Source organism: Pseudomonas viridiflava (assembly GCF_003702045.1).
GTDB classification, from domain to species: Bacteria; Pseudomonadota; Gammaproteobacteria; order Pseudomonadales; family Pseudomonadaceae; genus Aquipseudomonas; species Aquipseudomonas viridiflava_C.
Map to the genome: position 1 here is coordinate 170,041 of NZ_RBTP01000069.1, position 113,225 is coordinate 283,265.

Here is a 113,225-nt window from a genome sequence, read left to right on the forward strand (position 1 = left end):
AACGCCATGGAAAGCGATGAGCTAAAAACCGGCTTCGCTCGCGACATCGTGTTGATGAAAGCAGTGGGCATCAACCCGGTAGTCGTCCACGGCGGCGGGCCCCAGATCGGTGATCTGCTCAAGCGCCTGTCGATCGAGAGCCATTTCATCGACGGCATGCGCGTCACAGATGCACAGACGATGGACGTGGTGGAAATGGTGCTGGGCGGCCAGGTCAACAAGGACATCGTCAACCTGATCAACCGTCATGGCGGCAGCGCCATCGGTCTGACTGGCAAGGACGCGGAGCTGATCCGCGCCCGCAAGCTGACGGTCACCCGCCAGACGCCGGAAATGACCAAGCCTGAAATCATCGACATCGGCCATGTGGGCGAAGTGGTTGGCATCAACACCGATCTACTCAACATGCTGGTCAAAGGCGATTTCATTCCGGTCATCGCGCCTATTGGCGTGGGTGCTGATGGTGAGTCCTACAACATCAACGCCGACCTGGTCGCAGGCAAGGTGGCGGAGGCGCTCAAGGCCGAGAAACTGATGCTGCTGACCAACATCGCAGGCTTGATGGACAAGCAGGGCCAGGTCCTGACCGGGCTGACCACCGAGCAAGTGAACACGTTGATCGCCGACGGCACGATCTATGGCGGCATGCTGCCCAAGATCAAATGTGCGCTGGAGGCTGTGCAGGGTGGCGTGACCACTTCGCACATCATCGACGGGCGCGTTCCGAACGCGGTGCTGCTGGAGATTTTCACCGACACCGGCGTGGGTACGCTGATCAGCAATCGCAAGCGTCACTGATCCAAAAACGTCAAAAGGCCCCGCCAGCACATGCTGGCGGGGCCTTTTTTTGCGCCGCAGGTTATCGGGCCAATTGCTGCATGCGTGTCCGGTCGGCTGCGAAGTCCGCCTCGGCTTTGGCACGCGCAGTTCGATAACCCACGATATCGGCCTGCAATTTCTGCTGCTGAACGCGCAAGTCATCCAGCTGCTCGATGATTGCCTGCGGAACCGGACGCCCTGCCCGCTCCTGGTCGGCAGCTTGCCCCTGAAGACTGTGCTGTTGGGCAGACAGCCCCTGGATATTGCCTTGGGCAACATCGATCAAGGTGTCCAGCTCCGCCAGTTTGCGAGCCTTCACCCGGTCGACCTCTTCGACGCTGCCATAAAGGCTCAACAACTTTGTGTTGGCCTCCGCCTGCAGCTTGGCGGCTTCGGCCTGATGAATCTGTTCAGCGGTCGGTGCTGGCGCTACCACTTGCACCACGCGTCCACGGGCATTCAGCACTTCGTAACCCTTGGCGACGTATTCAGGCGGTACACCCAGACGATCAATGACCGTCACGCCACGGCTGTCGATGTAGCGGTAAACCCGCACCTCGGGCACATCGGCAGCCTGAATCACGGACGACGCGAAGATCCCCAGTGACAGGCAGACCAGTGTCGCCCTCGGCACGCGCAGGAGCGCCTGCAAGACGGAGGCTTGGCCACACACTCGCCGCCAGGACGGCATGTCAGATCCCGTACTGCGCGCGATAAGCCTCGACAGCAGGCAAGTGCTGTTTGAGCTGAGGGTCGTCGGCCAGGAATTCCAGTACCTGGTTCAACGACACGATACTGACCACCGGAATGCCGAAGTCGCGTTCGACTTCCTGAATGGCCGACAATTCGCCGTTGCCACGCTCCTGACGATTCAACGCGATCAGCACGCCCGCCGCCTTGGCCTCCTGAGCACTGATGATCTGCATCACCTCACGGATGGCGGTGCCTGCGGTAATCACGTCGTCGATGATCAACACATCACCGGCCAATGGAGCACCGACCAGGCTGCCGCCCTCACCGTGCGCCTTGGCTTCCTTACGGTTGAAGCACCACGGCAGATCACGGTCGTGATGTTCGGCCAACGCCACAGCCGTAGCAGCCGCCAGTGGAATGCCCTTGTAGGCTGGGCCGAACAGGACGTCGAACGAAATGCCGCTCTCGACCACGGCCGCAGCATAGAAACGCCCAAGCTGCGCAAGGGCAGAACCGCTGTTGAACAGGCCGGCATTAAAGAAGTACGGACTGGTACGCCCTGACTTGAGCGTGAACTCGCCGAAGCGCAGTACACCGCGATCAATAGCAAAACGAATGAAATCGCGTTGATACGCCTGCATGAAAAAAGCCTCGAAAGCACGGATTTAGCTAATTGGGTAGAGCTCGGGTATCATACACGCACGTGATTTTTGGGGCCATTTATGCGGATCATCAGTGTGAACGTAAATGGCATTCAGGCTGCGGTCGAGCGTGGGTTGCTCAGCTGGCTGCAAGCTCAGAATGCCGACGTCATCTGCTTACAGGACACCCGCGCCTCCACCTTTGAACTGGATGATCCAGCTTTTCAGCTGGATGGCTACTTCCTCTATGCCTGCGAAGCCGAAGTCCCCGCCCAAGGTGGCGTAGCACTTTATTCGCGGTTGCAACCGAAGGCGGTGATCAGCGGCCTCGGCTTCGAGACAGCCGACCGCTACGGGCGTTACCTGCAAGCAGATTTCGATAAAGTCAGTATCGCGACCCTGCTTTTCCCTTCCGGGATGAACGGGGACGAAGACTTGAATCAAAAATTCAAGCTCATGGATGATTTCGGCAAATACATGGACAAGCAGCGCCGCAAGCGCCGCGAGTATATCTATTGCGGTTCGCTCTACGTGGCGCAGCAGAAGCTCGACATCAAGAACTGGCGTGACAGCCAGCAGTCGCCCGGCTTCCTGGCACCCGAGCGTGCCTGGATGGACGAAATCGTCGGCACGATGGGTTATGTCGATGCTTTGCGTGAAGTCAGTCGTGAAGGCGACCAGTACAGCTGGTGGCCGGATAACGAGCAGGCCGAGATGCTGAACCTGGGTTGGCGCTTCGACTACCAGATCCTGACGCCAGGTCTGCGCCGCTTCGTGCGCAGCGCTCGTCTGCCACGCCAGCCGCGCTTCTCGCAGCACGCGCCGCTGATCGTGGACTACGACTGGACCCTGACGATCTAATCGCGATACCCGAACACGAAAAAGCCGACTGTCTGTCGGCTTTTTTTGCTGCTTGCGATTGTGCTTACTTCAACAGACGCCAGGTGAACGGGTAGCGGTAATCCACCCCCTCATTGGCTTTAACGCCTGCAATGATCGTCAGCACCAGAGCGCCGAGCCCCACCAGCATCAACAACGCAAAGCCAACAACCACGACCATCAGCAAGATGCTGACCGTGGCAGCGATCGCAACGGTGATCTGAAAATTCAGCGCTTCCTTGCCCTGCGCATCGATAAACGGGTCACTTTCCTTCTTCATCTGCCAGAGGATCAAAGGCCCCAGCAGATTACCGAACGGAAAAATCATCCCGAGAAACGCAGATAAGTGACAGAACATCGCCCATTGACGGGCACTTTGAGCCGGTTTCTGCAACGGTTGCTGGCTGTCACTCATAGTTCACGCTCCAGGATTATCAGTCGGCCAGTGCGGCGCGCTGCAATTCGAACAACTCAGTCATGCCCTTCTGCGCCAGCGCCAGCATGGCGTTCAACTCTTCAGGCTGGAACGGAGCGCCCTCGGCGGTGCCCTGGACTTCGATGAAACCGCCTGCACTGGTCATGACCACGTTCAGGTCAGTCTCGGCAGCGGAGTCTTCCAGGTAGTCCAGATCGAGCACCGGCTCGCCCTGATACATGCCGACCGAGACGGCAGCGATCATCTGCTTGAGCGGATCACCGCCTTTCAGACCGCCACGCTTCTTGATCACTTTCAAGGCATCGGCCAGCGCAACCATCGCGCCGGTGATGGACGCTGTGCGCGTGCCGCCATCCGCCTGAATGACATCACAATCGACGTACAAGGTGACGTCACCCAGCTTGGACATGTCCAGCGCAGCGCGCAGCGAACGGCCGATCAGACGCTGAATCTCAAGCGTGCGACCGCCCTGCTTGCCACGGCTGGCTTCGCGCTGGTTACGCTCGCCAGTGGCACGCGGCAGCATGCCGTATTCGGCGGTCAACCAACCCTGGCCCTGGCCCTTGAGGAAGCGAGGCACGCCGTTCTCGACGCTGACGGTGCAGATCACCTTGGTGTCACCGAACTCGACCAGCACAGAACCCTCGGCGTGTTTGGTGTAGTTGCGGGTGATGCGGATCGAGCGGAGCTGATCGGCGGCGCGACCACTTGGACGTTTCATCTGGGATACCTGTACTGAGACGGAAAACTGCCGAGCATTATAGAGGCCATAGCCGGACGGGGCATCTCTTAAAGTCGACCCTGCACGATTGCCGGCGCTACAAGGCTCTAAGACAGGGCTTTGCGCCAGCATTCATGCAGACAAAAAAAGTCTTGCACGGTTTGTCACACTGCCGGATTGGGAGCCTGCGCCGCACTGCGCTACAATCCTGCGCCTTTGCAGCCTGTCGGCTTTCACGACACCCATGGCAGCCGTCCGACGCATGCGCGGACTCGACCGCCTGGACTGAATCAAGAGGTATTCCCATGGTGCACAGCATGACTGCCTTCGCCCGAGTAGAACGGGCCGGTGCCCAGGGCACACTGAGCTGGGAACTGCGCTCGGTCAATCATCGTTACCTTGAGCCGCATCTGCGCCTGCCAGAGTCGTTCCGCGACCTGGAAGGTGCGATTCGCGAAGCGCTGCGCCAAGGACTCTCACGGGGCAAGGTCGAATGCACCCTGCGCTTTGTCGAAGAAACCGCCGGCAAGCCCCTGCAGGTAGATCGCGAGCGTGCCAGCCAGTTGATTGCTGCCGCAGAATCGGTAGCGAGCCTGATCCAGCTGCCTGCCCCGCTGAACCCGCTTGAGGTGCTGGCCTGGCCGGGCGTTCTGGTCGCCGATGCCAACGATCCACAGGTACTGAACAGCGAAGCACTGACGCTGTTCAACGAGGCGCTGACGGAACTGAAAAACGGTCGAGGCCGCGAAGGCGCGGACCTGGCGAAACTTCTCGACGAGCGGCTGACTTCCATCACTGAAGAAGTCGCCACCCTGCGCACGCTGGTGCCACAGATGCTCGCCACCCAGCGCCAGAAGGTGCTGGATCGCTTCGCGGACATGAAAGCCGAGCTGGATCCGCAGCGCCTGGAGCAGGAGATGGTCCTGCTGGCGCAAAAGAGCGATGTCGCCGAAGAGCTGGATCGTCTCAGCACCCACGTCACCGAAGTACGTCGCGTGCTTAAAACGGGGGGCCAGGCGGGTCGCCGTCTCGACTTCCTGATGCAGGAACTTAACCGCGAAGCGAATACATTGGGCTCCAAGGCCTTCGACCCACGCAGCACGCAAGCGGCCGTCAACCTGAAAGTGTTGATCGAGCAGATGCGTGAACAAGTGCAGAATATTGAGTAAGGCTAAACCTGACATGACCCACAAATCCGGCACCCTGTACATCATTTCGGCACCCTCCGGCGCAGGCAAGACGAGTCTCGTCAACGCCCTGGTCCAGGCCCAGCCGCAGATCCGCGTTTCGGTGTCGCACACCACCCGCGCCATGCGCCCTGGCGAACAGAACGGGGTGAACTACCACTTCGTCGACCGCGCAGAGTTCGTGCGCATGATCGAACACGGCGACTTCCTCGAACAGGCCGAAGTCTTCGGCAACCTGTACGGCACCTCGCAAAGCCATCTGCAACAGACGCTGGATGAAGGCCACGACCTGATTCTGGAGATCGACTGGCAAGGCGCGCAGCAGGTCCGTGCGCAAATGCCCCACGCGCGCTCTGTCTTCATCCTGCCGCCGAGTCAGCAGGCACTGCGCCAACGCCTGACCAACCGTGGCCAGGACAGCGACGAGATCATTGAAACCCGCATGCGTGAAGCGGTCAGCGAAATGAGCCATTACGTCGAGTACGAGTACATTGTGGTCAACGATGATTTCGCCGGTGCGCTGGAAGACCTGAAGTCCATTTTCCGCGCCAACCGTCTCACCCAGCAGCATCAGCAAGAGCAATACAGCGAGCTTTTTCAGCAATTGCTGGCTTGATCAGGCTGTTTCAACGCGGCAGACTGCAGGTCGAACTCAGACCGTTCGTGGTATGCCGCTTGCTGCTAGCAGCAGTCCGCTTGTAAACTACCGAGTCCGCTCGCCCATCCGGGCACCGCGCATACGCATTTGCTACGAGGAATACCCATGGCCCGCGTGACCGTTGAAGACTGCCTAGAACACGTCGATAACCGCTTCGAGCTGGTCATGCTCGCTACCAAGCGTTCGCGTCAACTCGCCACCGGCGGCAAAGAGCCGAAGCTGGCGTGGGAAAACGACAAGCCTACCGTTGTGGCCCTGCGTGAAATCGCTGCTGGCCTGATGGACTACGCCGTTATCGCAGAAGCCGAAATCGTTGAAGATGAACCATTGTTCGCAGCGTTCGAGGACGAGTCCAACGAGGCCGTCTAAGCCTATGCCGGGTCGACGTAGTACGGCGCAGGGTAAAAGCCATCGGCAGGGGGTAGCGCCTTGCCGAGCATAGACGCCCTCGCCGATAGACTGTCGGCCTACCTCGGCAAGGAACAGGTCAACCTGGTCCGCCGAGCGTATTTCTACGCCGAACAAGCCCACGACGGCCAACGCCGTCGCAGTGGTGAGGCGTATGTCACGCATCCTCTTGCCGTGGCAAACATTCTTGCCGACATGCATATGGACCATCAGAGCCTTATGGCTGCGATGCTGCATGACGTGATCGAAGACACCGGCATCGCCAAGGAAGCGCTCAGTGCGCAGTTTGGCGAAACCGTGGCCGAACTGGTCGACGGGGTCAGCAAACTGACCCAGATGAATTTCGAGACCAAGGCCGAGGCACAGGCTGAAAACTTCCAGAAAATGGCGATGGCGATGGCCCGCGACATTCGCGTCATTCTGGTCAAGCTCGCCGACCGCCTGCACAACATGCGCACACTGGAAGTCCTGTCCGGTGAAAAGCGCCGCCGCATCGCCAAGGAAACCCTCGAGATCTACGCGCCCATTGCCAACCGCTTGGGCATGCACAGCGTTCGCATCGAATTCGAGGACCTGGGCTTCAAGGCCATGTACCCGATGCGCTCCTCGCGAATCAACCAGGCCGTCAAGCGCGCCCGTGGCAATCGCAAGGAACTGGTCAACAAGATCGAAGAGTCCCTGAGCCACTGCCTTGCCGTTGACGGCATCGAAGGCGACGTCAGCGGGCGGCAGAAGCACCTGTACGGTATCTACAAAAAGATGCGCGGCAAGCGTCGAGCCTTCAACGAGATCATGGACGTTTACGCGTTCCGTATCATCGTCGACAAGGTCGACACCTGCTATCGCGTACTGGGTGCTGTGCATAATTTGTACAAACCGCTGCCGGGCCGCTTCAAGGATTACATCGCGATCCCCAAGGCCAACGGCTACCAGTCGCTGCACACCACCCTGTTCGGCATGCACGGCGTGCCCATCGAAATCCAGATCCGTACCCGCGAGATGGAAGAAATGGCGAACAATGGTATTGCGGCGCACTGGCTCTACAAATCCAGTGACGACGAGCAGCCCAAGGGCACCCACGCCCGCGCCCGCCAGTGGGTCAAGGGCGTGCTGGAAATGCAGCAGCGTGCTGGCAACTCGCTGGAATTCATCGAGAGCGTCAAGATCGACCTGTTCCCGGACGAGGTCTATGTCTTCACGCCCAAAGGCCGGATCATGGAGCTGCCCAAAGGCTCCACCGCCGTGGATTTCGCTTACGCGGTTCACACCGACGTTGGCAACAGTTGCATCGCCTGCCGGATCAATCGCCGACTGGCCCCGTTGTCGGAACCGCTGCAAAGCGGCTCAACGGTCGAGATCGTCAGCGCACCCGGCGCACGCCCCAATCCGGCGTGGCTGAACTTCGTTGTCACCGGCAAGGCGCGCACGCACATTCGCCACGCCCTCAAGCTGCAACGCCGCTCCGAATCCATCAGCCTGGGCGAACGCCTGCTGAACAAGGTCCTCAACGGCTTCGAGAGCAGCCTGGACAAAATTCCTGCCGAGCGCGTGCAACTGGCCTTGAACGAATACCGTGTCGAGGTGCTGGAAGACTTGCTCGAAGACATCGGTCTGGGCAATCGCATGGCCTATGTCGTCGCCCGCCGCCTGCTGGGCGAAGGCGATCAGTTGCCGAGCCCCGAGGGTCCGCTGGCCATTCGCGGAACCGAAGGCCTGGTGCTCAGTTACGCCAAGTGCTGCACGCCGATACCCGGCGACCCCATCGTGGGTCACCTGTCGGCGGGTAAAGGCATGGTCGTACACCTGGACAACTGCCGCAACATCAGCGAAATCCGTCACAACCCGGAAAAATGCATCCAGCTGTCGTGGGCCAAGGATGTGACCGGCGAATTCAATGTCGAGTTGCGCGTGGAACTGGAACACCAGCGTGGCCTGATCGCTCTGCTGGCCAGCAGCGTCAATGCTGCCGACGGCAACATCGAAAAAATCAGCATGGACGAGCGCGATGGTCGTATCAGCGTCGTCCAGCTCGTGGTCAGCGTGCATGACCGAGTGCATCTGGCCCGAGTCATCAAGAAACTACGCGCACTGACCGGGGTCACACGCATCACCCGTATGCGCTCGTAAGCCATCCCATTCTCAGGAGTTTTTCATGACCAAGACTGTCATCACCAGCGACAAAGCCCCGGCGGCCATCGGCCCGTACTCGCAGGCAATCAAAGCTGGCAATACCGTCTACATGTCCGGCCAGATCCCTCTGGATCCGAAAACGATGGAACTGGTGGACGGCATCGAAGCCCAGATCATCCAGGTCTTCGAAAATCTGAAGTCTGTCGCCGAAGCAGCTGGTGGCTCGTTCAAGGACATCGTCAAACTGAACATCTTTCTGACCGATCTGGGCCACTTCGCCAAGGTCAACGAGATCATGGGTACCTATTTCGCGCAGCCTTACCCGGCGCGTGCAGCTATTGGCGTTGCCGCCCTGCCGCGTGGCGCGCAGGTCGAGATGGACGCGATTCTCGTCATCGAATAATCCCCCAGCGGAGCGTGCGCTGCGCTCCGCTCTCCCTGAAGGAAGGAATCTGTTATGCGTTCCGCGCTCGCCATTTCGCTGCTGGCCGTTGTACTCGGTGGCTGCTCCAGCATCGCTGACCGCAACCCGGACGGCACCTGGATCAACCAGACCGCCATTGATGCTGCGGTCAAACAAGGCAACCTGCGCCAGGCGCTGCTCGCCAACGGCCCGAATCTGGAGTGGCAGATCAACTCCAAGACCAATCAGGCCGTTTACTCCAATGGTTTTGAGCTGGGTGAAGGCAAGATCGTCAGCGCCGCTGAAGGCAAGCTGCACATCGACTTCTACGGTAACTTCTTCGAAGACCTGAGCGTCAAGGGTGACGAACTGGTGCAGGCAGCTAGCGAGTCCGGCCCTGAGCAGCACTTCGAAAAACCAAAGAACACCGTACCTGAGGGCGCACAGCCCGGCAGCAGCTTTGAAAAGGCGTTGTATGCCGCTTATATGGGCGGCAAATGGACCATCGTTGAAGGCGACGGCCAGGGCAGCACCGTGCAGTTCATGCCAGACGGCAGCGTTGAAGGCCTTCCGGAGAACGATCGCTTCGCACTCTGCCTGGCTGGCGATTGCGCCGCCATGAGCGGTGAGTACGACAGCATGTGGCTGGAGAAGGCCGAGAAAGGCAACCCGTGGATCTTCGCCCGCAAAGGCAAGCAGCTGGAAATTTTCCAGGCCGTGAACAACGCAGGCGTCGACCAGATGCCAGAACTGCGTCCGGGTACTCGCCGCTGGTTGCTTGAACAGCAATAAGCAAAACGTTTGCCCGCCCACGAAAAAGCGCCTCATTGAGGCGCTTTTTTCATGGCGTATTATTCAATCGCCCTGCCCCAACAACGCTGCGTACCCTACCCGATAATTCGGGTACATCGGCACCCAACCCAAGGCCCGTGCGCGCGCATTGCTGCAGCGTTTGCTGCCCACCCGCTGCACGCTGACATCGTCAGACCATTCGGTAACGCCCAGGTATTCACGTATCCATGAGACTACGTCGGCCAACGCAGCCGGATCGTCGTCCACGCCCAGATAGCAGTTCTCCAGCGCAACGCCCCGATCATCGGCCTCAAGCAGATGCGCCAGCAGACCCGCTGCGTCGTCGGCGTGAATGCGATTGGCGTAAACCGGCGGGTCGATCCTGACGCTGTGGCCTTGCCGAACGCGGTTAGACAGATCTGCGCGGCCAGGCCCATAGATACCGGTCAATCTCACGGCCGAGGCAGTAAGGCCGCTGTTCAGAGCGAGTTGCTCAGCCTCAAGCATGACCGTGCCGGTAAAGCCGACAGGCTCAGTGACGGACATTTCATCGACCCATTCGCCCTCCTGCTGACCGTAAACGCCGCTGCTGGACACGAAAAACAGACGCTTGGGCCGCTGACCCTGCTCTTTGAGCCAGCCAAGCACATGGCGCAACCCGTTGACATAAGCGTCTCGATAACCGGCTTCGTCGCGTTGCGAGGGCGTTGCGCAATACACCACATAGTCGATCTGGCCAGTTGGCCAGTCAGCGGGTTTCGCGGCCGCAAACAGATTGCCCTGTACCGGCAAGACACCCTTTGGCAGCTCGGAAACCGTGCGCCGCAGCCCATGAACGGACCAGTCATGAGCCAGCAGGCGAGTGGCGAGTCGGGAGCCGATATCGCCACAACCAGCGATCAAAACGGATGGGGCTGACATTGCATATCTCCACGTGACGGTGATCGGACACCGTTTAAGTCATCAAAAAACGACGAGCATTCGAACCAACATGTAAAAAAGATACAGTATTACTTTTGTTAACAAGAACGATTTGCAATAATGGCGACCCATTTGTTCCCTAAGAACGTCGAACGCAACGCACGGCGACCGGAACAACTTACCTTCTTCTTCTCCCAGGTCAGGCCAGCATGACACGTATTCAATCAATCGCTTCGCCAACCAAGCTATTCAGCCTGCCTCGCGCATGGCGCGGTATTGCGGCTCTCATCCTGAGCCTGATGTTCGCGCCCGTCGTGCTGGCCGATCAATCGGCCCCTGCGACGCCGCCTGACGCGCAGTCGATGACTACGCTCACTGACCAGCAGTTCCAGGAAAAAATTTCCCAGCTTCCACCGGAGATTCGTACCGAATTAGAGAACCTGCGCGCTCAATCCTCAGGTTCGGAGCAAGCGGCTACCGAAGCCAACAGCTTGGGCATGTCCCATGACCTGTCACCGTGGGGCATGTACCAAAACGCGGACGTGGTCGTAAAAGCCGTCATGATCGGTCTGGCCATTGCCTCGATCATCACCTGGACCATCTGGATCGCCAAGGGTTTCGAACTGCTGGGTGCCAAGCGCCGCCTGCGCACCGAGATCGCCAACCTGAAGAAAGCACGCACGCTTTCCGAGGCAGGCGAAACCGCCGCCAAAGAAGGCACGCTGGCAAACCTGCTGGTCCACGACGCAATGGAAGAAATGCGCCTGTCGACCAACAGCCGCGAACGCGAAGGCATCAAGGAGCGTGTCAGCTTCCGCCTGGAGCGTCTGGTCGCTGCGTGTGGCCGCAACATGAGCGCAGGCACCGGAGTCCTCGCCACCATTGGCTCTACCGCGCCATTCGTGGGCCTGTTCGGTACGGTGTGGGGCATCATGAACAGCTTCATCGGCATCGCCAAGACCCAGACCACCAACCTCGCCGTCGTTGCACCGGGTATCGCCGAAGCTCTGCTGGCTACCGCACTGGGTCTGGTTGCCGCGATTCCTGCCGTGGTCATCTACAACGTCTTCGCACGCTCCATCGCCGGTTACAAAGCGCAGGTCGCCGATGCATCGGCTCAGGTGCTGTTGCTGGTCAGCCGTGATCTGGATCACCAGCCGGCTGCCGACCGCAGTCAATCGCCACACATGGTCAAGGTGGGCTGAACCTTGGGCATGCATCTGAAAGAAGGCGACGACGATCTCGCCGAAAACCACGAAATCAACGTCACGCCGTTCATCGACGTCATGCTGGTGCTGCTAATCATTTTTATGGTCGCAGCGCCACTGGCCACGGTGGACATCAAGGTTGATCTGCCTGCGTCCACCGCGACGCCGCAACCCCGGCCCGAAAAGCCGATCTTCCTCAGCGTCAAGACCGACAAGAGCCTGTACCTGGGTGAAGAGAAGGTCTCCCGCGAACAGATCGGCCAGGTGCTGGACGCGCGCACCAAGGGCAAGAAAGACACCACGATCTTCTTCCAGGCCGATAAGGGCGTGGATTACGGCGATCTGATGGACGTCATGAACTCGCTTCGGGGTGCGGGTTACCTGAAAGTCGGTCTGGTAGGCCTTGAGACGGTTGGTAAGAAATGATCACTACGCGCCAAAAACTGACGCGCTATAGCGGTAGTCTGTTGTTGGTGCTGGCCGTGCACGCTGTCGCGATCATCATCGCCCTTCGCTGGCCAGACACTCAGGCCATCGAACTGCCTCCGGCCGCCATGATGGTTGAACTCGCGCCGTTGCCGGAGCCCGCGCCGCCACCGCCGCCTCAGGTCGTTCAGCCGCCTCAACCGCCCGCACCGGAAGAGCAGGTGCAGGTGCCAGAGGTTGTGGAAGCGCCGAAGCCGGAGATCGTGGTCCCGAAAAAGGTCGAGAAGCCCAAGCCCAAACCGCAGCCGCCAAAGCCGCAGAAGAAGCCTGAGCCACCCAAGCCCGTGGAAAAACCGGCGGAAGAAAAGCCGGTGGATACACCTCCCACGACGGCCAAACCCGAGAAATCGGCTGCACCGACGCCGCCTGCACCGCCCTCACCGCCCAGTAACGCGTTGCCGAGCTGGCAGGGTGAGTTGTTGCGCCACTTGAGCCGATACAAGAAATACCCTGAAGACGCTCGTCGTCGCGGCATGCAAGGGGTGGCCCGTCTGCGCTTCGTGGTGGATGCACAGGGCAATGTCTCGTCCTACGAGATTGCCAGCAGTTCAGGCAGTCCGGCGCTGGACAGAGCCACGATGGAAATGATCCGTCGCGCTCAGCCGTTGCCCAAGCCGCCGGCGGAAATCCTGAACAACGGCACTATTGAAATCCTCGCACCGTTCGTTTATTCGCTGGATAAACGCTGAATCGCACTTTTGTTACTCAAGAGTGCTTCTGATAACGTGCGTCTATCGATTGCACCCGCTATGCTGGGGCCGCAACTTCATGGACGCACGTTATGACTCTTACAGAATTGCGCTACATCGTTACGCTCGCCCAAGAGCAGCACTTCGGCCACGCTGCCGAGCGCTGCCATGTCAGCCAGCCTACGCTGTCGGTGGGTGTCAAAAAGCTTGAAGACGAACTGGGTGTGCTGATTTTCGAGCGCAGCAAGAGCGCCGTGCGCCTCACCCCGGTCGGCGAAGGCATCGTCGCCCAGGCGCAGAAGGTGCTTGAGCAGGCTCAAGGTATTCGCGAACTGGCTCAGGCCGGCAAGAATCAACTGACAGCGCCGCTGAAAGTTGGCGCCATCTACACCGTCGGCCCGTACCTGTTTCCTCACCTGATTCCGCAACTGCATCGGGTCGCCCCGCAGATGCCGTTGTACATCGAGGAAAACTTCACCCACGTACTGCGCGACAAGCTGCGCAACGGAGAGCTGGACGCCGTCATCATCGCGCTGCCGTTCAACGAAGCCGACGTACTGACTCTGCCTCTGTACGACGAACCGTTCTCTGTGCTGATGCCTGCCGGCCACCCGTGGACGCAGAAAAAGACCATCGATGCCTCGGCCCTCAACGACAAGAGCCTGCTGTTGCTGGGCGAAGGTCATTGTTTCCGTGATCAGGTGCTGGAAGCCTGCCCTACACTGACCAAAGGCAGCGAGGGTGCCAAACACACCACCGTGGAATCCAGCTCGCTGGAAACCATTCGCCATATGGTCGCGTCTGGCTTGGGCATTTCGATTCTGCCGTTGTCGGCGGTCGACAGTCACCACTATGCACCCGGCGTGATCGAAGTACGCCCACTGACACCGCCTGTGCCGTTCCGAACGGTCGCTATCGCATGGCGCGCGAGCTTCCCAAGGCCCAAGGCAATCGAGATTCTCGCTGACTCCGTGCGCCTGTGTTCAGTGGCTCGTCCGAAAACAGAAGCGAGCTAGGCGGGGAAAAGATGAGCGAGCTTTCCAACGTCTCGGTCACGGCGCTCAAGGGCGTCGGCGAGGCTATGGCTGAAAAGCTGGCCAAGGTCGGTCTGGAAAACCTGCAGGATGTGCTGTTTCATCTGCCGTTGCGTTATCAGGATCGAACCCGCATCGTGCCCATCGGCGCGCTGCGGCCGGGCCAGGACGCGGTGATCGAAGGCGTCGTCAGCGGTGCCGATGTGGTGATGGGCAAACGTCGCAGCCTGCTGGTAAGGCTGGGTGACGGCACAGGTGTTGTCAGCCTGCGCTTCTACCACTTCAGCAACGCCCAAAAAGAAAGCATGAAGCGCGGCACTCAACTGCGCTGCTTTGGCGAAGCACGTCCTGGCGCTTCCGGACTTGAAATCTATCACCCTGAATACCGAGCGATTACCGGCGACGAGCCCGCGCCCGTCGAGCAGACCCTCACGCCGATCTACCCTTCCACTGAGGGCCTGACGCAACAGCGTTTGCGCCAGCTCTGCCAGCAGACGCTGGCGATGCTGGGCCCTAAAAGTCTGCCGGACTGGCTGCCGGAAGAACTGGCCCGCGATTATCAGTTGGCGCCGCTGGACGACGCGATACGTTACCTGCACCACCCGCCTGCCGATGCCGACGTCGACGAGTTGGCTCTGGGGCATCACTGGGCGCAGCATCGACTGGCGTTCGAAGAATTGCTGACGCATCAACTATCGCAGCAACGCCTGCGTGAAAGCCTGCGCTCGCAACGCGCACCCGCCCTGCCTGTAGCCAGAAAGCTGCCGAAGCAATTTCTGGCCAATCTGGGTTTTGCGCCCACCGGCGCGCAGCAGCGGGTCGGTAAGGAAGTGGCGTATGACCTCAGTCAGCCTGAACCCATGCTGCGTCTGATTCAGGGCGATGTGGGCTCAGGCAAGACCGTGGTCGCCGCGCTGGCGGCTCTGCAAGCGCTGGAGGCCGGTTATCAGGTTGCGCTGATGGCACCGACCGAGATTCTTGCCGAACAGCACTACATCAACTTTCAGCGCTGGCTTGAGCCACTGGGCATCGGTGTGGCCTGGCTGGCTGGCAAGCTCAAAGGCAAGGCTCGCGTCTCCTCGCTTGAACAAATCGCCAGCGGCACTCCGATGGTGGTCGGCACCCATGCATTGTTTCAGGATGAGGTGCAGTTCAAGAACCTGGCGCTGGTCATCATCGACGAACAGCACCGCTTCGGCGTGCAGCAGCGTCTGGCACTGCGCAAGAAAGGCGTCGGCGGCCTGATGTGCCCGCATCAGTTGATCATGACGGCCACCCCGATCCCCCGCACGCTGGCCATGAGCGCCTATGCGGACCTCGACACGTCGATCCTCGACGAGCTGCCGCCCGGCCGTACCCCCGTCAGTACGGTGCTGGTCGCCGACAGCCGCAGAGTGGAAGTGATCGAGCGCGTCAGGGCCGCCTGTGCAGAAGGTCGCCAGGCGTATTGGGTGTGTACGCTGATCGAGGAGTCTGAAGAGCTGACCTGCAAGGCTGCCGAAACCTCGTTCGAGGAGTTGAGCAGCGCCTTGGGCGAGCTGCGTGTCGGCCTGATTCACGGGCGGATGAAGCCCGCCGAGAAGGCCGCGATCATGGCCGAGTTCAAGCAGGGCGCGCTGCAGCTGTTGGTAGCGACCACGGTGATCGAAGTGGGCGTCGACGTGCCCAATTCCAGCCTGATGATCATCGAGAACCCCGAGCGCCTCGGGCTTGCCCAGCTTCACCAGTTACGTGGCCGTGTAGGGCGCGGCAGCGCTGTCAGCTACTGCGTGCTGCTCTATCACCCGCCGCTGTCGCAAATCGGACGCCAACGACTGGGTATCATGCGCGAAACCAACGACGGGTTTGTCATCGCCGAAAAAGACCTGGAGCTGCGTGGCCCGGGCGAAATGCTCGGAACCCGACAAACGGGCCTGCTGCAGTTCAAGGTCGCCGACCTGATGCGCGACGCTGATCTGCTACCCGCCGTTCGCGACGCGGCCCAAGCCCTGCTTGAGCGTTGGCCGCAACACGTCAGCCCCTTGCTGGAACGCTGGCTGCGTCATGGCCAGCAGTATGGTCAGGTGTGATGCAGACGACGCTTTGACAACCACGCGCGACCCAAATTGAATAAGGTGGTTATACTTCGGTCATTGTAGGAAATGGACAAAGACCATGACAGAAGTTGCTCACGTCGATGATTCGCATCACGCCCCGTCGGTAATCCGGCAGTTGCTTGAAAAGTTGGCGATCAGCTACAACGAAGTCGTCGATGACAAAACCCTGCAACCGGCACGAAAGGTTCAGGCCGTCCTGGTCGAAGATGCCGTCGGTGCCCTTCTCATCCTGTTTCCGCAAAGTCAGTTGCTTGACCTGAGCCGGATTACCGAGCTGACGGGTCGTCAATTGACCGCTGTTCCCCACGAGCGGCTGCTGCGCATGCTGGCCAAACACAGCCTGCACGTGCTGCCAGGCCTGCCCGCGCTGACCAGTTCACCCTGCCTTTATGATGAACGCCTTCTGCAGGAGCCTTCGCTATTGGTAGGGTCTGGCGAACCGGGCGTGTTGCTGGAAATCAGCAGCGACGATTTCAAAGGAATGCTCAGCAAAGCCAGCGCCGCCCACTTCGGCCAGCCTGTCAGCGCGATCCATCCCAACCTTGATCGCCCTGATGACGACCCGGCTGAAATCACCAAAGCCATGAGCAACTTTACCGCGCGACGTATCCAGCAACGTCTGGAAGCAACGCTGGAAATACCGCCGCTGGCCGGGACTGCGCAAAAGATCATCAAGCTTCGGGTAGACCCCGATGCGACCATCGATGACATCACGGGCGTGGTCGAAACCGATCCCGCGCTGGCCGCACAGGTCGTAAGTTGGGCAGCCTCGCCCTACTATGCCTCGACCGGCAAGATTCGCTCGGTTGAAGACGCCATCGTGCGTGTCCTGGGCTTTGATCTGGTCATCAACCTCGCTCTGGGCCTTGCGCTAGGCAAAACGTTGAGCCTGCCCAAGGATCAGCCGCAGCAGACCACGCCTTACTGGCAGCAGTCGATCTACACCGCAGCGGTCATTGAAGGCCTGACTCGCGCCATCCCGCGCGCAAAACGACCTGAAGGCGGCCTGACGTACTTGGCCGGCTTGCTGCACAACTTCGGCTACTTGCTGCTCGCTCACGTGTTCCCGCCGCATTTCACGCTGATTTGCCGTCAGCTGGAAGTGAATCCGCACCTGCACCACAGCTACATCGAGCACCATCTGCTCGGTATCAGCCGGGAGCAGATCGGTGCATGGTTGATGCGCTACTGGGACATGCCGGACGAACTGGCCACTGCGCTGCGCTTCCAGCACGACCCGCATTACGCAGGCGAGCATCACGCCTACGCCAACCTGGTGTTCCTGGCTGTTCGCCTGCTGCGCGCCAACGGCATCGGCGCGGGCCCGCAGCAGGACATCCCGGATGAGCTGTTCGAGCGTCTTGGCCTGACGCGCGAAAAAGCCAACGAGTCGGTCAAAAAGGTGCTGGAAGCCGAGGTGCTGCTGCGCGAACTGGCTTCCCAGTTCAGCCAGTAAGCCCTGAGCGTCTTGTCATGCCCATGCCTTGCGTGGGCGCGTGACGCTCCGCGTTACCTCCGGAGCGGATGCAGGGAGCGGACTTGTCCGCGAAGGCTTTGTTTGAAACGCTGCACCTGGACCGGATGTGCTGCGCTCTTGGTGGACAAGCCCACTCCCACTCAGCGTTCCCCGTGGGAATGGTCGATATCCGCCCCATTTCAATCCGCCTCTCCTTCACGCCCCGGCAAGTGCTCGTCCAGATGCAGCCACGGCAGACGGTTTTCGATGAAAATGTGCCGCGATGGCGCAGCGAGCTCCGGGTGGTCGAGCGTAGCAATGACCACATCCATCTCTTGCGGGCTGTTGCGCGTGAACAGCGTCGTGTGCGCCCCGCAGTTGCCGCAGAAATAGCGCACGCAGGTCGGGCCTGAGTCGTAAGTCGACGGGCTGCCCGCCAGCCACTGGAATGAAGTCAGAGGCACAGTGAGCCATGTCATGACCGTCGCGCCGGACGTTCGCCTGCAAATGGAACAGTGGCAGTGAGCGATGTCCTCAAGAGGCGCATCGAACTGGTAACGCAGGCTGCCGCAATGGCAACCGCCGGTATGGATCTGGCTCATGACGGTGTCTCCCTTTTACGCGTCGATAGGCGTCTGACAATAAAATGCCCGTAAACACTGATTGAAAGGTCGGTGAAAGCTTGTGCAATTAGCATCGACTCACTTCCGGCACAAAGACCGGCCAGCCTGGGTGACGTTCAACACGCTCTCAGGCCCAATTAACAACAATAATGGTGATTGCGATGCTTGCTGAATTTCCTATCCGTACCCTCCTTGCGCCTTCTCCCCACGTACCGCTCCTACTGAGCTGACTCGTTCGTTTCCATCGTTCTGTAGCCGTATTACGTCTGGAGTATTCCCATGCTGACTTTCCTTGGCTTTGCCATGGTCATTGCGTTCATGTACCTGATCATGAGCAAGCGACTGACCGCACTGATCGCGCTGATTCTGGTTCCGATCATCTTCGCCCTGTTCGGCGGTTTCGCGTCGCAGATCGGCCCCATGATGCTGGCCGGTATCACCAAGCTGGCACCGACCGGCGTGATGCTGATGTTCGCCATTCTCTACTTCGCGCTGATGATCGACTCCGGCCTGTTCGACCCGGCCGTGCGCAAGATCCTGAAAATGGTAAAGGGCGATCCGATGCGCATCTCGGTCGGCACTGCGGTGCTGGCGCTGGTGGTTTCGCTGGACGGTGACGGCGCTACCACCTACATGATCTGCGTGGCGGCCATGCTGCCGCTGTACAGCCGTGTCGGCATGAGCCCTCGCATCATGGCAGGCCTGATCATTCTGGCAGGCGGCGTGATGAACATGACGCCGTGGGGCGGTCCGACCGCTCGTGCCGCCAGCGCACTGCATGTCGATGCCTCGGACATTTTCGTACCGATGATCCCGGCGATGCTGGCCGGTGTGGTGGCGATCCTGGCGATTGCCTATTTCTACGGCAAACGCGAACGTGCCCGTCTGGGTGAACTGCACCTGCAAGGCGACGAAGTCGATCACAGCGAAATCAGCGTTTCGCAATTTCCGGATGCACGTCGCCCGAAACTGATCTGGTTCAACGGCGGCCTGACCCTGGCGCTGATGGTTGCGCTGATCATGGGCCTGCTGCCGCTGCCGGTGCTGTTCATGATCGCGTTCAGTATCGCGATGATCATTAACTACCCGAACCTGCAGGATCAGAAAGATCGTGTGTCGGCCCACGCCGGTAGCGTTCTGGCGGTGGTCGGTCTGATTTTCGCCGCAGGTATTTTCACCGGCATTCTGTCGGGCACCGGCATGGTCGACGCCATGTCCAAGAGCCTGCTGGCCGTGATTCCTGACGCACTGGGCCCTTACCTGGCGGTCATCACCGCGCTGGTGAGCATGCCGTTCACCTTCTTCATGTCCAACGACGCGTTCTACTACGGCGTACTGCCGGTGCTGTCCGAAGCCGCTTCCCACTACGGCATCAGCCCGGTGGAAATGGCTCGCGCCTCCATCGTCGGCCAGCCGGTTCACCTGCTCAGCCCGCTGGTGCCGTCGACTTACCTGCTGGTTGCGCTGGCCGGTATCGAGTTCGGCGATCACCAGCGCTTCACCCTGAAATGGGCCATCCTGGTGTGCATGTGCATCCTGATCGCCGCGCTGGTCATGGGCATTTTCCCGCTCTACAGCAGTCTATAACTTCAGGCTGTTACAGGCCCGCCATCGACCTTAGGGTTGATGGCGGGCTTTTTCACGTTTGAGGACACCCCAATGGAATGGCTGACCAATCCCGAGATCTGGGTTGCATTCTTTACCCTGACCGCCCTGGAAATCGTTCTGGGCATCGACAACATCATCATGATCTCCATCCTGGTCGGCCATATGCCGAAGGCCATGCAACCGCGCACCCGTATCGTCGGGCTGGCGCTGGCGATGCTGACACGGATCATGCTGTTGCTCTCCATCACGTGGGTCATGCGCCTGACCAGTGATCTGTTCACGATCATGGGTAAAGGGTTTTCCGGGCGGGATCTGATTCTGCTCTGCGGCGGTCTGTTTCTGCTCTGGAAAAGCTCGCAGGAGATTTATCACGGCCTGGAAGGCGAAGAGGAGCACGCCGAAGAACCCAAGGGCGGCAGTGGGCAATTCTTCTACACCATCGTGCAGATCGCGATTCTCGATATCGTTTTTTCGCTGGATTCGGTGATTACCGCGGTGGGCATGGTTTCCGATATCCCGGTCATGATTGCGGCCATCGTGACGGCGGTGCTGGTGATGATGCTGTGTGCAGGCGCCATCAGTGACTTCATCAACCGTCATCCGTCCCTGAAAATGCTCGCGCTGTCCTTTCTGATACTGGTCGGTACAGTCTTGATTGCGGACGCGTTCGACGTGCACGTACCCAAGGGTTATGTGTACTTCGCGATGGCTTTCTCGCTGACGGTGGAAACCATCAACATCAGGATGCGCATGGCAAGGGCGTCCCGTAAGCAGCAAATAAAGACCTCAACTGACAGGGACTGACCGGATGCGAAACCCGCACTGGGCGCCAACCTGCGTGGGGAGCGGTCCATGAGGGGGTGATTTATGACACTTTTATTTCAATGAAACCAAGCGTGTGCGATGCTTGCGGCAAGGCCTCGGGCCGACTAAAGCTTAGTAGAGCGCTACCTCTCTCTTTCCCGCTCGCTACACGCTGCATCTTTCAATCCACGCCTGAACAGGCAAACCTCAGGGGGCTCTTAGTATGCTGACCCTGCTCGATTTGCTATCCGCTGTGGCCCTGCTGATCTGGGGCACGCATATCGTGCGCACTGGCATTCTTCGCGTTTACGGCGCTCAACTGCGTCGTGTGCTCAGCCAGAACATGTCCAAACGTCCGCTCGCGTTCATCGCAGGCATTCTCGTGACCGCGATGGTCCAGAGCAGCAACGCCACGGCCATGCTGGTGACCTCCTTCGTGGGCCAAGGCCTGATGACGCTGACGCCTGCACTGGTGATCATGCTAGGTGCCGACGTCGGCACGGCACTGATGTCTCGCGTCCTCACCTTTGATCTGTCCTGGCTGTCGCCGTTGCTGATCTTTCTTGGCGTGGTGTTCTTTCTGTCGCGCAAACAGACGCGTGCCGGGCAACTGGGCCGTGTGGGCATCGGGCTCGGGTTGATCGTGCTGGCGCTGCAACTGATCGTCGAAGCGGCTGCACCGATCACCCAGGCTGCCGGGGTCAAGGTGCTGTTCGCGTCACTGACGGGTGATCTGTTGCTGGATGCGCTGGTCGGCGCAATGTTTGCCCTGATCTCGTATTCCAGTCTTGCAGCGGTTCTGCTGACCGCCACATTGGCAGGTGCGGAAATCATTGGCCTGCCTGTGGCGATCGGTCTGGTCATCGGCGCCAACATCGGCAGTGGCCTGCTGGCGTTCCTCAGCACCAGTATGCAGAACGTGGCGGGCCGGCAGGTCGCGCTGGGGAGCCTGCTGTACAAGCTTCTGGGCTTGTTGTTGATCATTCCGGTGCTTGATCCACTGGTCGCCTGGATCGACACCCTGGGCTTCAGCCCTCAGGAGCTGGTCATCGGTTTTCACCTGATCTACAACACTGCGCGCTGCCTGATCATGCTGCCCACTGTCGGGCCGATGGCTCGACTGTGTACCGCGTTACTGCCGCAGCAGAACGAAGTGGGCGGCCTGGCCAAGCCACGCCATCTGGACCTGACGGCATTGGCAACCCCCACGCTCGCGCTGGCCAACGCCGTGCGTGAAACCCTGCGCATGGGGGACCTGATCGAAAGCATGCTCGGCTCGATGCTGGCGGTGCTGCGCGGCACACAAACCGCGGTGACCCAAGAAGTGCGCCGTCTCAATGACGACGTCGAGGCACTTTACAACGCCATCAAGCTGTACCTGGCGCAGATGCCACGTGAAGAGCTGGGCGAACACGATAATCGCCGCTGGGCAGAGATTATCGAGCTGACGATCAATCTGGAGCTGGCCGCCGGGCTCATTGAGCGAATGCTGCGCAAGATCCAGCAGCAGAAGACCTCGCAACGCCGCTCATTCTCGGAAGTCGGGCTTGAGGAGCTGGCCGATCTGCAGATTCAGTTGCAGTCCAATCTGCGTCTGGGGCTGTCAGTGTTTCTCACGGGCGATGAGGAGAGCGCACGCCAGCTGTTGCGCGAGAAACGCCGCTTCCGGGCTCAGGAACGTCGGCTGGCACACGCCCACGTGAGCCGCCTGCAACGTAAAGTCGTGCAGAGCATCGAAACCAGTTCGTTGCACCTGGAGCTGATCGCCGACATGAAGCGTTTGAATTCGTTGTTCTGCAGCAGCGCCTACGCCGTGCTGGAAACCTCCGACACCGGCGCACTGCCGAGCGAGAGCGCACCGGAACAATCGCTGTGAACGTAAGGGGGGCTTCGAAGTCTGTTAGACATACCGGCCCGCAAGGAAAGCTGCGTTATGCGTTGCCTGCTGTTCGCTTGTCTGCTTCTCGGCTCACTCCCTTCGTTCGCCCTTGACCGTCTCAAGGTCGAGGGCTATCTGCTGCCCAATGGTTTACAAGTCATTCTGAAACCCGGCTACGACAAGGGTCACGTCGCGATTCGTCTGGTCGTGGGCATCGGTTTCGATGATTTCCCGTGCCAGGACAAAGAGCTGCCGCATTTGCTTGAGCACCTGTTGTTCAGCGGCGTCGATGCAGGCGGTGAGGGCGGCCTTGAGGAGCGGATGCAGGCGCTGGGCGGCGAGTGGAACGCCTTTACCAGCAACACCGACACCACGTTCGTACTGGAAGCGCCCGCCCGAAACCAGCGCAAGGTGCTGGACCTGCTGCTGGGCGTCATGACCCGAACCGAGCTGACCCAGGAACGCCTCGACAACGTTAAGCGTATCGTGGAGCGCGAGGATGGCGGGCACTCTTCACACTTGCAGCGCCTGCTTGACCGGCGTGATTCCAGCCACAGCGCAAGCAGTCAACTGGCAATCGAGCTGGGGCTCAAGTGCGCCGAGCGTCCGGAAGTGGACCCCATCAAGCTGGAACACATCGAAGAAGTTTTTGCCAGTTGGTACGCCCCCAATAACATGACGCTGATCGTCGTCGGCGATCTGGACAAACTGCTGCCTGCCTATCTGGAGCGCACCTACGGCAAGCTGGCCCCGACAGACCCGATCGACCATCCGCCACTGGCCGAAAGCAACGGATCCGCCGAACACAGGCGTGAACTGGAGCGCGGCGGGCTGGGCTCAAACGCCAAGCTCCACCTGATCTACACCGAACCGCAACTGGACGATCAACACGACGAAACCTGGGATCTGGTCGAGTCCTACCTGGATTGGGCGCTGTACACAGACCTGCGCCTGAAACAGGGTTTGTCCTACGGGCCTTCTGTTGATCGTGAAGTGTTCGGCGATGTCGGGTTTCTCAGCCTGAACGCAGATGTCGAACGAGAAGACGCCGATGTGGCCGAACGGGAAATACTGGCCCTGGTCGAGCGCCTGCAAAAGGACGGCATGCAGCCCGAAACCTTTGCGCGTTTGCAGGACGCGGCCATTGCCAGACAGGCGTGGGCCGTTCAAGGCAACAGCGCATTGGCCGATTACTACTGGGGGGCGATCAACGATTACGAGGACGGTCGCTTCGTCGATCCAGCCAAACGCATCAAGGCTGTCAGTTTTGAAACCGCCAACCGTGCCATGCGTCAATTACTGGCTCAACCGGGCTATTTGCGCATCGAAAAACCCCTGCTTGGCTATGACGGCCTGTACTGGGTGATCGGTGCGGTGCTGGGCCTGATCGTGTTGTTGGCGTTCTTGCGCTACCGGCGTTTGCATAACAAATAAGCGTCGACCGATGGAATGCATGCTGCATTCAGTAACGTGTTCAGCATTGTTATGCTGCGCGGCTTTTCGAATGTTTCAACCCGAGTGAACTGTCCAAATGCCCGACCTGAACCGCTTTGTTACACCCGTGCTCGACTTGATGCAGCGCTATCCGGGCCTCATTGCGGCTTTTGGTTTCGTCTCCGGTATTGCCAGTTTCATTCTGGTCGATCGACAGGAAGGCCTGGCGACCTGGATCGCAGTGGTCATGCTGATCAGTTGGCTGTGGCTGATGGTCGAAAACACGATGGTCGGGATGCTCAACAAGGCCATCGGCCGTGAGATTCCGCAAGGCTTGCTGCGTTATGGCACGCAGATGATTCACCAGGAAAGCCTGTTCTTCGTACTGCCGTTCTTCTTCATCACCACGACGTGGAACAGCGGCCAGGCCGTTTTCACCGCCTTACTGGGCGCTGCAGGGCTGATTTCGATCATCGATCCGTTGTACTACAAATGGCTCGCGCCTCGCCGCTGGCTGTTCATGGCGTTGCACACACTGACGTTGTTCGCCGCCTTGCTGACTGCGCTGCCCATCATCGTGCACCTGACAACCGCCGAAAGTTACAAGCTGGCGCTTGGTGTCGCGATGCTGCTGTCTTTTCCGAGCCTGGCCTCGAGTTTCCCGCTGACCAATTGGCGCAATGCGTTGATGGTACTCACTATGATTGTGGTAGCAGGCGGCGCGGGATGGTTGCTGCGTTCCTGGGTGCCGCCTGCCACGTTGTGGTTGACCGAGGTGGCCGTCAGCCCTGACTTCGATGACAAGAACCGCACGCCGGGCGACAGCATCCGTCAGATCAGCGCCAGCCAGCTGCGCAGCAGCGGATTGTATGCGTACACCGCCATCAACGCCCCACGTGGCCTTGAGGAGCGTATTTATCATGTATGGCGGCATGACGGTAAAGAGATGGACCGAATCGCCCTGGACATCCACGGCGGGCGCAAGGAAGGCTATCGCGCCTGGACACACAAACAGAATTTTCCGCAGGACGTAGTCGGGCGCTGGCAGGTGAGGGTGCTGACCGAGGACGGGCAGATGATCGGCGTGCTGCGTTTCAACGTGACCGAAGCCGATGAGCCCGCCGTCAAGCGACCGACCGGCAGGATCATCAAACTCAAGCCTGGCGGCGATACGGGCGAGGAAGGCAAGCCCGAATCAGCGCCTGAAAAATCCGCGCCCGCTCAGCCGGAGCAGAAGGCACCGGAAGCTGAAGCAGCGCCCGAGACGCCCGCTCAATAACCCGTCAGGCGGCAGTGGCGCCGAAGAACCAGTAACACACGAAGATCGCCGCCACCACGCCACAAAACTCGGCCAGCAGCGCGCAACCCACGGCATGACGGGCGCGCTGAATGCCAACGGCGCCGAAATACACCGCCAGTACGTAGAACGTGGTTTCGGTACTGCCCTGAATGGTCGCGGCCGCCAAGGCCGCGAAGCTGTCCACGCCCTGGGTCTGCATGGTTTCAATCAGCAAGGCCCTCGCGGCGCTGCCGGAGAAGGGTTTGACCATCGCCGTCGGCAAGGCATCGACGAAGCGCGTGTCCCAGCCCAGCCACTCCACCAGGTGCCTGATGCCTTCCAGGCCGAAGTCCAATGCGCCTGAAGCACGTAACACGCCGACTGCGCAGAGCATCGCGACCAGATACGGCAACAGGCTCTTGGCGACGTCAAAGCCTTCCTTTGCGCCTTCGACAAACGCCTCGTACACCTGCACTTTGCGCAGCGAGCCGATGATCAGAAACATCATGATCAGGCCAAACAGTGTGAGGTTACCCAAAATGGACGAAAGGCCCGCCAGCGCAGCGGCTGACAGCGTGGCCAGAAACGCCATGAAGCCGCCCAGCAGCAGCGCGCCAGGTATCAGATAAGCCAGCACCACCGGATCCCATAGACGCAGGCGCTGCATGAACGCAACCGACAGCAGGCCCACGACCGTGGAGGCACTTGTTGCCAGCAGGATCGGCAGGAACACCAGCGTGGGATCGACCGCGCCTTGCTGCGCCCGATACATGAAGATCGTCACTGGCAATAGAGTCAGGGACGATGCGTTCAAGACCAGAAACAGAATCTGCGCGTTGCTCGCGGTGTCCTTGCTGGGGTTGAGCTCCTGCAACGAGCGCATAGCCTTAAGGCCGATGGGCGTTGCAGCATTATCCAGCCCGAGTGCGTTGGCAGCGAAGTTCAGGGTAATCAGACCCAGCGCTGGATGACCCGGCGGCACTTCCGGCATCAGACGCAAAAACAGCGGCCCCAGCACTTTGGCCAGCCAGTCGACGATCCCGGCTTTCTCGGCGATGCGCAGAAAACCAAGCCAAAGGGTGAGGGTGCCGAACAGCAGCACCATGACTTCGACCGACAGTTTGGCCATCGCAAAGATGCTCTCGACCATCGCCGCAAAAATGCCCGCGTTGCCGCCGACCAGCCACTGCGCCATCGCGGAAATCGCCGCCACGACAAAAAAACCAAGCCACAGGCCATTGAGCATCGGATAAGTCCCTCACAAGATGCGGGGATGATAACGGCGAGGGGGGCAGGAGGGAAATCGGAGGCTGCCCGCTTCACAGCCAGAAGCGAACGCGTAGCGAAGGACCGAGCGGTGTGTGAGGTTTTGATCGTGCGGACGTTGAACATACCAAGCGGCTCCCACGCTGGAGCGTAGGAGCGATGAGTGCAAGGAACTCAGCAATCACTTAGCGGCAGGGTTCACCAGCGGAACGGGTTCCTTGCTGCGCCAGTGCGGCAGGGAGTCCCAGTAGGCCTGGCCCTTCGCATCGTCATACATGCCTTCCCAGCGCGAAATGACCAGTACGGCCAGCGCGTTGCCGATGACGTTCAGGGCGGTGCGCGCCATGTCCATGATGCGGTCGACGCCTGCAATGAAGGCCAGACCTTCCAATGGGATGCCTGCGCTACCCAATGTCGCCAGCAGCACGACGAAGGACACGCCCGGAACGCCTGCGATGCCCTTGGACGTCACCATCAGCGTTACGACCAGCATCAACTGCGCGCCAATGGACAAATCGATGCCATAAAGCTGGGCGATGAACATGGCGGCGATGCTCTGGTAGAGCGTCGAGCCATCAAGGTTGAACGAGTAGCCGGTGGGCACCACGAAGCTGCAAATCGCTTTCGGCGCGCCGTAGGCTTCCATTTTCTGAATCACGCGGGGCAATACGGTTTCAGAGCTTGCTGTGGAATACGCCAGAATCAGCTCATCCTTGAAAATCCGCATCAGCTTCAGAACTGAAAAGCCGAACGCCCGGGCAATCAGGCCCAGTACCACGAACGCAAAGAAAGCGATGGCGACATAGACCAGAATCACCAGCTTGGCGAGCGGCAGCAGCGAGGCGAAACCGAAGTTGGCGACGGTCACCGCGATCAGGGCGAAAACGCCGATCGGTGCGTAGTTCATGATCATGTGCGTGACCTTGAACATCGTTTCCGAGACGCCCTGGAACAGTCTGACCAGCGGATCACGCACTTCGGCTTGAAGGCTCGAAAGGCCCAGGCCAAACAGCACCGAGAAGAAGATGATGGGCAGCATCTCGCCACGCGCCATCGCCGCAAAAATGTTGGACGGGATCAGATTGAGGATCGTGGCGATAAACGCGTGATCGTGCTGAACCTCGGCAGTGGTCTGCTGATATTTGGAGATATCGACCGTGCCCAACGTGCTCATGTCGATGCCGGTGCCCGGGTGGAAGACATTGGCCAGCACCAGACCGACCAGAATCGCGATGGTGGTCACCACCTCGAAATAGAGGATGGTCTTCAGACCTATGCGACCCAGCTTTTTGGCATCTCCCACGCCCGCAATGCCCACTACGAGCGATGCGACAACGATGGGGATAACAATCATCTTGATCAGACGAATGAAGATATCACCGGCCGGTTGCAGGATATTGCTGATCCACCAGGCCTTTTCAGCACTGAAGTGATTGAGCGCGGCACCGACCAGGATACCCAGCGCCAGACCGATAAGAATCTGCCAGGCCAGACTCAGCTTTGCCTTCTTCATTTCATTACCCTTTGTTCAAAGTGGCTTGGTCCACTCCAAAACCGTCACGTTGAAAGCGCTTTTCCACAGCAGTTTCAGGCGGCGGATGCCTTTGGAAATGTCCACAGAAGGTCACCGCAGGCGAGCATCCCGTCTCTATAGCAGGCGAAAAAAAGTCGCAACTATTCCCACCCCATGCGCACACGTCTAATGCCGTAAACGACTACCCCATGCAGGATCGGCATACAAAAACGACCAAAAGAATTGATTTGCGACACGGAAGAAGAGGGCGATTCGGCGCGAAGCTGGCTAGAACGTCGCCTAAAGGAGGCAAGAGGGAAATTATCGAGCGGAGATGAAAAGGTACTGAAGAAGCGTTTTCCTACAAGATTTTAAGGATATACGGTCAACAGACAGGGAACTAACCGGTAAAACGTAGAGCGCCGCGCAGAACTCATAATTGGACTCGATGCACACAGCAGCGAGAAATCATGAACGTGCGCGGCAGCTTGCCTGACCCGGCCCTCAACGGAGGTACTCCCTGTACCCCTAGGTCGCGCCGATTCTAACAATCAGCACATCCCGGCCCCCTGGTCATGCGCGAACCCTCTTCGGGTCGCACAATAAGAAGAAGTCATCAGGTTTCCACGACTTCTTCCCTCTGGATCAATACCAGTTCGGGTCCTTGCGCAGCTGCTCGTTGAGCAGCTGCTTCATGCCCTCGTCAGGCTTGCCCAAATACCGGTAGGTGGCATGACGCGTAGGAGATTTGTCAGCTGGGAGGCCAGCAGGCACTTCAACCAACATCGCGTACGCGTCTTCCTTGTCGAGACTGAAAGCCACGATCAAGCGTTTGCTCTTGCACGTATCGGTGGTTTCGCACAGCGGCCCCACCAGATACGGATCACCGTCCTCGGTCACTGCCGTCATTTGCTCGGAAGTACCGGACAGGTTCAACACCCATTCCGGCAAACGCTCTTCCTTCTGCACGACTTTCGTCCAGGTCTGGCGATACTCGGGTGATGAATTAAGCAATTCATTGGCCCGAGCTTGCCCATCATTGGCGGCTGATGCCAAGGCACTGCCGCCCATGATCAGGGCGGCTGCCAGCGTACGGAGTGACGTATGCATCGTTAGCCTCGACCGCGACGACCGAAGAAGAACGACACTACGAACATGACCAGGAACACGACGAACAGGATCTTGGCGATACCGGTAGCGGTGCCTGCGATACCACCGAAGCCCAGAACGGCAGCAACAATGGCGATGATCAGAAACGTGATTGCCCAACTCAACATGGTGATACTCCTTTTTTACATCCGTTTATTTTTGAATGACGCAGTGGTTCAAGTCGGGTCAAAAAACCCATTTTTGCTGTGGCGCTACTTCATTCGCCGAGACAACACCCTCTACAGGACGCAGGCCCGATGCAGTGCCTTGACTCATCGGAGCGCTGACGCTGCGATAAGACGCACTGCTGTGAATGATTTGCTGTCTGGTTTCAGTTGCTTCACTGACTTGTGTCCAGCGTTGAAACTGTTGAATGGCAATCAGGGTGACGAGCAGGGCGAGAAGCAAAAACAAGCCTTGCTGAATGTGAAGAGGGGAGATACGCAATTGTGCAATACGCTGGCTGTTCATTTGCAAATCCCCTCCACCCGGGTGGCATTCAATTGTGTGGGTCAGCACGTACCGACCATTCGTTGAAGGGGATATTGCAGACTGCATGCCAGCTTTCTTGACGCATTTAAACGCTTATAAATCAACATCTTACAAACTTACGACACTTTTACTTACAAGCAAGCTGCACGATTACACCTTTGCAATCGTGCGTTCTGCACGAAACGTTCTGCGCACCCTCAGCCGCTGTCAGCCTGCGCTGCGGGCCATGACTTTCAGCGCGTCGGCATTCACGCCTTTGACGCCGCGTATATTTCGTGCGATTTCGACCGCCAGTTCCTTCTCCGCAAAGTTGGCGACCACGCCGTTAAGCGTCACCAGACCCTCTTTGGTGTCGACCTTGATGTTCAGACCATCCAGATTGCGACTGTAGATAAGGCTGGATTTCACCTTGCTGGTGATCCAGGCATCGCTGAGCTCTTCGGTCGGGCTCAGGTTCTGAGGCTGAGTCTTGGCTGCAATGGAGTCCGCTGCGCTCAAGCTGATCAAGTTGTTGACGCTGACCACGCCGTCCGTATTGCTCGCCAGGCTGCCCGCCAGCTCCTTGGCCTCGGGGCTTTGCGCACGGCCCTTGAGCGTCACGACGCCATCCTTGCTGTCGACATCGATGGTTAACGCCTCGGTCACGCTGCTCCACAGCAGCTTCGACTTCACGGTGGCAACCAGGGTGGCGTCTTCGAAACGCTGGGCCATGTTGGCCTTGGTGCCGGGCTCATTAGCAATGGCAGCGTCGATCTCCAACTGATTGTCGACTTTGTCGATGCCCTTGATGTCCAGCGCGATGCGTTCGGCCAGCTCGCGATCGACCTCGTTTTCTACCTTGCCTTTAAGGATCGCTGTTCCTTTCTCGACATTCACATCGATCTTGAAAGGGCTCAGGTGCTTGTTCAGCGCAAAGGCCGTCCAGATCGAGCCTTCCTGACGCGCCTCTGCCAGTTGAGTGGGCAGGTCGCCCTGGGCCTGGGCCGGCAAAGGACTGGTTCCCAGCACAGCGGCGGTTGCGGTGATCAACGCTAGTTTTTTCAACGAGTGCATGGCGTTTTCCTTCTGAGGTGGGCTATTCGTCTCCACATGGACGGTTTTAGCGACATAAACACGGACTAATCAGCCTGATCGCGATTAATTGAACAGATCGCTAGCATGCATGCCGCTGAATCAATCAGAATTGACCATGCAACTTGCCCGATGATTCCGAGACTAACTGAGACAATTCATTAAGGAGCGTAGGAAAAATGGAAGCAGCCACTGAGAATCAGGGCCGTATTCTGCTTGTGGACGACGAGTCCGCCATCCTCCGCACCTTCCGGTACTGCCTGGAAGACGAAGGCTACAGTGTCGCCACTGCCAACAGCGCAGCGCAGGCTGACACGCTGATGCAACGCCAGGTCTTTGACCTGTGTTTTCTGGATTTGCGCCTGGGAGAAGACAACGGTCTCGACGTTCTGGCACAAATGCGAATTCAAGCCCCCTGGATGCGCGTCGTGATCGTCACGGCCCACTCGGCGGTGGACACGGCGGTCGATGCCATTCAGGCCGGCGCTGCTGATTATCTGGTCAAACCCTGCAGCCCCGACCAACTTCGACTGGCAACCGCCAAACAGCTGGAAGTCCGGCAGTTGTCGGCCCGGCTGGAAGCCCTGGAAGGTGAGATTCGCAAGCCCAAGGACGGCCTGGACTCCCATAGCCCCTCAATGATGGCGATCCTGGAAACGGCCCGTCAGGTCGCCGTGACCGACGCCAACATTTTGATTCTGGGCGAGTCGGGTACGGGTAAAGGTGAGCTGGCGCGAGCAATTCATGGCTGGAGCAAGCGGGCGAAGAAGTCCTGCGTCACCATCAACTGCCCGTCGCTTACCGCAGAATTGATGGAAAGCGAATTGTTTGGTCACAGTCGCGGGGCGTTTACAGGCGCCAGCGAAAGCACCTTGGGCCGAGTCAATCAGGCCGACGGCGGCACGCTATTTCTCGACGAGATCGGCGATTTTCCATTGACGTTGCAACCCAAGTTGCTGCGATTCATTCAGGACAAGGAATACGAGCGCGTCGGTGACCCGGTCACTCGCCGCGCCGATGTGCGCATTCTGGCGGCCACCAACCTGAACCTGGAAGACATGGTGCGCAGCGGTCGCTTCCGTGAGGACCTGCTTTACCGGTTGAACGTCATCACACTGCACCTGCCCGCCCTGCGTGAACGTAGTGAGGACATCCTGACACTGGCAGACCGATTCCTGGCCCGCTTCGTGAAGGAATACGCGCGCCCGGCACGAGGTTTCAGTGAAGAAGCACGCGCCGCACTGCTCAACTATCGCTGGCCGGGCAACATCCGCGAGCTGCGCAACGTCATCGAGCGGGCCAGCATCATCTGCCCGCAAGAACGAGTGGAAATCAGCCACTTGGGTATGGCGGAACAACCGGCCAACAACGCGCCTCGCGTGGGTGCGGCACTGAGTCTGGACGAGCTGGAAAAAGCCCACATCGGCGCCGTACTCGCCACCAGCGAGACACTCGACCAGGCCGCCAAGACACTGGGCATCGACGCCTCGACGCTTTACCGCAAACGTAAACAGTACAACCTATGATTAATCTCACATGAAACTGGCCATGAAGTTGCGCACTCGCCTGTTCCTGAGCATATCGGCCCTCATCACCGTGGCATTGCTGGGGCTGCTGCTGGGCCTGGTCAGTGTCATGCAGATGGCCAGAACTCAGGAATCGCTGATCCAGCACAACTTCGCCATCCTCGATACCGGCCTGAAGCTGCGGCAAAACCTCGGCGACCAACTGGTGCTGATGACCGGCTCCCAGCACAGCGTGGCGCAGCTGGAAAAAGCCCAGGCAGAGTTTCAAGAGCTGCTTGATCAGAGCGCGGTCAACGACAATCGGCAGACCATTCTCGACACCTTTGAAAAAGCGAAGACCGACTACCGACACTTCATTGATGACTGGAAGCGGCTGGGCGACGATCCCCGCGGCATCCGGGGCAACCCGGAGCTGAGCGCCAGCTTCGACCAGTTGCGCAATGGCCTGCTGGACATTCATCGCCAGGCGCTGGAGAGCATCAGCAACGCCGAGGTCAATTCGCGGGAACGTGCGCTGTGGATCGCGGGCCTTCTCGGGCTTGTCGGGCTGGCAGTGCTGTGTATCGGCTTCGTGACCGCACACGGCATCGCCCGACGCTTCGGCGCGCCCATCGAGGCGCTGGCCAAGGCCGCAGACCGCATAGGTCAGGGTAATTACGAGGTCACGCTGCCTATTTCGTCGGCGGCAGAGATGAACCTGCTGACCCGACGTTTCGGCATCATGGCCGAGGCGCTGCGTCAGCACCAGGCCACCAATATCGACGAACTGCTCGCGGGCCAGCAACGCCTGCAAGCGGTGTTGGACAGTATTGATGATGGATTGCTGATGATCGACCGACAGGGTCGTCTTGAGCACTTGAACCCTGTAGCCCAGCGCCAGCTGGGGTGGGACGAAAGCCGACTGGGCCAGGGACTTGGCGAGGCGTTGGGTCATCCTGAGCTGGACGAACAGCTGCACCTGATTCTACGTGGCGGCAGTCTGGAACGCGCCCCTGAAGACCTGGCCATCGAGATCGACAACGAATCGCGTCTGCTGACCTACAGCATGACGCCGGTCAGCCACACCAAAGGGCATATCCTCGGTGCGGTGATGGTGCTGCATGACGTGACCGAGCAACGGGCGTTCGAACGCGTGCGCAGCGAGTTCGTCCTGCGCGCCTCGCACGAATTGCGCACCCCGGTGACGGGCATGCACATGGCGTTCGGTCTGCTTCAGGAGCGACTGCACTTTGCCCCGGAAACCCGAGAGGCCGACCTGCTCAATACCGTGACCGAAGAAATGCAGCGCCTGATGCAGCTGATCAACGACCTGCTCAACTTCTCGCGTTACCAGAACGGCCTGCAGAAACTCAAACTGGCACCGTGCTCCATCGAAACTTTGCTGGAAGAAGCCAAGGCCCGCTTTGACGACCAGGCGAACGAGCAGGGCATCGTCCTGATGCTGGACATCCACGAAACCCTGCCACGGCTGCATGCCGACCAGTCGCAACTGGAGCGGGTGCTGGATAACCTGTTGGATAACGCCTTGCGACACACGCCCGAAAACGGTCTGATCCGCCTGCAAGCCAGGCGTCACGGTGAACGGGCGGTGATCAGTGTTGAAGACAACGGCGAGGGCATCGCGTACGGCCAGCAGGCACGAATCTTCGAGCCCTTCGTGCAGGTCGGCCGCAAAAAGGGCGGAGCCGGGCTTGGCTTGGCGCTCTGCAAAGAGATCGTCCAACTGCACGGCGGGCGGATGGGCGTCTATTCAAGACCGGGGCAGGGCACCCAGTTCTACATGGCGCTGCCGCTTTAGCCGTCAGAGAAGCAAACCTGCTGCTGCCCGAAGGGCGTAGGCGCTCTCGCAGGTTACAACGGCAGCGGATGCCTTAATTGGCGCTGATCCGCGCCTGCAGGGACATCTGTCGAAACGCAGTGCCTGGAGGATTGTATTCGCGGACACGTCCGCGCCCACGGGCTGGTGGTTTCGGGTCTATCGCGAGACGCAGCCATAGAAAACTGCGTTGATAAGAAATCCTCTTTACGCCACATCGTCTTTGCGCCTCGCAGCGCTGCGGCGTCCGCCGGTCACCAGTTCCACGAATGTGCCAGACGTCAGCGGACGGGCGAACAACCAGCCCTGGCCGTACATCACGCCTTCACTGTTGAGCAGCGCCGCTTGGGATTCGAACTCGATGCCTTCGGCAATCACCTTCAGGCGCAGGGCGTGGGCCATTCGGATAATGTGCGGTGCAACGCCACTGCTGGCGGCATCGTGGCCCAGCGCGTCGACAAACGCCTTGTCGATTTTCAGGCAATCCACCGGCAGGGTCTGTAGGTAGGCCAGGCTGCAATAGCCTGTGCCAAAGTCATCAATCAGTACTTGGTGGCCGCGATCACGCAGCGTTTGCAGGTAGTTGCTCGCAACCACCACATCGATCAGGCCGCGTTCTGTCACCTCGAAAGCAATCTGCCGTGCAGCCACCTTGTGCAACGCCAGCAATCTCGCTGTTATTCGCTCTATGCGGGCGGACATGACGTCGCAGGCCGCCAGGTTGACCGAGATGTACAACTGAGGATTGGCACGCAGCAAAGGTCCCAACTGCTCCAGCGTCTGTTGCAGCACAAAATCGGTGATCTGCCGAATCTGACCGGTGTTCTCCGCCAAGGGTATGAACAGATCGGGGCTCGTCAGGGTGCCATCAGGGCGATGCCAGCGGACCAATGCTTCGGCACCGACACACTGGCGCGTACCCAGGTTAAAAATGGGCTGATAGAGGACCTTTAACTCGCCTCGGCGCAGGGCTCCTGTCAGCTCGGCGCCCAGCGATTTGCGCTGGCGCAGCAACTGAAACACCAGCGCACCCATGCACAACGACAGCAACAGGCTGACCGGAACCAGCAGCCACCAGGCGCCAGTGATTTCCTGCCGCAGCCCGGTTCGCGGCGTGATCAGCACCAACTGGTATTCCGGGCTTTGCGTCGCCATGCGATAAATCAAGTGTGTCGGCGTGGTCATCAGCGGCTCGCTGCCACCGGTTGCCCAGCCAGACACAGGCCAGGGCTGCGCAGGGCCCAGCACCGGTATGGCACGGGTCGCATTGTCCAACACCACGAGCAAGCTGCCACCGGGAGGGAGGTCGACCACATCGGTCAGATGCCCGCGCGAGGTCGATACCCGAAAATCACCACGGCCTAGCACCAGAGCTGCCAGGTTGTCGTCCGGCTGGGCTGACGTATTCAGCCAATAGTCGTAAGTAGGCCCACGAATATCCGGCGCCCGGGTTTCGTTTACCAGCTTCTTGCGGGGCCAACTGGAACAAGGACGCGCATCGCCCACATACGCGGCTTCGTAGATGAATCGGTTGCCGGAAATCACTTCCCGCAAACGCCCGACCAGCTCGGGACTGCAACGCCGCAGGGGTTGGTGCTCAAGGTGATCGAGCCCCGACCGCAATTGGCCGAACAACTGTTCCAGGCGGATGAGAAAACGCTCTCCCTGCGCATTCATCCGTTGGCTCTCGATCTGCCGTGCCTGCTGCAACGCAAGGCCGGCACTGCCCGCCAACAGCACAGCCGCGCTCAACAGGGCCGCCAGCGATGCGAGCAGCCAGGGGCGGGAAAGCGCGGTTCGAAAACGTGTTGAAGCGATGGGCATGTGCGGATACTCGGACAGAGTACCCATCAGTTATAGCAACTGGTGCAAAGTTAGCCCGTCGAAAAACGGGCCGGCAGTGTGCTTAACGAGTGCTGTTGAGCACCTGCAGGATCGCCGCGCTCTGGGCATCTGGCTCGCCATCGAAACGCGCAGGGCGATAATGCATCTGGAAGGCGGCCAGCACCTGCTTTGTAGCGACATCCAGCTCGCCGGTCTGAGGCGTTGTGTAACCCAGGCGTGCCAACTGCTGCTGGAACCAACTGATCGTTGGCAAGTTGTTCATCAACACGGCCTGACGCTGTGCCACCAGCCGTTCGTCGGGCCAGATGCCGAGCCCTTCTGCGGCCAGCCGTTTCCACGGAAAAAGCGGGCCCGGATCCAGCTTGCGCGAAGGCGCGATGTCGCTGTGGCCGATGATGTGCCGGGGATCGATCTTGTTGCGCTTGACGATGTCTTTGAGCAGCACGGTGATCGATTTGATCTGCGCTTCGGTGTACGGATACCAGAGCCGCCCCGTGGGCGATTCGGTGTAGCCCGGATTGACGATCTCGATCCCGATGGAGCTGGAGTTCAGCCAGGTCCGGCCATCCCATTCGCTTTCGCCGGCATGCCATGCACGGGCGCTTTCATCGACCAGTTTGTAGATGGTTGCCTGGCTGTCATCACCAATCAGGTAATGGCTGCTGACTTCGCCGTGAGTGAGCAGCTGAAGCGAGCGCTCCAGCGAGGTCGAGGTGTAGTGCATGACCACGTACTGGATACGGCCGTCGAAATTCACCGACGGGTGGCTCGTGTCCAGTCTGGGACCGCTGGAGCACGCCGTCAGGGCAAGCAGGAGAAAGGCAGAGAAATACAGCTTCATCGGATCAGACTACGTTCACGGAGAATGCAACATCATAACAAAAGAACAGCGATAACCGACTTGTAAAGAACGCTGCCCCGGCCTGACTGCTGCCATCACCCTTGCTCGACCCGATTCCGACCGTTTTCCTTGGCCCGATACAACGCCTGATCGGCGCGCTTGATGGCCACGTCGCTGCGCTCGGCCGTGCGAAATGCCGTCACACCCATCGAAACCGTGATCGTGACTCGCTCGCCCTTGAAGTGAAACGGGCAAAGCTCCACCGCCTCACGAAGTTCATCGAGCAGCGTCAGCCCTGCGGGTACGGGTGTAGCGGGCATGAGCATCACAAACTCTTCGCCCCCGAAGCGGGCCAGGAAATCACCGGGACGCAAACGCTTTTTCAGCACGCTCGCGACAATTTTCAATACTTTGTCGCCCGCAAGGTGCCCGTAGCCATCATTGATGCGTTTGAAGTGATCCAGATCCAGTATGCAGACCAACAGGCTGTTCTTGTGTTGCTGCCATTGGGCCATTTCAGTTTCAAGCCGCTCGCCCCACGCGGCGCGATTCGGCAGCCCGGTGAGCGGGTCGATCAGGGCTTTTTGGCGCTGCTCTTCCAGATTGGTCCGAAACCCAAGCGCTTCCTGCTCCATGCTCGCCACACGGGTGGCAAGGCTCTGCAAGTGCACAGCGACTTCCTGTTCGCGCAGGTCTCGCTTGCGCTGGTAGTCGTCCATCGTGCTCAGCAAACCTTCCAGCCGATTATCGAGCACCTGTTTGAGGCTGGGCAGGTCAGAGGCGTCCTGAACGCTGCTTTGCAAGCCGCCGACTTGCTCACGCAGTTGCTCGTTCAGATCGCGAGCCGAGGACTGGCCCTCGGCATGGTCCTCGCTGGCAGCCTGAAGATGGCTGTGAAACGATTCAAGACGCTCGTTCAACTGCTTGAGGTAGACGCCGAATTCCTGCTGGCCACCGTTATTGATCGCCAGCATCAGCACGGCCAGATCATCCAGGATGGGAAGCAGCTCGTACCAGTTAAGCCCGTGCCTGAGACGCAACTGCATGGCCTCGACCTGCGGCCGGTAATGCTCGGACAGCGTCAGGTCGGAAAGCAGCCCCAGCAGTGTTTCCTCAATATGCGTGGCCACCGAACTGTAGCTCGGCTCAGGCGCGGCGGGCAGTGCGTAGCCGTCGTCCTCGGCGTCTGCATCCGCTTCGCTTTCAGTATCGTCCTCCGGCTCATCGACCACGATGACGGGATCAGGGCGCTGCTGGAACGGAACACTTGGCGTTGGCGTAAGCAAGGACTCGATATCGACGTCCAGCCCCGGCTCAATAACCGTCGGAGCGGGTGGTGCATCAACCGGCGGCGGCTCGGCCATCCGGGCGATGACAGGCTCGGGAATTTCAGGTTCGACCGCTGTGGGCTCAGGGGCAGGGGCTGCGGCTGCGGCTGCGGCGGGCGCAGTTATTTCAGGGGCGACGGAAGAATCGTCAGGGACGACGTCAGGGGGTGCGGCCGAACGCGCAACAGGCGCGGGATCATCGTGCGCTTGCGGCTCTGCTTCAAGCTCATCGCGTTCTTGATGGGGGTCAGATGAAGGGTCAGCGGGCGAGGCGACATCAGGATGAGGAGGGTGAGCCTCGCCATGTTCATCCCGCGAGCCGAACAAACGCTCAAGCAATCCAGGACGATGGCCTTCTTCGGGCTTTTCGAGTTGAGTCAGCGCCTTTCCCTGCAAACCGCTGAGTTCGCTGAGCAACAAGGGCAACTCGCGAGCCTGAGAAGCACGCTCTTCAAGATCTTTGGCAAAGCGCTTGAGCGGCTTGCGCACCTCACGGGGCAGCGGCAGTGCTTGCAGCTGAGAAACCAGCGCGGTGAGGGCGGTACTGATCTGACCAACCCGTACTTCGCGGCGATGCTCGGAATCCAGCACGGCTTTTTCAAGGCGCGGTATCAGGCCTGCCAACCCGGCGTCCATGTCGTCCTTGCGCACGATCTCGCGCATTTCCTTCATGCATTCGTCGACGGCACGGTCAGAGCCTTCTGCCGCCAGACTGCTTCGTACCAAACCTCTGCGGAGCAGGTCGAGCCGCGCATCCCAGCGCTTTTCGAGTTTTTCCTGCTGTTCAATTCCCTTGAGGTATTTCTCTCTCCAACGCTCCGCGTCGTCGCTCATGCAAGGCTTCCACCAGAGGGCACAGGCAGCGAGTCCCCACACAGTGAAGCAGGCAGGCGAATCTCGACAGCAACCGGCAGGTGATCGGAAATGGGTTGAGCCAGTACCTGAACACGTTCAAGTGTCAGGGTCGGGCTGAGCAAAATATGATCAAGACAGCGTTGCGGCCGCCAGCTGGGGAACGTCGCTTCGATCTGTGGAGCCAACAGCCCCAGGTCACGCAACGGCGAATGCTCCAGCAGATCGTTGGCGTGGGTGTTCATGTCGCCCATCAGCACTTGATGACGATAGCCGCCAATCAGCTCGCGAATGTAGGCCAGCTGTCGCGTTCGGGTTCGGGTCCCTAATGCAAGGTGCATCATAACCACCACCAGCGCGTCGTCGCCTTCACCGAAGCGCACCAGAATCGCGCCACGTCCGGCGGGGCCGGGCAGCGGATGATCCTCGATTTTGGCGGGACGCAGACGGCTCAGCACGCCATTGCTGTGCTGAGCGAAGCGGCCGAGATTGCGATTGAGTTGCTGATACCAATACGGAAAAGCACCCAGCTGGGCAAGATGCTCGACCTGATTGACGAAGCCGGAGCGCATGCTGCCGCCATCGACTTCCTGCAAGGCAACCAGATCGAAATCGTGCAGCAGGTCGCCGATCTTCTTCAAATTGCCCGCACGCCCGACGTGCGGCAGCAGGTGTTGCCAGCTGCGCGTCAGGTAGTGCCGGTAACGTTCGGTGCTGATACCGACCTGAATATTGAAACTGAGCAGCCGCAGCCTACCGTCTTCCGGCAGACCGCTTTTGCTCAGATGATGCTCGTTGACCCGCGGATCATGCAGGCCAACGACGCGCTCTGTGCCCTTACCCCAGCGGCCCATGACCGGCGCTTACTTCGCAGCCTGATTGGCCGCACGCTCTTTGGCAATCAGTTGATCAGCCACCTGCAGAGTGGCTTCAGGACCACCGGAGGTGCCCAGATCGAAGCGATACTTGCCGTTGACGATCATGGTCGGGACGCCTGTCACTTCATATTTCTTGGCCAGTTCCTTGTACTGCGCGATCTTGCCCTTTACCGCGAAGGAATCGAACGTCTTGAGGAACTCGTCCTTGTTGACGCCTTGTGTCGCCACGAAGTCGGCCATGTCGTTTTTGTCCGTCAGGCGCTTGCCACCTTTCTGGATCGCATCAAATACGGCAGCGTGAACCTTGTGCTCGACGCCCATCATGTCGAGCGTAATAAACAGTTGGCCGTGGGCATCCCAAGGGCCGCCGAACATGGCAGGAATACGGATGAAATTGACGTCGGACGGCAGTTTCTCAACCCAAGGATTGATGGTCGGTTCGAATGCGTAGCAATGCGGGCAGCCATACCAGAACAGCTCCACGACTTCGATCTTGCCTGGTTGTGCGACAGGCACAGCGCTGCTCAGTTCGACGTATTGCTTGCCAGCCTGGATCGGCTCGGCGGCTTGAGCGGACATACCGAACAGACTGGCGGCAACCAGTGCGGCGCTGATGATCAGATTACGCATGCTTTACTCCTGGACAGATTGAATCGCCTTCGAGCGACGGTCATTTCGACCGGTCGCGAAAGCTTGAGTTCGTTAGTGTAACGCTGGCGACCGGAAAAAAGGGCCGCAGCAGTGGCCCTTTTTGCAGAGGCCGTGAAGCAGGTCATGCAAGTCGGGGCCGTAACCCCGGCGCCGCTCAGTGCAGCCCTTGAATATAGTGCGCCAGCGCTTCGATATCCTTGTTACTGAGTTTTTCAGCGATGGCACGCATGACCATTGTGTCTCCGTCATTGACCCGGTCTCCCTCACGGAACGCCGTCAGCTGCTTTTTTATGTAATCGGCATGCTGGCCGCCAAGATGAGGAAAACCTGCCTGGGTGTTGCCGGAGCCATCGGGGGAATGGCAGCCCGTGCAGGCGGGCAGGCCCTGATCCAGCTTGCCGCCGCGAAACAGGGCCTCGCCACGCGCCACAAGATCTGGAGACGCAACGCCGACGCTGCCTTTCTGGCGCGAGTACCAGGCGGAGATGTCGGCAAGATCCTGATCCGTGAGGTTGTTCAGCATGCCGGTCATTTCCACGACCACGCGCTTGCCGTCTTTGATTTCGCGCAGTTGCTTGAGCAGGTAGCGGTCACCCTGATCCGCCAGCTTGGGGAAATTGGGTGCAAGGCTGTTGCCATCGGGACCGTGGCAGGCACCGCACACGGCGACTTTCGACTGGCCGGCGGCGGCATCGCCTGCAGGATCGGCCGCGTAGGACGAGGCGCAAAGGCCCAGCGTCGCCAGCAGGCTCACACATAATCTGTTCATCAGGTCATCCGATCAGCCAAATAGGGTGAAAAATCGGCTAGCCCATGACTTGCTCATCCCCAAGGATAGTTGGCAAATCCTGGCCACTGCTGTCGTTGCACGCGCCAGTCGGCGCAGCGGCATCGCCTTTGACCCGATGACAACTGCCCTTAAGCCCGATGACTCAGCAAAAACCTTTCAGGTTGAAAGCGGACTGCGTTCTAATGCGCATATTGATTTCGCTGGCTGTGCCCACTCTCCTGCCTGGAGACGAAAGCACACACAAAATTTGCGGCATTATATACTCGCGCTACCCAAACGGAAACGACACGCCCTTGCCGTACGCCCTGCAGGCAAGGCCTTCACCGGAAATCACATGCAACTCAAGAACCCCATCCTCGGTCTGTGCCAACAGGCCACCTTCATGCTCAGCGCCGCCAAGGTCGACCAATGCCCGGACGACGAAGGTTTTGAAGTCGCGTTTGCCGGCCGCTCCAACGCAGGCAAGTCCAGCGCGCTGAATACCCTGACCCACGCCAGCCTGGCGCGCACCTCCAAAACCCCAGGGCGCACCCAGTTGCTGAACTTCTTCGGCCTGGACGAGGATCGTCGTCTGGTCGACCTGCCGGGTTACGGCTACGCCAAAGTGCCTATCCCGCTCAAACAGCACTGGCAGCGTCACCTGGAAGCCTATCTGGGCAGCCGCGAAAGCTTGAAGGGTTTGATTCTGATGATGGACATCCGTCATCCAATGACCGACTTCGACTTGCTGATGCTGGACTGGGCCGTAGCGAGCAAAATGCCGATGCACATTTTGCTGACCAAAGCCGACAAGCTCACCTATGGCGCAGCCAAGAACACACTGCTCAAGGTTCAGTCGGAAATCCGCAAGGGTTGGGGTGAGGCTGTCACCATTCAGCTGTTCTCGGCGCCCAAGCGCATGGGCCTGGAAGAAGCCTACACCGTGCTGGCCGACTGGATGGAGCTGGAAGACAAGGCACCCGCCGAGTAAAACGCGGGCAAAAAAAACCCCGGACTTCGTATGGGGAGGGGGAAGTTCGGGGTTCAAGGTCCGGACCTTAGGGTGGGGCCCGGATATCTGCCAACACTTAACACAACATAGGAGCATGAGTGGCTTTTCAGCCAATCGTGGAGTCTGACTCCCGTCCCGCGGGTTAAGTTCCAGCGATGAAGAAAAGTTCACATTTCCTACAACATTTGGCGAACTTGGTGACAAGTTCGCCACTATGTCATCAGTGCGCCTCGTCCCAGTTGTTGCCCACACCCACTTCAACCAGCAACGGAACCGCCAGTTCAGCCGCGCCGCTCATGTGCGGACGAATTTGCTCGCTGATCTGATCAACCAGGTCTTCGCGTACTTCCAGCACCAGTTCATCGTGCACCTGAAGGATGACCCGCGCGTCCAGCTGCGACTCGTCCAGCCAGCCGTTCACGGCCACCATCGCTTTCTTGATGATGTCGGCTGCGGTGCCCTGCATCGGCGCGTTGATCGCCATGCGCTCCGCGCCCTTGCGCAGTGACTGGTTCTTGGCGTTAATGTCCGGCAGGTACAGGCGACGACCGAAGAGGGTTTCGACGAAACCCTGTTCAGCCGCTTGAGCACGTGTGCGCTCCATGTAATCGAGCACGCCGGGGTAGCGGGCGAAGTAGCGATCCACATACGCCTGCGACTGCTTGCGGTCCACGCCGATCTGCTTGGCCAGGCCGAACGCGCTCATGCCGTAGATCAGACCGAAGTTGATCGCCTTGGCGCTGCGTCGCATGTCGGTGGTGACGTTTTCCAGTTCAACGCCGAACACCTCGGCCGCCGTCGCCCGGTGGACGTCCAGGTCGTTGCGGAACGCATGCAGCAGGCCTTCGTCCTGCGCCAGATGCGCCATGATCCGCAATTCGATCTGCGAATAGTCGGCAGCCAACAGCTTGTAGCCTTTCGGCGCCACGAATGCCTGACGAATGCGGCGACCTTCAGCGGTCCGAATCGGAATGTTCTGAAGGTTCGGGTCACTGGAGGACAGCCGCCCGGTCACCGCCACCGCCTGATGGTAGGAGGTGTGGATACGGTTGGTGCGTGGATTGATCTGCTCGGGCAAACGGTCGGTGTAAGTGCTCTTGAGCTTGCTCATGGAGCGGTATTGCATCAGGACCTTAGGCAGCGGAAAGTCCTGCTCGGCCAGTTCGGCAAGTACCGCTTCGGCCGTGGAAGGCTGGCCGGTGGCGGTCTTGCTGATGATCGGCATGCCGAGCTTTTCGTAAAGAATCACGCCCAACTGCTTGGGTGAGCCCAGGTTGAATTCCTCGCCAGCGATGGCAAACGCTTCACGCTCCAGCGCGGTCATCTTGTCGCCCAGCTCGACGCTCTGAATGCCCAGCAGATTGGCGTCGACCAGCGCACCCTGACGCTCGATGCGCGCCAGTACCGGCACCAGCGGCATTTCGATGTCGTTCAGCACCGGCTGCAGGGTCGGAATGGCAGCCAGCCGAGCCTCGAAGACTTCATGCAGGCGCAAGGTCAGATCCGCTTCTTCGGCGGCATAAGGGTAAGCCTGCTCAAGGGCGATCTGATCGAAGGTCAGCTGCTTGGCACCTTTGCCAGCGATGTCCTGGAAGTTGATCGGCGTGTGCGTCAGGTACTTGGCCACCAGGCTGTCGCGGTCATGGCGAGTGGCGGTGGAGTCCAGCACATAGGACTCAAGAATCGTGTCGAATTTGACGCCCTGCAGATTGATGCCCTGACTCTGATCGCCGCCTATCGCGCAGTTGGCGAGCAGATTGATCGCGAACTTGGCGTGCTGGCCGACCTTGATCTTGCTGGCGTCTTCCAGCAGCGGCTTGAGCGCCTTGAGCACGGCGTCACGATCCAGTTGTTGCGGCACGCCCATATAGGAGTGGGTCAGCGGGATATACGCCGCTTCGTGGGTCTGGATGGCGAATGACAGGCCGACCAGTTGCGCGCGCTGGGCATCAGTGCCGTTGCTCTGGGTGACAAACGCAAACAGGGGCGCGGCGTTGAGCTTCTTCAGCCACGCATCGAATTGCGCCTGCTCAAGGATCACCTCGTAGGCCGCTTCTTTGGTCACCACAGGTGCTTCTTCGACAGCCAACTCCTGCCCGGCGCGCTTGGCGTCACGTTGCAGGTCTTCGATCCAGCTCTTGAATTCAAGCTCGGCGTACAGCTCCATCAGCGCATCGCGGTCCGGTTCGCCGCAATGCAGCTGGTCCAGTTCGATGTCCAGCGGCACGTCGATCTTGATCGTTGCCAGCTCGTAGGACAGGAACGCCATGTCGCGGTGCTCTTCCAGCTTGGCCGCGAGCGTCTTGGCGCCGCGGATCGGCAGGGTCGCTACCGCTTCGAGGTTGCCATACAGCTCTTTGAGTCCACCGCCCACACCGACCAGCAGGCCGACGGCGGTTTTTTCGCCAACGCCGGGTACGCCGGGAATGTTGTCGACCTTGTCGCCCATGAGGGCGAGGTAATCGATGATGTGCTCGGGACCGACGCCAAACTTTTCTTTCACGCCTGTCACGTCCAGCACGCTACCGGTCATGGTGTTGACCAGCGTAATGTGGCCGTCGACCAGTTGCGCCATGTCCTTGTCGCCAGTGGAGATGATCACCGGACGGTCCGCCGCCGCGCTGCTGCGGGCCAATGTGCCGATCACGTCGTCCGCTTCCACGCCTTCAACGCAGAGCAGCGGATAACCCAGGCCTTTGACACAGGCATGCAGCAGATCGACCTGCACGCGCAGGTCGTCCGGCATGCTGGGACGGTTGGCTTTGTATTCGGCGTACATTGTGTCGCGGAATGTGCCGCCCTTGGCGTCGAAGACCACGGCAAACGGGCTGTCCGGGTATTGCCGGCGCAGGCTCTTGAGCATGTTGAGCACGCCTTTGACGGCGCCGGTCGGCAACCCTTTGGACGTAGCCAGCGGAGGCAGTGCGTGGAAAGCACGATAGAGGTAAGAAGAACCGTCCACCAGGACGAGGGGTGCTTGGCTCATGAGCAGAATCAACCTTTTCGGCGGGTCCGGCGCTAGAATGCGAGGACCATTGACGACAAAGGGACAAGGTTATCATGCGCACGGCAAATCGACTGGTGTTGACCGGCTTGTTGGCCCTCTGCCCTTTGGTTGCCGTGTGCGCCGAAGACTCGCCCTCGGCGGCACCGGACGTCACAATCCGCACCGATGGCGACAAAATCATTCAAGAGTATCGCCAGAATGGCTTTCTGTACGCCGTCAAGATCACGCCCAAGCATGGCAAACCCTATTTTCTGGTGCGCGCCGATGGTACAAGCCCCAATTTCATACGTTCGGACCAACCGGACATGCTGATCCCGCAGTGGGAAATATTCAGCTGGTAACACCTTAAATTCACTTATTGCTGGCAGTCCTGATATGTCCGTCTTTACCCCACTGGCTCGGCCCGAGCTGGAAACATTCCTCGCCCCCTACGGGCTCGGCCGTCTGCGCGACTTTCAAGGCATTGCCGCCGGTAGCGAAAACACCAACTACTTCATCAGCTTGGAGCAGGGTGAGTTCGTCCTGACCCTGGTCGAGCGCGGGCCGGTGCAGGAGATGCCGTTCTTCATTGATCTGCTGGATGTGTTGCACAACGCGGACCTGCCGGTGCCCTACGCCTTGCGTACCACCGATGGCCAGGCACTGCGCGAGCTGGCGGGCAAGCCGGCGCTGTTGCAGCCGCGCCTGCCGGGCAAGCACATCAGCCAGCCCAACACGCAGCACTGCGCACAGATCGGTGAATTGCTGGCCAACCTGCATCTGGCGACGCGCGACAACGTACTGGAGCGCAGGACCGATCGCGGGCTGGACTGGATGCTGAGCGAGGGACGCAACTTCCTGTCGCACTTGGGCGAGCAGCAGAGAATGTTGCTGGACAAGTCGCTGCAGGAAATCGAAGACCTCAAGCCGCAGATCCTGGCGCTGCCCCGTGCCAACCTGCACGCGGACATGTTCCGTGACAACGTGCTGTTTGAAGGCACGCACCTGACCGGGCTGATCGATTTCTACAACGCGTGTTCAGGGCCGATGCTGTATGACCTGGCAATCACGCTCAATGACTGGTGCTCCCGCGAGGACGGCCAGATCGACCCGGTACGCGCCCGCGCCATGCTCGGCGCTTATGCGGCTCTGCGACCGTTCAATGCGGCTGAAGCCAAGCTCTGGTCAACCATGCTGCGCATCGGCTGCGTGCGTTTCTGGCTGTCCCGCCTGATCGCAGCAGAAACCTTCGCCGGCCAGGACGTGCTGATTCACGATCCCGTGGAGTTCGAACTTCGCCTGGCCCAACGCCAGGAAACGCATATCCCGCTGCCGTTTGCGTTGTAATTGATCGCTCCCACGCAGTGGGAGCAGGCTCGGCCGCGAATGCAGTATTTCAGTCACTGAAGTTGCGTCGGATATACCGGCCTTTTCGCGGACAAGTCCGCTCCCACGAACCTGGCTTGCAAGTCGGACGCGTGAGCCCGGAAGCGCTTGGCAGGTTCACGAAAGCACCTCAGGAATGCGCCTGGAACAACTCATCGGGGGAGTGGACTTGTCCGCGAATACTGCGTCTCAAACGCTGCATCTTGGTCGGATGTACTAGCTTTCGCGCACAAGTCCGCTCCCACGGCCGAAATCGAGCTGGCTTCGAATGCTCATCGCGGCTCACTCACAACGATGAGCTCGAAGCATAGGCATGATAAGCCGAGTTAAACCCCCGACAGACAGCCGCTCAGATCATCCGCCAGTTTCTGCACGACCTGCTCGTAACCCTGCGCGGTCGCAGGCGTATAACCGCCCAGCGCATCCAGCTCTGCCAGTTTGACCGGCAGCCCCGCGCTCAGGGTTTCCGCCAGACGCGGGCGCAATGGTGGTTCGCTGAATACACACGTCTTGCCAGCTTCTTTCAAGCGCTCACGCATCGCCGCCACATGCTGGGCACCGGGCTGGATCTCAGCACCAATGGCGAAAACGCCAGTGTGCTTGAGGCCGTAAGCCTCTTCGAAATAATCGAACGCTTCATGGAACACAAAAAACGGTTTGCCCGATACGGCACTCAACTGATTCTTGAGGCGACTGTCCAGCGCGTCCAGCCGCTTGGCAAATGCCTCGGAATTGCTGGTGTAGCGCGCCGCGTTGGCCGGGTCCGCTGCGCCAAGGTCCGACGCCATCTTCGTCGCGATGACCCGGGCGTTGACGGTCGAAAGCCACAGGTGCGAATCGAGACTCCCGGGCATGTGATCATGGTCGTGCTCATCGACACCGTGGGCATGATCGTCGTGCTCATGATCATGGTCATCGTGAGAAGCGTTATCGGCACCGAAGTGGCGCAGATGCATGCCGGGCAAGGTCTGTACGGCAACGGCCGGAAGGCTGCGTCCCTGAAGAACGCGTGGCAGGAAGGTTTCCATGCCCGGACCGATCCAGTAGAGCAGTTGCACATCCCTCACACGCCGTACGTCGGACGGTCGTAGCGCATAGTTATGCGGCGACGCACCCGGCGGCAACAGCACCTCAGGCGTACCGACGCCATCCTGCACAGCGGCGGCAATCAGCTGCAGCGGCTTAATGCTGGTGAGGACTTTGACCTCGGCTTGAGCACAAGAGACAGCCAGCAGACCGGCCCACAAAACGACACAAAGGTTAAGAAAACGGCGCACGTAAAACACTCATGACTGGCGGGAACAGGTAACATAATAACGTCTCTGGCAAATATCGTCGCTGCTCATGCCCAATACACCACTGGCTAGTCGCCCCCATGATCACTCCCACTGCGTGCATTCGGCCCTCGCCGAAGCCGATGCGCTGTGCGCCAAACAAGGTTTGCGCCTGACAGCGTTGCGTCGCCGTGTGCTGGAACTGGTCTGGCAAAGTCACAAGCCGCTGGGTGCCTACGACATCCTTGCGGTCCTGAGCGAAGAGGACGGTCGTCGCGCTGCACCACCGACCGTGTACCGCGCACTGGATTTCCTGCTGGAAAACGGCCTGGTCCATCGCATCGCGTCCCTTAACGCCTTCACTGGCTGCAACCACCCGACGCACGCGCATCAGGGTCAGTTTCTGATCTGCCGCGAATGCCATGCCGCCATCGAACTGCAACACACAGCCATCAGCAACGCGGTGGTCAGTGCGGCGGCCGAGGTCGGCTTCGAGGTCGAAGGTCAGACGGTTGAAATCGTCGGGATCTGCGCTGGTTGCAAGGCTGCCTGATGAGTGACGCGCTGATTCGCCTGGAGCAGGTTGCCGTCACGCTGTCCGGGCAAAACGTGCTGGACAACATCCGCCTGAGCGTCAAACCCGGCGAGATCGTGACCCTGATCGGCCCCAACGGCGCAGGCAAGACCACCCTCGTGCGCGCTGTACTGGGCTTGCTCAAGCCTGATACGGGCAGCGTGTGGCGCAAGCCGAAGCTGCGCATCGGTTACATGCCGCAGAAACTGCACGTTGATCAGACCCTCCCGTTGTCCGTGTTACGCTTTTTGCGCCTGGTGCCCGGCGTGGACCGGGCAGCTGCCATGACCGCACTGGAAGAAGTCGGCGCGGAAAAAGTCATCGACAGCCCACTGCAGGGGATTTCCGGCGGCGAGATGCAGCGCGTGCTGCTGGCGCGTGCCTTGTTGCGTGAACCGGAACTGCTGGTGCTGGACGAGCCGGTGCAAGGCGTCGATGTGGCTGGGCAGGCCGAGCTGTACAGCCTGATCACCCGTCTGCGTGATCGCCACCAGTGCGGCGTGCTGATGGTGTCCCACGATCTGCATCTGGTGATGAGCACGACCGATCAGGTGGTGTGCCTGAATCGCCATGTCTGCTGCTCCGGCCACCCTGAGCAGGTCAGCCATGACCCGGCGTTCGTCGAGCTGTTCGGCAAGAACGCGCAGAGCCTGGCGATCTATCACCACCATCACGACCACGCCCATGACCTGCATGGCGAAGTCGTGAGCGATACGCAGAACGCGGCACCGCATTCCCACACTCATGTTCATGGAGACAGCTGCAAGCATGGCTGATTTTCTACTGTATGCCTTGCTCGCAGGCGTCGCCCTGGCCGTAGTCGCCGGCCCGCTGGGGTCATTCGTGGTCTGGCGGCGCATGGCGTATTTTGGCGACACCTTGTCTCACGCCGCCTTGCTGGGCGTGGCCCTTGGCTTTCTGCTGGATGTCAGTCCGACCATTGCGGTGACGTGCGGCTGTCTGTTGCTGGCAGTGCTGCTGGTCACCTTGCAGCAGCGCCAGCCACTGGCGTCGGACACCCTGCTCGGCATTCTCGCGCCCAGTACCCTGTCCCTAGGGCTTGTGGTACTCAGCTTCATGCATGAAGTGCGCATCGACCTGATGGCGTACCTGTTTGGTGACCTGCTGGCGATCAGCCCGACCGATCTGGCCTGGATTCTCGGCGGCAGCGCTTTGGTGCTGGCGATGATCGTGACACTATGGCGACCACTGCTGGCCATGACCGTGCATGAGGAACTGGCGAAAGTCGAAGGTCTTCCGGTGGCGGCGCTGCGCATGGCGCTGATGCTGCTGATCGCGGTGGTGATAGCAGTGGCGATGAAAATTGTCGGTGTTCTGCTGATCACGTCGCTGCTGATCATTCCGGCCGCTGCGGCACAACGTCACGCCCGTTCGCCGGAGCAGATGGCCCTCGGCGCGAGCCTGCTGGGCGTGACCGCCGTGTGTATTGGGCTATCGTTATCATGGTTCAAGGACACCCCCGCCGGACCGTCTATAGTGGTATCCGCTGCGGCGCTGTTCTTGCTCAGCTTTGTTCTCCCCAAGCGAGCGGTGTAGACTTGCTCGTTTTTTGCGCAAACTAGAGAATCGCAGGAATGAAGCCGTTCGCCCCACGCCATCTGCTGCTGATCGCCTTTTCCATCCTGTTGGGTGCCTGCCAGAGTGCGCCCACCGTCGAGACGCCTGCGGCCGAGGCTCAGCCGAGCGGCTTTGCACAGCTCGATCAGAGCATCACCAGTAACGAACTGGCGACGGCCGAAGACCAGCTCGCGGCCTTGCAGGCGGCGGCGCCCACCGATATTCGGCTGGAAGCGTTCCAGCGTCGATTGGCTGAAGCCTACTTGAGCCGGAGCCAGATCGGCCTGCAGAAGGGCGACATGAACGCCGCTGCAAACGCCTTGAGCCGCGCACGCGCACTGATGCCCAAGGCACCAGCGCTCACCAGCGGCGTGAACGGCGCGATTGCACATGCCCGCAAGGCTGAGCTGGAAAAGGCAGAAGCTGAATTGCGCGAAGCCGAAGCGCGTCGCGTGGCGAAACTGATCGATCCATCGGCCATGAGCACAACCATCGACCTGAAGATCGGCGACATGCCAAAGCTGCGTCGGCAACTGGATGACATCGCGGCAGATACCGTGGCGTTCAACTGCGACGTGCTGCTGGTCGTGCCGCGCACCGACGACTATCCGTGGCTGGCGACGCTGTTGACCAAGCGCGTAGTGAAGATCAATCAGGACTTCGAACTGGACTTGAGCCGCCAGATCAATCGTAAGGAACAGGCCTACATCGTGCTGACGCCCGCAAGGTCCTGATCAGGCTTCCATCTCTGACTCTGATCGTGCCCATGCTCTGCTTGGGCATGCAGCCCGTGACGCTCTGCGTCGCACTCAAGAGCGGACGCGGAGCGTCCCGCGGTATTCCCACGCAGAGCGGCGTGGGAATACTCATCACGAGGCTAGATCCTCAAGCCGGAACAGCCTTGGCTTTCGGCTCACGCGCCCAGACACGGTGCTGTGCAATGGCGTCAAAGAACGCTTCGAACGAGGCGCTATCCGATACGCAAAGCAGGCCGGCGTCTTCATCCAGGTGCAGCAGCTTCAACAACTCTTTGGCTTCTCCAGACAGAGAGATGGCCTTGAGGTGCTTGTAGGCTTCCAGAATGAAGTGCAGTGCCACACCATCGGCGCTCAATGCTTTCACTGAATCCACGCCACCTGGTACGAACACTGCGTCGAACGCAACGGACGGCAGACCTTCGGCTGAAGCATCGACCGGCAGGCTCTTGCCATCGGCCGTCTTGACCGGAGCAGAGGTCGGGCCGAGTACCTTGGCATGGGCGCCTTTGGCTTCCAGTGCCGCCTTCATTGCATCGACTGCTTTTCCATCAACACCGTTGGCCACCAGAATCGCCACTTTGCGCGACGCGATGTCGCCCGACAGCAGATTGTCCTGGCTCAGCGCTGGAGACGGCTTCACGGATGCCTTGCTTGCCGGAACGGTACGCGCAGTCGGCGCAGGCAAACCAAGGTTCGCTGCAACACGGCCAGCCAGCTCCAGATCGATGTTGGCCAGAATCTCGTTGACCTGACGGGCACGGATGTACTCGCGCTCGACCTTGCCCAACTCGAAGCTGTAGGCCGCAATGATGTGCTCTTTCTCGTGGTGGCTCATGCTGTTGAAGAACAGCGTGGCCTGGGAGAAGTGGTCACCGAACGATTCGCTGCGCTCACGTACCTTGTGCGCTTCGACACGCTCTGGATACGTCTCGAAACCACCATCCACGGCAGCAGCCGGGGTTTCTTTCGGCCAGCCGCCATCAATCGAGTTAGGCTCGTACGAAGCACGGCCCTTGTCGATAGTGGTGCGGTGCTGTGCGTCACGCTGACCGTTATGGTTAGGCGACACAGGACGGTTGATCGGGATCTCGTGGAAGTTCGGCCCACCCAAACGGCTGATCTGCGTATCGGTGTAGGAGAACAGACGACCTTGCAGCAGCGGGTCGTTGGAGAAGTCGATGCCTGGCACCACATGGCCCGGGCAAAACGCGACCTGCTCGGTTTCGGCGAAGTAGTTGTCCGGGTTGCGGTTGAGCACCATCTTGCCCAGCGGCGTCACCGGCACCAGCTCTTCCGGAATGATCTTGGTCGGGTCCAGCAGGTCGAAGTCGAACTTGTGTTCGTCTTCCTCGGACACGATCTGTACACCCAGTTCCCACTCCGGGTAGTCGCCCATCTCGATGGACTCCCACAGGTCGCGGCGGTGGAAGTCGGTGTCTTTACCGGCCAGCTTCTGGGCTTCGTCCCAGACCAGCGAGCAGACGCCGTACTTAGGCTTCCAGTGAAACTTCACGAAGCTGGATTTGCCTTCGGTGTTGATCATGCGGAAGGTGTGAATACCGAAGCCCTGCATGGTGCGCAGGCTTTTCGGGATGGCACGGTCAGACATGGTCCACAGCACCATGTGCGCAGATTCCGGCACCAGCGAAACGAAGTCCCAGAACGTGTCGTGCGCCGAACCGCCGGTAGGGATTTCGTTGTGCGGCTCAGGCTTCACGGCATGCACGAAGTCTGGAAACTTGATGGCGTCCTGGATGAAGAAGATCGGCATGTTGTTGCCGACCAGATCGAAGTTGCCTTCGTCGGTGTAGAACTTGACCGCAAAGCCGCGCACGTCACGTACGGTATCGCCCGAACCGCGTGGGCCCTGTACCGTTGAGAAACGCACGAACACCGGGGTTTTCTTGCCCGGATCGCGCAGGAAACCTGCCTTGCTGAGGGCGCCCTGGTCTTCGTAAGTCTGGAAATAGCCATGCGCAGCAGTACCACGGGCGTGAACGATGCGCTCCGGGATGCGCTCATGGTCAAAGTGCGTGATTTTTTCACGCATGATGAAGTCTTCGAGCAGCGATGGACCACGGCTGCCGACTTTGAGGGTGTTCTGGTTGTCGGCAATCTTCACGCCCTGATTGGTGCGCAGCGCCTGTTGAGTAGCGTCGGAACGGAACTGCTCAAGACTGTCCAGCTTGGCGTTGGTGTTGCCACGATCCAGTGTGTCAGTGCCGGCCAATTCGCTCTTGGGCGTTTCGGTCACCGGTGTTTTCTCGTTAGCCATCAGAAAAATTCCTCATTTTCGACCCAATCATGGAGTTGGGTTCGCTGAATACGACTTCCCTGGCTTAAGCCGGAAATCACGGTATCTATGAAGTGACCGGCTTGAAAAACAGCCGTTCCGTTTATTTTCGGCCTTTGGCACCAGCGGTCGCGTTATGTCCTTTAAGCAGGCCCGCTTGCAAATAAATGCTAAGCACAGCGGACCGGACAGGCTAAAATGCGCGCCCGGCTCAATCCGGCCGAGGTAACGAAGCAAGCGGGCCATGTCCGCTGCGCTGATTTTTTAACGCGCCCCCACAAGGTTCGCTCCGTGATCGAGTTTCATAACGTCCACAAAACCTATCGAGTGGCAGGCAAGGAAATTCCGGCCCTGCACCCCACCAGCCTGCGCGTCGAAAACGGCCAGGTGTTCGGCCTGATCGGCCATTCCGGTGCAGGCAAAAGTACCCTGCTGCGCCTGATCAATCGTCTGGAAACCCCCAGTGGCGGGCAGATCGTGGTTGACGGTGAAGATGTCACCGCACTCGATGCCAATGGCCTGCGGCGCTTTCGCCAACAGGTCGGCATGATCTTCCAGCACTTCAACCTGCTGGCGTCCAAGACCGTGGCTGACAACGTCGCCATGCCGCTGACACTGGCCGGCGACATGCCGCGCAGCCAGATCGACCAGCGAGTGGCAGAGTTGCTGGAGCGGGTTGGCCTGTCCGATCACGCCAAAAAATACCCGGCACAATTGTCGGGCGGCCAGAAGCAGCGCGTCGGCATCGCCCGCGCCCTGGCCACCAAGCCAAAGATTCTGCTCTGTGACGAAGCCACCAGCGCACTGGACCCCCAGACCACTGCGTCGGTCCTGCAACTGCTGGCCGAGATCAATCGCGAGCTGAAACTGACCATCGTGCTGATCACCCACGAGATGGACGTGATTCGCCGTGTCTGCGATCAGGTTGCAGTGATGGACGCCGGTGTGATCGTCGAGCAGGGCAATGTGGCCGACGTGTTTCTGCATCCGCAGCACCCGACCACCAAACGCTTCGTGCAGGAAGACGAGCAGATCGATGAAAACGAACAACGCGACGACTTCGCTCACGTTCAGGGCCGTATCGTGCGCCTGACCTTCCAGGGCGAAGCCACCTACGCGCCGCTGCTGGGCACCGTGGCGCGGGAAACCGGCGTTGACTACAGCATCCTGGCCGGTCGTATCGATCGCATCAAGGACACGCCTTACGGGCAGTTGACGCTGGCCATCACCGGCGGCGACATGGACGCTGCCTTCGCCCGCTTCACCGCCGCTGATGTCCACATGGAGGTGCTGCGCTGATGGACGCCTTTCTGAACCTGTTCTCCAACGTCGACTGGTATGAAATCTGGGTTGCGACCGGCGACACACTGATCATGCTGGGCGTCTCGCTGGGCTTCACCATCCTGCTCGGCCTGCCGCTGGGCGTGCTGATGTTCCTGACTTCGCCGCGCCAGTTGCTGGAGCACAAACAGCTGTACGCCACGGTCGGGTTGATCGTGAACATGCTGCGTGCCTTGCCGTTCATCATTCTGCTGATCGTGATGATGCCGCTGACCGAGATCATCACCGGCACGTCACTGGGCATTCTGGGTACGCTGCCGCCGCTGATTGCGGGTGCCACGCCGTTCTTCGCACGCCTGGTAGAAACCGCACTGCGGGAAGTGGATCGCGGCATCATCGAAGCCACGCAGGCAATGGGGGCGACCACGCGGCAGATCATTCTCAAGGCGCTGCTACCTGAAGCACGGCCTGGCATTTTCGCCGCCATCACGGTGACGGCCATTGCGCTGGTGTCGTTCACGGCGATGGCCGGTGCCGTCGGTGCAGGCGGGCTGGGCGATCTGGCCATTCGATATGGATACCAACGTTTCCAGAACGATGTGATGTTTGTGACGGTCGTATTGTTGCTGGTGCTGGTGCAGATCCTGCAAACCGTCGGCGACAGACTGGTCGCGCACTTCACACACCGTTGACCGAATCAGTTGGCATCGGCCCGCCACAGGCGGGCCTCAAAGGAGTTGTTGCATGAAAAAGCTATTGGCCGTATTTGCCGCCGTAACCGCACTGTCCGCACAGGCCAACGAAACCCTGACCGTCGCAGCTTCGGCCGTACCCCACGCCGAGATCCTGGAATTCGTCAAACCGACGCTGGCCAAAGAAGGCGTGGACCTGAACATCAAGGTGTTCAACGATTACATCCAGCCCAATGTGCAGGTGTCGCAGAAGCGCATGGACGCTAACTTTTTCCAGCATCAGCCGTACCTTGATGAATTCAACAAGGGCAAGGGCACCGATCTGGTAGCGGTGGCCAAGGTCCACGTCGAGCCGTTCGGTGCCTACTCGGACAAATTCAAGAAGCTGGACGAGTTGCCAAATGGTGCCAACGTCGCACTGCCCAACGACGCCACCAACGAAGGCCGTGCGCTGTTGCTGCTGGCCAAGGCCGGTCTGATCACCCTGAAAGACCCGACCAGCATCCTGTCCAAGCCGTCGGATGTGGTGAACAACCCCAAAGACCTGAAATTCCGCGAACTGGAAGCCGCCACGCTGCCACGCGTGCTGACCCAGGTCGATCTGGCGCTGATCAACACCAACTACGCCTTGAGCGCCAAGCTCGATCCAACCAAGGACGCGTTGATCATTGAAGGTGCCGAATCGCCTTACGCCAACATTCTGGTTGCCCGCCCGGACAACAAGGACTCGGACGCGATGAAGAAACTGGTCGCCGCGCTAAACAGCCCGGAACTCAAGGCCTTCCTGATCGAGAAATACAAAGGCGCCGTGGTTCCTGCGTTCTGACAGGAGCCGCGGTCAGCCCGGTAAAAACCGTGGGAGCGGACTTGTCGCGAAAAGCTGGCACATCCAACGAAGATGCAGTGACTGAAGCGCTGCATTCGCGGACACGTCAGCTCCCACCGGTTCTTTGTTTGCTGTGCGATTGCGATAGCGCCAGGTTGAAGAAGTAGCGGGGCGCCCTGAGAGCCATTACCACGTAAGTGGCAGTGTTCAGCTTCGCTACACCTCACTCCCTTTCCAGTAACCCCGGCAGCTGCGCCACCAGCTTCTGCGCGTTCAGGGGCGAGCGGATGAAGCCGCGCTGTCTGCCGTCCGGGCCGATCAGGGCCAGATTGCCGCTGTGATCGACCGTGTAACCAGGCTTGCTGGTGTCCGCCGGAATGAACGGAATACTCAGCGCACTGGCCAGTTTCTGGATATCCGCCACGGGCGCCGTCAGGCCGACGTAACGCGGGTCGAAGTAGCCTAGGTATTGTTTGAGTTGCTGCGGCGTATCGCGGTTGGGGTCGACGCTGACCAACACCACGCGCATGTTGTCCACGGACTCCTGAGGCAGCTTCGTTCTGATGTCACGCAGCTGCGCCAGCGTCGTGGGGCAGATGTCCGGGCAGTAGGTATAGCCGAAAAACACCACGGTCCATTTGCCTTTCAACTCGTCAACGGCCACCGGTGCGCCGTTCTGGTCATTCATGCTCAACGCAGGCAGGCTGCGGCTCTGTGGCAACAAAATCACGCCTGCGTCAATCAACGCCGCCTGGTCGCCCGGGCCTTTGCCGGACAGCACGCCATTGATGGTCAGGCCCATGATCAGAGCGACGACAGCGACAAGGATGAAAACGGTTTTCTGGGTTCGGGTCATGGCATCAACAGTAAGTAATGATCGGCGAGCAGCGCGACGAACAGCAGGAACAAGTACCACACCGAGTACTTGAACGTGTCGATCGCAGCGTGCGGTCGAGTGCCACGGTACAGCACCCAGCTCCACTGCAGGAAGCGCAGCCCCAGCGCCAGCGCACACAGCAGGTAGAGCAGGCCACTCATATGAATCGCGTACGGCAGCAGACTCACCGCCAGCAGCATGAAGGTGTACAGCACGATATGCACTTTGGTGTAGTGCTCGCCGTGAGTCACCGGCAGCATCGGGATGTCGACGCTGGCGTATTCGGCCTTGCGATGAATCGCCAGCGCCCAGAAATGCGGCGGCGTCCAGGCGAAGATGATCAGCACCAGCAACAAGGGCTCGGCGCTGACCTGCCCGGTCACTGCCACCCAGCCCAGCAACGGCGGCGCAGCGCCTGCCAGCCCGCCAATGACGATGTTCTGCGGCGTGGCACGCTTGAGAAAACCGGTGTAGATCACCGCGTAACCCAATAACGATGCCAGCGTCAGCCAGGCGGTCAGGGCGTTGATGAACACCCATAGCAAGAGCTGCCCCGACACGGCCAGCGCCAACGCGAAGCTCAGTGCAGCAACCGCCGGTACACGGCCTTGAGCAATCGGCCGACGGTGCGTGCGGGCCATCTGCGCGTCGATACGCCGGTCCACCACATGATTCACGACCGCCGCGCCTGCCGCGCACAGGCCAATGCCCAGATTACCGATGATCAGCATGGTCCAGGGCACTGCGGTGTCCGTGGCGAGCAACATGCCGATCATCGAGGTGATCAGCATGAGCAACACCACCTTGGGCTTGGTCAGCTCCAGATAGTCCTGCCACAGGCTGTAAAGCGTTCGCTGGCGAGTCAGTGAAGTCATTTCAAACATCTCTCGATCTCAGGCCGGTACTGGCGATGTCTGCCAATGCGCGGTGGCAATGATCGGCCATTTGCTCTGGGCCGGAACGTAATAATGCTCGTGGGGCGTTGCCATTTCAGTCTCCTTTGACCACCACTCTTTCGAGCCTTTTGGCCACAGGAAGAGGGGGCGAGTAACGCTCGGTGATGTCGAACAGCGTGTAGGCCAGCGTCAGGGTCTTCACCTCCTCAGGCAGGTCACGGTCGACGATGAAGCGCACCGGCATTTCGATGCGCTCGCCCGGCTGCAGCACTTGCTGGGTGAAGCAGAAACACTCGGTTTTGTGAAAGTAGGCGGCGGCCTGACCCGGTGAAATGCTCGGCACGGCCTGGGCGGTCATGGGTTCGTCGGTCGGGTTCTGCGCCACGAAAATCATCTCGTTGATCGCGCCTGGATGAACCTCTATCTGGTCACGCCGGGGATAGAACGCCCAGACCATGCCGGCCGAATTGGACGACACGAACTGTACCGTCACCTGACGCGTTTCATTGATGACTTGCGTGCCCTGGTATTGATCGTCGGTCTTGCCATTGATACCGAAGGCCTTGCACATCACGTCGTACAGCGGCACCAGCGCGAAACCGAAGGCGAACATGACCAGGGCCATCAGCAGCAGGCGGGTGATGAGTCGTTTGAGAGGCGATGTCTGGTTCATGCGCAACTCACTTCACGTCCGGCGGGGTACTAAAAGTGTGATACGGCGCAGGCGGGGCAGGCTCCACTCCAGCCCCTGCGCACCGTCCCAGGGTTTGGCCGGTGCCGGTTGGCCGCCCCGGATGGTCTTGATCACGATAAACAGAAACAGTAGCTGGGTTGCGCCAAAGGTGAAGGCACCAACCGACGAGAGCATGTTGAAATTGGCAAATTGCAGGTTGTAATCCGGGATACGCCTCGGAATGCCCGCCAGACCGACGAACTGCATGGGGAAGAACGCCAGATTCATGCCCACGAAAGACAGCCAGAAATGCAGCTTGCGTGAGAACGCGAGAATGATCGAACTGACCGCGCCGAACGCGGGCAGGATCATGATGTACACCTCCGGATGCCCGAAGAACCAGAACACATGCTGGAACAGCACCGGATCAACGCCGCCTGCCGCGTTGAAGAAGGTGGTGCCGAAATGAATGTCCATCAACATCATGGTTACGCCGGCTCGATGATCTGCAGCCCCGGCTGGAACAACTCGGCGCGAATCACCATCGCAAACGAGCCGCCCAGCTGGAACATGCTGAAGCTGAACCACAGGTACATCGTGCCCATGTCCTTGTGATTGGTGGTCAGCACCCAACGCATCAGCCCCTTGGCCGGACCGTGGGCATGCTCATGGCCAGGGTCGTCAATCACAGCACTCATGTGGGCCTCCCGAGACGAAGGATGTGCTGCGCAACAACTCTTTTGTGGCAGTCTCTTCTATGTTTGTGATGCTGCATCAATACCGGACTGTGGGAGCGAGCTTGCTCACGAAGGCTATGTTTCAACCTCCACATTTGCGACGGATGGACTGTCCTCTTCGCGAGCAAGCTCGCTCCCACGATCCTCACAGGGTCATTCATGGCTGCACCTGCTTGAGCGTCAGCACTTCCTTGGGGGTCACCATGTCGTCCTTGTTATTGCCCCAAGCGTTGCGTTCGTAGGTCTCGACGGCGGCGATATCGACTTCCGATAGCTGTTTGCCGAACGCCGCCATTGCCGTACCGGGCTTGACGTTGACGACGATATCCAGATGCTCGGCCATCGGGCCGGTGGCGATTTTCGAGCCCTTGAGGGTCGGGAACATGGGCGTCAGGCCTTGTCCTTCGGCCTGGTGACAGGCCACGCAAACGGTGCGGTAGACCTTGTCGCACTGGGCAATGAGTTCTTCGCGGGCCCACTCTTTGCTCGTCAGCGCCTTGAGCCTTGCCGCCTCCTGCTTGCGCTCGGACAGCCAGTTTTCATAGTCGGCAGGCGAGCGGGCATCGACCACGATGGGCATGAAGCCGTGGTCCTTGCCGCACAGTTCGGTGCATTGGCCGCGATAAATGCCGGGCTTTTCGATGCGCGTCCAGGCTTGGTGGATGAACCCGGGGACGCCATCGCGCTTGACCGCAAACGCGGGCACCCACCAAGAGTGGATCACGTCGGCTCCGATCACCAGAAAACAGATCTTCTCTGCGACCGGCAGCACCAATGGCTGATCGACTTCCCGCAGGTAGTGTTCGCCTTTGTCGTCGCGGTTGTGGATCTGATGAGTAGTGGTGGCCAGATTGCTGAAGAACTCGACGTTCTGGCCCAGGCATTTGTAATGCCATTTCCACTGATAACCGGTGATCTGGATGTCGACGTCCGACTCGCTGACGTCGTACCGGCTGATCAAGGTACGAGTCGCCGGAATCGCCATTGCGATCAGAATCAGGAACGGAACAATCGTCCAGAGGATCTCGACCGTAGTGTTTTCGTGGAAATGGGCAGCCTTCTGGCCCATCGAGCGCCGATGCGCATACACCGACCAAAGCATGGTGCCGAATACCACCACCCCGATCACCACGCAGATCCAGAAGATGGTCATGTGCAGATCGAATACTGCGCCACTGAACACTGACGCGCCGGGTGACCGGTTGGTCGTCCAGTCTGCGCGGGCCTGCGCACACGCCGACCACAGCAGCAGGCCCATCCAGACCTTTGGATGCCACATCTCGGGTTCCCTCACACACTTGTGCTTGCGCGGATCAAGCCGCGGACAAGGGAGCGGGCCACCGACTGCAGAACCATGACCAAGGCGCGCCATGAAAACAGGGCGAGGTCACAAGCCGACTTCCTCAGAGGTCGAGTATAGACACAGCTCCCGGCGCGCAACGAAGCGCCAGATGAACGCCCACAGGCGAATAACCTATGGATTTATCGGTCGGATGCTCACCAAACACCTCAAAAACCGTTTTTTTAGAGCGAATGCATATAAATATGAAACGGTTATGACAAAAACGTCTGAGGTATTTAGTTAATCAAGCTAACGTATGACCTTAATCAACAACCCACCCCTGGTTTTATGCCTTCAGGAGCCCATACCGCCATGAACACCGCCGCATTGCGCGAGCAGATACGTCGAGCACAACAGCACGAAGCCGAGACCGGCCAGTTGCTGCAACAGCTGAAAACTCAGCTTCCGCACCTCCACCCTGCCATTCATTTACCCGATGTCGATGCACAGGGCGCGCTGACGCGTTTTGTCACGGCCTACATCGATCTGGTCCCCGACCTGCTGGACGCCGCTCATGAAGTGGCCATAGAGGCGGGTATCGAAGGACAGATCAAGCCAGTACTCATGATCGCGGAGCACTTTTTCACCGCGCCGCCCGCCATCATGCAAGGTCACGAAGGGCTGGACAGCCTGCTGGATGAGGCCTATCTGGCGCATCGTCTGGTCGAGGAGGTGAACGATCTCTACATCAAGCATTTCGGCCAGCCGCTCATACCGTCCAACACCACTGTGGCCAGCGTTATTGCCCATCAACTGATTGGTGAGCAATTCGCCAACCAACTGGACGAAGCTGTCCATCACGCAGTCGATCAACTGCTCGATGATGAAGATTTTGCGCTGGATTGCGTAGAGGCGTATCGCGAGAAGCTGAGCAGTCCAGACACCGAGGCCGCCTGGAAGCGCTGGCCAAGTCTGTCACGTCAGCTGGGTATCGGTCTGGAACTGGAACGTTCCGTGGGCTGATCGGCCCGTCGAATTCTATGTCTTCGCCAGCAAAGGAAGGAGCCGGATGATGCTCCGCTGCTTCGCGAAGACCCATCCGGCTCCTGTGGGGCCTACTGTGGGGTTGAACGAATCAGGCAGCGCCTGAGCCAATCCCGGTGTTGGTGTAAACCCTTCCTTCGAGTCGACGCTTCAAGCCCCGAGGTTCGATCACAAGCTTCGTACCGTGAGCGGCATTCGCACGCCCCCAGTCTTCAAGCAGCTCCAGACAGGAGTGATCGATATACGACAGGTTGTTCAGCGGCACATGCAGCGTACTGCCGACCGGAACGGTGCCCAAGACCTGAGTCAGCGCGGGTACTTTGAGGAACGTGGCTGCACCGACCAGGCGCAGTTCGTACTCGTTTTTGCCCGCCAGCTCGACAAGGTTGATTTTCAGACGCGACGCCTTGAGCGCCAGCTTGACCAGGGTCAGACCGAAGCCAACCAGAACACCGGTCAACAGGTCAGTGAAGATGATCGCGCCCGCCGTTGCGGCGTAGGTGAACATCGGCATGCGACCGTAGCGACCCAGCCCTTTGAAGGTTTTCAGATCGACCAGTTTCAGACCGGTGTACACCAGCACGCCTGCAAGACTTGCGACCGGAATGCTCTGCAACACACTGGACAGCAGCAGAACGAACGCCAGCAGCCACAGACCGTGGAAGATCGTCGAGAAGCGTGTGGTTGCACCCGCCTGAACGTTGGCCGAGCTGCGTACGATCACACCCGTCATCGGCAGCGCGCCCAACAGGCCGCACAGCATGTTACCCACACCCTGGGCACTGAGCTCTTTGTCGAAGTCCGAACGCACGCCGCTGTGCATGCGGTCTACCGCTGCGGCAGAAAGCAGTGTTTCGGCACTGGCGATGAAGGCCACGGCGATGGCCGCGATCAGGATCGCAGGGTCGGCCAGGCTCAGCAGGTCACCGGGGCGCAGCCAGTCGATAGCATCGGAGAGGTTGTCCGGCACTTGCACACGCTTGACTTCCAGCGCCATGAACAGGCTGATGGCGGTCGCGATGCCCACGCCGAGCAAGGCACCCGGAACGAAGCGAAGGGACGTGGGGCGAAGTTTGTCCCAGCCCCACATGATCAGGATCGTACCGAGGCCCAACATACCGGCCTGCATGCCCGATCCCGGCCCGATGGCCTGGACCAGTGTTGCCGGGAAGCCGACGAGGTTATCCAGCCCGGAAGGCTTCGGCCCGCTGTCGAACATGACATGAGCCTGTGACAGCACAATCAGGATGCCGATACCGGCCAGCATGCCGTAGACAACGGCAGGTGCCGTCACACGGAACCAGCAACCGAGCTTGAATCGACCGGCCAGCAACTGAAGCAGACCGGCCAGCAACAGGATCGGCCCAAGCATCGCCATCCCATGCTCACGCACGACTTCAAATACCAGTACCGCAAGACCCGCTGCCGGGCCACTGACCTGCAGCGGCGAACCAGCCAGCCAACCAACGACCAGACCACCAATAATACCGGTGATCAAACCCTTGGCAGGGGGCATACCGGATGCGATTGCGATCCCCATGCACAGGGGAAGCGCCACCAAAAACACGACCACGGAAGCCAGTAGCTCCCGTGGCAAGACGGATTTCAATTGTGTAGCACCCATGACACTTCTCCGGGATTCTTCAGACGAGGCAAAGCTGGCGGCGCGCTCCATGCGCAGCCGCCACCAGCTAAAGAAGGGTTGCCGTCAGTCGTGACTGGGGGTCAGTCGGCTGAAAAGCGTGCTTTCGGGGAAGCCATCGGCGTCGGGCCTGTGCCATCCAGCGGCACGAAACGATCGCTTTCAGCGTCATAGGCCAGAATTTCACTGGTCTCGATGCTGTACACCCAGCCGTGAATGAACAGCTGACCGCTGGCCATCTTCGCTGCAACCGAAGGGTGGGTGCGCAGGTGATGCAACTGGGAAATCACGTTTTCCTGCGTCAGGACCTGCATGGTTTCCAGCTCACCACTGCAATTGCAGTTTTGTTCGACGACAGTACGAGCAACCTCTGCATGGCGCAGCCAGGCTTTTACTGTCGGCATCTTGTCCAGGCTGTCGGGATTGAGCACCGCGCGCATGGCACCGCAGTCGGAGTGACCGCAGACGATGATGTGTTGCACGCCCAGCGCCACGACTGCGTATTCCAGAGCGGTAGAGACGCCACCATTCATCTGGCCATACGGAGGAACGACGTTACCGACGTTACGGGTCACGAAAAGGTCGCCCGGCGAGCTCTGAGTGATCAGCTCGGGAACGATGCGCGAATCCGCGCAGGTAATGAACATGGCTCGCGGCGATTGTGCGGTAGCCAGTTTTTTGAACAGCTCTTCCTGCTGAGGGAAGACCTCGTTACGGAAATGTACAAAGCCATCGACGATGTGTTTCAACGCTACGTCGGCGCTATCCGAATGGCTGTGTGTACTGGCCGACGTAGCCGACGGCTGTTTATCCATGTCTCTCATGTCTTCATCCTCTCTGACGGATTGATCTGGATTTCTCATGCGTGCTTAACCAGAGCCGGATGTGATCCCTGTCGTTTGGCATCGCGAACACATCCCTTGGACGCTTCCACTGGTGTCACTCCGAGTTACAGACTAACTGCCCAAGCTTAAGTGAAACTGAATGCGACCGCTCTGGAATGCGGGTTTGCACGATAGTCCCAACTTCGTTACAGCAGTGACATCTGCCCCCCAGGCGGGCAAAACGCCTCGCAATCCAGAGAAAAGCCGTCACGTTTATTCAATCCCAGGCGCTTGATTGCCATCGCGTAGCGCTGGGCAAGCAGATCGGCAAACGGACCTTCTCCGCGCATACGCGAGCCAAACTGGCTGTCATACAACGCGCCGCCACGGCTCTGGCGGATCAGACTCATCACATGATCGGCGCGCTGGGGGTAATGCGTCTTCAACCACTCGTCGAACAACGGCGCGACCTCAAGCGGCAACCGCAGCATCACGTAACTTGCGCTCAGCGCACCTGCCGCCTTGGCCTCGGTCAGCAGGGCTTCCAGCTCGCTGTCATTGATCATGGGAATCATCGGCGCACACAGCACACCCACCGGCACGCCAGCCTGGCGCAACACCTTGATCGCCCTCAGTCGTGCCTTCGGGGCTGCGGCCCGGGGCTCAAGGATGCGCTTGAGTTCGTCATCCAGCGTGGTCAGGCTGATGAACACCGACACCAGACGCAGCTTCGCCATCTCGGCCAGCAGATCAAGGTCACGCAGAATCAGCGAGCCCTTGGTGATGATGCTGACCGGATGACGATAGCGCAGCAACACCTCCAGCGTGGCACGGGTGATTTTATGCTCACGCTCGATGGGTTGGTAAGGATCGGTATTGGCCCCAAGCGTGATCGGCGCACAGCGGTAGCCCGGTTTCGAAAGCTGCTGCTCCAGCAGCGCGGCTGCGTTGGTCTTGGCGATCAGTTTCGTCTCGAAATCCAGCCCGGGCGACATGTCCCAGTACGCATGGCTGGGCCGTGCGAAGCAATAAATGCAGCCATGCTCGCAGCCGCGATACGGATTGATCGACCGATCGAACGGAATGTCCGGCGAGCTGTTGCGGGTGATGATGCTTTTGGCGGTTTCGAGGGTGACCTGCGTCCCTTGCGTCATGGGGACTTCCTGATACCAACCGTCGTCTTCGGCGACAGAACGGCTAGGCGCAAAGCGATTGTGCGGATTGCTGGCCGTGCCGCGGCCGCGCACTGGAGAGAAGCTGGACATGAGGCATCACCCGAATACTGTGTATTCATACAGTATCTATTTATACGACGCCTGACCACTCAATAGAAAGGCCTCTGACAGACGGCCTGAATCGTAGTGTCCTCAATGGGCACCGAACGCTGTCTTCCCACCTGTACGCATGGCCACCTGTCATTTCTGTCAGTAGACGAGGTTTTGGACAAGGACTAGCGTAACGGGACGCCAGACTCGACCCGACGCTGGCAACTTACCTGACAGCGAGGTGGGTGATGGCGACGTATGCAGTTCGATTGGCGGCGGATGACTTAAACAAGAAAAAATACCCAGAGATTTGTGCCGAGTTATTTGAAGACGATGATTTTTTAAGCGCTGTTGTACTGACGTTCGATACCCGACAGGACTATGAAATCGACATTCAAGGCGACGCCGAAATCGCCGAAGAAATATTGATCGACCTTGCGTTGTCGTTCAAAGAGAAACTCGTTGAGTTGTTCGAAAGATAACACTGCAGGGTGCCTGTGGCGCTTAGCGCCGATGCCGATAATCAGAAGGAGATGCTGAAAGGACCAATACAGTTATGAAAAATAAATCTTTCCATAAAATAAGGGACGTCTTTGCGCCCCTTATTAAATATCGCGTCAACGTTTGATTAGCTCGGATCAACCGGCTTCTTCAACTTCGGATTCGGAAAGAACTGCACGCCTTGTACTTTTGGGTTGGCAGGCTTTACCACCACCTTATTAACCCGTGTACCCAGTTCTTTCGGCACCGAAAGCCCCTGTTCGTTGAGGGTGTCGCTGTAGCCGCAGTTCACGCACTCACGGTGCGGTACGTCGTCTTCGCTCCACATCATCAACTTGTCAGGCTCGCTGCACGCCGGGCAAACAGCCCCGGCGATGAAGCGCTTCTTGGTAACGACCGCAGGTGTATCGGTCATGCTGCCGCTTCCTCACTCAGACCACTGTGACGCAAGAGTGCGTCAATCGACGGCTCACGTCCGCGGAAGTCGACGAACAGCACCATCGGCGCCTGCGAGCCGCCACGAGCCAGAATGGCTTCGCGGAAAGCACGACCGGTTTCAGCATTGAGCACGCCGTCCTCTTCAAACTTCGAGAAGGCATCGGCGGACAGCACTTCAGCCCACTTGTAGCTGTAATAACCCGCCGCGTAACCGCCTGCGAAAATATGCGCAAAGCTGTTCGGGAAGCGGTTATAGGCGGGCGGACGCATGACCGACACTTCGTCGCGCACACCTTCCAGCACCTGCAACACGCTACGGCCATCACCGTGGGTGGCGTGCAGCTCGAAGTCGAACAGCGAGAACTCCAGCTGACGCACCATCATCAGGCCGGAGTGGAAGTTACGCGCGGCCAGCATCTTCTCCAGCAAGTCCTGCGGCAGGGGCGCACCGGTTTCGTAGTGACCGGAAATCAGCGCCAGGCCTTCAGGCTCCCAGCACCAGTTTTCCATGAACTGGCTCGGCAGCTCGACCGCGTCCCACGCCACGCCGTTGATGCCGGACACACCGGCATGATCAATGCGGGTCAGCAGGTGATGCAGGCCGTGTCCGAATTCGTGGAACAGCGTGGTGACTTCATCGTGGGTCAGCAGTGCAGGCTTGCCGCCAACTGCAGGGGTGAAGTTGCAGACCAGATTGGCGACCGGACTCTGCAGGGTGCCCTCGGCGGTACGACGACGGTCGCGAGCGCCATCCATCCATGCGCCGCCACGCTTGTTGGCGCGGGCGTACAGATCGAAGAAGAAGCGTCCGACGTGCTTACCGTTTTCCTTGATTTCGAACAGACGAACGTCCGGATGCCAGGTGTCGAAGCCTTTCTGCTCGGCAATTTCGATGCCGTACAGACGCTGAACGATAGCGAACAGACCGCTCAGCACTTTGTCGATCGGGAAATAGACGCGCAGCGCTTCCTGAGAGACGCTGTAGCGCTGCTCACGCAGCTTTTCGCTGTAAAAGCCGCTGTCCCAGCTTTGCAGATCCGGGCAGCCCTGTTCGGCGGCATAAGCCTTGAGCTCTTCCAGATCCTGCACAGCGAACGGCTTGCTGCGCTTGGCCAGGTCACGCAGGAAACTCAGCACCTGATCGCTGGATTCGGCCATCTTGGTCGCCAGGCTCAGCTCGGCGAAGTTGGCGTAACCCAGAAGCTGGGCCAGTTCCTGACGCAGGTCGAGAATCTGCTCCATGATCGGGCCGTTGTCGTTCTTGCCTGCATTGGGGCCTTGATCAGAGGCGCGGGTGCAATAGGCGGCGTAGACTTCTTCACGCAGGGCGCGGTCTTCGGCGTAGGTCATCACCGCGTAGTAACTCGGGAATTCCAGAGTGATCAGGTAGCCGTCCAGCCCCTTGGTCTTGGCAGCCGCAGCCATCTGCTGCTTGGCCGAGTCAGTCAGGCCCGCGAGCGCGGATTCATCGGCGACCAGCTTGGTCCAGGCCTGGGTCGCATCCAGCAACTGGTTGGAGAACTGGCTACCCAGCTCCGACAGCTTGCTCTGCACTTCGGCGTAACGTTTCTGCTGTTCGGGCGGCAGGTCGATACCGGACAGGCGGAAGTCACGCAGCGACTGCTCCAGAATAGTCTTTTGGCCGACGTCGAAATTCGCCGCTTCCGGGCTGTTGGCCAGCGCTTCATACGCCTGGAACAGCGCACGGTTCTGGCCCATCTCCGTGGAGTAGGCGCTCAACGCAGGCAGGCACGACTCGTAGGCTTCGCGCAGCTCAGCGCTGTTGCACACGGCATTCAGGTGGCTGACCGGGCTCCAGGCCGCGCCCAGACGATCATTCAGCTCGTCCATCGTCAGCACCAGTCCGGCCCAGGTCGGTGCCGAGCCCTGTTTGGCGAGAATGTCGGCAATTGCAGCGCGGTTGTCGGCCAGAATCTGTTCAATGGCAGGTTTGACATGCTCGGCACGGATCGCCGAGAAGGGTGGCAGGTCGTACGATTGCAGAAGCGGGTTGTTCGCGCTCACGGTTTTGCACCTTGGCTGGAAGAAACACTCCTGCATCTTAATTACAATCGACGCCGACCGCAGCATCGAAACCCGTTTCACTCACCTATCACTGCCAAAGAAGGAGCCTATCGTGGCCATTCGCAAGTTTCAGGATCACACACCATCCCTCGGCGAACGGGCCTTCGTCGACCATTCGGCGGTGGTGATCGGCGATGTCGAGATAGGCGCCGACAGCTCCATCTGGCCGCTGACCGTGGTGCGCGGCGACATGCACCGCATCCGCATCGGCGCCCGCACCAGCGTGCAGGACGGCAGCGTGCTGCACATCACCCACGCAGGGCCGTTCAACCCGGACGGTTTCCCGCTGCTGATCGGCGATGAAGTTACCATCGGCCACAAAGCGATGCTGCATGGCTGCACCATCGGCAACCGGATCCTGATCGGCATGGGCTCGACCCTCATGGACGGCGCGGTCGTGGAAGATGAGGTCATCATCGGCGCTGGCAGTCTGGTGCCGCCGGGCAAGGTGCTGGAAAGCGGCTTCCTGTATGTAGGCCGTCCGGTCAAACAGGTGAGGGCGCTGACTGAAAAAGAGATCGCGTTCTTCCCTTACAGCGCGACCAATTACGTCAAACTCAAAGACCAGCACCTGGCAGAAGGCTTTGACCAGCCATGCTGAACGACCTGCAGTTCAAGGCTCCCCTGCATTATCAAAACATCCTCTTCGACCTCGACGGCACGCTGACCGACCCGCGCCTGGGCATCACCCGCTCGATCCAGTTCGCGCTGGCACGGCTGGGTATCGACGAGCCCGACATCACCAAGCTGGAACACTTCATCGGCCCGCCCTTGTTGCAGGCGTTCATGCAGTTTTACGACATGGACGAAGCCCGAGCGTGGGAGGCGGTAGGCTTTTATCGTGAGCGTTTCCGCGTGACCGGTCTGTATGAAAACGAAGTGTTCGACGGTATTGCCGAGCTGCTGGAAGCTCTGGACGGGCAGGGTAGGCGTCTGTACATCGCCACGTCAAAACCTTGGGAGTTCGCCCGGGAAATCGCCCGGCATTTTGATTTCGCCAGGCACTTCATCGTCATCTATGGCAGCGAACTGGACGGCACCCGCACCGACAAGGTCGATCTGATCGCCCACCTGCTGGCCGAAGAAAGACTCGACCCCGCGCACACCCTGATGATCGGCGACCGTAAACACGACCTGATCGGCGGCATCCGCAACGGGCTGGACGTTGCTGCGGTTGGATATGGATTTGGCAGCCATGAGGAGCTGACGGCGGAAAACCCCACGTATCACTTTGCGACGGTGGCCGAGTTGCATGGGGCTTTTGTGGGCAAGTAAGGCGTCACTGCGCGTCCGGCCGTGCGAAGCAGCGCGGCATGGGCTGAAGGTCAGTGAGCGCTCATGGCATCAACGCCTGTAGCGCCGCCTTGCGTGAATCGGCAGGCAAGCCACCGAGCCTTTCCACTGCCTGAAAAAACGCTTCCCAGTCGCCATTCACTTGCTTGAACAACGCTTCGAACGCTGGCACCCATTGGTCGTAGAGCCCGAAGGGCAGCAGCTTGGCATTGTTCATCGGGCTGTTGATCCAGCCGTCGAAGCGTTTGTCACCGCCCCATTGCTCATCGCGCAACGTCCGATAGTCGCGGCGCATGCGCTCGAACTCGGCGGCCTTGCGTTCTCGCATAACAGCAGGCGTCAACGGTTGGTGATAAAGGGTTTTCAGACGCTCGCGTGTATCGAGCACCAATTGGATGAATTGATCGCGCCGTCCGGACTGCGAGACGCTTTCAGGCGGCAGGCCACGGGCAGCTCGCCACTGACGCGTGCCTTCCTGCTCGACGAAGCTGGCGTATGACTCATTGAATTCGGTGTCGTCCTTCACGTAAAAACGCTGATGCGCCAGCTCGTGAAAGATCAGCGTGGCCAGGCGCTCGTCGCCCCAACCCAGCATTGAGCTGAGAATCGGGTCATTGAACCAGCCAAGCGTCGAATAGGCTTCCACGCCACTGAGGTAAACGTCCTTGCCTGCCTGACGCTGCAAGGCCGCTTCACCGCGCGCGCCGCCGGGCGTGTAATAGCCGCGATAGGCGACACAGCCGGCAATCGGAAAACAGTGCGTCACGGGATCCAGAGAGAACTCATCGGTCGCGAATACGTTCCATACCACGTAAGGGCGACCCAGATCGGCGTACAGGCGATAGCTCTTGTTGTCAGGCAGGTGCAGATGTTCGCTGGCAAAGGCCCGGGCCTTTTGCGACTGGGCAAGGTGCGCGCGGAGTCTGGGATCGCGGTCAGGATTGGCGATCACCTCATCCACCGGCTCACGGGCCTGCAACAACTGCCATTGTCCCTGCGCCAACTGACCGTAATAGGCCACGCTGGAACAGCCACCGAGCAACAAAACCGCCAACACTGGCAGAGCCTGCCAGAGGCGTAAAACAGTGAGTCGTGGCATACACAGCCTTCAAATCGGAACACAGTGCTGTTATGCAGGACAGACACGACCGACGCAACTATCATCGCCGCCGGTTCAGAAACGGAGCACAGCATGCGCGTCATGACACTGATTCTTGCCCTCGCCACCCTTGCCGGTTGCGCCGGTCCATTACCTGCCGTTGACCCGAACATGGCTTGGGTCGATATGCGCACCATCACAGGCAAAGTGGTGATGGCAGACAAGCTGGACGGCAAGAATACCTATGACGGCCGTTACTTCCAGGTCACGCCTGGCAGCCATTCGCTGCAGGTGCGTTACGACTACGAATACCGGTACGGAAGTCTGGGCATGATGGGCGACGACTACACCGAGATCACCTGTTTTGTGGAAATCGATTACGCACATTTCGCCGCAGGGCAGCGTTACCTGCTCGAGGTGCGGTCATTGACCAACGATGTCGATGCGTGGCTGTACGACTCAGCGCGCAACGTGATCGCGGAGGAGGGAAATGTTCACTGCATCTGATCAGCGATCGTTACGCTGATAGATGATTTTTTTGGTGCCGTTCTCACAGCTGCCCACGACCATATTCGGGTCCTGGACCTCGTCATTGGTGACGATTTCCAGCGTATAGGACGTGACATTGTTGGCCTGGATCCGCGCCTCGATTTCGTCCTTGAGTTCATCACAGGACTTCGGAGCCGCCACCGCATTTACAGCCAGCAGGGTACAGGCCACTGCCAAAGCGAAACGTTTCATGCTTGCCCCTCACCGAAGACACATAACAACTGAAAGAAGCCCTTGTTCGTGGGAGTGGGCTTGCTCACGAAAACAGCATCCCGGACGCTGCATCTCGACCAAAACTACTGGCCTTTTCGCGAGCAAGCTCGCTCCCACGAACATTGCGTTCGTAGTACCCAATCAGCTCAGCAGGGTAGCGTCCAGTGTGATCTTGGCGTTCAGCACTTTGGAAACCGGGCAGCCTTCTTTGGCTTTCTTGGTCAGCTCATCGAACTTTTCCTGGCTCGCGCCTGGCACCTTGGCTTTCAGAATCAGATGCACAGCGGTGATTGCGAAACCACCTTCCACTTGGTCGAGCGTGACTTCAGCCTGGGTATCGATGCTATCGGCTGTGAAGCCTGCGTCGCCCAGAATCATGGACAGTGCCATCGAGAAACAGCCCGCATGGGCCGCGCCGATCAGCTCTTCAGGGTTGGTGCCTTTGCCGCCTTCAAAACGGGCCTTGAAGCCATAAGGGTGCTCACGCAGTGCAGCGGTTTCAGTCGAGATACTGCCGATACCGGTTTTCAGATCACCAGCCCAATGTGCCGATGCTTTCTTGACGATGCTGCTCATGGTCGCTCCTTGAAGGAATGGATTGAGTCTTTTGCAAGTGACAGGATTCTGAGGATAGACGGGCGTGGAAAGTTCAACCCGACGAAAGACCTAGTGTTTAAGTAGGTTTTTTCCGGTCCTTCTATTGAAACACCAGGCTTGCGCCCGCACTGTTGTTTCATCGTGGGCAGCTCCTTGAGCCGGCCCATCAAAATTCGAGGAGCTACCCTGGCCTATGAAACGTCTGGCAGATGTAAAGATTTCTACCCTTGATCTGGTGCCCGTGCGCCACGATAAAGGCCCCGCCGATTCCCTGCGCAACTCGCTGAATCTGGCTCAACACGTTGAAAAACTGGGCTACAACCGGTTCTGGGTCGCCGAACACCACAACATGGATGGCATCGCCAGTTCAGCGACGTCCGTGCTGCTGGCGTATCTGGCGGGCGGCACGTCGACCATCCGCGTAGGCGCAGGCGGCATCATGCTGCCCAACCACGCGCCGCTGGTAGTGGCCGAGCAGTTCGGCACGCTGGCAAGCCTGTACCCGGACCGGATCGATCTGGGCCTCGGCCGTGCGCCAGGGTCCGATCAGATGACCGCCCGCGCGCTGCGCCGCGAACGCTCGGGCAGTGCGGACGACTTCCCGGATGATGTGACCGAGCTGATGGAGTACCTGGGTCCGCGCACAGCCGATCAAAAAGTGATCGCCGTACCGGGTTCGGGCACCAACGTGCCAATCTGGCTGCTGGGTTCGAGTTTATTCAGCGCGCAGTTGGCAGGCATGCGCGGGTTGCCTTACGCCTTCGCCTCGCACTTCGCGCCGCGTTATATGCACGAAGCGATTCGCGTCTATCGCAATCACTTTCAGCCCTCGGCGGTGCTCGATAAGCCTTATGTGATGCTGGGCGTGCCGCTGTCGGCCGCAGAGACGGACGAGAAAGCCGAATACCTGGCGACGTCGGTGTACCAGCGTATTCTGGCGCTGATGCGCGGGCACAGCCTGATGCAGCGCCCTCCGGTGGAGTCGATGGATGGCCTGTGGCTGCCTCACGAGCGCGAAGCGGTGGCGAGCTTTCTGGGGCTGGCGATGGTCGGCGGGCCGGACAAGATCCGCGCCAAGCTTGATGTATTGCTGGAGCAGACCGATGCCGACGAACTGATCTTTACCTGCGACATGTACGAGCACGAAGACCGTCTGCGCTCCTACGAAATCCTGGCGCAGGTCGCACACGGCTAAGCGGCTTCTGCCTAGAAACGAACAAGCCCGCTGCACCCGTTGAATCAGTATTCAGCGGGTGCAGCGGGCTTGTTTTTTCAGCGTGTACACGGGGTCGAGCAACGGGCTGGATTTACATCGAGCCGGCCTGACTATCAACCGCGCTTGTAAACGATTTCCTTGGCGCCGCCTTCGCAAGTGCCAACCACTTGCTGATCAGCAGCACTGCCTTTCTCGACCACTTCAAGCGTGTAGGACGAAACACCCTTGGCCTGAAGCTTGGCGTCGATTTCACTTTTCAGTTCTTCACATGGCTTGCCAGCCGCCAGGGCGGTGCCTGCGATGCTCAACAAACCTACTGCCAACAAAATCTTCTTCATGGGTATCCCCTCTCGTCCGGCCAAATGCAGACGCCATCGGAACAGGCGCCCATTAAACATCCCTACGCCCACAGGTGAGCCATGATGGCTCATGTCAGTGTGTAGCGCAGGTTATGGCAATCGGCCAGCCGAAAGGTTCAGCGATGATCAGCTGCGTTCGATGCGAAAACCCACTTTCAAGGTGACCTGATAGTGGCCAACCTTGTTGTTGTCCACGATGTGACCACGGGTTTCAGTCACTTCGAACCACTCAAGGTTCTTGATGCTCTTGCTCGCTTCGGCCAGCGCATTCTGGATCGCGTCTTCAACGGTGGTAGTAGACGAGCCAACGATTTCGACTTTCTTGTACGTGTGATGATCACTCATGGCAGTTCTCCTGAAGGTCTGTGAACGCGTCGTTAAAACCAACGCTCCTGACTTCTGTCAGGAAAAAGCGGGTAAAAGTTCAGACTTTGCAAAATGGCATCGCACTTTCCAAAAAGCCCGCAGTCGGAATCAACACGCCCACTCATCATTGCAGGAGAAACACCATGGCTAGTAATTCACTTCGCAAGGCCTCGTTGCAGAGTATGGAAGCGGAGATTGAGAGCCTCTTGAAGTCGCTTGAAGGGCTGAAAGCCGACGCTACCGACGAGTCGCGCAAAACACTGAAAAACCTCAAGGCCAACGCCGAAAGTGCCCTGAGCCATTCGCGCAGCCTGCTCAGCGATGTCTACGAAGACGTCAAAGAGAAAACCCGTGAAAACGCGCTGGCCACCCGTGACTACGCTCAAGAGCACCCTTGGACTACCGCTGGCGTTGCAGTCGGTGCCATCGGCCTGCTGGCAGCCTACCTGCTGTGCAAGCGCGGCAACTGATCAGATTTTGATCGGGTCTCCAGCGCTCAGCAGCTCATTCTTCAACCATTGAGCCAACTGCTGCGCCCGGCCATCGGCCACACGTCTGGGTACCCATAACGCCAGTTGCGCCGGGGTTTCGCTGAAACCCCACGGCGCAACCAGGCGTCCGGCCTTAAGGTCATCGACCACGAGAGGCTCGGGCGCAATGGCGATTCCAAGGCCTGCCACGGCCGCTTCCAGCAAATAATACAAATGCTCGAAACCCTGCCCGAAACGCAATGACTGCGGGTCGATCCCATTGTGCTGCGCCCAACTTGGCCACGCCTGGGGCCGTGACGTGGTTTGCAACAGCGATTCACCCAGCAATGCCTTGGCTGGCGCATCCCGCAGGCTGTCGAAACGCGCAAAGCGCGGGCTGAGCACCGGGCCGATTCGCTCGCTGGCCAGCTCGAACACCTGCATGTCCGCAGGCCAAGGCGGTTCGGCAAACACCAGCAGCGCATCCAGACCGGGCCTGCGTGGGTCCAGATCGCCTTCGCCTGCCGACAGATGCAACCGGAGATCCGGCAGCTCCGCATTCAAGCGGCTCAACCGAGGGATGAACCATCGCGCCAGCAAGCTCCCGGAACACCCCAGCACAAAGGGTGCGTCAGCGCTGACCTGGCTGATCTGAGCGCACACACTGCGCAGTCGATCGAAAGCTTCGCCACTGGCATCACGCAGTCGAATGCCTGCATCTGTGAGTTTCAGGCCGCGCCCTTCTTTGCTGAACAGGCTCACGCCCAGATGTTCTTCAAGCAGCTTCAACTGACGGCTGACGGCACCATGTGTGACATGTAGCTGTTCGGCGGCCTGACTGACGCTGCCCAGTCGGGCGGTGCTTTCAAAGGCGCGCAGCGCGTTCAACGGTGGAAGATCGCGACTCATGATCTGTGAGTTTTCCTGACAGGTTGCAGCGATCTTATCGGTTTTCATCCGAGCGTGCGCTGGTTAAAGTGGACTCATTGCCAGACCGGCTCACCTCATTCGTTCGATCTACCCACTGGAGCACTTCATGACCCAGACCAATTTGCGCAACGGCCCCGACGCCAATGGCCTTTTCGGCTCATTCGGTGGCCGATACGTGGCTGAAACCCTGATGCCGCTGGTACTCGACCTCAGCCGCGAATACGAAGCCGCCAAGGCCGATCCGTCCTTCATTGAAGAGATGGCCTACTTCCAGCGCGACTACGTGGGCCGTCCGAACCCGCTGTATTTCGCCGAGCGCCTGACCGAGTTCTGCGGCGGCGCGAAGATCTACTTCAAACGCGAAGAGCTGAACCACACCGGCGCGCACAAAATCAACAACTGCATCGGCCAGGTGTTACTGGCCAAGCGCATGGGCAAAAAGCGCCTGATCGCTGAAACCGGTGCTGGGATGCACGGCGTTGCCACAGCAACCGTCGCCGCACGTTTTGGTCTGCCTTGCGTGATTTACATGGGCGCCACCGACATCGAGCGTCAGCAGGCCAACGTGTTCCGTATGCGGCTGCTGGGCGCAGAAATCGTCCCGGTCACTTCCGGTACCGGCACCCTGAAAGACGCCATGAACGAGGCGCTGCGTGACTGGGTCACCAATGTTGAAGACACGTTCTACCTGATCGGCACCGTGGCAGGCCCGCACCCGTATCCGGCAATGGTTCGCGATTTTCAGGCCATCATTGGCAAGGAAACCAAAGAACAGATGCTGGAAAAAGAAGGGCGTCTGCCGGACAGCCTGGTCGCATGCGTAGGCGGCGGCTCCAACGCGATGGGTCTGTTCCATCCGTTTCTGGATGACGCCAGCGTAGAGATTATCGGCGTGGAGGCAGGCGGACATGGTGTCGAGACTGACAAGCACGCCGCCAGCCTCAACGGCGGTGTACCGGGCGTGCTGCACGGCAACCGCACTTATCTGCTGCAAGACAAGGACGGGCAGATCACTGACGCCCACTCGATCTCGGCAGGCCTGGACTACCCTGGCATCGGCCCGGAACACGCCTTCCTGCATGAAGTGAAGCGTGTCGAATACGTCAGCATCACCGACGAGGAAGCGCTGGACGCTTTCCATCAGTGCTGCCTGCTCGAAGGCATCATCCCGGCGCTGGAAACGGCGCACGCACTGGCTGAGGCCATGAAGCGCGCCACCAACCTGCGCGACGATCACTTGATGGTGGTGTGCCTGTCCGGGCGCGGCGACAAAGACATGCAGACCGTCATGAACCACATGGCAGCCGCTGAAAAGACTCAGGAGACGCTGGTATGAGCCGCCTCGAACAACGCTTCGCCCAACTGAAGACCGAAGGTCGTGCAGCGCTGGTCACCTTCGTTACCGCTGGCGACCCTGGCTATGACACGTCGCTGAAAGTCCTCAAGGGTCTTCCAGCTGCCGGTGCCGATGTGATTGAGCTGGGCATGCCGTTCACCGATCCGATGGCCGATGGTGTGGCTATTCAGTTGGCGACGTTGCGTGCCTTGGATGCAGGTCAGACCCTACCGAAAACCCTGCAGATGGTTCGCGAGTTTCGTGTCGACGACCAGACCACGCCGATCGTGCTGATGGGTTACTACAACCCCATCCACCGCTTTGGTGTCGAGGCCTTTGTAGCGCAGGCCAAGGAAGCGGGCGTCGATGGTCTGATCATTGTCGACCTGCCGCCAGAGCACGACGCCGAACTGGCAACGCCTGCACAGGCTTCGGGTATCGATTTCATCCGCCTGACCACGCCAACCACCGACGATGCGCGCCTGCCGCGTGTGCTGGAACGCAGCTCCGGCTTCGTTTACTACGTGTCAGTCGCAGGTGTGACCGGTGCCGGGTCGGCCACCACTGAACACGTCACAGAGGCCATTGCGCGTCTGCGTCGCCACACCGATCTGCCGATCAGCGTTGGTTTTGGTATCCGTACGCCTGAACAGGCCGCCGCCATTGCGCGTCTGGCCGATGGCGTAGTGGTGGGTTCGGCATTGGTAGACAAGATCGCAAATGCCGAGTCGCCGGAGCATGCAGTCGATGGTGTATTGACCCTGTGCGCTGCGCTGGCCGAAGGCGTACGTAACGCCCGCGTCAGCCAAGGGTAAAGATTCCGATACAGAGGAATCAAAGCGCCAGCAGCGGTTCTATCATGCAATAAGACACTAGGGGTTCATGACCAGGTCATGAACCCCTTTTTGCTGTAACGCGTGGAGCTGAGGAGCACCCTATGAAACTGCCAAACCGCTTTATTACCGGTCTGGGTATCTTGATGATCAGTGCCAGTCCGCTGCTTCAGGCTGCGCCACCCGATCAGCGCGGCAATGGCCCGGATGACAACCGTGGCGGTCACCAACAAGGCCCTCGCGACAACGACGGCCCCGGCAACCGAAGCAATGGCAAAGGCCCGGGGCCAGCTCACCAGGATAATCGTCGCGGCCCGCCACAGGACTTCGGCCCCGTGCGCGAGACGTTCCAGCAACACCGCGACCTCATTGGTCGCGGCGAGCCATTGCCACCCGGTATTCGCATCGCCAAAGGCAGACCGCTGCCGCCTGGCTACGGCAAGCGTCTGGACAACCGCTCCCTGCAATACCTGCCGCATTACGACGGCTATGAATGGCGTCGCCTGGGCACCGACGTGGTCCTGATCGCCGTGGGTTCGGGGATTGTTTACGCGATTCTGGATGGCGTGCTGAACTGATTCGACGCCTTCATGGGCAAGTCAACATCCCACGATGAGAACGCTAAGTGGGAGTGGACTTGTCCACGAAGAGGGCAGTACCTCCGGTCCAGGTGCAGCGCTTTAAACAAAGCCTTCGCGGACAAGTCCGCATCCCACGCTGGGGATGCATTCCGACGTGGAAAAACACGCTACGCAGTTTTCTGATGCAATCCCGCCAGAAACGCCATCAGGGCACCCGATACAAACTCCGGGTTTTCCAGATTGGCGATATGCCCGGCCCTTGGAACCAGCACGCAGGGGCAGCCGATCAGGCGCGCCATTTCTCGGGCTTCCTCAGGGGGACGGGGAATGTCCACATCGCCACACACGACCAGCGTGGTATCGGCATCCAGTTTGTAAAGCTGCCCGAGCCGATCTTCGCGGCCAAAGATGATACGACCCAAAGGCACCACGGTCTGACGCAGTCGCTCTGCGCTCATACTGGCCAGCGATGCCCGAAGCCCTTGGTATTCAGGTAGTTGCGGATCAATGCCGGGGCGGAAAAATATCGGCACCACGACGTCAAGAAGAGACTCGGGAAAGGCACCGGTATGCTCCAACGTGTCGAGCAGTGAAAAATAGTAGGCCCTCTTGGCTTCAGATTCCTTGCCTAGGTGCGTGTCCATCAGCACCAGACCGTTGATGCGCTCAGGTGCAGAAAGCGCAGCGATCGCGCCCCACATACCGCCGACTGATAAACCGATGAGGGTGCAGCGACCAATGTTCAGGTGATCAAGCAACGCCAGCGCATGGCGTGCAAGGTCATCCAGGTTTTGTGTGCCCTTCGGGAGCGCACCGGACGCTCCATGCCCCCACAGGTCCGGCACAATCACACGGTACTGACTGGCCAGGAGGTCAATCTGCGCGTTCCACATGTTCCGGTCCCACAGGTAGCTGTGGCCCAACAGCAGCACCGGGCCCGTACCCTGATCAGAATAGTGAAGCGCCTTGCCTTCGATGATTGCGTGCGGCATTGGTCATGATCCTCTTTTACGTCTTTCAAGATTCAGCGCAAACCCACACACGCAGGCTGCAGCGACCACCAATACCTGATACTCAGGCACCTGCATGATCAATTCCTGAGCAAATGCGCCTTAACGGACCGTACGGTCACATTTAGGCGGAGGCTATGTTACACCGCTGTTTTTGCCTGTCGTTCGACATAGCATCGTGACAAGACGTACAGCGCGAGGCCTGTCAGTCGCTGAAAATACTCAGGTCCAGAGGCCGCACTGCCCCCATCCAGATGGCGTGCTCGGTGTGATCACGCAGATCGTTACCCGTCAGTGGGTGCGTAAAAACCACCAGCCCGTTGCGATTCAACGCCAGCCATCGCATGACGTCGGCCAATTGCGCATGCTCGAACGCCAATTGGCAGCTCCAGTCCGGGTGCGGGCCGACGAGCTTCTGATGCACACGCCCCATCTGCGCGCCGAACCTTTCGGCTATCGCTTCACACAGCGCACGCGCCTGCTCGAGCGTCTGCGCATCGAAGTAAACGTGGGCGTGGTACGCCTGAACTGCCGACATGAACACGTCCTCCTTAACCTGAAAAAATAATCAAACCGCAATCGACGGCAACGGCCTGCCGGCCAGCGAAACCCCACTCAGCGCCTGCTCGCTGGCCAGCCAGTCCATGAACTGCTGAACGATCTGCACGCGGCGTTTACGCTGTGGCAGCACCACGTAATAACCGTATCCCGAGATCGCCGACGCTGCGATTGGCCGGCACAGCAGCCCTTGCTCAAGCAGGTCGTCGACCAGATGCCGCCAGCCAATGGCAACGCCCTGACCGCCAATGGCGGCCTGGATGAGCAACGTGTAATTGTCGAAACGCAGCTGCCCGGGCGTGGGCGACTGAGGGATATTCAGCGCCCGAAACACGCCGCCCCAGTCGAACCAGTGGTTACTGGCTTCACCACGCAGGTGCAGCAGCGCAAAATCGCGCAGGGCATCGTTGGGCAATGGCCGTTCTCGCCCCGTGAGCAACTGCGGGCTGCACACGGGAAACACTTCTTCACTGAACAGCCAATGGCTCTCACCCTGCTTGAAACGTCCGTCGCCAAACAGCACCGCCACATCGATGTCCGGGCGCAGCATGCCGTGGCTGCGCTCGCTGGTGACGAGGCTGACGTCCACGTCCGGATTGACCTTGTGAAAGCGGTGCAATCTGGGCATCAACCAGTAGGAGGCGAAGGCAAAATCGGTCGCCACCTGAAGCACTTCATGCTGACGGTGATCGGTGATCGCAACCAGCCCGCTTTCGATGGACTGCAGGCCTGTCTGAACATGATCGAACAGAACCTCGCCAGCGTCGGTGAGCTCGATTCCTCGGTAGATCCGGTCGAACAGCCGTGTCGCCAGTTGCTCCTCCAGCCGTTTCATCTGCTGACTGACCGCAGGTTGCGTGGTGCCCAGTTCAATCGCCGCAGCCGTGAAACTGCGCAGGCGGGCAGCTGCCTCGAACGAGCGCAACAGGTCCAGCGACAGGTCGCCAAAAGCTTCATACATAAGCTCAACTTATCCTAGGCATTGCGTTATATGGGCTTTACCTCAGTAACTATGGCCTTCATGCTCCTTGCAGCACTTTCGCATAACTGCTCACTATGGGATGCAACGATTACATGAAGCGCAAAAATATTCTGTTCATCATGGCCGATCAAATGGCCGCGCCAATGTTACCGATTTATGCCCCGTCCCCCATCCTGATGCCCAACCTGTCCCGAATGGCCGCCCAAGGCGTGGTGTTCGATTCGGCGTATTGCAACAGCCCGCTCTGCGCGCCCTCAAGGTTCACTCTGGTCAGCGGCCAATTGCCCAGCAAGATAGGCGCGTACGACAACGCTGCCGACTTTCCGGCGGATATTCCGACCTACGCCCATTACCTGCGTGCGCTGGGCTACAAAACGGCGCTGGCCGGCAAGATGCACTTCTGTGGCCCGGATCAGTTGCATGGCTACGAGGAACGCCTCACCAGCGACATCTACCCGGCAGACTATGGCTGGTCCGTGAACTGGGACGAACCGGACGTGCGCCCGAGCTGGTATCACAACATGTCGTCAGTGCTGCAGGCCGGTCCCTGTGTGCGCACCAACCAGTTGGACTTCGATGAAGAAGTCGTCTTCAAGGCGCAGCAGTACCTGTACGACCACGTGCGCCAGGACGGTAATGCGCCGTTCTGCCTGACGGTTTCGATGACGCATCCCCACGACCCGTACACCATTCCCAGACCTTTCTGGGACCTGTACGACGACGTCGAGGTACCGATGCCACCTTTACACGCCGATCAGGCTGCACTGGACCCGCACTCGCAACGGCTACTCAAGGTCTATGATCTGTGGGACAAACCGCTGCCGACGCATAAGATCCGTGACGCACGACGCGCCTACTTCGGGGCCTGCAGCTACATCGACACGAACATCGGCAAACTGATGCAGACGCTGTCTGAAGTCGGGCTGGCCGAAGACACCATCGTGGTGTTCTCCGGTGATCACGGCGACATGCTGGGTGAGAAGGGCCTCTGGTACAAAATGCACTGGTTCGAAATGGCCGCGCGCGTGCCGTTGGTGGTGTACTCGCCAGGCCAATTCGAGCCACGCCGCGTGAAGGCCTCAGTGTCTACCGCTGACCTGTTGCCGACCTTCGTCGACCTGGCCAATGGCACACTGGACAAGGGGTTGCCGCTGGATGGTCGCTCCCTGAAGCCGCATCTGGAAGGCAAGAACGGACACGACGAAGTCTTTGGCGAGTACATGGCCGAGGGCACAACCAGCCCGCTGATGATGATCCGTCGCGGTGCCTACAAATTCATCTATTCGGAACAGGACCCTTGCCTGTTATTCGATGTGGAGAAGGATCCGAACGAGCTGGAGGACCTGAGCCAGTCACCCGACTATCAACCGCTGTTCACTAACTTTTTGGCCGAAGCACGGGCCAAGTGGGACATACCGGCGATACACCACCAGGTGCTCGCCAGCCAGCGCAGACGACGTTTCGTCGCCAAATCGCTGGCAACCGGCAAGCTGAAGAGTTGGGATCACCAGCCACTGGTCGACGCCAGTCAGCAATACATGCGCAACCACATTGATCTGGACGATCTGGAGCGCAAGGCACGTTATCCACAACCCTGACACTGCCCACACCAAGAAAACCAAAAGGGGTAAACCGAATGAGAACGTTATTCACCGCACTGGCGGTCAGTGTCATGACGTTGGGAAGCGCTGCCGTTCAGGCCGCAGACCCCAGTTGCAGCACCGTCAGGATGGCCGATCCGGGCTGGAGCGACATTGCCGCCACGAACGCGATAACCAGCGTGGTGCTCGACGGCCTGGGCTACAAGACCAAAATCGACACCCTAGCGGTGCCGATTGCCTATGGTGGCCTGAAAGACGGGCAGATGGACGTTTTTCTGGGGAACTGGATGCCCGCGCAACAAGGCTTCTATGACAAGTTCGTGGCCACCGGCGATGTCACCCAGCTGGCAAAAAACCTGGAAGGCACCGAGTTCACCCTGGCCGTGCCCGACTACGTCTGGGACGCAGGCGTACATACCTTTGCCGACCTGAACACATTCGCCGACAAGTTCAGCAAGAAGATTTACGGCATCGGCTCCGGCGCGCCGGCCAACCTGTCGCTTCAGGAAATCATCAAGAAGAACGAGTTCGATCTGGGTGGCTGGAAGCTGGTGGAATCCAGCGAGCAGGCGATGCTGGCCGAGGTCAATCGCAACGTGAAACGCAAGTCGTTCGTGGTGTTCCTGGGCTGGACTCCGCACCCCATGAACGTGCAGATCAAGGGCATGCATTACCTCAAAGGCGGCGAGAAGTATTTTGGCGACACCGGTTCGGTCTTTACCTTGACCCGCAAAGGCTACGCCGAGGCCTGCCCGAACGTAGGCAAACTGCTGACGAACCTGAGCTTCACCCTGGACATGGAAAACACCATCATGGCCGATGTGGTGAACAAAAAAATCAGCAACAACGAAGCCGCCAAGGCGTGGATCAAGGCCAACCCGGCGGTGCTGGAAAAATGGCTGGATGGCGTGAAAACCATTGACGATAAAGAGGCCGTAGCAGCGGTAAAAGCCAAACTTTAAGCCCGTTTTTTGCACAGCACTGCGAGGCAGGTAGGGCCGGATTAAGTTTTCATCACGTTTGTTCTGCACGCGGCGACACGTGTTAAACACGGTCGTCGCTGCACGTTCATGAACCGTGCAGCCCTACCTGTCGAATGGGAGAAGCCCTGTGAAAACATTACTGACGTCGCTGCCGCTGGCCCTGATTCTAAGTACACCATTTGCGTCGGCGGCGGGCTGGCCGCCGGAAACAGGGGCCAAGGTGCCTGGCAACGCACTGGAAGTCCCGACCAAACTGGAAGCAACTGACGTATCCCTGGAAAAAATGCTTAACGACGGCGCGAAAGTGGTGTCTTCATACGTCGCGCAAGACGGCCCTGTGGTAACGGTGCTCAACAAGAAACACTACGTTATCTGCATGCTTAAGGGCGCGGGAACAGGCTCGGACCAGAACGTCGCGACCTCCAAGTGTTATGTGATGAATTAGGTTGGAGTAGCTGCGACCTGTCCACGGTTTAGAGACGTAGGAGCGGACTTGTCCGCTAAACGGACGGTAGATCCGACGCAGATGCAGTGGCTGAAATACTGCATTCGCGGACAAGTCCGCTCCCACGGAGTTTGCTGCGTGACAGCGCTACGTCGAAGACGTGGTGAGGCCTCCCACGTTAACGCCTGCGTTTATTCAGGCACAATTGAGAGAACAACTGCACAGAGCATGGACACCACCGGGTCCGGATCCTGGCTGCAACCCAACCATCACGAGGGACCGATGCGCTGGCTCAACCGCCATAAATTCCTGCCATTTCTCGCCTGGCTGCCTCAGCAAACTCGCGCCAGCGTCGGGCGTGACGCGCTGGTGGGGTTGAGTGGTGCCATTCTGGCCCTGCCGCAATCCATCGCCTACGCGCTGATCGCCGGGCTGCCTCCAGAATACGGTCTTTACGCCGCCATCGTCCCGGTGATCATCGCTTGTCTGTGGGGCTCTTCCTGGCATTTGATCTGCGGCCCGACAGCGGCCATTTCCATCGTGTTGTATGCCAGCGTCAGTCCGCTTGCGATTCCGGCAAGTCAGGATTACATCACGCTGATCCTGCTGCTGAGCTTCATCGCCGGGGTGTTCCAGTTACTGCTGGGCATGGTGCGTTTCGGCGCGCTGGTGAACTTCGTCTCGCATTCCGTTGTAATCGGCTTCACGTTCGGCGCAGCCATTGTCATTGCGCTGGGGCAGATGCCTAACCTGATGGGCATCGACCTGCCCAGCCAGACCACGGCCCTCGACAGTCTCACCGCACTGCTGGAACACCGGGGCGAAGTTGACATGCTTTCCCTCGCGCTGGGCGTGATGACGCTGCTGGTGGGCATCGTCCTGAAATCGTGGGTGCCGCGCTGGCCCACCCTCTTGATCGCGCTGGTGTCGAGCAGCTTGCTGGTCTGGTTGTGGCCTGCCATGTTCGGTCACGTCAGGCTGGTCAGCGCGTTCGCAGGGAACCTTCCTCCTTTCGCTCCCCTGCCGCTGGATGCCGAGCTCATTCTCAAGCTGCTGCCCACGGCCGTAGCAGTCGGCATGCTCGGACTGGTCAACAGTCTGTCGATAGCCCGCTCGCTGTCGACGCGCTCGCAGCAGATGCTCAACGCCAACCAGGAGGTTCGGGCACAGGGCCTGTCGAATATGATCGGGCCGCTTTTCTCAGGCTATATGTCGGCGGGCTCGTTTACGCGTGCGGCACTTAATTACGAAGCCGGGGCGCGTTCGCCGCTGGCCGGGGTCTTTTCGGGGTTATGGGTCGGGCTGTTCGCGGTAACCGGAGCCTCGGTGATTTCCCACATCCCGATCCCGAGCATGGCGGCGTCGATTCTGTTGATCTGCTGGGGGCTGGTGGACCGGCGGGGCATCGCTGCGCTGTTTCGGGTCAGCCGCTCGGAGTTCTTCGTGATGGCGCTGACCTGCCTGGCCACGCTGCTGCTCGAGCTGCAGACCGCCATTTATGCGGGCGTGCTGGCTTCGCTATTCTTCTACCTCAAACGCACGTCGCAGCCCCGTGTGCAGCAACTGCGAGAAGGCGACGAGGACATCCTGCGCGTCGGCGGTTCGATCTTCTTCGGTGCCAGTCACTATCTGCAAACCCGCCTGCAACGTACACAAGGCGAGCGAGTGGTGATCGAGGCGCAGCAAATCAACTTTATCGATTACTCAGGCGTTGAAATGCTGCATCAGGAAGCCCACCGTCTGGCCAGACAGGGCAGGGCGCTGGTACTTCGTCATGCGCGGCCGCAAGTGATTGAAGAGTTGCACAAGCTGGAAGGGGCCGATAAATGCCCGATTGTCTTTGAGGATTGAGGTCGATCAGAAGCGGACGCGTAGCGTCCCGAGAGGCATTACCGCGCAGGGCAGCCAAAAGTGGGAGCGGACTTGTCCGCGAATACTGCGTTTCAGACGCTGCATCTTCGTCGGATGTACCCGCTTCCGCGGACAAGCTCGCTCCCACCGCCGAAATCGTGCCTGTGCCATAAGCTCACGTCGGCTTGTGTATAGGGAACGATCATGATGTGCCTCAGCCTGCCAATTGCCTGCGCAGTTCGGCCAGCACCGGCGCTGAGTCAGGGCGTACGCCGCGCCACAGCAGAAAGGCTTCGGCGGCCTGTTCGACGAGCATTCCAAGACCATCGACCGATTGCGCAGCGCCATGCTCGATAGCCCAGCGACAAAACGCAGTAGGCGCCTTGCCGTACATCATGTCGTAGCAGAAGGTCTTGCCCGGCGCGATCAGGCTGGGGGAGATCGGCGGCAGTTCGCCGGCCAGACTGGCAGAGGTGGCATTGATGATCACGTCCACTGACTCTTGAAGCCAGTCGTAACTGCTGGCAAACACCGGGCCGAGGTCGGCAAATTCCTGAGCCAGCTTTTCGGCTTTTTCCACCGTGCGATTGGCGATGACCAGCGCCAGCGGCTGTTGCGCCAGCAAGGGCTCCAGCGCACCACGAACAGCCCCGCCCGCACCCAGCAGCAGCACGCGTTGACCTCGCAGACCGACGCCGCAATTGACGGTCAGATCACGCACCAGCCCGGCACCGTCGGTGTTGTCGCCCAATACCGAGCCATCGTCCTGCTTGCTCAAGGTGTTGACCGCGCCGGCGCGTTGGGCGCGCTCGGTCAGGCTGTCGGCGAGGCGAAAGGCTTCCTCCTTGAACGGCACGGTAACGTTGGCACCACGTCCTTGCTGAAAAAACGCTTGGGCGAATGCAGTGAAATCGTCCAGCGGTGCCAGCGACGCCTGATAATCCAGCGTCTGCCCGGTCTGCTCGGCAAACAGACGGTGAATCATCGGCGACTTGCTGTGGCCGATGGGGTTACCGAAGACGACGTACTGGTCCATTGGGATTCCTGTTGATGTATGGCTGCGCGAGCGGCGCGCGATGGTGCAAACGACGTTAAGCCCGCTGAAAAAACGCTATCTCACGTGGGAGGCCTCACCACGTCTTCGACGTAACGCCGTCGTGCGGCACACTTCGGCCATCGTGGGAGCGGACTTGTCCGCGAATGCGGCACTTCAGCCAATGCACCGATCAATCACGCCTCAGCCAGCCAGTCCCGATCGGTCAGAAAGTATTCGGTCAGGCGAGCCTCTTCGCTGCCCGGCGCGGCTTTCCAGTCGTAGCCCCAGCGCACTTGCGGCGGTAGCGACATCAGGATCGATTCAGTACGGCCACCCGACTGCAAGCCAAACAGCGTACCGCGGTCATACACCAGGTTGAATTCCACATAGCGCCCACGGCGGAATTCCTGAAATTCACGCTGCTGCACGGTGTAGGCATTGGCTTTGCGGCGACGCACGATGGGCAGGTAAGCGTTGATGAACGCGTCGCCAATCGCCCGGATAAAGGCAAAGCTGGTGTCGAAGTCCCACTGGTTCACATCGTCAAAGAACAGGCCGCCAATCCCGCGAGGCTCGTCGCGATGCTTGAGGTGGAAGTAACTGTCGCACCAGGCCTTATAGCGCGGGTAGACGTCCTCGCCAAACGGCGCACAGGCCCGCTCGGCGACACGGTGCCAATGCACGCAGTCTTCCTCAACGCCATAGTAGGGCGTCAGGTCGAAACCGCCGCCGAACCACCAGACTGCCTCTTCGCCTTCTTTCTCGGCGATGAAAAACCGCACATTGGCGTGGGACGTCGGCACATGCGGGTTGTGCGGATGAATGACCAGTGACACGCCCAACGCCTCGAAACCACGCCCGGCCAGTTCCGGACGATGTGCGCTCGCCGAAGGCGGCAGGTTGCTGCCGAAGACGTGGGAGAAATTCACGCCGCCTTTCTCGATGACCGCGCCATTCTCGATCACACGCGTACGACCACCGCCGCCCGCCGGACGGGTCCAGGCGTCTTCGACGAAGTGCGCGTTGCCATCTTCCTGCTCAAGCGCGGTACAGATGCGATCCTGCAGGTCGAGCAGGTAAGCCTTCACGGCCTCGGTACGGGTACTCATGGCGATCCCTTACGGCTGACTTCAAACGGCTGAGCCCGCGCCAGGCAAGCGGCGCAGACAAATTGGCGCGTAGCATACCATTGGCAAGCGGGCGTGGCAGTTGACGAGGGTCGGGGGAAGGAGTTGGATAGACCCTTTCGCAATCTGCTTAATCATCATGGAGAGAACACATGGCAAAGCGTATCCAGTTCAAGGCTGTCGGAGGACCCGAAGTACTTGAATACGTCGACTTCGAGCCCGAAGCGCTCGGCTCGCAAGAGGTGCTTGTGCGCAACAAGGCCATCGGCCTGAATTTTATCGACACCTATTTCCGCAGCGGTCTGTACCCGGCACCCGAGTCGCCCTCCGGTCTGGGTACCGAAGGCGCGGGCGTGGTCGAGGCGGTAGGGGATGAAGTGACGCGTTTTGCCGTGGGTGATCGGGTTGCCTACGCCACAGGCCCGCTGGGCAGTTACAGCGATGTGCATGCCTTGCCAGAGGGAAATCTGGTGAAGCTGTCAGACTCGGTCAGCTTCGAGCAGGCGGCCGCCGTGATGCTCAAGGGGCTGACTGTTCAGTACCTGCTGCGCCAGACCTATCAGGTCAAACCGGGCGAAATCATTCTGTTCCATGCAGCCGCAGGCGGCGTAGGTTCGCTGGCATGCCAGTGGGCCAAGGCATTGGGCGCAAAACTGATCGGCACCGTCAGCACGCCCGAGAAAGCCGCTCACGCCAAGGCCCTGGGTGCTTGGGAAACCATCGATTACAGCCATGAAAACGTTGCCGAGCGCGTGCTTGAGCTGACCGAAGGCAAGAAGTGCCCGGTGGTCTACGACGGTGTAGGCAAGGATACCTGGCTGACCTCGCTGGATTGCGTGGCCCCCCGCGGCTTGATGGTGAGCTTCGGCAATGCGTCAGGCCCTGTCTCTGGCGTGAACCTGGGCATCCTGTCGCAAAAGGGCTCGCTTTACGTGACCCGCCCGACACTGGGCACTTACGCCAACAATGCGCAAAGCCTGCAGACAATGGCGGACGAATTGTTCGATATGCTCGCCAGCGGCAAACTGAAGGTCGGCGAGATCAAGCAGTACGCGCTCGCCGATGCGGCCCATGCGCACATCGAGCTGTCGGACCGTCGCACCATGGGATCAACGATTCTGATCCCGTAATGTGCGCTGTCGTTCTCGCCGGGATCAGCCGGCGCGAACGACCTGCGCTGTCGCGATATCGCGAATCACGCTGGGGTTTCGGCGGCCGCCCAGGCTGCCGCCAAGCACCAGATCGATCTGGCCCCGGAAATACTGCTCGACCCGAAGCCTCGACTTGGCAGCAGGACGCCCCGCAGGGTTGGCAGACGTCGAGATCAACGGGCCGACCAAGGCGCACAGCTCACGGACTGTCGGATGATCGGTAACGCGCAAGGCAACGGTCTCGTGGATACCGGTGATCCACTCCGGCAACAGGTTCTGATGCGGCACCAGCCAGGTATTGGGACCGGGCCAGGTACTGGCCATGCGGTCCAGCCACAGCTCGGGAAAGTCCTCGAACAGAAAGTCGAACTGGCGAATGTTGTCGGCGATCAGAATCAGGCCTTTTTCCACAGGCCGCGACTTGATTGCCAGCAGGCGATAGACCGCCTCTTCATCCCACGGGTCGCACCCCAGCCCCCAGACGGCTTCGGTCGGGTAGGCGATGACCGCTCCGGCTCGAATATCACGAGCGGCTTGTTGCACACGCCAACTGCTGACCATTGTTATCTCTCCACAAAATCCTGGCAGGCAGTTTAACCTCAGGGCGCTCTGGCGAACCATCGTCCCGCTTCACTGCTTATCCGCCCGTCGAGCTCAAGCTCGGTGAGGGCTGCCAGCACCTTGGGCAGAGGCCAGCCGCTGGAAACCGCCAGGCCCTCGCTGGTGTGAGGGGCGGCATGCAGCAGGGCGAGCAACGGATGACCGCAGGCTGGGGCAGCGTCGGGTGCGGGCGTATCGGGTACGGTCATGTGCCAGTGCTGCAAGCCTTCCAGGATGTGATCGACCGTTTCCACCAGCGTGGCGCCGTCGCGGATCAGTTGATGGCAACCCTTGGCAGCCGGGTGATGGATCGAACCGGGTATCGCATACACCTCACGCCCATGTTCGGCCGCCAGCCGTGCGGTAATCAGAGAACCACTGGCAACGCTGGCCTCCACGACCAGCACACCCAGCGACAAACCGCTGATGATTCGATTGCGTCTGGGGAAGTTGCCGGGCTGCGGTCCGGCATCGAGGGGGAACTCGGAAATCACCGCGCCGCCCTGGGCAGCCATCTGCGCTGCCAGTGTCCGATGCTGCTGTGGATAAAGTTTTTGAAGTCCCGTACCCAAGACGCCGATTGTAAGGCCTCCGACATCCAGTGCGCCCTGATGTGCAGCGCCGTCAATACCGCGTGCCAGACCGCTGGTGATCACAAAACCGGCACCGGCCAGGCTTCTGGCAAAGGCCGTCGCAGTGTCAAGTCCAGGCCTGGATGCGCGGCGGCTGCCGACCATTCCAAGTTGAGGGCGCTCGAGAATCGAGGGGTCACCTGCAATGAACAACAGTGGCGGCGGATCGGCAATCTGCGCCAGCAGAGCAGGGTAGCCAGGGTCGTCCCACATCAGTAAATGCTGGCCCGGACGCTCTAACCAGGCCAATGCAGCGCTAGCCCCGTCACGTACCGAAGGGTCGCGGCGAGCTTCGGCGCTGGCCGCCGGAAGCCCCAACGCCCGCCAGGCACTGGCCGGTGCTGTGAGTGCAGCTGAAGCGCAGCCAAAGGCATCAATCAGTCGGGAGAAGCGTTTCAGCCCGACCTCTGGCAAGCGATGCAAGCGAAGACGGGCTTCCAGTTCCGAAGGCGACGGAACGGTTTTTTCGAACAGCGGCATGCGATCGTCCTTGATCAATTATGCACCTGAGGTGGTGCACAAACCTGTGGATAACTCTGTTGACAACAATTTGATAAGTGAGCGCCCCTCCGTGAAAATCCGTATCAAAACTGCAACATGGCGCTATGGGTTACGGACCTTGTCCATAATGGCCAAAGATCGGTTGGCGTGCAGGACCAAGGCGTAACTAAGCTTGTCGTAGGTGCGAAAAACCATCAGCAAACCCGAACGCTCATCCGGGATCTTCACCTGCTCGCCCGTCACGCGGTCGCGCACGGTCTCACCCGTTTTGTAGATCGCCAGCACATTGCCCTCGGTCAACCCGTCGCGCAGCCCTTTGTTAAGCGTAACCACGTCCATGACACCGACCTGGGTCACGCCGCGGGGTACATCCAGAATCAGCCCTTCGACAGGCTTTTGCGGAGCGCTGGGCATGAAGGTCGAATTGATCGGCCGTTCTTCACTGGCAAACAGACGGTCGCCCAACCGGACTTCCTGAGTCGAACGCTGCAGCGTCAGTGTCGAGACATCGCCTTCGGTGGCGACGACTTCACCGCCCCCGATGTCGTCAGCATTGATGCCCAGCACTTCCTGGGTATCCGGATCGGTGTAGATCTTGCCCTGCCGGAAAATGCCGTAAACCGAATGGGCCGGGTCCAGTGAACCCCGCACATACACTCGGTCGCCGCTGCCGCTCAGAACGCGCTCGGCGTTACCCGCGATGATGTAGGGCGCCTGCTGGAACTGCTCGGCGTCGTCGATAATACGGTTGCTGATCAGAAAGGCATTGATCGCGCCCAGCGGAATGCTCGGAATGGCCTCGACCATCGGCGTGCTGCGCACACGCGGCGACAATTTGATCGTGCCGCGCGACTCGCCCCGGTTGAGCGTCACGCGTGGCTGACCATCGACATACGAGAGCGAAAGCGTATCGCCCGGGTAGATCAGATCGGGATCATGCACCTGCGGATTGGCGCGCCAGATCTCGCGCCATTTCCACGGTTCACGCAAAAACTTGCCGGAAATATCCCAGAGGGTGTCACCTGTCGCGACGGTGTAACTCTGCGGATGGCCTTCCCTGAGCTGCACTTGCGCCTGGACAAGACCGCTGGCGGTCAACAGCAGCAAGGCGAGTAGTGATTTCCTCATGCGGTGAATCCCTTTATCATGTTGCCTCGCGTGAACAATAGAGTCCCATCATGGGCTGCCCGCTTTGACGTCCAAGCCCGCAGCCGACATTGACTTTACCTTAACAGTGCAGCTCTTACGTATATGGCTATTTTAAACATCCTCGAATTTCCCGATTCGCGCCTGCGCACCATCGCCAAACCTGTGGCGATAGTAGACGACGGCATTCGCCAGTTGGTCGACGACATGTTTGAAACCATGTACGAAGCGCCTGGCATCGGGCTGGCAGCGACCCAGGTCAACGTCCACAAACGTGTGGTCGTCATGGACCTGAGCGAAGATCGCAGCGAGCCGCGCGTGTTCATCAACCCTGAAATAGAAATGCTGACCGATGAAATGGATCAGTATCAGGAAGGCTGCCTGTCGGTGCCCGGCTTCTACGAGAACGTCGATCGTCCGCAAAAAGTTCGCGTCAAGGCCCTGGGCCGTGATGGTGAGCCTTACGAGCTGGTGGCTGAAGGCCTATTGGCGATCTGCATTCAGCACGAATGCGATCACCTGAACGGCAAGCTGTTCGTCGACTACCTCTCCAACCTCAAGCGTGACCGGATCAAGAAGAAGCTGGAAAAGCAGCACAAGCTCAACGCCTGATCCGTCATCACCCCCAAAAGGCCTGTCGAAGGCCTTTTTCTTTTTTCAGAACGAGAAGTCCATGACTGAGCCACTGCGCATCGTCTTCGCCGGCACTCCGGAATTCGCCGCCGAACACCTCAAGGCCCTGCTCGACAGCCCTCATCAAGTCGTTGCGGTCTACACCCAGCCTGATCGCCCGGCCGGCCGTGGACAAAAACTGATGCCCAGCCCGGTCAAGCAGTTGGCGCTCGAGCACAATGTGCCGGTCATGCAGCCCCCCACCTTGCGCGCCCCCGAAGCACAGGCAGAACTGGCCGCTCTCAAGCCGGACCTGATGGTGGTGGTCGCCTACGGCCTGATCCTGCCGCAGGTGGTGCTGGATATCCCGCGCCTGGGTTGTATCAACAGCCATGCCTCGCTGCTGCCGCGCTGGCGCGGTGCTGCGCCCATTCAGCGCGCCGTTCAGGCGGGTGACGCCGAAAGTGGCGTGACGGTGATGCGCATGGAGGCTGGCCTCGACACTGGCCCCATGCTGCTCAAGGCCGTGACGCCGATTACGGCGCAGGACACCGGTGGCACGCTGCACGACCGCTTGGCTGAACTCGGCCCGCCCGCAGTGCTGCAGGCCATTGACGGTCTGGCCGACGGTTCGCTGATCGGTGAGGTACAGAATGACAGCCTGGCCAACTACGCTCACAAACTGAACAAAGACGAAGCGCGCATCGACTGGACCCGTCCGGCCGATGAGCTGGAGCGTCTGGTGAGGGCGTTCAACCCATGGCCGGTCTGCCACAGCACGTTGAACGCAGAAGCGCTCAAGGTCCTGGCGGCAGAGCTCGCCGAAGGGCAGGGCGCGCCGGGCACCATTCTCGGCGCCAGCAAGGACGGTCTTATCGTTGCCTGCGGCCAGAACGCCCTGCGCCTGACCCGCCTGCAACTGCCGGGAGGCAAACCCTTGAGCTTCACCGATCTGTTTAACAGCCGCCGCGAGAAGTTCGCGGTCGGCACGGTACTGGGTCAATGAACCCGCGTCTGGCTGCCGCGAAGGCGCTGGCTGCTGTCCTCAGCGGCAAGGCGTCGCTGAACAGCTCGCTGCCCACCCAACTGGACAAAGTCGAGCTGCGTGATCGCGGTCTGACTCAGGACCTGGCGTTCGGCACCGCACGCTGGCAGCCACGCTTGTCGGCTCTCGCGGCCAAATTGCTGCAAAAGCCGTTCAAGGCCGCGGACGCTGATGTCGAAGCCTTGCTGCTGGTCGGTCTGTATCAACTGTTCTACAGCCGCATGCCTGCCCATGCCGCGATTGGCGAAACCGTGGGTTGCGCCGACAAGCTTAAAAAACCGTGGGCCAAGGGCTTGCTCAATGCTGTGCTGCGCAATGCACAGCGCGAAGGCGAAGCACTGCTGATTGAACTGGAACACGACCCGGTGGTACGAACGGCCCACCCACGCTGGCTCCAGAAAGCCCTGAAAGCTGCGTGGCCTGAGCAGTGGGAAGCGATCTGCGCCGCCAACAACGCGCATCCGCCGATGATCCTGCGGGTCAATCGTCGCCACCACAGCCGCGACCAATACCTTGAGCTGTTGAAAACAGCGGGCCTTGAAGCCAGCGCCTGCACGTACAGCCAGGACGGCATCGTGCTGGCCGAGCCGTGCGATGTGCGTTCACTGCCAGGTTTTGCCGAAGGCTGGATCAGCGTTCAGGACGAAGCCGCGCAACTGGCTGCGGACCTGCTGGAACTGGCGCCCGACCAACGCGTGCTGGACGCCTGCTGTGCGCCGGGTGGCAAGACATGCCATCTGCTGGAAGTACAGCCGCACTTGAGCGGCGTGGTCGCAGTGGACCTGGAGGCCAAGCGTCTGGTGCGCGTTCGCGAGAACCTTGACCGTCTGGGTCTGGATGCCGAACTGATCGCTGCCGATGCGCGAGAAACCGCGCAATGGTGGGACGGTAAGCCTTTCCAGCGCATCCTGCTCGACGCCCCGTGTTCGGCTACCGGTGTGATTCGTCGCCATCCGGACATCAAGTTGACGCGTCAGCCGGACGACATCATCGCTCTGGCAATGCTGCAAGGTGAACTGCTCGATGCGTTGTGGCCTACGCTGGACGTGGGCGGCATGCTGATCTACGCGACCTGCTCGACACTGCCGACGGAAAATACCGACGTGATCGAAGCCTTTCTGGCCCGTACTTCAGGGGCGAGAGAGCTGGACATCGCCAGTGAAGCAGGTATCAAGCAGCCGCATGGTCGTCAGTTGCTGGCTCAGCAGGGCGGTCACGATGGTTTTTACTACGCCAAACTGATCAAGATCGCAGCAGCACGGGTTTGAAGATGCCTAAGGCATCACTCACCACCCATTTCCACGGAGTGAACGGTTGAAAATCATCATCCTGGGTGCAGGTCAGGTCGGCGGTACGCTGGCCGAGCATTTGGCAGGCGAAGCCAACGACATCACTGTGGTCGACACCGACGGTGACCGATTGCGCAACCTGGGCGACCGGCTGGACATTCGCACCGTGCAGGGCAAAGGCTCGTATCCGGCCGTATTGCGTCAGGCCGGTGCCGACGACGCCGACATGCTGGTCGCCGTGACCAGCAGCGATGAAGCCAACATGATCGCCTGTCAGGTCGCGTACACGCTGTTCCACACGCCGACCAAGATCGCACGGGTGCGTGAAGCGGCTTACCTGACGCGCTCGGAGCTGTTCGACAACAGCGCCATCCCGGTGGACGTGCTGATCAGCCCGGAACAGGTTGTCACCAATTACATCAAGCGCCTGATCGAGTACCCCGGCGCTCTGCAAGTCATCGACTTTGCCGAAGGCAAGGCGCAACTGGTCGCCGTCAGGGCTTATTACGGCGGGCCTCTGGTCGGTCAGCAACTGCGCCAGCTCAAAGCGCACATGCCAAACGTCGAAACCCGCGTCGCCGCGATTTTCCGTCGTGACCGCCCCATCCTGCCTCAGGGCGATACCGTGATCGAAGCCGACGATGAAGTGTTCTTCGTTGCCGCCAAGGCCGATATTCGTGCCGTGATGGGCGAGATGCGCCGGCTGGACGAAAGCTACAAGCGCATCGTGATTGCCGGTGGCGGCAACATCGGCGAGCGGCTGGCAGAAGCCATCGAAAGCCGCTATCAGGTCAAGATCATCGAGATGAACCCGGCACGCTGCCGTTACCTCTCGGAGAACCTGAACAACACCGTCGTGCTGCAGGGCAGTTCATCGGATCGCGACCTGCTGATCGAAGAGAACATCGGCAACACCGACCTGTTCCTGGCCCTGACCAATGACGACGAAGCCAATATCATGTCGTCGCTGCTCGCCAAGCGGTTGGGCGCACGCAAGGTCATGACCCTGATCAACAACCCGGCGTATGTGGACCTGGTGCAGGGCGGCGAGATCGACGTGGCGGTCAGCCCGCAATTGGCAACCATCGGCACACTGCTCGCCCACGTACGACGCGGCGACATCGTCAGCGTCCACTCCCTGCGCCGTGGCGCGGCGGAAGCCATCGAGATCGTGGCCCACGGCGACTCGAAATCCAGCAAGGTCATCGGCCGCGCTATCAAGGACATCAACCTGCCGACCGGCACGACGATTGGCGCGATCATCCGCAACGAAGAAGTCCTCATCGCCCATGACATTACCGTGATCGAATCCGGCGATCAGGTGATCATGTTCCTTGTGGATAAGAAGTACATCCGCGACGTGGAGCGGTTGTTTCAGGTGGGGTTGAGTTTCTTCTGAAGCGCCGCCCGCGAGTTTTCCGGCAGCATTCCAGACGCGGCGTAAGCCAGACGAGGTTTCGTTTGCAAGCGCTTCGCGTCAGATTGACTGAACCTGCTCGCGCTTGAATCTGTCAGCCACGCTCGTCGATTTTAGCGAATTTCTCTCAGAGCCTGCGTATCACACGGTGACACGCAACAGCTCACCAGGCCTGATCCAGGCCATTTTCAGGGAGAACATTCGCAATGACCAAAGCCCTTCATTCCAAGGCTCCGCTGCAAGGTTCGCAGACAGGTGGTTCGCCCGCGGGCGGTTGGGGCGCCTTGAATGCGGTCACCAAGCATCTGTTGCATCAGCATGTGCTGATACGCGGCAATCGTGCGCTCATGTCGATGAACAAGCCCGATGGCTTCGACTGCCCTAGCTGCGCCTGGCCTGACCCGAAGAAACCGCACACGTTTGAATACTGCGAAAACGGCGCCAAGGCACTTGCCTGGGAGTCCACCAAAAAACGCGTCACGCCCGAGTTTTTCGCCAAACACACCGTCAGCGAGCTGGCGACATGGACTGATCACGACCTTGAGGACCAGGGCCGCATTACCGAACCGATGCGCTATGACGCTGCGACTGACAAATATCTGCCTGTCAGTTGGGAGCAGGCGTTTGCCGAGATTGGCGAGGAGCTTCGTCAGCTCAGCGATCCCTGGAAGCTGGAGCTTTACACCTCTGGCCGTACATCCAACGAAGCGGCCTTTCTCTACCAGTTATTCGGCCGACTGTATGGCATGGCCAATTTCCCCGACTGCTCGAACATGTGCCATGAGACGACAAGCGTGGCGCTACCGGAAGCGATAGGGGTCGGCAAAGGCACCACGTCGCTGGAAGATTTCGAGCACGCCGACGCCATATTCATCATCGGCCAGAACCCCGGGACCAACAGCCCGCGAATGATGTCCGAACTGCATGCCGCAGCGAAACGCGGCGCCAGCATCATTTCGTTCAATCCGTTGCGCGAAAAGGCGTTGGTCCGTTTCGCCTCGCCCCAGAACCCGCGTGACATGATCGGCGGCCAAGGCGTGAAAATCAGCTCTCAGTACCATCAGGTCAGAACCGGTGGCGACATGGTCGCCATGCAGGGCATTTGCAAAGTGGTGATCGAGGCTGATGATCTGGCTCGTCGTGAAAACCGTCCACGCATTCTCGATGTGGCGTTCATTCAGAAGCATACCCACGGGTTCGAGCGTTACGCCGACTACTGCAGAAAACTGCCCTGGAACATCATCGAACGTCATTCCGGCCTGAGCCGACAAGCCATCGAAGAGGTGGCAGCAGTCTACATGCGCTCGGAACGCGTTATCTGCTGTTGGGGCATGGGTGTGACCCAGCACAAGCGGGGCGGCGACGCGATGCAGCAGATCATCAACCTGCTGCTGTTGCGCGGCAACATCGGCAAGCTGGGTGCCGGAGCCTGCCCGATTCGCGGCCACTCCAATGTTCAGGGCGATCGCACGATGGGCATTTACGAAAAAGCCCATGAGCCGTTTCTCGCCAGCATGAGCAACGTGTTTGGTTTCGAGGCCTCCCGAAGAGGCGGTCACGACGTGGCGGAAGCTTGCGAAGCACTGTTACGCGGAGAAGTCGAAGCGTTCATTTCAATGGGTGGGAATTTCTTTCGCGCCATTCCTGACATCGACGTCATCTGCCCGACCGTCAGCCCTTTGAAGCTTACCGTGCTGGTCAATACCAAGCTCAATCGCAGCGCAACGGTACATGGTCAAAAAGCCTTTCTGTTGCCGTGTATCGCACGCTCGGAGCTGGATATGCAGAACGGCGTGGCACAAACCGTCACGGTCGAGGACTCGATGTCGATGGTGCATGGCTCGACCGGCGCGCTGGAACCTGCGTCAGAACACCTGATCTCGGAAATCGCGATCATTGCCGCAATCGCCAAGGCCACGCTGCCACCTAACCCCAACGTGGAGTGGGACAGCTATGTGGCCGACTACTCGCGTATTCGGGACAAGATTGAGCAAGTGCTGCCCGAGCAGTTTTACGATTTCAACCAGCGTATCCGCGAACCAGGCGGATTCCGGCTGCCCAATGCTGCCAGAGAGCGCAAATGGGACACCGAGACGGGCAAAGCCAATTTCCTCTTTCCGGAAGGCGTGTATGACGAAGACGATACGCCGCCGGATGCCGAACACCTGCAGTTGATGACGATCCGCAGTCACGACCAGTTCAATACCACAGTGTATTCGGATGATGACCGCTACCGGGACATTTATGGTGACCGTATGGTGGTGTTGCTCAACCCTGACGACATAGAGCGGTTGGGGCTCAAGGCAGGCGATTATGTTGAGCTTCATACGGCAATGGACCCTCTGACGACGCGTCGTGCGGTCGGCTTCAAAGTGATCGCATTTGACGTACCGAAGGGGTGCTGCGCAGCCTATTACCCGGAAACCAACGGCTTGCTGCCACTGGCCAATCGGGACAGTCGCAGCAATACGCCAGCGGCCAAATCAATACCCGTGAATCTGATCCGCATGAACCCGCAGGCGGCACTGGAGCAACGGGGTTTGATCGCGACAGCGGGTTAGCCGTGGATGGCTCGACTGTGGGAGGCTTCACCACGTCTTCAACGTAGCGCTGTCGCGCAGCAAACATCGGACGTCGTGGGAGCGGACTTGTCCGCGAATGCAGTATTTCAACCACTGCATATGCGTCGGATGTACCAGCCTATTCGCGGACAAACGGAACGCCGCCCGGTCCGCTCCCACAAAAACCCGTTTCTTCAATGGTCTACAGGTTGTTTGATAAGAGGCGGCTGATCATGCCCACGCTCCAGCGTGGTAACGCCGCCCACGCGCAGCGATGGGCACGATCAGTATCGAGGCAGTTCAATACCAGCGCTTCTCACCCTCAGGCCGCTTCTTGAAGCGCTTCATGGTCCACATGTACTGGCTCGGGTAAGCGCGTACGTACTTCTCGACCACTTTGCTCATCGCCGCTGCCGACGTTTCGGTGTCGGTGCTGTACATCGCTTCGGGGGCAGCTTCCAGCACGACTTTGTAGCCTGAACCATCCGGCAGGCGCATGGCATGGAGGAAGACGCCGACGGCCTTGCCACCCGCCAGCATGTTCGGCACGAACTTGCTGGTCAGGGCCACGGTGCCGCAGAAGGGCACGAAGATACCGGCTGACTCTGCCGGCTCCGGATCTGCGGGAATGCCCACCGAACCCCCTTTACGAACTTCCTTGATAACGCTGAGGATTCCTTCCTTGGTGGACGCTGCTACACGGTTGCCCAGTTGCACCCGCTGTTTGCGCAACAGGTCATCCACAGCCTTCAGCTTGGGCGGACGGTAAAAAATGATCGGTTTGCACTGGCTACAATAGAAGTGGTTGAGCACTTCCCAGTTGCCCAGGTGGCTGGTGATACCGACCACGCCCTTGCCCGATGCCAGCGCGTCCTTCAACACGTCGAGGCCTTCAACTTCGCGCACTAGATTGATTGATTTCTGTGCAGGCCAGATCCACGCACAAGCGCTTTCTGTCAGCGTCTTGCCAATGTCCATAAGGCTTTTGCCCACGAGTTTTTCAAGCTCAGGTTCGCTCAGCTCGGGGAAGCACTTGGACAGGTTGATCCGCGCCACTTCACGCGAACGGTTGGGCAGTTTCCACATCAGCCAGCCGATGGCGGTGCCGGCCCACTGCACGGCCCGCCAGGGCAGAAGGGCAAACAGGCGTAGCGCACCGACCATCATGGCGCCTTTGAACTTTTCCACAGATCACTCCCGGATTCTTGAGGCAGGCATTGTACCGTCAGCGGCTCAGGATCGCGTATCGATCACAATCAATGGTGTGATCCATGACCATCCCGCTGGCCTGCATGTAGGCATAACAGATGGTCGGACCGACGAAGGTGAAACCGGCTTTCTTCAGCGCTTTGCTCATGGCCTGGGCTTCGGCGGTGATCGCGGGAACTTCGCTACGGTCCTTGAAATGGTTGATTTTCGGCTGGCCGCCGACAAACGACCAGACCAGACCGACCGGGTCTTCCAGCGCCAGCCAGGCCTTGGCATTGGTGCGCACGGCCTTGAGCTTGAGGCGATTGCGGATGATGGTCGGATCGAGCATCAATGCGTCGATTTCCGCGTCGGTCAATTGGGCCAGGCGCTCGGCGTCGAACCCGAACAATACCTCGCGATAACGGGCGCGTCGTTTAAGAATCGTGATCCATGAAAGGCCCGCCTGGAACCCTTCGAGCAAAAGCAACTCGAAGAGCTTCTGCGCATCGCGCAGCGGCACGCCCCACTCTTGATCGTGATAGGCGATGTAAAGGGGGTCTTCGTTGCACCAAAAGCAGCGTGTCATAGGGCTCCCAAGGGTGGACGTGCAGCCGAATCGGGTATACTCCCGCTCTTTGAATCGCAGCCCAGCACAGGTGAAATTTGTGAGCCAGCCTACGCCAGCCGTGCGTACCTTCCAAGACTTGATCCTCGCCCTCCAGCAATACTGGGCAGAACAAGGTTGCGTGGTACTTCAGCCCTACGATATGGAAGTAGGCGCCGGCACCTTCCACACCGCCACGTTTCTGCGCGCCGTAGGCCCCGAGACCTGGAACGCCGCCTACGTTCAACCCAGCCGTCGTCCTACTGACGGCCGCTATGGCGAGAACCCCAACCGCCTGCAGCACTACTATCAGTTTCAGGTGATCCTGAAGCCGAACCCGGACAACTTCCAGGAACTGTACCTGGGCTCGCTCAAGCACATCGGCCTCGATCCTCTAGTCCACGACGTACGCTTCGTCGAAGACAACTGGGAATCGCCGACGCTGGGCGCCTGGGGTCTGGGCTGGGAAATCTGGCTCAACGGCATGGAAGTGTCGCAGTTCACCTATTTCCAGCAAGTGGGCGGCCTGGAATGCTACCCGGTCACCGGCGAGATCACTTACGGTCTTGAGCGTCTGGCCATGTACCAGCAGGGCGTGGACTCGGTCTACGATCTGGTCTGGGCTGACGGTCCGTTCGGCAAAGTGACCTACGGAGATGTGTTCCATCAGAACGAGGTGGAGCAATCGACCTACAACTTCGAACACGCCAACGTCGACAAACTGTTCGAGCTGTTCGATTTCTACGAAAGCGAAGCTGCGCGCCTGATCGAGCTCGAGCTGCCATTGCCGGGTTACGAAATGGTCCTCAAGGCCTCGCACACGTTCAACCTGCTGGATGCCCGCCGCGCCATTTCCGTGACGGCGCGTCAGCAATACATCCTGCGTGTACGCACGCTGGCTCGCTCGGTAGCTCAAGCTTACCTGCAAGCCCGGGCCAAGCTCGGCTTCCCGATGGCGCCGCCCGATCTACGTGACGAAGTGTTGGCTAAGCTGGAGGCTGCACAATGAGTGCTCTGGATTTTCTGGTCGAACTGGGCACTGAAGAACTGCCACCCAAGACCCTGAGTTCACTGGCCGACGCGTTTCTGGCCGGTATCGAGAAAGGCCTGCAGAGCGCGGGGCTGACTTACAGCGCCAAACAGGTCTACGCCGCACCGCGTCGTCTGGCTGTACTGATCACCGAGCTGTCCACACAGCAGCCGGATCGCAGCGTCAATCTGGACGGCCCGCCGCGCCAGGCTGCGTTCGACGCTGACGGCAACCCCACGCAAGCAGCCTTGGGCTTTGCCAAGAAGTGCGGCGTTGATCTGAGCGAAATCGATCAGAGCGGCCCAAAACTGCGTTACAGCCAGAACATTGTCGGCAAACCGACCATTTCCCTGCTGCCGACCATTGTCGAAGACTCGCTGAACGACCTGCCGATCGCCAAGCGCATGCGCTGGGGTGCTCGCAAGGAAGAGTTCGTGCGTCCGACCCAGTGGCTGGTGATGCTGTTCGGCGATCAAGTGGTCGACTGCACGATCCTGGCTCAGACGTCGGGTCGTCATTCCCGTGGTCACCGTTTCCATCACCCGGAAGATGTGCGTATCTCCTCGCCTGCCGGTTACCTGAGCGACCTGCGTGCCGCCAACGTACTGGCTGACTTCAACGAGCGTCGCCAGATCATCAGCAAGCGCGTCGAAGAGCTGGCCACCCAACAGGAAGGCACCGCCATCGTGCCGCCAAGCCTGCTGGACGAAGTGACCGGGCTGGTCGAGTGGCCGGTGCCGCTGGTGTGCTCCTTCGAGGAGCGTTTCCTTGAAGTGCCTCAGGAAGCGCTGATCACCACCATGCAGGACAACCAGAAGTATTTCTGCCTGCTGGATGCCGACGGCAAGCTGCTGCCACGTTTCATCACGGTCGCTAACATCGAGAGCAAGGACCCGGCACAGATCATCGCCGGTAACGAGAAGGTGGTTCGTCCACGCCTGACCGACGCCGAGTTCTTCTTCAAGCAGGACAAGAAGCAGAAGCTGGAAACCTTCAACGAACGCCTGAAGAACGTCGTGTTCCAGGCTCAGTTGGGCAGCGTCTACGACAAGGCCGAACGTGTTTCGAAACTGGCCGCTTATATCGCGCCACGCATCGGCGGCGACGCCCAACGTGCAGCGCGCGCCGGTCTGCTGTCCAAGTGCGACCTGTCGACCGAGATGGTCGGCGAGTTTCCTGAAATGCAGGGCGTGGCGGGTTACTACTACGCCAAGGCTGACGGCGAAGCGGAAGACGTTGCGCTGGCGCTGAACGAACAGTACATGCCACGCGGCGCCGGTGCAGAGTTGCCGAGCACCCTTACCGGTGCGGCCGTTGCCATCGCTGACAAGCTCGACACGCTGGTGGGTATTTTCGGTATCGGCATGCTGCCTACCGGCAGCAAGGACCCCTATGCACTGCGTCGTGCAGCGCTGGGTATCCTGCGCATCCTGATCGAGAAGAAGCTGGACCTGGACCTGATCGACACTGTGAAATTCGCGGTCACTCAGTTCGGTGCCAAGGTCAAATCGGCAGGGCTGTCGGAACAGGTCCTGGAATTCATCTTCGACCGCCTGCGTGCGCGCTACGAAGACGAAGGCGTCGACGTGGCAGTGTACTTGTCGGTCCGTGCTCTGCAGCCAGGCTCGGCGCTGGACTTCGATCAGCGTGTGCAAGCGGTCCAGGCGTTTCGCAAGCTGCCACAAGCCGCTGCGCTCGCTGCCGTGAACAAGCGTGTATCGAACTTGCTGAGCAAGGCCGAAGGCAAAATTGCCCAGACTGTTGAGCCCAAGTACTTCGACAACGCCAACGAGTTTTCACTGTACTCGGCGATCCAGCAGGCCGATCACGCTGTGCAGCCAATGGCGGCGGAGCGTCAGTACAGCGAATCGCTGGCGCGTCTGGCCAGTCTGCGTGAGCCGGTCGATGCGTTCTTCGAAGCCGTGATGGTCAATGCCGAAGACGCCAACGTGCGTGCCAACCGCTATGCGTTGCTGGCTCGTCTACGTGGCCTGTTCCTGGGTGTTGCCGATATCTCGTTGCTGGGCTGACAAGGGGTCGATGTTGAAACTGCTGATACTGGATCGGGACGGGGTGATCAACCAGGACTCCGACGCTTATATAAAGTCGGTCGAGGAATGGATACCCATTCCCGGCTCGATCCAGGCGATCACAGCGCTGAGCAAAGCCGGCTGGACGGTGGCGGTTGCCACCAACCAGTCCGGCATTGCCAGAGGTTATTACGACCTGGCCACGCTGGACGCCATGCACGCGCGATTACGCGAGCTGGTGGCCGAGCAGGGTGGCGAGGTTGGTTTGATCGTCTATTGCCCGCATGGGCCAGACGAGGGCTGCAACTGCCGAAAGCCCCGGCCCGGCATGTTACAGACCATCGCCCGACATTACGCAGCGGACCTGAAGGGTCTATGGTTTGTGGGCGACAGCAAAGGTGACCTGCAGGCCGCTTTGGCCGTCGATTCTCAGCCTGTTCTGGTGAAAACCGGCAAAGGTCAGAAGACCCTGGCCGGTGACATACCGGCCGGCACCCTTGTTTTTGACGATCTAGCGGCGGTTGCCGCAGAACTTATCCACACTAGCGTTTCGCTGAACACCCACTAAGTTCGGCTTGAGGCGCTCAAGGAGCGGGCACTCGCCCGTACGGTAAACGTAACTATGTCGATCATGCAGGCAATCAGGACTTTCCTCTTCTACCTGTTGCTGGGCACCAGCTCGTTGCTATGGTGCACGTTGAGCTTTTTCATCGCGCCGTTCATGCCGTTCAAGGCTCGCTATCGATTCATCAACGTCTACTGGTGCCGATGCGCCATCTGGCTGACCCGTGTCTTCCTCAACATCAAGGTTGAAGTCAGCGGTGCCGACAACGTCCCGCAAACCCCTTGCGTGATCATCTCCAACCACCAGAGCACGTGGGAAACCTTCTTCCTGTCAGCCTACTTCGAACCGTTGAGCCAAGTGCTCAAGCGCGAGCTGCTCTACGTGCCATTCTTCGGCTGGGCAATGGCCATGCTGCGTCCCATCGCGATCGATCGCGACAACCCCAAGGCCGCGCTCAAGGAAATCGCCAAGAAGGGCGACGAGCTGCTCAAGGATGGCGTCTGGGTACTGATCTTCCCTGAAGGCACCCGCGTGCCGTATGGCCAGGTAGGCAAATTCTCCCGTGGCGGTACGGCGCTGGCAGTCAACGCAGACTTACCGGTGCTGCCGGTGGCGCACAACGCGGGCAAATACTGGCCGAAAGACGGCTGGGCGAAAAAGCCTGGGACCATTCAGGTCGTCATAGGCGCCCCCATGTATGCAGAGGGCACAGGCCCGCGCGCCATCGCTGCACTGAATGAGCGCGTCCAGACGTGGAACGAAGAAACTCAGCGTGCATTGGGTTCACCGGCTGCACCTGTATCGAGCGGCGAAAAAGTCCCGGCCTGATTTTGTGGATAACCTGTGTACGCTTTTTCGATAAATGATAAAAAACGCACGTAAGCTGTTGATTGGGATATTTATTTCTTAACGCCATTAACAAGCCGAAAACGTGCATAAGTTTTAGTGATACAAAAAAACCGACCTGTTTCAGGTCGGTTTTTTATTGCCATTGAAATGACGGTTTTCATGAAAACCGAAGGTCTTGAGGGTCTGCACACAACGACCGTCTTTCGCCTCGAATGGGGCCTGTGTACTATCGGTATCTGGCTGATGCTGCCTGCCGCTCGCTCCGCATGGAAGGTGAAAGCATTGCTTCTCCCTACTCAACTGCATCGTTAACGACCGGTCGAGCCTTGGCAATGCGAGCACCAACATGCTTCGACTCTGGGAGTAACGATGTCATCCATTGAGCAAGCCAAGCAGTGGGCTAAAACGCTGCGTGCGGCACTGGAAGTAAGTGACCAGCGCGTGTCTCACTCTGAAGCACTGGAGCTGGTTGCCAAGCAGTTGGGCTACAAGGACTGGAACACAGCCTCGGCTTTGCTGCACGAAGAAACCGCCACTCAGCCAGCAACCGTCACCTTCGACAGCCCGATACCCATATTGCGAATGTTCGACGAAGCCAAAGCACGTGAGTTCTACCTGGACTTTCTGGGCTTCAGCGTCGAGTTCGAACATCGTTTCGAGGCCGATCTGCCGCTGTACCTTGGGATCGCCAGGGATGGTTTAAAACTTCACCTGTCCGAACACCACGGCGATTGCAGCCCTGGCTCAACAGTTTTCGTCCCAATGAAGAACATAGAAATGCTACGCGATGAATTACGGGCCAAGCGTTATGGATACGGCAGGCCGGATATCGTGGAGCAGGGATGGGGTAGGGTGCTTGAGGTTTACGATCCGTTCGGCAACAGGATTCGCTTTTACGAGGATTGAGGCGGCTGCTGACTGATCCGGTACACCCCTCGTTATCTCAAACTGCGTATAAACAAAAACCCCGGCGTTCGCCGGGGTTGATGGTGAAGCATGCGCTCTGGATCAGAAATCCAGATTGGACACCGCCAACGCGTTGCTCTCGATGAAGTCACGGCGTGGCTCGACCGCATCACCCATCAGGGTGTTGAAGATCTGGTCAGCGCCGATGGCGTCTTCGATGGTGACCTTCAGCATGCGGCGCACGCTTGGGTCCATTGTGGTTTCCCACAACTGATCGGGGTTCATCTCGCCCAGACCTTTGTATCGCTGGATGGTGTGGCGCTTGGTGCTTTCTGCCATGAGCCAGGCGAGGGCGTCCTTGAACTCCGTAACCTGCTTCTTGCGCTCGCCACGTTGAACGTAAGCGCCTTCTTCCAGCAGAGAGCTGATCTGCAGGCCCAAGGCGGTAACGGTCTTGTAGTCATTGCTGCCGAAGAAGTCGCGGTTGAAGGTGACGTAATTCGACAGGCCGTGGGAGATCAGTTCGACCTCTGGCAGCCAGACATTACGTTCACGGTCTTCGCGCAGGCTGGCCTTGTAAACCAGACCCGACTTCTCCCCGGTGCGCAGACGCGCATCGAACAGGTCCAGCCACGACTGCATGGCGGCGTGGTCGGAAAGCTGCTCCAGCGTGACAGGAGGCAGGTAAACAAAGTGCTCGGTCAGTTCCTGAGGGTACAGGCGCGACAGACGCTTGAGCGTCTTCATGACCATGCGGAAGTCGTTGACCAGACGCTGCAGCGCCTCGCCCGAGATACCCGGTGCGGACTCGCTGAGGTGCAGGCTGGCGTCCTCCAGAGCCGACTGGGTCATGTATTCTTCCATGGCCTCATCGTCTTTGATGTACTGCTCCTGCTTGCCTTTCTTGACCTTGTACAGCGGCGGCTGAGCGATGTAGATGTAGCCGCGCTCGATTAGCTCAGGCAACTGACGGAAGAAGAAGGTCAGCAACAAGGTACGGATGTGAGAACCGTCGACGTCAGCATCGGTCATGATGATGATGTTGTGATAACGCAACTTGTCGATGTTGTACTCTTCGCGGCCGATGCCACAGCCCAGCGCGGTGATCAAGGTGCCTACTTCCTGGGAAGAGATCATCTTGTCGAAACGCGCTTTTTCCACGTTCAGGATCTTGCCTTTCAACGGCAGGATGGCCTGGGTCTTACGGTTACGCCCCTGCTTGGCTGATCCGCCAGCAGAGTCCCCTTCCACCAGGTACAGTTCGGAGAGGGCAGGGTCTTTCTCTTGGCAGTCGGCGAGTTTGCCCGGCAGGCCAGCGATGTCCAATGCACCTTTACGGCGGGTCATCTCACGGGCCTTGCGAGCGGCTTCACGAGCGCGCGCAGCGTCGATCATCTTGCCGACAACCGCCTTGGCTTCGTTCGGGTTTTCCAGCAGGAAGTCCGAGAAATACTTGCCCATTTCCTGCTCAACGGCAGTTTTGACTTCGGACGAAACCAGCTTGTCCTTGGTCTGCGAGCTGAACTTGGGATCAGGTACTTTCACCGAGATGATTGCTGTCAGACCTTCACGCGCATCGTCACCGGTGGTGGCGACCTTGTGCTTCTTGGCCAGGCCTTCCTGCTCGATGTAGTTGTTCAGGTTACGTGTCAGCGCAGAGCGGAAACCCACGAGGTGAGTACCGCCGTCACGCTGCGGGATGTTGTTGGTAAAGCACAACAGGTTCTCGTTGAAGCTGTCGTTCCACTGCAACGCGATCTCGACACCCACACCATCGTCACGCTGGACGTTGAAGTGGAAGACTTCGTTGACCGGAGTCTTGTTGGTGTTCAGGTACTCAACGAACGCACGCAAACCGCCCTCGTACTTGAACAGCTCTTCTTTGCCGCTGCGCTCGTCCTTCAGCATGATGCCGACGCCGGAGTTCAAGAAAGACAGTTCACGAATCCGCTTGGCCAAAATGTCCCAGCTGAAGTGGATGTTCTTGAACGTGTCGGCCGAAGGCTTGAAGTGGATCTGAGTACCCGTGGTGTCGCTTTCACCTACGATCTTCATCGGTTCCTGCGGGACACCGTGGACGTAGGTCTGCTCCCAGATCTTGCCGCTACGACGCACTGTCAGCAGCAGAATTTCCGAGAGGGCGTTTACCACCGAGACGCCCACACCGTGGAGGCCGCCGGATACCTTATAAGAATTGTCGTCGAACTTACCGCCAGCGTGCAGCACGGTCATGATGACCTCAGCTGCCGAAACGCCTTCTTCTTTGTGTACGTCTACCGGAATACCGCGACCGTTGTCGCGGACGGTGATCGATTCGTCAGGATGAATGATGATACTGATGTCGTCGCAATGGCCTGCCAGTGCTTCGTCGATCGAGTTATCAACCACCTCGAATACCATGTGATGCAGACCGCTACCGTCGTCTGTATCGCCGATGTACATTCCGGGACGCTTGCGTACGGCATCAAGTCCTTTCAGCACTTTAATGCTGGACGAGTCGTACGTTTGATTTTCGCTCATGCAATCACTCCCGATGGTCGTGGGTCTGGGTGATACGGCCCTGTTCCACGTGGAACAAAGCAACTGGCGTTTCCGTCTGCCAGCCTTCCCTCAAAAATTCTTGATCTACACAGGTGATGAATACCTGGCAGCGTAATTCTTCCAGCAAACGGCAAAGCGCCCGGCGATGGTTGTCATCCAGTTCGGAAGGCAAATCATCCACTAGGTAAATACATTGACCGCGTCTTACCTGACTGACTAAATGTCCCTGAGCAATACGTAGCGCACAGACCACCAACTTTTGCTGGCCGCGAGACAAAATATCCGCCGCATTGTGAGCGCCTAATCTAAGACGCAAATCAGCTCGTTGTGGTCCGGCTTGGGTATGACCCATTTGCTGATCACGACTCAAGGAAGAAGCGAGCACAGTGCTCAGCTCTTTTTCTTTGTCCCATCCTCGGTAGTAGCTCAGGGTCAAACCTTCGAGCTCAACGAGTTCGCTCAAAGTCTGCTCAAAGACTGGCTTCAATGCCTTGATGTAAGCACGTCGAAACTCATCGATTTCGTCACTCGCCAGGCACAGCTCACGGTCCCATGCCGCCTGCGAAGCGGCGTCAAGTGTACCATGCCGAAGCCACGAGTTACGCTGCCTCAGGGCCTTCTGCAGTCGCTGCCAGGTGGCCATGAAACGAGGTTCCACGTGGAACACTCCCCAGTCTAAAAATTGCCTACGTATCTTCGGCGCGCCTTCGAGCAATCTGAAGCTATCCGGATTGATCAACTGTAACGGTAAGATTTCAGCGAGCTGAGCAGCGCTACGGGCATTTTGTCCGTCAATGCGGATCTGGAACTCGCCTTGTCTATCCCGAGCAACACCCAGGCTGCTGTGTCCGCCTTGAGCGAGTTCGACTTGGCCAAAAACCGTGCAGGACGGTTGTTCGTATTGGATGACAGGAAGCAGTCGACTGCTACGGAAAGAACGAGCAATACCCAGCAGATGGATAGCCTCCAGCACACTGGTTTTGCCGCTGCCGTTGGCACCGTAAAGGATGTTGATACGCGGGGAGGGGGAGAGGGTCACCGGGTGCAGATTGCGCACCCCGGTGACCGAGATGCGGCTGAGAGACATCTAGGTTTCGCTGGACATGGGTTACAGACGCATCGGCATGACAACGTACGCCGAATCGTCGTTGTCCGATTCCTGCACCAGCGCACTGCTATTGGAGTCGGACAGAATCAAGCGAACCTGTTCGGTGGTCATCACCCCCAATACGTCGAGCAGGTAGCTCACGTTGAAACCAATCTCCAGAGAGCCACCGTTGTACTCGACGCCGATCTCTTCTTCGGCTTCTTCCTGCTCAGGGTTGTTGGCCTGAATCTTCAGTTGACCATTGGCCAGTTGAAGACGAATACCCCGGTACTTTTCGTTGGAGAGAATCGCAGTACGGCTGAACGCTTCGCGCAGCGCTTGGCGATCACCCAACACCAGCTTGTCGCCGCCTTTCGGAAGCACACGTTCGTAATCCGGGAACTTGCCGTCCACCAGTTTGGAGGTAAAGGTGAATTCGCCGGTAGTGGCACGGATGTGATGCTGGCCCAATACGATGCTGACGACACCATCCTGCTCGGTGAGCAGACGTGCCATTTCAAGAATACCTTTGCGCGGCACGATGACCTGATGGCGGTCTGCGTGTTCGATGTCGGCAGTCATGGAACACATCGCCAGACGGTGACCGTCAGTGGCGACTGCACGCAACACGCCCGCACTCACTTCAAGCAGCATGCCGTTGAGGTAGTAGCGAACATCCTGCTGGGCCATAGCGAAGCTGGTACGTTCAATCAAGCGGCGCAGTTTGCTTTGCACCAATTGAAACGTGAGCGAGCCCGGACCTTCTTCCACCGTTGGGAAATCGTTGGCAGGCAGCGTGGACAGCGTAAAGCGGCTGCGTCCTGCTTTCACGATCAACTTGGCATCATCGACCTTGATATCAATCAATGCGTCGTTGGGCAGGCTTTTGCAGATGTCCATGAGCTTGCGCGCAGGAACAGTGATTTCCCCAGGCTCGGCTGGTTCTTCCAGCTGCACACGGCCAACCAGTTCGACTTCCAGGTCAGTACCGGTCAACGACAGCTGCTGACCCTCCACGACCATCAGTACGTTGGATAGCACCGGCAAGGTCTGGCGGCGTTCAACCACGCCGGCGACCAATTGCAGGGGTTTCAACAGGGCTTCGCGTTGAATGGTGAAATGCATGGTCTAGTCCCTTGCCTTAATAAGCTGCACTGGCGTCATCACGTGGTCAGAGTTCGCAGCAGGTTCTTGTAGTCCTCGCGGATATCCGCGTCGGATTCCTTGAGTTCGTTGATCTTTCGGCACGCGTGCAGAACAGTCGTATGGTCCCGGCCACCAAACACGTCGCCGATTTCAGGCAAACTGTGGTTAGTCAGTTCCTTGGATAGCGCCATCGCGACCTGTCTAGGCCGCGCGACGGAACGGGAGCGACGCTTGGACAGCAGATCGGAGATCTTGATCTTGTAATACTCAGCCACCGTGCGCTGAATGTTATCCACACTGACGAGTTTGTCCTGAAGCGCGAGCAAGTCCTTCAACGATTCACGAATCAGTTCGATCGTGATGTCACGCCCCATGAAGTGCGAGTGCGCAATGACGCGCTTCAACGCACCTTCGAGTTCACGGACATTGGAGCGAATACGTTGCGCGATGAAAAACGCGGCATCGTGGGGCAGATCGACCTTGGCCTGGTCTGCCTTCTTCATGAGAATGGCTACGCGGGTCTCAAGCTCGGGCGGCTCGACGGCGACCGTCAGGCCCCAGCCGAAGCGCGACTTGAGACGCTCTTCCAGCCCCTCGATTTCCTTGGGGTAGCGGTCACTGGTCAAAATGACCTGCTGCCCGCCTTCCAACAACGCGTTGAAGGTGTGGAAAAACTCTTCCTGCGAGCGCTCTTTACGTGCGAAGAATTGGATGTCATCGATCAGCAGCGCATCGACCGAGCGGTAAAAACGCTTGAATTCATTGATCGCATTGAGCTGCAACGCCTTGACCATGTCGGCAACGAAACGCTCCGAATGCAGGTAAACGACCTTCGCGTTCGGGTTCTTCTTGAGCAGGTGGTTACCCACAGCGTGCATCAAGTGCGTTTTACCGAGACCCACACCGCCATAAAGGAAGAGCGGGTTGTAACCGTGCTTCGGATTGTCGGCGACCTGCCAGGCGGCAGCACGTGCCAGCTGGTTGGATTTACCTTCGACAAAATTCTCGAACGTGAACGTGCGGTTCAGATAACTGGTGTGCTTGAGCGCACCTTCAACCTGCACGGTGCGTTGTTCGGCCCTTGCCGGTGCCTGTTGAGAACTTGCCCCCGCCATCGGATCGAAACTGTCACGCGAGGGCTCGCTATGGCTTACAGACTCTTGAGCAGGAGAGGGCGAAGCGGCTTGCGCAACGGACGCTGCAGCCGGTGCCGTCACCTGCGCATTGTTCGCCGAACTGGCGGACAGCGCCTGCGAAGCCGCCGCGGCCAAAGGCGCGTTCGGGGCGGCACGGGGCGCAGAGCTGCGCTTGCTTCCTATTAATAAGGAAAGAGCTGGCGCCACACCTTGGCCGTGTTCGCCAAGAAGTTCCAGCAAGCGGCCGAGGTATTTTTCGTTTACCCAATCAAGCACAAAACGGTTTGGTGCATAGACACGCAACTCGTCGCCTTCGGCTTCGACCTGTAGCGGACGGATCCAGGTGTTGAATTGCTGGGCAGGCAGCTCATCGCGCAAAAGCTCCACGCACTGCTGCCAAAGTTCCACTGACACGGACATCCCCTAAGTTGAAAGCCGGTGAGGCAAAAACAGCCGCCATTGTAACGATCCGGCGAAGACTTATCCACATGTAGGTTGCTAACAGTCCGCTATAAATCATCGATTTAGCTCACCCATAGACGACGAACGGTATGTGCATAAGCTCTGTGGATAACAAGGCTTCAGCCCATTGCATAAGTCGGGTCGAAAGTCTGTGGATAACCGCTCTGTGGATAACATGGCGTTTCATGCACAGCTTTTCCGACGGCGCAGCACAGGCAGGGCACCGTTTCTCGACAACCTTTTGAAACGCTGTACAGCACGATACACGGGGCTCTCAGAATGTTATCCACAGATATCCTTCACGTAAGAGTTATAAGCGTTATAAAAAAGCTTTAAATATTCTCTCTTTTTATTTCTATAACTGAGCAAGCGTGAAGAGGCTAAGCACATTACGTGGAGGGGCTGATTACCCATATAGGAGGCCAATGAAGAAAAGCTGGTTGGAAATTGACCTGCGGGCCCGCTTTCTCTAGAATCCCCGGTCTCTTAAAACGGGGGCCATTCCGGCCCGTAGTGGACGAACCAGGTAACACGCCATGAAACGTACTTTCCAACCCAGCACTATCAAGCGCGCCCGCACCCACGGTTTCCGTGCACGTATGGCCACCAAAAACGGCCGTGCAGTCCTGTCGCGTCGTCGCGCCAAAGGCCGTAAGCGTCTGGCAGTTTGATAAATCGGCACAGGAGGTGAGTCGAGACTTCAGTCGGGAAAAGCGTTTGCTCACTCCCCGGCATTTCAAGGCAGTCTTTGACTCCCCTACCGGCAAGGTTCCGGGGAAAAATCTCCTGCTCCTTGCGCGCAACAACGACCTTGATCATCCCCGCCTGGGGCTGGTGATAGGTAAAAAGAGCGTCAAGCTCTCCGTTGAGCGCAATCGTTTGAAACGCCTGATGCGCGAATCATTTCGCCAGCACCAAGACAGTTTGGTGGGCTGGGATATCGTTATCGTCGCGCGTAAAGGTTTGGGTGATGTAGAAAACCCTGAACTGATTCAGCATTTCGGCAAGCTGTGGAAAAGACTGGCACGTAGCCAACCTGCTCCTCAGGCAAAATCCGAACCTGCAGGGGTGGACAGTCCCGATG

The 113,225-nt window shown here is 59.2% G+C and carries 109 protein-coding genes and 2 pseudogenes (3 of these 111 cut by a window edge); 60 read left to right on the top strand and 51 right to left on the bottom strand.

All coding sequences use genetic code 11. The features are described from left to right. Positions 1-798, top strand: the 3' portion of a protein-coding gene (argB, locus tag ALP40_RS21505; protein WP_122210190.1) for an acetylglutamate kinase. The gene continues 108 nt to the left of window position 1, outside the view; 798 of the gene's 906 nt are visible here — the last part of the coding sequence; the start codon falls outside the window, past its left edge; its stop codon occupies positions 796-798. Between the two features lie 61 nt (positions 799-859). Here argB and ALP40_RS21510 read toward each other — a convergent pair whose 3' ends face one another. Together ALP40_RS21510 and pyrE are read right to left on the bottom strand one after the other, a co-directional pair. Further along, positions 860-1,510, bottom strand: a complete 651-nt coding sequence (locus ALP40_RS21510) for a DUF4124 domain-containing protein (RefSeq protein WP_409077535.1) — start codon at positions 1,508-1,510, stop codon at positions 860-862. 1 nt (position 1,511) lies between these two features. Then, entirely contained in the window at positions 1,512-2,153 is a 642-nt protein-coding gene (gene pyrE / locus ALP40_RS21515; protein ID WP_122210191.1) for an orotate phosphoribosyltransferase, read from the bottom strand. Positions 2,154-2,234: 81 nt separating this feature from the next. Between pyrE and ALP40_RS21520 the strand changes: the two genes are divergently transcribed. Next, positions 2,235-3,014: an exodeoxyribonuclease III gene (locus ALP40_RS21520; RefSeq protein ID WP_002551505.1), complete on the top strand. Its 780-nt coding sequence runs from the start codon at positions 2,235-2,237 to the stop codon at positions 3,012-3,014. A gap of 64 nt (positions 3,015-3,078) precedes the next feature. On the opposite strand, the gene ALP40_RS21525 is transcribed toward ALP40_RS21520, so the two are convergent. Continuing rightward, positions 3,079-3,447: a DUF4870 domain-containing protein gene (locus tag ALP40_RS21525; protein WP_122210192.1), complete on the bottom strand. Its 369-nt coding sequence runs from the start codon at positions 3,445-3,447 to the stop codon at positions 3,079-3,081. Between the two features lie 19 nt (positions 3,448-3,466). Further along, positions 3,467-4,189: a ribonuclease PH gene (gene rph / locus ALP40_RS21530; protein WP_003313989.1), complete on the bottom strand. Its 723-nt coding sequence runs from the start codon at positions 4,187-4,189 to the stop codon at positions 3,467-3,469. A 305-nt stretch (positions 4,190-4,494) separates the two neighbouring features. Here rph and ALP40_RS21535 point away from each other — a divergent pair, with 305 nt between their 5' ends. The 6 genes from ALP40_RS21535 (at position 4,495) to ALP40_RS21560 (ending at position 9,767) form a co-directional block, all read left to right on the top strand. Further along, the gene (locus ALP40_RS21535; RefSeq protein ID WP_122210193.1) at positions 4,495-5,358 is read left to right on the top strand and encodes a YicC/YloC family endoribonuclease; all 864 of its coding nucleotides are present in this window, start codon (positions 4,495-4,497) and stop codon (positions 5,356-5,358) included. Between the two features lie 13 nt (positions 5,359-5,371). Beyond that, positions 5,372-5,992, top strand: coding sequence for a guanylate kinase (gene gmk, locus ALP40_RS21540; RefSeq protein ID WP_122210194.1), 621 nt, complete (start codon positions 5,372-5,374; stop codon positions 5,990-5,992). Between the two features lie 147 nt (positions 5,993-6,139). Further along, positions 6,140-6,403 (top strand): DNA-directed RNA polymerase subunit omega, encoded by a 264-nt coding sequence (gene rpoZ, locus ALP40_RS21545; RefSeq protein ID WP_004887180.1) that lies wholly within the window; start codon positions 6,140-6,142, stop codon positions 6,401-6,403. A 60-nt stretch (positions 6,404-6,463) separates the two neighbouring features. After that, the gene (gene spoT / locus ALP40_RS21550) at positions 6,464-8,569 is read left to right on the top strand and encodes a bifunctional GTP diphosphokinase/guanosine-3',5'-bis pyrophosphate 3'-pyrophosphohydrolase (RefSeq protein ID WP_122210195.1); all 2,106 of its coding nucleotides are present in this window, start codon (positions 6,464-6,466) and stop codon (positions 8,567-8,569) included. Positions 8,570-8,594: 25 nt separating this feature from the next. After that, positions 8,595-8,975 (top strand): RidA family protein, encoded by a 381-nt coding sequence (locus ALP40_RS21555; RefSeq protein ID WP_122210196.1) that lies wholly within the window; start codon positions 8,595-8,597, stop codon positions 8,973-8,975. Positions 8,976-9,029: 54 nt separating this feature from the next. Beyond that, positions 9,030-9,767, top strand: a complete 738-nt coding sequence (locus tag ALP40_RS21560; RefSeq protein WP_122210197.1) for a hypothetical protein — start codon at positions 9,030-9,032, stop codon at positions 9,765-9,767. Positions 9,768-9,830: 63 nt separating this feature from the next. Here the strand turns inward: ALP40_RS21560 and ALP40_RS21565 are convergent, their stop codons facing one another. Continuing rightward, positions 9,831-10,688, bottom strand: a complete 858-nt coding sequence (locus ALP40_RS21565) for an NAD-dependent epimerase/dehydratase family protein (protein ID WP_122210198.1) — start codon at positions 10,686-10,688, stop codon at positions 9,831-9,833. Between the two features lie 209 nt (positions 10,689-10,897). Here ALP40_RS21565 and ALP40_RS26245 point away from each other — a divergent pair. From ALP40_RS26245 to ALP40_RS21595, 7 genes and pseudogenes are all read left to right on the top strand, one after another. Then, positions 10,898-11,045: pseudogene (locus ALP40_RS26245) on the top strand (tonB-system energizer ExbB); the annotation flags it as partial. Between the two features lie 140 nt (positions 11,046-11,185). Next, positions 11,186-11,893, top strand: a complete 708-nt coding sequence (gene exbB / locus ALP40_RS21570) for a tonB-system energizer ExbB (protein ID WP_409077536.1) — start codon at positions 11,186-11,188, stop codon at positions 11,891-11,893. 3 nt (positions 11,894-11,896) lie between these two features. After that, positions 11,897-12,322: a TonB system transport protein ExbD gene (gene exbD / locus ALP40_RS21575; protein WP_057408104.1), complete on the top strand. Its 426-nt coding sequence runs from the start codon at positions 11,897-11,899 to the stop codon at positions 12,320-12,322. Continuing rightward, the gene (locus ALP40_RS21580) at positions 12,319-13,071 is read left to right on the top strand and encodes an energy transducer TonB (protein ID WP_025993178.1); all 753 of its coding nucleotides are present in this window, start codon (positions 12,319-12,321) and stop codon (positions 13,069-13,071) included. The genes exbD and ALP40_RS21580 overlap by 4 nt, the downstream gene beginning before the upstream one ends. Before the next feature lie 92 nt (positions 13,072-13,163). After that, positions 13,164-14,087: a hydrogen peroxide-inducible genes activator gene (locus ALP40_RS21585; RefSeq protein ID WP_122210200.1), complete on the top strand. Its 924-nt coding sequence runs from the start codon at positions 13,164-13,166 to the stop codon at positions 14,085-14,087. Positions 14,088-14,098: 11 nt separating this feature from the next. Next, the gene (gene recG / locus ALP40_RS21590; RefSeq protein WP_122210201.1) at positions 14,099-16,174 is read left to right on the top strand and encodes an ATP-dependent DNA helicase RecG; all 2,076 of its coding nucleotides are present in this window, start codon (positions 14,099-14,101) and stop codon (positions 16,172-16,174) included. Between the two features lie 85 nt (positions 16,175-16,259). After that, a complete protein-coding gene (locus tag ALP40_RS21595) occupies positions 16,260-17,657 on the top strand; it encodes an aminoacyl-tRNA deacylase and HDOD domain-containing protein (protein WP_122210202.1) in 1,398 nt (465 codons plus the stop codon). Positions 17,658-17,857: 200 nt separating this feature from the next. Here ALP40_RS21595 and ALP40_RS21600 read toward each other — a convergent pair whose 3' ends face one another. After that, positions 17,858-18,259, bottom strand: a complete 402-nt coding sequence (locus ALP40_RS21600) for a GFA family protein (RefSeq protein WP_122210203.1) — start codon at positions 18,257-18,259, stop codon at positions 17,858-17,860. 300 nt (positions 18,260-18,559) lie between these two features. On the opposite strand from ALP40_RS21600, the gene ALP40_RS21605 reads away from it, so the two are divergent. The 5 genes from ALP40_RS21605 (at position 18,560) to ALP40_RS21625 (ending at position 25,284) form a co-directional block, all read left to right on the top strand. Then, complete coding sequence (locus ALP40_RS21605; RefSeq protein WP_122210204.1) at positions 18,560-19,867, top strand: CitMHS family transporter; 1,308 nt, start codon at positions 18,560-18,562, stop codon at positions 19,865-19,867. A gap of 72 nt (positions 19,868-19,939) precedes the next feature. Further along, positions 19,940-20,692, top strand: a complete 753-nt coding sequence (locus tag ALP40_RS21610) for a TerC family protein (RefSeq protein ID WP_122210205.1) — start codon at positions 19,940-19,942, stop codon at positions 20,690-20,692. A gap of 223 nt (positions 20,693-20,915) precedes the next feature. Then, the gene (locus tag ALP40_RS21615; RefSeq protein WP_122210206.1) at positions 20,916-22,568 is read left to right on the top strand and encodes a Na/Pi cotransporter family protein; all 1,653 of its coding nucleotides are present in this window, start codon (positions 20,916-20,918) and stop codon (positions 22,566-22,568) included. Between the two features lie 57 nt (positions 22,569-22,625). Then, positions 22,626-24,005 (top strand): pitrilysin family protein, encoded by a 1,380-nt coding sequence (locus ALP40_RS21620; RefSeq protein ID WP_122210207.1) that lies wholly within the window; start codon positions 22,626-22,628, stop codon positions 24,003-24,005. Positions 24,006-24,102: 97 nt separating this feature from the next. After that, on the top strand, positions 24,103-25,284 hold the full coding sequence (locus tag ALP40_RS21625; RefSeq protein WP_122210208.1) for a DUF5924 family protein: 1,182 nt from the start codon (positions 24,103-24,105) through the stop codon (positions 25,282-25,284). 4 nt (positions 25,285-25,288) lie between these two features. Here ALP40_RS21625 and ALP40_RS21630 read toward each other — a convergent pair whose 3' ends face one another. The 6 genes from ALP40_RS21630 to ALP40_RS21655 all read right to left on the bottom strand — a co-directional run bounded on the left by ALP40_RS21630 (position 25,289) and on the right by ALP40_RS21655 (position 30,757). After that, positions 25,289-26,530, bottom strand: coding sequence for a nucleoside recognition domain-containing protein (locus tag ALP40_RS21630; RefSeq protein ID WP_122210209.1), 1,242 nt, complete (start codon positions 26,528-26,530; stop codon positions 25,289-25,291). Between the two features lie 201 nt (positions 26,531-26,731). Continuing rightward, positions 26,732-28,063: a glutamate/aspartate:proton symporter GltP gene (gene gltP, locus ALP40_RS21635; RefSeq protein ID WP_122210210.1), complete on the bottom strand. Its 1,332-nt coding sequence runs from the start codon at positions 28,061-28,063 to the stop codon at positions 26,732-26,734. Between the two features lie 645 nt (positions 28,064-28,708). After that, entirely contained in the window at positions 28,709-29,173 is a 465-nt protein-coding gene (locus ALP40_RS21640; protein ID WP_122210211.1) for an inhibitor of vertebrate lysozyme family protein, read from the bottom strand. A 2-nt stretch (positions 29,174-29,175) separates the two neighbouring features. Then, positions 29,176-29,340 (bottom strand): DUF1328 domain-containing protein, encoded by a 165-nt coding sequence (locus ALP40_RS21645; RefSeq protein WP_002555679.1) that lies wholly within the window; start codon positions 29,338-29,340, stop codon positions 29,176-29,178. A 58-nt stretch (positions 29,341-29,398) separates the two neighbouring features. After that, the gene (locus ALP40_RS21650) at positions 29,399-29,683 is read right to left on the bottom strand and encodes a hypothetical protein (RefSeq protein ID WP_122210212.1); all 285 of its coding nucleotides are present in this window, start codon (positions 29,681-29,683) and stop codon (positions 29,399-29,401) included. Between the two features lie 228 nt (positions 29,684-29,911). Continuing rightward, positions 29,912-30,757: a BON domain-containing protein gene (locus tag ALP40_RS21655; RefSeq protein ID WP_122210213.1), complete on the bottom strand. Its 846-nt coding sequence runs from the start codon at positions 30,755-30,757 to the stop codon at positions 29,912-29,914. A gap of 197 nt (positions 30,758-30,954) precedes the next feature. On the opposite strand from ALP40_RS21655, the gene algB reads away from it, so the two are divergent. Together algB and ALP40_RS21665 are read left to right on the top strand one after the other, a co-directional pair. Beyond that, positions 30,955-32,301: a sigma-54-dependent response regulator transcription factor AlgB gene (gene algB / locus ALP40_RS21660; RefSeq protein WP_122210214.1), complete on the top strand. Its 1,347-nt coding sequence runs from the start codon at positions 30,955-30,957 to the stop codon at positions 32,299-32,301. Positions 32,302-32,311: 10 nt separating this feature from the next. Next, positions 32,312-34,099: a KinB sensor domain-containing domain gene (locus ALP40_RS21665; RefSeq protein WP_122210215.1), complete on the top strand. Its 1,788-nt coding sequence runs from the start codon at positions 32,312-32,314 to the stop codon at positions 34,097-34,099. Positions 34,100-34,324: 225 nt separating this feature from the next. Here ALP40_RS21665 and ALP40_RS21670 read toward each other — a convergent pair whose 3' ends face one another. From ALP40_RS21670 to ALP40_RS21695, 6 genes are all read right to left on the bottom strand, one after another. After that, on the bottom strand, positions 34,325-35,941 hold the full coding sequence (locus ALP40_RS21670; protein ID WP_122210216.1) for an EAL domain-containing protein: 1,617 nt from the start codon (positions 35,939-35,941) through the stop codon (positions 34,325-34,327). Positions 35,942-36,023: 82 nt separating this feature from the next. Next, positions 36,024-36,803, bottom strand: a complete 780-nt coding sequence (locus ALP40_RS21675) for an N-acetylmuramoyl-L-alanine amidase (protein ID WP_122210217.1) — start codon at positions 36,801-36,803, stop codon at positions 36,024-36,026. A gap of 95 nt (positions 36,804-36,898) precedes the next feature. Then, positions 36,899-38,965: a GGDEF domain-containing protein gene (locus tag ALP40_RS21680; RefSeq protein ID WP_122210218.1), complete on the bottom strand. Its 2,067-nt coding sequence runs from the start codon at positions 38,963-38,965 to the stop codon at positions 36,899-36,901. After that, the gene (locus ALP40_RS21685; RefSeq protein ID WP_122210219.1) at positions 38,962-39,837 is read right to left on the bottom strand and encodes an endonuclease/exonuclease/phosphatase family protein; all 876 of its coding nucleotides are present in this window, start codon (positions 39,835-39,837) and stop codon (positions 38,962-38,964) included. The genes ALP40_RS21680 and ALP40_RS21685 overlap by 4 nt, the downstream gene beginning before the upstream one ends. A gap of 9 nt (positions 39,838-39,846) precedes the next feature. Continuing rightward, a complete protein-coding gene (locus tag ALP40_RS21690; RefSeq protein ID WP_122210220.1) occupies positions 39,847-40,491 on the bottom strand; it encodes a thiol:disulfide interchange protein DsbA/DsbL in 645 nt (214 codons plus the stop codon). A 175-nt stretch (positions 40,492-40,666) separates the two neighbouring features. Continuing rightward, complete coding sequence (locus tag ALP40_RS21695; RefSeq protein ID WP_122210221.1) at positions 40,667-41,281, bottom strand: cytochrome c; 615 nt, start codon at positions 41,279-41,281, stop codon at positions 40,667-40,669. A gap of 355 nt (positions 41,282-41,636) precedes the next feature. On the opposite strand from ALP40_RS21695, the gene yihA reads away from it, so the two are divergent. Then, positions 41,637-42,272, top strand: coding sequence for a ribosome biogenesis GTP-binding protein YihA/YsxC (gene yihA, locus ALP40_RS21700; RefSeq protein ID WP_073170442.1), 636 nt, complete (start codon positions 41,637-41,639; stop codon positions 42,270-42,272). Positions 42,273-42,513: 241 nt separating this feature from the next. On the opposite strand, the gene polA is transcribed toward yihA, so the two are convergent. Beyond that, positions 42,514-45,279: a DNA polymerase I gene (polA, locus tag ALP40_RS21705; RefSeq protein WP_122210222.1), complete on the bottom strand. Its 2,766-nt coding sequence runs from the start codon at positions 45,277-45,279 to the stop codon at positions 42,514-42,516. Positions 45,280-45,353: 74 nt separating this feature from the next. Between polA and ALP40_RS21710 the strand changes: the two genes are divergently transcribed. Both ALP40_RS21710 and ALP40_RS21715 read left to right on the top strand, forming a co-directional pair. Then, complete coding sequence (locus ALP40_RS21710; protein WP_122210223.1) at positions 45,354-45,641, top strand: DUF2782 domain-containing protein; 288 nt, start codon at positions 45,354-45,356, stop codon at positions 45,639-45,641. Between the two features lie 34 nt (positions 45,642-45,675). After that, positions 45,676-46,626: a homoserine kinase gene (locus ALP40_RS21715; protein WP_122210224.1), complete on the top strand. Its 951-nt coding sequence runs from the start codon at positions 45,676-45,678 to the stop codon at positions 46,624-46,626. A 365-nt stretch (positions 46,627-46,991) separates the two neighbouring features. Here the strand turns inward: ALP40_RS21715 and znuA are convergent, their stop codons facing one another. Further along, entirely contained in the window at positions 46,992-47,942 is a 951-nt protein-coding gene (gene znuA, locus ALP40_RS21725; protein WP_122210225.1) for a zinc ABC transporter substrate-binding protein ZnuA, read from the bottom strand. A gap of 67 nt (positions 47,943-48,009) precedes the next feature. On the opposite strand from znuA, the gene ALP40_RS21730 reads away from it, so the two are divergent. From ALP40_RS21730 to ALP40_RS21745, 4 genes are read left to right on the top strand one after another with little or no spacing between them, the layout of a single operon-like run. After that, positions 48,010-48,492: a Fur family transcriptional regulator gene (locus ALP40_RS21730; RefSeq protein ID WP_122210226.1), complete on the top strand. Its 483-nt coding sequence runs from the start codon at positions 48,010-48,012 to the stop codon at positions 48,490-48,492. Then, the gene (gene znuC / locus ALP40_RS21735) at positions 48,492-49,289 is read left to right on the top strand and encodes a zinc ABC transporter ATP-binding protein ZnuC (protein WP_122210227.1); all 798 of its coding nucleotides are present in this window, start codon (positions 48,492-48,494) and stop codon (positions 49,287-49,289) included. The genes ALP40_RS21730 and znuC overlap by 1 nt, the downstream gene beginning before the upstream one ends. Next, on the top strand, positions 49,282-50,070 hold the full coding sequence (gene znuB, locus ALP40_RS21740; protein ID WP_122210228.1) for a zinc ABC transporter permease subunit ZnuB: 789 nt from the start codon (positions 49,282-49,284) through the stop codon (positions 50,068-50,070). The genes znuC and znuB overlap by 8 nt, the downstream gene beginning before the upstream one ends. Before the next feature lie 38 nt (positions 50,071-50,108). Continuing rightward, complete coding sequence (locus tag ALP40_RS21745) at positions 50,109-50,825, top strand: PA5502 family lipoprotein (RefSeq protein ID WP_122210229.1); 717 nt, start codon at positions 50,109-50,111, stop codon at positions 50,823-50,825. A gap of 151 nt (positions 50,826-50,976) precedes the next feature. Here ALP40_RS21745 and katE read toward each other — a convergent pair whose 3' ends face one another. Next, positions 50,977-53,124: a catalase HPII gene (gene katE, locus ALP40_RS21750; RefSeq protein ID WP_122210230.1), complete on the bottom strand. Its 2,148-nt coding sequence runs from the start codon at positions 53,122-53,124 to the stop codon at positions 50,977-50,979. A gap of 309 nt (positions 53,125-53,433) precedes the next feature. On the opposite strand from katE, the gene ALP40_RS21755 reads away from it, so the two are divergent. The 3 genes from ALP40_RS21755 to ALP40_RS21765 are packed head-to-tail and all read left to right on the top strand — an operon-like array spanning position 53,434 to position 55,941. Beyond that, positions 53,434-54,441 (top strand): methionine ABC transporter ATP-binding protein, encoded by a 1,008-nt coding sequence (locus tag ALP40_RS21755; protein ID WP_122210385.1) that lies wholly within the window; start codon positions 53,434-53,436, stop codon positions 54,439-54,441. Next, a complete protein-coding gene (locus ALP40_RS21760; RefSeq protein WP_122210231.1) occupies positions 54,441-55,115 on the top strand; it encodes a methionine ABC transporter permease in 675 nt (224 codons plus the stop codon). The genes ALP40_RS21755 and ALP40_RS21760 overlap by 1 nt, the downstream gene beginning before the upstream one ends. Before the next feature lie 52 nt (positions 55,116-55,167). Next, the gene (locus tag ALP40_RS21765) at positions 55,168-55,941 is read left to right on the top strand and encodes a MetQ/NlpA family ABC transporter substrate-binding protein (protein WP_122210232.1); all 774 of its coding nucleotides are present in this window, start codon (positions 55,168-55,170) and stop codon (positions 55,939-55,941) included. Positions 55,942-56,164: 223 nt separating this feature from the next. On the opposite strand, the gene ALP40_RS21770 is transcribed toward ALP40_RS21765, so the two are convergent. The 5 genes and pseudogenes from ALP40_RS21770 to coxB all read right to left on the bottom strand — a co-directional run bounded on the left by ALP40_RS21770 (position 56,165) and on the right by coxB (position 60,403). Beyond that, positions 56,165-56,797: an SCO family protein gene (locus ALP40_RS21770; RefSeq protein WP_122210233.1), complete on the bottom strand. Its 633-nt coding sequence runs from the start codon at positions 56,795-56,797 to the stop codon at positions 56,165-56,167. Further along, positions 56,794-57,693, bottom strand: a complete 900-nt coding sequence (cyoE, locus tag ALP40_RS21775; RefSeq protein ID WP_122210386.1) for a heme o synthase — start codon at positions 57,691-57,693, stop codon at positions 56,794-56,796. The genes ALP40_RS21770 and cyoE overlap by 4 nt, the downstream gene beginning before the upstream one ends. A gap of 115 nt (positions 57,694-57,808) precedes the next feature. Next, a complete protein-coding gene (locus tag ALP40_RS21780) occupies positions 57,809-58,387 on the bottom strand; it encodes a cytochrome c oxidase assembly protein (protein ID WP_122210234.1) in 579 nt (192 codons plus the stop codon). Positions 58,388-58,394: 7 nt separating this feature from the next. Further along, positions 58,395-59,085, bottom strand: a pseudogene (locus ALP40_RS21785) (cbb3-type cytochrome c oxidase subunit I). Positions 59,086-59,281: 196 nt separating this feature from the next. Next, positions 59,282-60,403 carry a cytochrome c oxidase subunit II gene (coxB, locus tag ALP40_RS21790; RefSeq protein WP_122210235.1) on the bottom strand — a complete coding sequence of 374 codons (1,122 nt, stop codon included), beginning with the start codon at positions 60,401-60,403 and terminating at the stop codon, positions 59,282-59,284. 375 nt (positions 60,404-60,778) lie between these two features. Here coxB and ALP40_RS21795 point away from each other — a divergent pair, with 375 nt between their 5' ends. After that, positions 60,779-61,429, top strand: a complete 651-nt coding sequence (locus ALP40_RS21795) for a hypothetical protein (RefSeq protein ID WP_122210236.1) — start codon at positions 60,779-60,781, stop codon at positions 61,427-61,429. A gap of 112 nt (positions 61,430-61,541) precedes the next feature. On the opposite strand, the gene ALP40_RS21800 is transcribed toward ALP40_RS21795, so the two are convergent. From ALP40_RS21800 to ALP40_RS21810, 3 genes are all read right to left on the bottom strand, one after another. Next, entirely contained in the window at positions 61,542-63,074 is a 1,533-nt protein-coding gene (locus tag ALP40_RS21800; protein ID WP_122210237.1) for a SulP family inorganic anion transporter, read from the bottom strand. A gap of 101 nt (positions 63,075-63,175) precedes the next feature. Next, positions 63,176-63,916, bottom strand: a complete 741-nt coding sequence (locus tag ALP40_RS21805; RefSeq protein WP_122210238.1) for a carbonic anhydrase — start codon at positions 63,914-63,916, stop codon at positions 63,176-63,178. Positions 63,917-64,122: 206 nt separating this feature from the next. After that, complete coding sequence (locus ALP40_RS21810; protein WP_122210239.1) at positions 64,123-65,181, bottom strand: PA0069 family radical SAM protein; 1,059 nt, start codon at positions 65,179-65,181, stop codon at positions 64,123-64,125. Between the two features lie 248 nt (positions 65,182-65,429). On the opposite strand from ALP40_RS21810, the gene ALP40_RS21815 reads away from it, so the two are divergent. Then, positions 65,430-65,663, top strand: a complete 234-nt coding sequence (locus tag ALP40_RS21815; protein WP_122210240.1) for a hypothetical protein — start codon at positions 65,430-65,432, stop codon at positions 65,661-65,663. Positions 65,664-65,809: 146 nt separating this feature from the next. Here ALP40_RS21815 and ALP40_RS21820 read toward each other — a convergent pair whose 3' ends face one another. Then, positions 65,810-66,097 (bottom strand): YheV family putative zinc ribbon protein, encoded by a 288-nt coding sequence (locus ALP40_RS21820; RefSeq protein WP_122210241.1) that lies wholly within the window; start codon positions 66,095-66,097, stop codon positions 65,810-65,812. Beyond that, positions 66,094-68,145: an oligopeptidase A gene (prlC, locus tag ALP40_RS21825; RefSeq protein WP_122210242.1), complete on the bottom strand. Its 2,052-nt coding sequence runs from the start codon at positions 68,143-68,145 to the stop codon at positions 66,094-66,096. The genes ALP40_RS21820 and prlC overlap by 4 nt, the downstream gene beginning before the upstream one ends. 112 nt (positions 68,146-68,257) lie before the next feature. Between prlC and ALP40_RS21830 the strand changes: the two genes are divergently transcribed. Further along, a complete protein-coding gene (locus ALP40_RS21830) occupies positions 68,258-68,806 on the top strand; it encodes a gamma carbonic anhydrase family protein (protein WP_122210243.1) in 549 nt (182 codons plus the stop codon). Between the two features lie 23 nt (positions 68,807-68,829). Continuing rightward, on the top strand, positions 68,830-69,480 hold the full coding sequence (locus tag ALP40_RS21835; protein ID WP_122210387.1) for an HAD family hydrolase: 651 nt from the start codon (positions 68,830-68,832) through the stop codon (positions 69,478-69,480). 61 nt (positions 69,481-69,541) lie between these two features. Here the strand turns inward: ALP40_RS21835 and ALP40_RS21840 are convergent, their stop codons facing one another. After that, complete coding sequence (locus tag ALP40_RS21840; RefSeq protein ID WP_122210244.1) at positions 69,542-70,597, bottom strand: aminopeptidase; 1,056 nt, start codon at positions 70,595-70,597, stop codon at positions 69,542-69,544. Between the two features lie 93 nt (positions 70,598-70,690). Between ALP40_RS21840 and ALP40_RS21845 the strand changes: the two genes are divergently transcribed. After that, positions 70,691-71,104 (top strand): hypothetical protein, encoded by a 414-nt coding sequence (locus ALP40_RS21845; RefSeq protein WP_122210245.1) that lies wholly within the window; start codon positions 70,691-70,693, stop codon positions 71,102-71,104. On the opposite strand, the gene ALP40_RS21850 is transcribed toward ALP40_RS21845, so the two are convergent. After that, positions 71,105-71,338 (bottom strand): DUF1161 domain-containing protein, encoded by a 234-nt coding sequence (locus ALP40_RS21850; RefSeq protein ID WP_099231006.1) that lies wholly within the window; start codon positions 71,336-71,338, stop codon positions 71,105-71,107. It lies immediately after the preceding gene. Between the two features lie 162 nt (positions 71,339-71,500). Continuing rightward, a complete protein-coding gene (locus ALP40_RS21855) occupies positions 71,501-71,935 on the bottom strand; it encodes an OsmC family protein (protein ID WP_122210246.1) in 435 nt (144 codons plus the stop codon). Positions 71,936-72,149: 214 nt separating this feature from the next. Here ALP40_RS21855 and ALP40_RS21860 point away from each other — a divergent pair, with 214 nt between their 5' ends. Then, the gene (locus ALP40_RS21860; protein WP_122210247.1) at positions 72,150-73,151 is read left to right on the top strand and encodes an LLM class flavin-dependent oxidoreductase; all 1,002 of its coding nucleotides are present in this window, start codon (positions 72,150-72,152) and stop codon (positions 73,149-73,151) included. Between the two features lie 134 nt (positions 73,152-73,285). Here ALP40_RS21860 and ALP40_RS21865 read toward each other — a convergent pair whose 3' ends face one another. Next, positions 73,286-73,510 carry a DUF1161 domain-containing protein gene (locus tag ALP40_RS21865; protein ID WP_122210248.1) on the bottom strand — a complete coding sequence of 75 codons (225 nt, stop codon included), beginning with the start codon at positions 73,508-73,510 and terminating at the stop codon, positions 73,286-73,288. A 147-nt stretch (positions 73,511-73,657) separates the two neighbouring features. Further along, the gene (locus ALP40_RS21870) at positions 73,658-73,876 is read right to left on the bottom strand and encodes a dodecin (RefSeq protein ID WP_004882494.1); all 219 of its coding nucleotides are present in this window, start codon (positions 73,874-73,876) and stop codon (positions 73,658-73,660) included. A gap of 164 nt (positions 73,877-74,040) precedes the next feature. Here ALP40_RS21870 and ALP40_RS21875 point away from each other — a divergent pair, with 164 nt between their 5' ends. Further along, a complete protein-coding gene (locus tag ALP40_RS21875; RefSeq protein WP_122210249.1) occupies positions 74,041-74,367 on the top strand; it encodes a YqjD family protein in 327 nt (108 codons plus the stop codon). Here the strand turns inward: ALP40_RS21875 and ALP40_RS21880 are convergent, their stop codons facing one another. Further along, a complete protein-coding gene (locus ALP40_RS21880) occupies positions 74,368-75,324 on the bottom strand; it encodes a LysR family transcriptional regulator (protein WP_122210250.1) in 957 nt (318 codons plus the stop codon). Between the two features lie 79 nt (positions 75,325-75,403). Between ALP40_RS21880 and trpB the strand changes: the two genes are divergently transcribed. The 3 genes from trpB (at position 75,404) to ALP40_RS21895 (ending at position 78,044) form a co-directional block, all read left to right on the top strand. Next, positions 75,404-76,633: a tryptophan synthase subunit beta gene (trpB, locus tag ALP40_RS21885; protein ID WP_122210251.1), complete on the top strand. Its 1,230-nt coding sequence runs from the start codon at positions 75,404-75,406 to the stop codon at positions 76,631-76,633. Next, positions 76,630-77,448, top strand: coding sequence for a tryptophan synthase subunit alpha (gene trpA, locus ALP40_RS21890; protein ID WP_122210252.1), 819 nt, complete (start codon positions 76,630-76,632; stop codon positions 77,446-77,448). Before trpB ends, trpA begins: the two co-directional genes overlap by 4 nt. Positions 77,449-77,570: 122 nt before the next feature. Continuing rightward, positions 77,571-78,044 carry an anti-virulence regulator CigR family protein gene (locus tag ALP40_RS21895; protein WP_122210253.1) on the top strand — a complete coding sequence of 158 codons (474 nt, stop codon included), beginning with the start codon at positions 77,571-77,573 and terminating at the stop codon, positions 78,042-78,044. A gap of 170 nt (positions 78,045-78,214) precedes the next feature. On the opposite strand, the gene ALP40_RS21900 is transcribed toward ALP40_RS21895, so the two are convergent. The 3 genes from ALP40_RS21900 to ALP40_RS21910 all read right to left on the bottom strand — a co-directional run bounded on the left by ALP40_RS21900 (position 78,215) and on the right by ALP40_RS21910 (position 80,576). Next, positions 78,215-79,039, bottom strand: a complete 825-nt coding sequence (locus ALP40_RS21900) for an alpha/beta fold hydrolase (RefSeq protein WP_122210254.1) — start codon at positions 79,037-79,039, stop codon at positions 78,215-78,217. Between the two features lie 223 nt (positions 79,040-79,262). After that, on the bottom strand, positions 79,263-79,595 hold the full coding sequence (locus ALP40_RS21905) for a DOPA 4,5-dioxygenase family protein (protein ID WP_122210255.1): 333 nt from the start codon (positions 79,593-79,595) through the stop codon (positions 79,263-79,265). Positions 79,596-79,625: 30 nt separating this feature from the next. Continuing rightward, positions 79,626-80,576 (bottom strand): choline sulfate utilization transcriptional regulator, encoded by a 951-nt coding sequence (locus ALP40_RS21910; RefSeq protein WP_122210256.1) that lies wholly within the window; start codon positions 80,574-80,576, stop codon positions 79,626-79,628. A gap of 113 nt (positions 80,577-80,689) precedes the next feature. On the opposite strand from ALP40_RS21910, the gene betC reads away from it, so the two are divergent. From betC to ALP40_RS21930, 4 genes are all read left to right on the top strand, one after another. Continuing rightward, entirely contained in the window at positions 80,690-82,195 is a 1,506-nt protein-coding gene (betC, locus tag ALP40_RS21915; protein WP_122210257.1) for a choline-sulfatase, read from the top strand. Between the two features lie 38 nt (positions 82,196-82,233). Continuing rightward, positions 82,234-83,160, top strand: a complete 927-nt coding sequence (locus ALP40_RS21920; protein WP_122210258.1) for a choline ABC transporter substrate-binding protein — start codon at positions 82,234-82,236, stop codon at positions 83,158-83,160. 148 nt (positions 83,161-83,308) lie between these two features. After that, positions 83,309-83,626, top strand: coding sequence for a hypothetical protein (locus tag ALP40_RS21925; protein WP_122210259.1), 318 nt, complete (start codon positions 83,309-83,311; stop codon positions 83,624-83,626). Positions 83,627-83,908: 282 nt separating this feature from the next. After that, a complete protein-coding gene (locus ALP40_RS21930) occupies positions 83,909-85,477 on the top strand; it encodes a SulP family inorganic anion transporter (RefSeq protein ID WP_122210260.1) in 1,569 nt (522 codons plus the stop codon). A 214-nt stretch (positions 85,478-85,691) separates the two neighbouring features. Here ALP40_RS21930 and aroE read toward each other — a convergent pair whose 3' ends face one another. Then, positions 85,692-86,513 (bottom strand): shikimate dehydrogenase, encoded by an 822-nt coding sequence (gene aroE, locus ALP40_RS21935; RefSeq protein ID WP_122210261.1) that lies wholly within the window; start codon positions 86,511-86,513, stop codon positions 85,692-85,694. Positions 86,514-86,707: 194 nt separating this feature from the next. After that, positions 86,708-87,622 carry an oxygen-dependent coproporphyrinogen oxidase gene (gene hemF, locus ALP40_RS21940; protein WP_122210262.1) on the bottom strand — a complete coding sequence of 305 codons (915 nt, stop codon included), beginning with the start codon at positions 87,620-87,622 and terminating at the stop codon, positions 86,708-86,710. 170 nt (positions 87,623-87,792) lie between these two features. On the opposite strand from hemF, the gene ALP40_RS21945 reads away from it, so the two are divergent. Continuing rightward, positions 87,793-88,770 (top strand): NADPH:quinone reductase, encoded by a 978-nt coding sequence (locus tag ALP40_RS21945; protein ID WP_122210263.1) that lies wholly within the window; start codon positions 87,793-87,795, stop codon positions 88,768-88,770. Between the two features lie 24 nt (positions 88,771-88,794). Here the strand turns inward: ALP40_RS21945 and ALP40_RS21950 are convergent, their stop codons facing one another. The 3 genes from ALP40_RS21950 to ALP40_RS21960 form a co-directional block, all read right to left on the bottom strand. Beyond that, positions 88,795-89,352: an L-threonylcarbamoyladenylate synthase gene (locus ALP40_RS21950; RefSeq protein WP_004882479.1), complete on the bottom strand. Its 558-nt coding sequence runs from the start codon at positions 89,350-89,352 to the stop codon at positions 88,795-88,797. A gap of 38 nt (positions 89,353-89,390) precedes the next feature. Next, positions 89,391-90,503, bottom strand: a complete 1,113-nt coding sequence (gene dprA / locus ALP40_RS21955) for a DNA-processing protein DprA (RefSeq protein ID WP_122210264.1) — start codon at positions 90,501-90,503, stop codon at positions 89,391-89,393. A gap of 123 nt (positions 90,504-90,626) precedes the next feature. Then, positions 90,627-91,652 (bottom strand): LysM peptidoglycan-binding domain-containing protein, encoded by a 1,026-nt coding sequence (locus ALP40_RS21960; RefSeq protein WP_122210265.1) that lies wholly within the window; start codon positions 91,650-91,652, stop codon positions 90,627-90,629. A 123-nt stretch (positions 91,653-91,775) separates the two neighbouring features. Between ALP40_RS21960 and def the strand changes: the two genes are divergently transcribed. The 5 genes from def (at position 91,776) to ALP40_RS21985 (ending at position 98,594) form a co-directional block, all read left to right on the top strand. Continuing rightward, positions 91,776-92,282, top strand: a complete 507-nt coding sequence (def, locus tag ALP40_RS21965; protein ID WP_004882476.1) for a peptide deformylase — start codon at positions 91,776-91,778, stop codon at positions 92,280-92,282. A gap of 61 nt (positions 92,283-92,343) precedes the next feature. Next, on the top strand, positions 92,344-93,288 hold the full coding sequence (gene fmt / locus ALP40_RS21970; RefSeq protein WP_122210266.1) for a methionyl-tRNA formyltransferase: 945 nt from the start codon (positions 92,344-92,346) through the stop codon (positions 93,286-93,288). After that, a complete protein-coding gene (gene rsmB, locus ALP40_RS21975; protein ID WP_122210267.1) occupies positions 93,285-94,595 on the top strand; it encodes a 16S rRNA (cytosine(967)-C(5))-methyltransferase RsmB in 1,311 nt (436 codons plus the stop codon). Before fmt ends, rsmB begins: the two co-directional genes overlap by 4 nt. A gap of 46 nt (positions 94,596-94,641) precedes the next feature. Further along, positions 94,642-96,015 carry a Trk system potassium transporter TrkA gene (gene trkA, locus ALP40_RS21980; protein ID WP_122210268.1) on the top strand — a complete coding sequence of 458 codons (1,374 nt, stop codon included), beginning with the start codon at positions 94,642-94,644 and terminating at the stop codon, positions 96,013-96,015. 224 nt (positions 96,016-96,239) lie between these two features. Beyond that, complete coding sequence (locus ALP40_RS21985; protein ID WP_122210269.1) at positions 96,240-98,594, top strand: FdhF/YdeP family oxidoreductase; 2,355 nt, start codon at positions 96,240-96,242, stop codon at positions 98,592-98,594. Between the two features lie 300 nt (positions 98,595-98,894). Here the strand turns inward: ALP40_RS21985 and ALP40_RS21995 are convergent, their stop codons facing one another. Further along, complete coding sequence (locus tag ALP40_RS21995; RefSeq protein WP_122210271.1) at positions 98,895-99,782, bottom strand: lysophospholipid acyltransferase; 888 nt, start codon at positions 99,780-99,782, stop codon at positions 98,895-98,897. A 37-nt stretch (positions 99,783-99,819) separates the two neighbouring features. After that, the gene (locus tag ALP40_RS22000) at positions 99,820-100,371 is read right to left on the bottom strand and encodes a DNA-3-methyladenine glycosylase I (RefSeq protein ID WP_122210272.1); all 552 of its coding nucleotides are present in this window, start codon (positions 100,369-100,371) and stop codon (positions 99,820-99,822) included. 79 nt (positions 100,372-100,450) lie between these two features. Here ALP40_RS22000 and glyQ point away from each other — a divergent pair, with 79 nt between their 5' ends. From glyQ to ALP40_RS22025, 5 genes are all read left to right on the top strand, one after another. After that, entirely contained in the window at positions 100,451-101,398 is a 948-nt protein-coding gene (gene glyQ, locus ALP40_RS22005) for a glycine--tRNA ligase subunit alpha (RefSeq protein ID WP_004882469.1), read from the top strand. Then, positions 101,395-103,449 carry a glycine--tRNA ligase subunit beta gene (gene glyS, locus ALP40_RS22010; protein WP_122210273.1) on the top strand — a complete coding sequence of 685 codons (2,055 nt, stop codon included), beginning with the start codon at positions 101,395-101,397 and terminating at the stop codon, positions 103,447-103,449. Before glyQ ends, glyS begins: the two co-directional genes overlap by 4 nt. Positions 103,450-103,459: 10 nt before the next feature. Then, entirely contained in the window at positions 103,460-104,017 is a 558-nt protein-coding gene (gmhB, locus tag ALP40_RS22015; RefSeq protein ID WP_181115328.1) for a D-glycero-beta-D-manno-heptose 1,7-bisphosphate 7-phosphatase, read from the top strand. 54 nt (positions 104,018-104,071) lie between these two features. Then, on the top strand, positions 104,072-104,842 hold the full coding sequence (locus tag ALP40_RS22020; protein ID WP_122210274.1) for a 1-acyl-sn-glycerol-3-phosphate acyltransferase: 771 nt from the start codon (positions 104,072-104,074) through the stop codon (positions 104,840-104,842). Between the two features lie 390 nt (positions 104,843-105,232). Next, positions 105,233-105,769 (top strand): glyoxalase superfamily protein, encoded by a 537-nt coding sequence (locus ALP40_RS22025; protein ID WP_122210275.1) that lies wholly within the window; start codon positions 105,233-105,235, stop codon positions 105,767-105,769. 102 nt (positions 105,770-105,871) lie between these two features. Here the strand turns inward: ALP40_RS22025 and gyrB are convergent, their stop codons facing one another. Genes gyrB through dnaA form a run of 4 tightly spaced genes read right to left on the bottom strand, consistent with a single transcriptional unit; the run spans position 105,872 to position 112,093 of the window. Beyond that, positions 105,872-108,289 carry a DNA topoisomerase (ATP-hydrolyzing) subunit B gene (gyrB, locus tag ALP40_RS22030; RefSeq protein ID WP_004882454.1) on the bottom strand — a complete coding sequence of 806 codons (2,418 nt, stop codon included), beginning with the start codon at positions 108,287-108,289 and terminating at the stop codon, positions 105,872-105,874. 4 nt (positions 108,290-108,293) lie between these two features. After that, positions 108,294-109,397, bottom strand: coding sequence for a DNA replication/repair protein RecF (recF, locus tag ALP40_RS22035; protein ID WP_122210276.1), 1,104 nt, complete (start codon positions 109,395-109,397; stop codon positions 108,294-108,296). 21 nt (positions 109,398-109,418) lie between these two features. Further along, positions 109,419-110,522: a DNA polymerase III subunit beta gene (gene dnaN / locus ALP40_RS22040; protein ID WP_122210277.1), complete on the bottom strand. Its 1,104-nt coding sequence runs from the start codon at positions 110,520-110,522 to the stop codon at positions 109,419-109,421. Between the two features lie 38 nt (positions 110,523-110,560). Beyond that, positions 110,561-112,093 carry a chromosomal replication initiator protein DnaA gene (gene dnaA / locus ALP40_RS22045; protein ID WP_122210389.1) on the bottom strand — a complete coding sequence of 511 codons (1,533 nt, stop codon included), beginning with the start codon at positions 112,091-112,093 and terminating at the stop codon, positions 110,561-110,563. A gap of 584 nt (positions 112,094-112,677) precedes the next feature. Between dnaA and rpmH the strand changes: the two genes are divergently transcribed. Beyond that, positions 112,678-112,812, top strand: a complete 135-nt coding sequence (gene rpmH / locus ALP40_RS22050; protein ID WP_002551315.1) for a 50S ribosomal protein L34 — start codon at positions 112,678-112,680, stop codon at positions 112,810-112,812. Between the two features lie 16 nt (positions 112,813-112,828). After that, positions 112,829-113,225 carry the 5' portion of a ribonuclease P protein component gene (gene rnpA, locus ALP40_RS22055; protein WP_147478351.1) on the top strand. Its footprint extends 5 nt past the window's final position, so only the first 397 of its 402 coding nucleotides appear in the window; its start codon is at positions 112,829-112,831; its stop codon lies off the right edge, out of view. Continuing rightward, positions 113,223-113,225: the beginning of a membrane protein insertion efficiency factor YidD gene (gene yidD / locus ALP40_RS22060; protein ID WP_004882449.1), read on the top strand. 243 nt of this gene lie beyond the right edge of the window; only the first 3 of its 246 coding nucleotides appear in the window; it begins with the start codon at positions 113,223-113,225; the stop codon falls past the right edge of the window. The genes rnpA and yidD overlap by 8 nt, the downstream gene beginning before the upstream one ends.

Coding starts and splice junctions, on each gene's coding strand:
- ALP40_RS21690 (WP_122210220.1), bottom strand. CDS start 40,491: ATGCGTAATCTGATCATCAGCGCCGCACTGGTTGCCGCCAGTCTGTTC.
- trpB (WP_122210251.1), top strand. CDS start 75,404: ATGACCCAGACCAATTTGCGCAACGGCCCCGACGCCAATGGCCTTTTC.
- ALP40_RS21565 (WP_122210198.1), bottom strand. CDS start 10,688: ATGTCAGCCCCATCCGTTTTGATCGCTGGTTGTGGCGATATCGGCTCC.
- ALP40_RS21765 (WP_122210232.1), top strand. CDS start 55,168: ATGAAAAAGCTATTGGCCGTATTTGCCGCCGTAACCGCACTGTCCGCA.
- ALP40_RS21680 (WP_122210218.1), bottom strand. CDS start 38,965: ATGAGCGACGACGCGGAGCGTTGGAGAGAGAAATACCTCAAGGGAATT.
- betC (WP_122210257.1), top strand. CDS start 80,690: ATGAAGCGCAAAAATATTCTGTTCATCATGGCCGATCAAATGGCCGCG.
- ALP40_RS21620 (WP_122210207.1), top strand. CDS start 22,626: ATGCGTTGCCTGCTGTTCGCTTGTCTGCTTCTCGGCTCACTCCCTTCG.
- ALP40_RS21640 (WP_122210211.1), bottom strand. CDS start 29,173: ATGCATACGTCACTCCGTACGCTGGCAGCCGCCCTGATCATGGGCGGC.
- ALP40_RS21910 (WP_122210256.1), bottom strand. CDS start 80,576: ATGTATGAAGCTTTTGGCGACCTGTCGCTGGACCTGTTGCGCTCGTTC.
- ALP40_RS21695 (WP_122210221.1), bottom strand. CDS start 41,281: ATGAACAGATTATGTGTGAGCCTGCTGGCGACGCTGGGCCTTTGCGCC.
- ALP40_RS21745 (WP_122210229.1), top strand. CDS start 50,109: ATGAAGCCGTTCGCCCCACGCCATCTGCTGCTGATCGCCTTTTCCATC.
- ALP40_RS21920 (WP_122210258.1), top strand. CDS start 82,234: ATGAGAACGTTATTCACCGCACTGGCGGTCAGTGTCATGACGTTGGGA.
- ALP40_RS21760 (WP_122210231.1), top strand. CDS start 54,441: ATGGACGCCTTTCTGAACCTGTTCTCCAACGTCGACTGGTATGAAATC.
- rph (WP_003313989.1), bottom strand. CDS start 4,189: ATGAAACGTCCAAGTGGTCGCGCCGCCGATCAGCTCCGCTCGATCCGC.
- ALP40_RS21850 (WP_099231006.1), bottom strand. CDS start 71,338: ATGAAACGTTTCGCTTTGGCAGTGGCCTGTACCCTGCTGGCTGTAAAT.
- ALP40_RS21795 (WP_122210236.1), top strand. CDS start 60,779: ATGAACACCGCCGCATTGCGCGAGCAGATACGTCGAGCACAACAGCAC.
- def (WP_004882476.1), top strand. CDS start 91,776: ATGGCTATTTTAAACATCCTCGAATTTCCCGATTCGCGCCTGCGCACC.
- ALP40_RS21960 (WP_122210265.1), bottom strand. CDS start 91,652: ATGAGGAAATCACTACTCGCCTTGCTGCTGTTGACCGCCAGCGGTCTT.
- ALP40_RS21675 (WP_122210217.1), bottom strand. CDS start 36,803: ATGAAGCTGTATTTCTCTGCCTTTCTCCTGCTTGCCCTGACGGCGTGC.
- ALP40_RS21855 (WP_122210246.1), bottom strand. CDS start 71,935: ATGAGCAGCATCGTCAAGAAAGCATCGGCACATTGGGCTGGTGATCTG.
- rsmB (WP_122210267.1), top strand. CDS start 93,285: ATGAACCCGCGTCTGGCTGCCGCGAAGGCGCTGGCTGCTGTCCTCAGC.
- recF (WP_122210276.1), bottom strand. CDS start 109,397: ATGTCTCTCAGCCGCATCTCGGTCACCGGGGTGCGCAATCTGCACCCG.
- dnaN (WP_122210277.1), bottom strand. CDS start 110,522: ATGCATTTCACCATTCAACGCGAAGCCCTGTTGAAACCCCTGCAATTG.
- glyS (WP_122210273.1), top strand. CDS start 101,395: ATGAGTGCTCTGGATTTTCTGGTCGAACTGGGCACTGAAGAACTGCCA.
- ALP40_RS21615 (WP_122210206.1), top strand. CDS start 20,916: ATGCTGACCCTGCTCGATTTGCTATCCGCTGTGGCCCTGCTGATCTGG.
- ALP40_RS21605 (WP_122210204.1), top strand. CDS start 18,560: ATGCTGACTTTCCTTGGCTTTGCCATGGTCATTGCGTTCATGTACCTG.
- gmk (WP_122210194.1), top strand. CDS start 5,372: ATGACCCACAAATCCGGCACCCTGTACATCATTTCGGCACCCTCCGGC.
- coxB (WP_122210235.1), bottom strand. CDS start 60,403: ATGTGGCATCCAAAGGTCTGGATGGGCCTGCTGCTGTGGTCGGCGTGT.
- ALP40_RS21880 (WP_122210250.1), bottom strand. CDS start 75,324: ATGAAAACCGATAAGATCGCTGCAACCTGTCAGGAAAACTCACAGATC.
- rpmH (WP_002551315.1), top strand. CDS start 112,678: ATGAAACGTACTTTCCAACCCAGCACTATCAAGCGCGCCCGCACCCAC.
- ALP40_RS21950 (WP_004882479.1), bottom strand. CDS start 89,352: ATGGTCAGCAGTTGGCGTGTGCAACAAGCCGCTCGTGATATTCGAGCC.
- ALP40_RS21930 (WP_122210260.1), top strand. CDS start 83,909: ATGCGCTGGCTCAACCGCCATAAATTCCTGCCATTTCTCGCCTGGCTG.
- znuB (WP_122210228.1), top strand. CDS start 49,282: ATGGCTGATTTTCTACTGTATGCCTTGCTCGCAGGCGTCGCCCTGGCC.
- ALP40_RS21770 (WP_122210233.1), bottom strand. CDS start 56,797: ATGACCCGAACCCAGAAAACCGTTTTCATCCTTGTCGCTGTCGTCGCT.
- ALP40_RS21535 (WP_122210193.1), top strand. CDS start 4,495: ATGGTGCACAGCATGACTGCCTTCGCCCGAGTAGAACGGGCCGGTGCC.
- ALP40_RS21630 (WP_122210209.1), bottom strand. CDS start 26,530: ATGCTCAATGGCCTGTGGCTTGGTTTTTTTGTCGTGGCGGCGATTTCC.
- dprA (WP_122210264.1), bottom strand. CDS start 90,503: ATGCCGCTGTTCGAAAAAACCGTTCCGTCGCCTTCGGAACTGGAAGCC.
- polA (WP_122210222.1), bottom strand. CDS start 45,279: ATGAGCCAAGCACCCCTCGTCCTGGTGGACGGTTCTTCTTACCTCTAT.
- fmt (WP_122210266.1), top strand. CDS start 92,344: ATGACTGAGCCACTGCGCATCGTCTTCGCCGGCACTCCGGAATTCGCC.
- ALP40_RS21655 (WP_122210213.1), bottom strand. CDS start 30,757: ATGCACTCGTTGAAAAAACTAGCGTTGATCACCGCAACCGCCGCTGTG.
- ALP40_RS21945 (WP_122210263.1), top strand. CDS start 87,793: ATGGCAAAGCGTATCCAGTTCAAGGCTGTCGGAGGACCCGAAGTACTT.
- katE (WP_122210230.1), bottom strand. CDS start 53,124: ATGGCTAACGAGAAAACACCGGTGACCGAAACGCCCAAGAGCGAATTG.
- ALP40_RS21875 (WP_122210249.1), top strand. CDS start 74,041: ATGGCTAGTAATTCACTTCGCAAGGCCTCGTTGCAGAGTATGGAAGCG.
- ALP40_RS21800 (WP_122210237.1), bottom strand. CDS start 63,074: ATGGGTGCTACACAATTGAAATCCGTCTTGCCACGGGAGCTACTGGCT.
- ALP40_RS21845 (WP_122210245.1), top strand. CDS start 70,691: ATGCGCGTCATGACACTGATTCTTGCCCTCGCCACCCTTGCCGGTTGC.
- cyoE (WP_122210386.1), bottom strand. CDS start 57,693: ATGACTTCACTGACTCGCCAGCGAACGCTTTACAGCCTGTGGCAGGAC.
- aroE (WP_122210261.1), bottom strand. CDS start 86,513: ATGGACCAGTACGTCGTCTTCGGTAACCCCATCGGCCACAGCAAGTCG.
- ALP40_RS21985 (WP_122210269.1), top strand. CDS start 96,240: ATGACCAAAGCCCTTCATTCCAAGGCTCCGCTGCAAGGTTCGCAGACA.
- ALP40_RS21520 (WP_002551505.1), top strand. CDS start 2,235: ATGCGGATCATCAGTGTGAACGTAAATGGCATTCAGGCTGCGGTCGAG.
- exbB (WP_409077536.1), top strand. CDS start 11,186: ATGTCCCATGACCTGTCACCGTGGGGCATGTACCAAAACGCGGACGTG.
- ALP40_RS21870 (WP_004882494.1), bottom strand. CDS start 73,876: ATGAGTGATCATCACACGTACAAGAAAGTCGAAATCGTTGGCTCGTCT.
- ALP40_RS21600 (WP_122210203.1), bottom strand. CDS start 18,259: ATGAGCCAGATCCATACCGGCGGTTGCCATTGCGGCAGCCTGCGTTAC.
- ALP40_RS21555 (WP_122210196.1), top strand. CDS start 8,595: ATGACCAAGACTGTCATCACCAGCGACAAAGCCCCGGCGGCCATCGGC.
- ALP40_RS21805 (WP_122210238.1), bottom strand. CDS start 63,916: ATGAGAGACATGGATAAACAGCCGTCGGCTACGTCGGCCAGTACACAC.
- ALP40_RS21730 (WP_122210226.1), top strand. CDS start 48,010: ATGCCCAATACACCACTGGCTAGTCGCCCCCATGATCACTCCCACTGC.
- ALP40_RS21525 (WP_122210192.1), bottom strand. CDS start 3,447: ATGAGTGACAGCCAGCAACCGTTGCAGAAACCGGCTCAAAGTGCCCGT.
- ALP40_RS21840 (WP_122210244.1), bottom strand. CDS start 70,597: ATGCCACGACTCACTGTTTTACGCCTCTGGCAGGCTCTGCCAGTGTTG.
- ALP40_RS21820 (WP_122210241.1), bottom strand. CDS start 66,097: ATGACCGATACACCTGCGGTCGTTACCAAGAAGCGCTTCATCGCCGGG.
- ALP40_RS21670 (WP_122210216.1), bottom strand. CDS start 35,941: ATGCCCATCGCTTCAACACGTTTTCGAACCGCGCTTTCCCGCCCCTGG.
- yihA (WP_073170442.1), top strand. CDS start 41,637: ATGCAACTCAAGAACCCCATCCTCGGTCTGTGCCAACAGGCCACCTTC.
- ALP40_RS22025 (WP_122210275.1), top strand. CDS start 105,233: ATGTCATCCATTGAGCAAGCCAAGCAGTGGGCTAAAACGCTGCGTGCG.
- gyrB (WP_004882454.1), bottom strand. CDS start 108,289: ATGAGCGAAAATCAAACGTACGACTCGTCCAGCATTAAAGTGCTGAAA.
- ALP40_RS21665 (WP_122210215.1), top strand. CDS start 32,312: ATGAAACTGGCCATGAAGTTGCGCACTCGCCTGTTCCTGAGCATATCG.
- ALP40_RS21580 (WP_025993178.1), top strand. CDS start 12,319: ATGATCACTACGCGCCAAAAACTGACGCGCTATAGCGGTAGTCTGTTG.
- algB (WP_122210214.1), top strand. CDS start 30,955: ATGGAAGCAGCCACTGAGAATCAGGGCCGTATTCTGCTTGTGGACGAC.
- pyrE (WP_122210191.1), bottom strand. CDS start 2,153: ATGCAGGCGTATCAACGCGATTTCATTCGTTTTGCTATTGATCGCGGT.
- gmhB (WP_181115328.1), top strand. CDS start 103,460: ATGTTGAAACTGCTGATACTGGATCGGGACGGGGTGATCAACCAGGAC.
- ALP40_RS21595 (WP_122210202.1), top strand. CDS start 16,260: ATGACAGAAGTTGCTCACGTCGATGATTCGCATCACGCCCCGTCGGTA.
- recG (WP_122210201.1), top strand. CDS start 14,099: ATGAGCGAGCTTTCCAACGTCTCGGTCACGGCGCTCAAGGGCGTCGGC.
- ALP40_RS21810 (WP_122210239.1), bottom strand. CDS start 65,181: ATGTCCAGCTTCTCTCCAGTGCGCGGCCGCGGCACGGCCAGCAATCCG.
- ALP40_RS21510 (WP_409077535.1), bottom strand. CDS start 1,510: ATGCCGTCCTGGCGGCGAGTGTGTGGCCAAGCCTCCGTCTTGCAGGCG.
- ALP40_RS21645 (WP_002555679.1), bottom strand. CDS start 29,340: ATGTTGAGTTGGGCAATCACGTTTCTGATCATCGCCATTGTTGCTGCC.
- ALP40_RS21685 (WP_122210219.1), bottom strand. CDS start 39,837: ATGGGCCGCTGGGGTAAGGGCACAGAGCGCGTCGTTGGCCTGCATGAT.
- ALP40_RS21610 (WP_122210205.1), top strand. CDS start 19,940: ATGGAATGGCTGACCAATCCCGAGATCTGGGTTGCATTCTTTACCCTG.
- ALP40_RS21895 (WP_122210253.1), top strand. CDS start 77,571: ATGAAACTGCCAAACCGCTTTATTACCGGTCTGGGTATCTTGATGATC.
- ALP40_RS21715 (WP_122210224.1), top strand. CDS start 45,676: ATGTCCGTCTTTACCCCACTGGCTCGGCCCGAGCTGGAAACATTCCTC.
- ALP40_RS21650 (WP_122210212.1), bottom strand. CDS start 29,683: ATGAACAGCCAGCGTATTGCACAATTGCGTATCTCCCCTCTTCACATT.
- ALP40_RS22020 (WP_122210274.1), top strand. CDS start 104,072: ATGTCGATCATGCAGGCAATCAGGACTTTCCTCTTCTACCTGTTGCTG.
- ALP40_RS21585 (WP_122210200.1), top strand. CDS start 13,164: ATGACTCTTACAGAATTGCGCTACATCGTTACGCTCGCCCAAGAGCAG.
- rpoZ (WP_004887180.1), top strand. CDS start 6,140: ATGGCCCGCGTGACCGTTGAAGACTGCCTAGAACACGTCGATAACCGC.
- ALP40_RS21710 (WP_122210223.1), top strand. CDS start 45,354: ATGCGCACGGCAAATCGACTGGTGTTGACCGGCTTGTTGGCCCTCTGC.
- ALP40_RS22000 (WP_122210272.1), bottom strand. CDS start 100,371: ATGACACGCTGCTTTTGGTGCAACGAAGACCCCCTTTACATCGCCTAT.
- ALP40_RS21900 (WP_122210254.1), bottom strand. CDS start 79,039: ATGCCGCACGCAATCATCGAAGGCAAGGCGCTTCACTATTCTGATCAG.
- gltP (WP_122210210.1), bottom strand. CDS start 28,063: ATGAAGAAGGCAAAGCTGAGTCTGGCCTGGCAGATTCTTATCGGTCTG.
- ALP40_RS21860 (WP_122210247.1), top strand. CDS start 72,150: ATGAAACGTCTGGCAGATGTAAAGATTTCTACCCTTGATCTGGTGCCC.
- ALP40_RS21905 (WP_122210255.1), bottom strand. CDS start 79,595: ATGTCGGCAGTTCAGGCGTACCACGCCCACGTTTACTTCGATGCGCAG.
- ALP40_RS21815 (WP_122210240.1), top strand. CDS start 65,430: ATGGCGACGTATGCAGTTCGATTGGCGGCGGATGACTTAAACAAGAAA.
- ALP40_RS21780 (WP_122210234.1), bottom strand. CDS start 58,387: ATGAACCAGACATCGCCTCTCAAACGACTCATCACCCGCCTGCTGCTG.
- ALP40_RS21865 (WP_122210248.1), bottom strand. CDS start 73,510: ATGAAGAAGATTTTGTTGGCAGTAGGTTTGTTGAGCATCGCAGGCACC.
- ALP40_RS21625 (WP_122210208.1), top strand. CDS start 24,103: ATGCCCGACCTGAACCGCTTTGTTACACCCGTGCTCGACTTGATGCAG.
- ALP40_RS21560 (WP_122210197.1), top strand. CDS start 9,030: ATGCGTTCCGCGCTCGCCATTTCGCTGCTGGCCGTTGTACTCGGTGGC.
- trpA (WP_122210252.1), top strand. CDS start 76,630: ATGAGCCGCCTCGAACAACGCTTCGCCCAACTGAAGACCGAAGGTCGT.
- hemF (WP_122210262.1), bottom strand. CDS start 87,622: ATGAGTACCCGTACCGAGGCCGTGAAGGCTTACCTGCTCGACCTGCAG.
- znuC (WP_122210227.1), top strand. CDS start 48,492: ATGAGTGACGCGCTGATTCGCCTGGAGCAGGTTGCCGTCACGCTGTCC.